This window comes from Brumimicrobium sp. (genome assembly GCA_023957385.1).
Classification (GTDB): domain Bacteria; phylum Bacteroidota; class Bacteroidia; order Flavobacteriales_D; family Crocinitomicaceae; genus Brumimicrobium.
Window position 1 is genome coordinate 115,344 of record JAMLGZ010000001.1, and the last position, 115,343, is coordinate 230,686.

The following is a 115,343-nucleotide window of genomic DNA, read 5'->3' on the forward strand; positions in this document are numbered from 1 at the left end:
AACAATCCTGAAATATAAATGATCTAAATCTATATCCATCTAAGAGCTAACTAATTTCCTCCAATTGTCGTGTAGAATCGCCAAACTTTCAGCCATTTCTTGCTCATTTAAGCGACCAAAACCTAATTTTAATGCTGTAGTTTCTGCATTTTGATACATGCAAATTCGTGGAATAAATAAATCATCCTTCTGACATGCTTTTCCAAGTTGATGAAGCGAAATCGCTTGATTAAATTCAACCCAATAGGACAAACCTCCAACTGGTTTTTTATACCTTATTTCTTTTCCAAAATTGAAGCGTAACAATTCATCGAAACGCTCCAAACGTTTTTTGTAAATTTTATTGGCTTTACGAGCATAACGATGTATATCACCTTCTTTAATTATTTCAGCTAAAGCTTGCTCCAATATTATATCACCCTGTGGATATAATATTCCTAAATATTTCACAACCTCATCTATAAGCACTTGAGAAGCAAGCAAAAATTTCACTTGAAAAGCTGGAGGAAAATACGGTGCAAAACTTCCTAAATAAATGACTCTATTTTGAGTAGTTGCCATAGGATAATCAACAGTTGATTCAAAATAAAGCTCAGCATCAGCATCGTCTTCAATAATTAAAAATTCATACGTGTCTGCTAGATTTAACAATTCACTTCTTCGTTTGGATGACATTTTAACTGTGGTTGGATACTGGCACAGTGGATTTAGGTAAATACATCGAATTTGATTCTTTGAAAAATGCTTTTGAATGTAATCCACATCTATACCTTCATCGTCCACTGGTATTGGTTTAATCTGCGCTCCTGCTTGTTGGAATATCATATTTGCTCCAAAATAACCAAAAGACCCTGTTAATATTACATCTCCTGTCTTAATGAGCACTTGTGAAAGAATATAAATCAATAATTCTTTCGATTTTCCTGTAACTAATTGATCTTTTCCAATATGAAATCCCTGTGTTAAGTTTAGATAATAGGATAATTGTTCTTTAAAAAAGGTATTTCCATGACGTGAATAATCACCTAGTTGTTGAAGAATAGATTTTCGTTGGAAAGCATTGGCTAGATTCAAGTCACAAACGCAACTTTTGGTTAAACAATAACTTATTCATTACAAATATAGGATTTTCAAAATGAAAACGCTTTCTTGGTCTTGAATTTAATTTCTTTTCAATCTGTTTGATTTGCTCCATTGTAATGACTGTAAAATCTGTTGATTTCTTAAAATATTGTCTTATTAATCCATTTAAGTTTTCATTAGAACCACGTTCCCACGAATGATATGGACGAGCAAAAAAGTAATCAATATTTAACTCTTCAGCAACAAACTCATGATAAGCAAACTCCTTTCCATTATCGGCTGTTATGGTTTTCAGATAAGGTTTCCAATCTTCCAATTCTCCTACCAAAGCATTTGCAACTACTTCTGCCTGTTTAGACTTTACTTTTCTCATTTTCAGCATTCCCGAAGCTCTATCGCAAATGGTAAGAATTGCTTGATTATGATTTTTACCAATGATTAGGTCTATTTCTAAATCTCCAAATCTACCTCTCTCCTCAACAATTTTAGGTCGCTTTTCTATCCCAACCCTGTTTTTAATAATACCTCTATTGTCTTTAGTATTTCCTCGTTTTCTGTATCTTCGACCTTGATTTCTAAGGTGGGCGTAAAGTTTGCCTTTTCGCTTCTTATCAGCCCATATATGTTGGTATATGCGCTCGACAGAAACGGTGTCTTCATTTTGTTTTTTTAGAGTTCCAACAATTTGTTCAGGGCTATAATCTTTCTTAAGTAATGTTTCTACATTCTGTCTAATCTCGGGAGTAAACCGAATTTTCTTTGGTTTCTCCTTTTGTCTTTTTTCATATTTTCGTTGAGCTAAATCATAACGATATTCACCAGAACGCCTGTCTTTATTTCGTTTCAACTCTTTACTAACAACGGATTTATCTTTGCCGATAGCTAGAGCAATATCTTTTTGTTTATATCCATTGCGTTTCATTACATCAATTGTGTATCTTTGTTCTAAGGTTAAATGACTCATATTTTGCAACTTTTGGTCGAGGACACAAAGTAAAGGAAATTTATCCGTTTCGAGCGAAGGGACATTTTTTTGTCCTTTCGTTTGAAAAAAATTAATTTATGCCCTCAAAAAGTTGCATTTATTAGTTGAATTCAAGTTGTTATAAAAACGATACAGTTCTTTTGTATTAAAAAGTCGAATATCAGTATGTCCATCATCAAATTGTAAACGGCAATCAGTTTTTTCAAAAGGAGAAGATAATGTATAGGATGAATCTAACCTAAAATCTATCGTTTTTGTGGGTTTTTTATCATTTTTGGATGATTTTAGATGATTTTTACTTAAAACTTGTGGATTTTTTGTGAAAATCCCCACATTTGGAATAATTTCTACCCAACCTTGAGCTTGCAATTCTTGAAAAGCCGCAACAACCGTTTTCCGATGGACTTTAAGTTCCTGACTAATTACACGTGTTCCTGGAAGTTTCGTATCAACAACTATTAACCCCCTTTGAACAGCTTGAATAAATTGATACGCTATTTGAAGAAAAATGGCTTCCGATTTTCGGCGATCTATTCGTATAAATTCGTTGAAAGGAACAAACATGTATTCTCTAAAATTTGATGCTAAGTTAATAATTGCTGAAGTATATTTAAATAAATTTTGTTTGTAGTCAGTCCTCGATACAATTTTTCGAAGAAAAATCACTCGGCCTGACAACATAGTCTCTGTAACACACCTATTTTAACAATGTGATAATAATAATTTAACATTTCTTAAATATTAGCTAGCTCATACAGCTGTATATTTGTACCTTTAAAACTAATAACTATTGAATTTAAACAGAATTCATAGCCTTTTTTTAAGCACTTGCTTGAGCATCGTATGGATGACTCTTATAGTTGGAATTAGTTATAGCCAATCTCAGTTACCTAGTTATCAAATTGATGACAAAGAAAATCCATTAATGTATTCACTACCTAGTAATGCTGATACTATAAATCCCTTTGAATTACTAGCTCCTATTCAAGCTATAGACAATGATACGAACCAACTGGATTGTTCACTTGAAGAATTAAAAGAGGAACAAATAAGAGAGGAAAACTATCAATTTAAAATAGATGATATTCTTAATGCAGGAATGACATACTTAGGTAAGCCATACAGATATCCGTTAAAAAATGGCCAAATCTTAGATTGTTCTGGATTATTGTATCAGATTCATGGAGAGTTTAACGTTCAACTTCCAAGAACATCTCGGGATATGGCACAATATGTTCAGATTATTCCAACTGAAGAAGCTAAAGAAGGAGATTTAATGTTTTTTAAAGGAAGAAAAGGTGATAGAATTGGACACGTCTCTATGATTGTTTGTGTTGAAAACGATACAATTACCATGCTTCACAGTAGTTCTAGCAGAGGAGTAATCGTTGAAAAATTTAATGAAAACACTTATTTTAAAAAACGATTCGTTTCCATCGGACGAATTCCTGCTGATTTGTATGTTCAAACACCTGTTTCTGTAGAAGAAAAAGAGGAAGACTACAGATAATCACATCTATTTCAAGATCATCCTCAACCCTATATTTTCTTTTATTGATTGGAGAAAAGTCCAAAAATATATGTTAATATTACCGGACTATCGTAAATATAATTACCGGACCACCTAAGTTGATTTAAAACAAACCATCTTTGCGGTAATTAAAATTTAGTTTCTATGAAAAAACATATATTATTCTCAATTACAATAGTCTTCTTAGCCTTTATTACCAATGCACAAGAACCTCAAGATACTACACAATTAGAAGAAATTACTATTCATGGAAATCGTATTACTACTCCTATAAAAGAAGCAACTAATGATATACAGATTCTAACTAGTGAGCAAATCAAGCAACTACCCGTACAAACAATTAATGAGCTTTTAGCATTTGTTGGAGGGGTAGATATTCGCCAGCGAGGACCTTTTGGAACACAGGCTGATATTAGTCTAGACGGAGGTACATTTGAAGAAACGCTCATTTTATTAAATGGAATTAAATTAATTAATTCACAAACAGCTCATAATATGTTAAACCTACCGATACCCCTGGAGGCTATCGATAGAATTGAAATAATTCGTGGTGCCGCTTCTCGTATATATGGTATTAATGCGATTACAGGTGTTGTTAACATAATTACAAAATCTTCTGAAAAATCCTTCGTAGAAACTAATATCTATGCTGGTTCTGGTTTCCAAAATCAAGATCCTGCTGAAGGAAAAGGAATGTATGTAGGTGGGGGTGTTGAAGTAACCGGAAACGTTGGAACTGAAAAACAACAACATTTATTTTCTGTTGGACAAACAATGACGAATGGACAACGCTATAATAGCGCCGGACAACAAACACAGCTTTTCTATCTCGGAAATGTAAATTTTAACAGCAAACACTCTCTACAACTATTAGGTGGATATAATCACAATAGCTTTGGTGCCAATGGTTATTATGCTGCTCCGGGAGATATCAATTCCATGGAAATTGTGGAAACAGCTTTAGTTAGTTTATCTTCCAAACACCAGTTTGGAAAATTTACTCTCTCCCCTCGAATCAGTAATCGCTACGATGAAGATGATTACCGTTATATAAAAGATAAACCAACTATCGGACGTTCTAAGCACTATACAAATGCATTAATGGTTGAAGCAAACGGAAGCTTAAAAATAAAGATTGGGGAATTTGGTTTAGGTTGGGAATCTCGTTTTGAAATGATTAACAGTACCAATATTGGAACACATGACCGTAACAATCATGGAATTTATGTAGAATATAAAGGTGTTTTTTGGAATAAGCTTTATGCGAATACTGGAGTGTATGTAAATTACAACTCAAGTTTCGGATGGCAAGTCTACCCTGGAGTTGATCTAGCTTATCGTTTTCTACCTCATTGGAAAATTATTGCAAATGCTGGTTCGGGTCAACGAATTCCTTCTTTTACTGATTTATACCTAAACCAACTCCCTGGAAATATTGGAAATCCTTTATTAATGCCAGAAAACGCATGGAATTTTGGAGGTCATATTCAATATGCTACACAAAAAATTACAGCTGAAATCGGTTATTTCTACAGAGACATTACAAGTTTTATAGATTGGGTAAGAGATTCTATCACTCAACCTTATTCTCCTATAAATTATGGTCACATGAATATTCATGGTGTGTTTGCAAGAATACAACAAAGTTTTGTTATTAAAAATGATCACAAATTGGGATATTTTATTCGCTATAACTACTTACAACCAAGTCAGCGTTCTTTGAATGGAAAAATATCAAAATATGTATTAGAATCACTTAAACATCAACTGATGGCAGGTGTTCATTATAGCTACAAATTTTTCTCTCTACAGGTAACAAATCGTTGGATAGAACGCGAATTGAATACACCATATAACGTATTAGATGCCCGAGTTGCCTTCCAAATTAAGAGCTTCCAAATTTACGCGGATGCAAGTAATTTATTAAACTCAAATTACATCGAAGCGGGGGCTGTACCAATGCCTACCAGATGGTTTAAACTAGGGTTGAAATATAGATGGAAATAGGTATAAGTTACCCTAATATTTATTAAATCTTTTCCCTCATTTTAACAAATTAGTTGAATCATTCAAGATTTTTTATAAAATTTTTCAATAGCTTAGCTGTAATTAAATATTAGGTTTTGCACACTATAATAGCTTATGAGAATACTACTTATACTTACATTCCTACTATTTTCTTCATGTCTATATTCACAAGAAGAACATCTTGCGTTACAAAATGAACGTATCTATCAACTAGGAGGTTATTATGGAAATGGGTATACTCCTTGGATAAAAGAAGCAAATCCAATGTATTATTTAGGAATACGCGCTCATCTTCCTTATAAGAAACATAGATTTAGAAGAAGTGAGGTTTATTTACAATTTAGTGGGATTTTCAGCTCTAATAAATCGAGCATAAATGAAAACCCAAGTTCTTACAATAATGTTCGTCAAACTATCAGGAAAGATCAATCTGTTTTTGCAGATATTGGTACAAAAATTCAATTTAAAGCAGTTAATTATTATCGATTTAGGTTTTATGTATCGCCATTTATAGGAGCAGGATGGGTTTTATATACAGGAGCATCTATTACAAAGCATATTTATAATGATCCACATTCATCCGAAAGTTTTTAAAAATCTTGATAATTCCTTCTATATCTTAGTAAAATCGTCATTATATCGGGTTTTATTGAGAAAATAAGTCATATTGATCAAATATTTTAGGAGGTTTATCTCTTTTAATTTTCTTAGCGCCTTCAGAAATTGAGTCACACACATAATTCAAGGAGAGATAAAAAGGTAAACAAATTCTGATTTTTTCGACAAAATTAGAGAATGACTGTACTTTCTTTTTTGTGGTTCTACGAATCAATTCAAGTATAAGATATGAAATTAGAGCAATGTAAATTTGTGATTTTACAGCATTTTCACTCGTTCCAATAAATGTCTTTAATTGTAGATTTTGTTTAATTGCTTTGAAAAAGAGTTCAATATCCCATCGTTTCTTATACAAATCAGCGATTGTCCTAGCTTTCCATTCTAATTGATTTGTTATAATTTCAATTACTTTGTTTTCATCTGGTTTGTAAACATGTACTAATCTCAAATAATGCTGGTCGATACCACAATCTTTCGATTTCTGACCAGAAAGTTTGATAATTTCATCTTTTAAGATATCTTGATCATCGACTTCGGGTAATTCTATTTCTTGAATGGTTTCATAAACAGTGTTGTTTTTTATTCTTGTAACAAAAACATTTTCTGCTTGTATTCGATTTAACATTAATTGAAAATCAAAATAGCCTCTGTCCTCAACGATTATGGTGTTTTTTGGAAAAATAAGTTGAGATAAACCATAGCGATCATGCATTTTGGCTTCAGTTATATTTATCATATCAGGAATCATTAAATAATCATCCCAACAAGTGTGGATTTTAATTCCTCCTTTAGCTGTCCGAAATTTTGCCCAATCAAACATCGATAAACAGAGGCTAATTGTGGTGCTATCAATGAGTTTAATTTTTTGGTCTTTAATTTCCTCAATGATTTTGCTTTGATGTTTAGTTGCTAAAATGCGTTCATAGTGTTTTAAGAGTCTAAAATATAGCGTTTCATAGATTTTCCAATTCCGCTTTTTATTACCGTCGCTCATTGTTGAACGTGCAGGACTTTGTAATAAGCCTAAGTCCTTAATATACGTCTCATTCACACCTAAACCAATAGAAATATCGCTTAATGTTAAACATTTATTCAGCTGTCCGAAAGTCATTGCCACAAACTGGTCGTAAGTTTTATATTTACTACAGCCTTTGTCACCTTGAAACTGTTTGGAGCAAGCCTCCAACATCCAACGAGGTACGAAATCTATTATTTGGCGAATTAAAGGTTTGTTATTATTTTTGCATCGTCTGAAAAGTCCCATAAAATTTGTTTTTTAGTCGAAACCAAAAATAAAGGATTTTTCAGACATTTTTTTAAATTTCAAACTTTCGGATAGTTGTGATAATGATCCTTCAAATAATTCAAGTGATTATTATGTTGAAAAAAAGAATTATAATTTTTACAGCCAAATTGGCGGAAGTGGGTTTACATTCAATTTTGGATTGAGTTTAGACCATGAATTTCGGCTTTCTGAAAATATGTTCTTAAATGTCGATATTCAACCTTTAAGGCCAACACTCATACCAGCGAGTCCAACAATACTAAATTGGAAAGGTAGATTGGAATTATATATCACTATCGGTGTATCTTGGAAGATTAAGGAAAGAGAGGATTAAACTCCCTAAATTTTTATTTTCTTTGGCGTTTAATAACAAAAATTTAAAGCACACAATTATGAAAAAACTATTTTTTATACTATCTATTCTCGGTCATTCTATTTCTTTTTCACAAGATAGTCAGACTGACTACTCTCTGGTTAATGAACAGTCGACCTGTATGGAATATCTTCTACCATTATTTACTATCCATGGTGTACCAAAAAATCAAAATGAAAATGATACACTTTCAATACTAATCAATCATGGATATTGCGTTGGTTATTCAACAAAATATAATCAACCTCGTTGGGTGGCATATCAAGTTTCAAATGCAAAACAAGATGTAGATTATAGTCGTTTTCCATTTTTTGTAGATGATACTCGATTAAATCCAGAAAATAGAATTGGTAGCGAAACATTTGGTGGTGGTTATGATTTGGGACATCTTGCACCAAACGCTGCTATCAATAGACAATATTCAAAGCTTTCTCTGATGGAAACCTTTTTAATGAGTAATATCTCTCCTCAAACAGCCGATCTAAATAGGGGTGTTTGGCAAAAATTAGAAGCAAAAATTTATACCGATTATATCAGTGAAAAAGAACATCTATGGGTAATCATTGGTCCTGTTTTTTCAGAAAACCCTGAATATATTACCCGAAAAAATAAAACAAAAGTTGCAATTCCAGAAGCCTTTTATTGTATTCTAATTAGACCTAGAGTATATCCTTATGATTCACCTGGAAATTCGGATTACTTAACCTTTTTGTTTCCCCAACAAATTGATAGAAAACAGCCTATTGATGTTCAGTTTCTAACAAATATCAATGAAATTGAATGCAAAACAAAACTCAATTTTTTTCCAAATCTAACAAAGACAATGGAAAAGAAAATAGAAGAAAAAATAGCTACCGAATTGTGGGAAATTAGTGAGTAAATGAACTGTGTTCGATTTTATTTGTTAAAATAATAGAATAGAAAAGTAAATTTAATTCCTAAAAAAACTATAATGAAAATATATATTCAATCCATTGCCATGGGTGTATTGCTCTTATTGGCATTCAATACTTCTTTACTTGGACAAAGTAAAAAAATTGCAAAAACTGAAGGGTTTATCACTAATTTCGAACAAGCTAAAAAAGAAGCTGCCGCTTTAAATCAACCTATTTTTGCTTTCTTTACTGGAAGTGATTGGTGTTATTGGTGTAAGAATCTTCAAGCTGAAGTGCTGTCAACTCCAGCATTTAAGGATTATGCAAAACAAAATTTCGTACTTTTTGAAGCAGATTTTCCTCAAAAAATAGCACAAAGTGAAGATTTAAAAAAACAAAATAAAGAGCTGGCCGAAAAATATAATGTTACTGGTTTTCCTACTGTATTCTTAATGGATGCATCTGGAAAAGTTAAAGTAAAATCTGGTTATCGTCCAGGTGGTCCTGAAAACTACATTAAAGAACTCAACGATGCATTAGCGGAAGGAAAAAGCTCCACATCACAAGATATGATTGTGGGATGTGGTTATACAGCTAATACTCGTATCGATTATGTAACTGCTGCTCCAGAATGTGTAAAAGCACTTTATAATATTGAAGAATATCTTGGAAAATGCGGTATAGAACAAACTTTATTAACCCTTATTCGCTCTCGTGTCTCTCAAATTAACGGTTGCGCTTACTGTTTAGATGGACACACAAAAGAAGCACATGACCAGAAAATAGATGATCAACGAATTTATTTACTCCCTGTCTGGAGAGAAGCTCCGTGTTATACAGATAGAGAAAGAGCAGCTTTAGCTTGGGCAGAAGCATTGACTTTATTACCTCAAAATGAGATAGGAGATGAATTATATAATAAAGTTAGACGCTACTTTAATGAAAAAGAATTAGTAGATTTAACCTATGCAATTATCTCTATTAATAGTTGGAATCGTTTAGCTATATCCATGAGATCACCTGTGGGTGAAGGTTGGTAATTTTAATATAATTTAACCTATTATGTATTTAGAATAAAATACAGATTATGTTGTCAGTCTTCGATACCCTTCGGCATGCTCAGGACATGCAATTTTCTCCTATCGTCGAAAACCACTCAGTCTGACAATTCATAGAGAGGGCAGGGCGGTCGGCTTTGCCGACCGATAGTAGCCCATCACAGTTGTCATCCCGAGAACCTTGGTTGCTCGGGATCTATTTGTAAATTATATTTTTTAACTTTACAAATAAAATACATTGATTGATTATCAATGTATTTGTTTTTTATTAATACATAATGAGTAATTTTAATATAATTTATGAAAAAGTTAATTTTTATCTTGGTATTCATTTGTTCAATATACGCTTGTGAATCGAATGAGCCTGAAATCAATTCGTCTGGCGAAATTGTTTCATTGATATATACTGATGCAAAAGAGCAACAACTTCATTTAGTTTTTGATAATTCAAAAGACATAGTTACTATCACATTTAATGGAGATGTGGCAGAACTACCAAGTCAAAAAGCAGCTTCTGGAATTTGGTATGAAAATGATCAATACGAACTAAGAGGAAAAGGAGAACATATTACACTTTACAAAGACAAAAAAATTGTTTTTGAAAATTAGTACTTTTAAAATCTTAACTTAGTAAGGTATTTTTCACAATTTATGAAACTAACCGGAGCTCAAATAGCAGTAAAAGCACTCGAAAACCTCGGGATTAAATATACCTTTGGTATCCCTGGTACGCATACTACTGAAATTTATGACGCGCTTACACACTCCAAACAAATTGAACCTATTTTAGTTGCGCATGAAGCTGGTGGTGCTTTTATGGCTGATGCAATTTCTAGAACTTCAGATTCTGTGGGTTGCTTAATGATTGTTCCAGCAGCTGGCTTGACACACGCTTTGAGTGGAATTGGAGAGGCTTATTTGGCTGGTATTCCTATGATTGTCATTTCAGGTGGCATTCGTAGAGATACAGGAAAACACTATCAGTTACACCAAATTGATATGCAACCTATTGCTAAAAATGTCACCAAAGCACAATACCTCATCGAAAAATCAGAAGATATTCCTGCTATTCTATACGAAGCATATAATGTTGCTTTGAGTGGGGAACCCGGGCCTGTATTCGTTGAGATCCCAGTGGAAATTATGATGTTTAGCTCAGATTTAAAAGAAATTCCTGCGTATGTACCAAACATCATTCGTCCAAGCTTAGATAAAACAAAAATTAGTCAAGCAGTTGAACTACTAAAAGCTGCTAAAAATCCTTATTTATTCTTAGGTTGGGGAGCTAAAGACGCACAAGAGTATTCTATTAAAATCGCTGAAAAACTTCAAGCACCCGTTTCTGTTACCATGCAGGGAAAGAGTGTTTTTCCTAATAATCATTCGCTGTTTGCAGGATGTTTCCTTGGGAAAAGTGCCCAGCCATCAGGAAGGGAAACCTTTAAAAAACACGATGCTTTATTGGCTGTAGGTTGTCGATTTTCAGAAATTTCCACAGGAAGTTACGGAATTGAAGCACCAAAAAATTTAATTCACATCGATATCAATAAAGAAGTTTTTGATAAGAATTACCCCACAACACTTGCTATCGAAGGAGATGCAACTGAAGTATTAAAAGCTATCTGGGAGGAATTAAAAGATGTAGAAATTTCAAACGACAACACCCAAATTGCTGGCAAAATTCAACAACTAAAAACAGATTATTTCAATGAGTGGTTAGGTAAGAAACAAAACGATAAAGTGTCTCCTGGTTATTTCTTTGATTATCTAAATAAACATGCAGGTGATGACAGTATTGTAGTTTTAGATGATGGTAATCATACCTTTTTAGCTTGTGAATTACTAACAACAGTAAAACCTGGTCATCTGATTTCTCCAACTGATTTCAATTGTATGGGATATTGCATTCCAGCTGCTATCGCTGCAAAATTAGCTAATCCCGAAAAACGTGTGATTGCTATTACGGGAGATGGTGCATCTCAAATGACAGGGTTGGAATTAATCACTGCAAAAACATATGATGTTGCTCCTATCGTATGTGTTTTTAACGACGGAGAACTCGGACAAATTGCTCAATTTCAGGAAATACCTTTAAAAATTAAAGCTAATTCGATTATCGGTCATTTGAATTTTGAAGGACTTGCTTTAGCAACAGGTTGTGAATATCTTCATTTAGGAAATGATAATCAGATAGATGGAATTATGCAAACTGCTTTTGAATTTGCAAATAAAGGCAAAGCTGTTTTAGTTGATGTAACAATTGATTACAGTAAAAAAACAGCTTTTACAAAAGGAGTTGTTAAAACTAATTTGTCGCGTTTCCCACTGGGAGAAAAAATACGTTTTATTGCCAGAGCTGTTAAAAGACATACCATAGGATAAAATTTAAGTATGAGAAAAGTTGAATACACACTACTTGGAATTACCATTCTTGCTCTGTTTTTAAAAATACAATTCGTGCCGGGTGGAGCATCCTTACTTGTGCTTTCAGCCTCTACGCTGACTATCTTTTATTATATGTATGCTCCCTTATTGTTTACAGATATATGGAACGAAAAATTTGATTTTTCTCAGATTTCTGCTCAACAAATAAAGACGGACAATAAGCGGTTTTCAACTATTCTAACTCTAAGCAGATGGGTACTTTCTATGATTATTTTGGGTGTTTTATTTAATTTACAATATTGGCCAGGAGGAAGACTGCTTTTAACAATAGGACTTATAGCTGCTGTAATTACGTATTACCTCATCCGTAATAGTAAATTTGAAAACAAAGAGAAATATGGTCAACGTGTAAATAACCGTTTATTGGCTTTTACCTTAATTGGAATGATAATTATTAGTAAGTTAAATGGCTTTATTTGATAGGTAAAACATCAAATAGAGCCAATGATTCAAGTTATTTATAAATAAAACCAATTCCCTATCTTTGTAATTGAAAATGATTTGTTATCTTGTATTGTTGAAATGAAGGTAGAAATGAAAGCGTTAGAGATAAACAGTAAGATTCAAAAAATATTGTCATCAAGTAAACTTGATAATACAAAGTTTAGGAAGAATGTTATAGAAAAAGACAATAAAGAAAACCTTGAAGCAGCATTTACTCACTTTCTACATAATTCTAAAAATGGTCATTCAAAAACATATAAAAAAGACGCTCTAAATTTCTCAAAAAGAGTTTTAGAATACGAATACCCTGAGGAAAAAATAACAATGAAAGTAGCCGAAGAAGCTCTACAATATGGGCTTTTTGAAACTTTTGATATTCCTTTCTTACCAAAAGAAAACCCTAATTTTACATTCATAGATTTGTTTGCAGGAATTGGTGGATTTCGACTTGCCTTGCAAAACTTGGGTGGTAAATGTGTATACACAAGCGAATGGGATAAATATTCGCAAAAAACATACCGAGCAAACTTTGGAGAAACCCCATTTGGAGATATTACTAAAGAAGAAACAAAGTCATATATTCCAGATGATTTTGATGTTCTTTGCGCAGGTTTTCCCTGTCAAGCTTTTTCAATTGCAGGAAAAAGAGGTGGTTTTGAAGATACCAGAGGAACATTATTTTTTGATGTTGCAGAAATTATTAAAAGGAAACAGCCAAAAGCTATTTTTCTTGAGAACGTAAAAGGACTTAGAAATCATAAAGGAGGGAAAACATTAGCAACAATACTTAATGTTTTAAGAAATGATTTGGGATATTTTGTGCCCGAACCACAAATTGTAAATGCAAAAAACTTTGGTGTTCCGCAAAATAGAGAACGTATTTTTATAACTGGTTTTCATCCAAGTACTGGAATTAATAAGTTTTCTTATCCTAAACCTACAAATAAAAAAATAACATTTGCAGATATTAAGGAGGAAAAAGTACCTGACACAAAATATTATCTTTCTACTACCTATATAAAAACACTTAAAGAACATAAGGCAAGGCATGAAAAAAAAGGTAATGGCTTTGGATATGAAGTTATTCAAGATACTGAAATTGCAAATGCGGTAGTTTGTGGAGGAATGGGAAGAGAGCGAAACTTAGTATTGGATTTTAGAATTATGGATTTTACTCCTACAACTAATATTCTTGGAAAGGTAAATCGTGAAGGGATTAGAAAAATGACTCCAAGAGAATGGGCAAGATTGCAAGGTTTTCCTGATAATTTTATAATCCCTGTTTCTGATGCACAAGCATATAAACAATTTGGAAATTCTGTCGCTGTTCCTGCAATACAGGCAATGGCAAAACAAATTTTAGAAACCTTAGATATAAAGATTGATGATAACAGGAAATAAAGGAGAATGGAGTGAAATTTATACACTTTTAAAAATAATTTCTGATAAAGAGTTACATGGAGGAGATGGATCTCTAAATAAAATCGAATCTTTAATATTTCCAATCATTAAAGTCCTTAGAGACGAATCAAACGGAACTTTTGAATTTGGATATCAAGACGATTTAGTTATCATTAAAAATAATGAAGATATATTTAAAATCTCCATCTTAGACTTTCATAAACAAGCTCATTTTCTATTATCAAAATTACAAGGAAAAACAGAAAGAACATTTTCAGTACCAGAAGTTGAAAAATTCATCAATTCATTTAATAGCAAAACTCTAAAAGCAAAATCTACATTAAAAAGCGACATTCGTGTAGTAATTCATGATCAAAGGACTGGTGTTAATCCAGAATTAGGATTTAGTATAAAATCAAAATTAGGAAGCCCATCAACCTTACTAAATGCTGGAAAAACAACCAACTTTATTTATGAGATTGAAAATACTTCTTTTACTTCTGTCGAAATAGAAGAAATAAACTCTATAAGTTCAGCAAGTAAAATTCAGGATAGAATTCAAAGAATAATAGACAAAGGTGGACTTATTAATTTTAAAAACCTTGAAAATAGTATTTTTGAAAATAATCTCACACTAATTGACAGTTCATTAACAAGAATAGCATCTGAATTATTAATTATATTTTTTACATCTAATACATCAAAAATAAATGAACTTGTCGCATCGGTTGCAACTAAAAACCCTATTGGATATAACATAGACAATAAACATCCATTTTATGAATACAAAGTAAAAAAATTACTTACAGATATAGCCTTAGGTATGACACCTGCTACAGTATGGAATGGAACATTAGATGCTACAGGTGGATATTTAATTGTCAAAGAAGATGGTGACATTTTATGCTATCACATCTACAACAGAAACCAGTTTGAGGACTATTTATTTAAAAATACAAAATTAGAAACAGCAAGCAGTCAAAGACATGGGTTTGGTACAATTTACAAGGAACAAAATAAGTTTTATTTTAAATTAAATCTTCAAATTAGATTTTTATAAAGAAGATATCAGACTATAACACACCTTCTATAAAAAGCAACATATTTATACTGTTAGTTAGTGGATATTAAATACTATCTTTAGTAATATATATTAGCCTTTCTAACAATGTCCACACGCAATTTTATCCACTCTTCGTTGGTGGCGACCACCCTCAAAAGCTGTGTTTAAAAAGATTTCTACAAATTTAATTCCCTCCTCTTTAGAAATAAATCTACCAGGTAAAGCAATAATATTTGCATCATTATGTTGACGAGCTAAGGCAACAATTTCTTCGTTCCAACACAAGGCACCGCGAATTCCTTGGTGCTTATTTACCGTCATATTGATACCATTTCCACTTCCACAAATCACGATTCCTAAAGTTCCTGGATTATTTAGAACGTGCTCTGCTACCGGATGACCATAGTCGGGATAATCAATACTGTCTTCTGAGTAAGTACCGTAATCCTTAAACTGATAGCCTAATTTCGAAAAATATTCCTTCACAGCTTCTTTTAATTGAAATCCAGCGTGATCAGCGCCAATAGGGATAATGATAGATTTGTCCATAACGAATTTTTTACAAAGGTAAGCATTAAATCCACTATCAACAAAGACTAAAACTTATCAACTTTCACATTTTTTCAACATTCTAAAACAAGGAAAATACACGATTTTAGAAATAAAGTTATAGACAGTTTTATTAATAATTTGTTTGCTGATTGTTGATTACTTTCAATAAAATTTACTTGATATTCTCATTTAATTGTCCATCCAAATCTGAAATGAAAAAAGCAAGAGGAATTTATTATTTCTTATTGTAATTTATGCACATCAAAAAATGATAAAAAGTCGATTTTCACACAAAAAAAATATCAACCACTAAACCATTTTTAAAATTGTTTATAAAGATGTAAATCACTCAAAATTAACGCCTTATTTTGGTATAATATGTCAGTAACTTTTGTTTTTTTGTGCATATCTATTAAAGCAAGTTTTTATGCATAATTTAATACACCATTTCAACAGAATAATAATAATAGTAAAATATATTTTAAATTAATTTATTTATATTCTTTTATAGATAGTGAGAAAAAAAGAACGTTTGGATGTTTGAAAAATAATTTTTATCTTCTTGTTAAAATAAACTATACTAATTGATTATCAGTTATTTATAGTTAATTAATTTTGAAAATAAAACTATGATTTGATGAATATTTTTATCCTACTATTTTCATATCGATCTCCTTTTTGAATAAATCGACTTTATTTACTTTTACTAGTACTTTATCACCAAAATTGTAAGTGTATTTAGTATGTCGTCCAGTAATTTGGAATTTATTTTGATCAAAATAATATGTATCATCTGGTAAATCGTTCATCCTAACCATTCCTTCACAATTATTTTCAACTATTTTAACGTAGATACCGTGATCTGTCAAACCTGAAATAGTTCCTTCAAAAACTTGTCCCACTTTATCCAATAGGTATTTTGCTTGGAAGAACTTATTAGATTCTCTTTCTGCTTCTATAGCTTTCTTTTCTTGGTTAGATATATGCTTACAAATTTCATTTAATCTATTTCCGTAGCTCTTATTAACATTGTTTAATTTATCCAATAAAATACGGTGAACCATCAAATCTGCATATCTACGAATAGGAGATGTAAAATGGGTATAAAAATCAAAAGCAAGTCCGTAGTGACCAATATTATTGGTTTGGTAAACTGCTTTTGCCATAGAGCGAATTGCCATATTTTGAATCAAATCGTATTCTGGTGTATCACGTATTTTATCTAATAATTGATTGATTTTTTTAGCTGCAGAATCTACATCTTTTAAAGCTAAGGAATAATTAAATTTATCTATAAAAATAGAAAAGGTATTCAGTTTTTCAATATCGGGTTTATCGTGACAACGGTAAATAAATTCTTTGTTATATCCTTTATCATTATTTAATTTACCTACGTATAAAGCTACACGTTTATTAGCAAGCAACATAAATTCCTCAATGAGTTTATTTGCTTCTTTCATAATGCGTCGTTTCACTTCTATAGGATTTCCGTTTTCATCTAATACAAATCGTAATTCTTCTGATTCTATCGCTAAAGCTCCATTTTGGATACGTTCTTTTCGATAAGCTTGTGCAATATGATGAAGTGTAAGTATTACTTCACTATATTCATCTTTCTTACCTTCAATAATTTCTTGTGCTTCTTCATAGGAAAAACGATGATTAGAGCATATTACTGTTTTTCCAAACCATTGATTATGAATTTTACCATCTTGTCCTATTTCAAAAATTGCAGAGAATGCAAATTTATCTTCATTCGGACGTAAAGAGCATGCTAAGTTTGAAATTTCTTCGGGTAACATAGGAATAACTCTATCTTCTAAATAAACAGAATTTCCTCGTTTTAATGCTTCTACATCAATGGGTGAATTCGGTTGTACATAAAAACTCACATCGGCTATATGAACACCTATTTCATAATTACCATTGTCTAGTTTCTTGAATGAAAGTGCATCATCAAAATCTTTTGCATCTACAGGGTCTATTGTTAAAGTAATCTCGTCACGATAATCTCTTCTTTTTTTAACTTCATCTTGATCTAATTCAACACTTATCTTTTCAGCGATTTCAGTGACCTCTTTCGGAAAACCAGAGTCGAATTGTTTTTTAGCTAAAATAGAAAGCATTTCTGTGTTATTATCACCAGCTTCACCTAATAATTCTACAATTTCTCCATAAGGATTGTCCATATCTTTTGGCCAAGAAGTAATTCTAGCAATCGCTTTTTGACCATGCTTTCCTTCTTTTAATTTTTTTAAGGGAATAAAGATATCTACATTGATTTTTCTATCATCAGAAATTAAAAATGCAAAGTTTTTATGAATATCTAAAGTACCTACAAACAGGGTTATTTTACGTTCTATGATTTTTGTAATAACACCTTCTATTTTCCCCTTTTTTTTCTTAATTACTTGTACTTCAACTAAATCTCCTTGCAAGGCATGATTTGTACATTCTTTACTTACATAAATATCACCTTCCAATTCAGGTACGATAATATATGCAGTTCCTCTAGGGGTTGCATCTACAGTTCCTTGATAAACTGTAGTAAAACCTTCGTTAAGAATAAATTCACCACGTTGAAATTCATTTAAGAACCCATCTTTTTTAAGATCATTTAGAATGGATAAAATAAGTTTACGTAAATTTTTATCTTTAATTTGGAGAATAGCACTAATGTGTGTAGAATTATATTGCTGATCCGGATGACTTTCAAAAATTTTACGAATAGCGACTTCTAATCCTTTTTTATTTATTTTATGTTTTGACATGAATATTATTTGTTCGTATTTTGATCTATCACCTCTGCGATGATGGCTTCAGGATTTCGTATTAATTCAATTTCATCTCCGTTGAGTTGTAAATCTTTGATTGCTGTATCTCGAGTAGGTCTCCACATAACCAGAAAAATAAATGGAATTATTCCTATGTAGATATACATCATATTTTGGGTTAAAAAATAAACAACAAATGAAAATAAAGCGGGTCCTTCTAACATGGCATATCTCATAATGAGTATTGTTCTATATGAATTCATTTTAGAGATAATATCTGTTTTTTTTCTACATTCTCCTATTTTATTTTGAATAAATGTAAAGTTTAAAATAATATTAATTAGAATTATAAGAGGAACGATATATTGGAAAATATCAAATGAATCAGTCTCAACATCTTCAGGTGATAAAGGTTCTGATATAGTAAAAAACATTAAAAATCCCAGTAAAAAAAAAGGAGATAATGTGAGCGCTATATGAATAATAGCTAGATAACTAAAGTATTTTTTTGAGGTTTGAGTTTTTAGATTTTCCATATATTATCATTTATTATTCAATAACTTCTTCATCATCGTCATCTAGATTTATAGAATCATCTGTTATTTCAGGAAAAATTTGTTTTGTTTCTCCTTCACTTAACGTTTCTACATTTTTAAGTTTACGTTGTATAGCTCTTGTTCTTTTACCAATTACATCATCCAATTGATTAAGCCCTGTTTGAATATTTTTTTGTGCTTTATCCATTAAGCCACCAAAGTTTTCAAATTCTGTCTTAACAGCACCTAAAACTTGCCAAACTTCACTACTTCTTTTTTGGATAGCAAGCGTTTTAAAACCGATTTGTAAACTGTTTAAGATAGCTGCTAAAGTTGTTGGACCTGTAACAATTATCTTGTAAGTACGCTGTAACTCTTCTAATAATGCAGCTTTTCGAACTACTTCAGCGTAAATTCCTTCAAAAGGTAAGAATAAAATAGCAAAATCTGTTGTTCCAGGAGGATCAATGTATTTTTCACTAATGTCTTTTGCCATTTTCTTAATGGTTTGCTCTAAGTTTTTCTGTGCAGTGGTTATCTTATCTGGTTCCCCTTCATCATAAGCATCTTGAAGTTGCTCATAAATATCTTTTGGAAATTTAGCATCTACAGGTAACCAAATATGTTTTCCATCACTTTCTTTACCAGGCAATTTAATAGCAAATTCCACTAAATCTGAGCTATTTGCTTTTGTTTTTACATTAGCTTCGTATTGATCTGGAGCTAAGATTTGTTCGAGTAACATTGAAAGTTGTACTTCTCCAATACCACCGCGCATTTTTACGTTGCTTAGTACACGTTTTAAACCACCTACGTCATTGGCTAAATTTTTCATTTCACCCAAACCTTCTTGTACAGACTGTAGTTGTTTACCTACTGTTTCAAAAGATTGACTCAAACGTTCATTCAATGTTTTTTGTAGTTTTTCATCTACTGTCTTTCGCATTTCAGTAAGCTGGTTGTTATTGTCTTCTCGTACATCCTTTAGTTGTTTTTCAACAGATTCTCGTAAATCACCAAATTTTTGACGAATAAGTTCATTTAAATCTTTGTTGTTTTGCGTATTTGTTTCACTAAAGGTTTGTAAATTTTTTCCAAGCTCATCCCTGTTTTCTTTGGCAGTTTTTGAACTTTCTTCTCGACTACGTTGAAATTCATCCCTCATTCTCTTTTCTGTTTGTTCGAGCAGAATTCCAAATTTTTTAGTTTCAGCAATTAAATCATTTAATTGTGGACTTTCTTCTTGCTTTTGTTTTTTAGTAATAACAAGAATGATGTTGAGAACAACTAATAGAATTAATATAATTAAAAGTGTTTGTATCATGTATTTCTGACTATAAGAATGATTATCAAAGTAAAAAATAAATATAGAGATAATCTTTGATTAATTGTAAAATGAATAAAAATTGATAAAGAAGTAAACAATGATACTACCACTTAAAAATTAAAATACTCTTAAAAACAGTTTCATTATTAAACTATAACATATATCTTTATACATTTGGATACCACAAGAATGCTTATGAAGCAAAGAATCTTTTTATTATTAGTATTTCTATTTTGTTTTTTGTCATTAAAAGCACAAGATAATATACAGTTTAAAAACTTTACCATTAATGATGGTCTATCACAGAGTACCGTTACCTGTGTTGTTCAGGATCAATTCGGTATTTTATGGTTAGGAACACAAGAAGGAATCAACCGATTTGATGGAAAAAACTTTGAAGTTATTTCTATAGATAAAGGTTATGATCTAGGAAATGACAATATTATTACAAGTTTTGTAGATAAAAATAATAATATCTGGTTTGGCTCATATAATGGAATTATAAAATATGATTCCAAACTTGTTAGTTTTAAAACCTATAGTCTTGATTTTAGCGAAAGACTTGAAATTCATACTATCAAGGAAGATAATGATGGAAATTTATGGATAGGATCGGCATTTGGTAAGATTTATAAATTTGATGTTAAAAGTGAAAAATTCATTTTACTAAATGATAAAATCTTTAACTCTACAATTAAAGATATTAAATTTTTGGATGATAAGGTTTTATTGATCAGTGAATTTGAAGGTATTTTAGTTACTGATTATAATTTTAAATATCAGCGCATTATAAACCCAAAACTTGAAGAAGGTTCCTATTTCTTATTAAATAAATTTATTAATATTCCGGATCGTGCGGTTGCTGTTGTGACTGATAAAGGAGCTTTTTATTTGAATATTGCGAATGAACGATTCACTCCTCTGGGTGGCCTATATGACGAAGTAAATAATCATAATATTAAAGATGCACTTTCTATCGATGAGAATAGAGTTATTATGGCCACTGAAAATGATGGTATCTTTCTCGTTAGTAAAAATCTAAATGATAGTATAAATATATCACATTATACTGCTGATATATTTCAAAAAGGAGCATTAATTTCAAATATGATCTATGGATTATTTAAGGATAATCAAGGAGTAATATGGATTTATTCAAATAGAGGAATTAGTAGTTATAATCCAAATTTTTTAGGTTTTAGAGGGGTTAGTGCTAGTAAAGATTTATCAAAGGGATTACCTTCTCAAAATGTATGGGGCTTTGCTGAATCAAGTGATGGTAATAATTTATATATAGCGGCTGATCACGGTATATCTAATTATGATAGAAAAAAACACGTCTTTTATCACTACTATAGAGAATTTACAGGTAATGATGATTATACCACTTTATGTATTCGTATTGTTAAAAAAAATCATTTTCTGGTTGGAAGCATTGATGGTTTTTTTGAATTAGTTGTAGATTCAAATAATCCTAATATATATGAATACCATAAAATTGAATACCCAGAATCTATACAACGTGGTTTTGATTTAGTATATACTATTATTCCTTTTAAAGACAAAGAGCACTATTTAATTGGTACGCGAGGAGGAGTTATTCTATTTAACTATATAACTAAAAAATTACAATTCTTGAGTTCTTCGGATAGTCCCAATTCTATCGGGGCTGGACCATGTCGAGTTATTTTTTCTCATAAGGACAATTATTATGTTGCTCCTTCATCTGGAGGTTTATATAAAGTTGATTTAATCAATGATTCATTAGTTGTTTTTAAAAATCACGACTTTTCAACATTAAATCAAATTAGTAATTCTTATTTTTCATCAGTAATGGAGATGAATAATTCCATTTTCTGGTTTTCTACAATGGGAGATGGGTTATTCAAATTTGACTTAAACTCCAAAAAAGTTGTCCATTATGATAAATCAAAAGGCTTACCAAATGGTGTAATCTATGGTGTAAAAGCCTCTGATAAGGGTTCTGACTTCATTTGGTTATCCACAAATAAAGGTGTTATAGGTTTTAATACAAAAACAGAAAAATTCTATTCGTTTACTGATAAAGATGGTTTATTAAGTAATGAATTGAATTCTGGAGCTAGTTTTGTTTCTAAAAACGGTCAGATTTATTTTGGAGGTATTCAAGGTTATAATTATTTCTATCCACAGGAATCTTTCTATTTTAATTATAAGATAAAAGTATTCTTCTCAGGCATTGAGGTAGATAATAAAAATATACTCCCAGAAGAACATGGACTTTTAACTGAAAACATTGCATTTACAAAAAGAATTAATCTATCCTATGATAAAAGAAGTATCAAACTTAAATTTTTTGTTGATGATTTAAGTAACTCAGATAGAGTTGAATATAAGTATATTTTACGCGGTTCTAATGATGTAGAAGAAGAATTAGGAAATAATAACGAAATCCGGTTTAATTCACTCGCTCCAGGAACTTATGAGTTGTTTATTTATGCACGTCTTCCTTATCAGGAATGGGGTAATGAACCAGCACATATAATAATTGATGTAGAACGCCCATATTGGCAGACTTGGTGGTTTTATACTATTATTCTAGTTGTTATTTTCTTATTTGTTTTATATAGAGTACGTAAGAATATTGATGAAGAAAGACGTCAACAAGTTCGTTTGGAAATGCTTATTTCGGATAGAACCAGAGAATTACGTAAAAAAAATGAGCAAATTGAAGAACAACGAGAAAAATTGATTCTTCAAACAGAGGAATTGGAAAGAGAGAAAGAGAAATCAGAGCGTTTATTAAATAATGTACTGCCACGTGAAACTGCTAGTCAGTTGAAGAAAGATGGTCATTCTACAGCAAGAGAATTTTCAAAAGTATCTATTTTATTTACAGATTTTGTTGGCTTCTCTAAGATTGCTGAATCTATGCCCGCTTCAGATTTAGTAGCTATATTAGATATGCATTTCAGAAAATTTGATGAAATCATAGAAAAAAATGATTTAGAAAAAATTAAAACTATTGGTGATGCCTACATGGCCGCTGGTGGTGTACCTATTCGTAATAAAACAAACCCAATAAATACCACGTTAGCTGCTGTTCAGATTAAATATTATATGTTGCAACATAAGGTAGATCAAATAAAAAAAGGAGAACCTTATTGGAAACTGCGTATAGGGATTAATACGGGACCTGTGTATGCTGGGGTTATTGGTGCCAAACGTTATGCGTATGATGTGTGGGGAAATACAGTAAATAAAGCTCAACGAATGGAAGGTTTTTGTGAGCCTGAAAAGATTGCAGTGACTGAAGATACTTTTAACTACATTGAACCTTATTTTGAGTGTAATCCAATTGGAAAGGTAGAAATGAAAAGTGGAAACAAAATCATGATGTATGAGGTTGTTTGTATTAAACCCGAACTTTCCATTGGTGGATTGGGTATAGAACCTAATGATGCATTTGATAAATTGGTTACACTCCATCACTTTAGTAAGATTAATTACTATAAAGCAGAACGTTTTATTTTGGCTAAACTTAAAAAAGAACTGAGTCCAAAACTTCATTATCATTCGTATATACACTCTAAAGATGTTACGCGACAAGTTGAACGAATTGCTATTGAAGAGGGAATTACCGATGAAGATTTATTCCTTTTAAAATCTGCCGCTTCGTATCACGATGCTGGATTTGTAGAACAATATGAACATAACGAACCAATTGGTGCGCGTATGGCTGCAGAAATATTGCCTCGCTTTGGTTATTCAGAAGCCCATATACAGCGAATTAAAGAGTTGATATTTGTTACTGAGGTGCCACATCACCCTCAAAATAAATTGGAAGAAATTATATGCGATGCAGATTTGGATTATTTAGGACGTGATGATTTCCATGAGATTGCTGATAGATTACGTCGAGAATTGAGAGAATATGGTAAAATAAATAGCGACCGTAAGTGGGACGAAATGCAAGTTATATTTCTCGAAAAACATCGTTATTTTACTGAAACCGCCTTACGTACGAGATTAGAAAAGAAAAAGCAGAATATTGAGGAAATTAAACAGAGATTAGAGAGGAATGATTACGTTGATTAAAAGAAAAGGGGATTCAATCGAATCCCCTTTTTCTATAATATTGTTGTATTATTTTATGATTAAGAGAATAACACACTTGATCCGTACGGAGTGTCAATTGGATTAACAATCAAGGTAGGTATCTCAGCATCATTTGTAATAATATATTGCTCATAATTAGAAGCAAATCCTAAAAGATTACTCTTATTCTGGTTCATTATAGCGATTAAATCAGCATCTTTCTCAACTGCAAACTTTACAATTTCTTTATCAAACCCAGAAGGATTAGCTAATTTTGCTGTCATCTCAATACCTCTTTCTTCAAAGAATTTTTGAGCAAATAATATGTTAGCATTTACCTTATTTTTCAAGAATTCATCAGTTTCATTTGGTGTAATAACATGAACTCGTGACTGGAAATATTTTGCCATAGAAGCAACAATGGCCAACTTTTGTTTTGTTTCCTTATGTAAATCTAAAGGAACAACAATATCATTATAACCATCTACATTAACTTCTTTTTTCTGAACAATGATGAAAGGAACATTAGAATTAGTTACCACTTTCAATGCGTTTGATCCTGCGATTAATTGCCATCCAGAAGCACCATGTGTTCCCATAAAAATCAATTCTGCATGGTTTTCTGCAGCAAATTCACCAATATCTTCAAAAATATTACCAATTCTTACTTTAGGTACAATTTCAATATTGTGACTTTTGAAAGAGGCAATTACTTCTTTTAATTTTGCTTCAGATTCTTTCAGATTCTTCTCTTTTGAAACCACGTGTAGTAAATATATTTTGGCTCCTACTACTTTAGCAGTTGCTATGGCATGATTTAAAGCACAATCTGCAACTTCTGAAAAATCATGGGGTACAATGAAACTTTTAGTTGACATACTTATAAAAGGTTTATATAGTTTTTGCAAAAATAACTATTTATTCTGTTTAATGAAACAAACAATTTTGATTCTAAAGTAATAAAAATTTGGTTGAATTTCATATTTAGTAGTTAAAAAATACTTTTATAGTAGATTTCTAATAAATTGTTTGTTCATTTTGAGGTCCCGAGCGGATTCGAACCGCTGTACATGGTTTTGCAGACCACTGCCTAGCCACTCGGCCACAGGACCTTTTAATGAGCGTGCAAATATAGAAATAATTATTGGTAATAACCTTAATTAGAATACTTTTATTTTAATCTTCAAGTATGATGGCTACATTTTCTACGTTTCCTCCTATAGGTGGCGTGTGTTTTATTACTTTTACTTTTACACCAATAACACCTTTAATTTCTTTGTGAATTCGTTGATGTATGCGATTACCAACATGCTCAATTAATTTTGATCGAATAGCCATTTCTTCTGTTACTATCTTATTGATTGTAACATAGTCAACTGTATCAGAAACTTCGTCTGTCTGAAAACAAGTGTTGAAATTTGTACTTACTGAAACATCTACCGTATATCTTCCCCCAATACGCTCTTCTTCAGGCATACATCCGTGATAAGCGTATAGTTGGATTCCGTTGACTTCTATAGTGTGTTGCATGTTATCCTTTGATTTTATCAATAATAGCTAGGTTACCCTCCATTCTTTTCAATACTTCTTCTTTACCTAAAAGCACACTGATTTCAAACATACTTGGTCCTGCAGAAGCACCCGTTAATACCAATCGGAAAGGAAATAATACTTTACCCACATTTAATTCTTTTTCTTCCAAAAATGTATGGAAAGAACTTTCTAAATGTGCTGCATCAAATGGTGTAGCACTTCGTAAAACCTCAATCCAATCTTTCATAATTTGGGTGGTATCTTCTTTCCATTTTTTCTGGATGGCCTCTTTATCGAAATGTGTAGGATTTTCAAAAAGATATCTTCCTTCATTGTAAATATCTTCTACAAAAGTTGCTCGCTCTTTCATTAATCCACAAGCTGTTTCTAAATAGGTTTCGCTAACACTTTTTAATTGCTCTCCTTCTTTTTTACGAAGCATACTTGCTAATGAACCATTACTTTCTGCACGTAAATATTGTTGTTGAAACCAATTGGTCTTTTGCGCATCAAATTTAGCCCCTGATTTACTTACACGTTCAAGTGAGAAAGCCTCTACCATGTCATCTAAAGTAAAAATTTCTTGTGTTGTTCCAGGATTCCATCCTAAAAAAGCCAACATGTTGATAAAAGCATTTGGCAAATAACCTCTTTCTCTGTATCCTGAATATTTTTCTCCTTCTGCTGTAAACCAATCTAGTGGAAACACAGGAAACCCTAAACGATCTCCATCTCTTTTGGATAATTTTCCATTTCCATCTGGTCGTAGTAATAATGGTAAGTGGGCAAACTTTGGAGCTTCCCAACCAAAAGCTTCATACAATAAAACATGTAATGGTGCAGATGGTAACCATTCTTCTCCACGGATTACATGAGAAATTTCCATAGTTTTATCGTCAACAATATTTGCTAAGTGATAGGTTGGCATTCCATCACTTTTATATAATACTTTATCATCCAGATTGTTAGTATTTACAACAACCCATCCTCTAATAATATCTTCAAAGCGAACATCTTCATTGCGCGGCATTTTAAAACGAATGACATACGGATCTCCATTCGCTAATCTTCTTTCTACTTCATCTTCTGGTAAAGTAGTAGAATTTTTCATAGAAGAACGTGTAATAGCGTTATATTGCCAGTTAGGCATGTTCATTTTCTTTGCTTGCTCACGCATAAAGTCTAATTCTTCAGCGGTATCAAATGCATAGTAAGCTTTGTCATTTTTAACCAACTCTTCAGCATAAGGCATATACATTTCCTTTCTTTCGGATTGCTTGTATGGCCCGTAATTTCCTCCAATTCCTTGACCTTCTGTTGGCATAATTCCACACCACTTCAACGACTCAATTAAATACTCCTCAGCCCCTTCTACAAAACGAGTTTGATCTGTGTCTTCTATTCGTAAAATAAAAGTTCCTTTATTTTTTTTAGCAAAAAGGTAATTGTATAATGCTGTACGAACTCCTCCTATATGTAAAGGTCCTGTTGGAGATGGAGCGAATCGTACACGAACTGGTTTGTCTGACATAGATTTTCAATATTTTTTGCAAAGATAATGAAAAGAATACCAATACAAATATGAAAAATAGATGAATCACTATTCTAACATCCAAAGCTTGTTTTTCCCTTTGAATCTATCTATAAACCTTGTTTATCACTTGTTTAAACTGTTAGCATTTAAATGTATGTCCTTTTATACATTTTTTGACGCCTATAATTCCAGTGACATATCCATGCTTCCCACATACAGGACAAGAACAATCGTTAGAGGTAGAAGATTTTGATTCTTTAAATAGTGGAGATGAGTCACTTTTTAACCAAACATCATGATCATTTTTGCAAGTATATAGATAGTATCTTACATCATCTTTGGTTTTACTTTGTATGGTTTTTGATAAAGATGAATGACAGATAGGACATAATTTTGATGGAGCAAAAGAGATTAAACTAAACAGAAGAAATAAAGTAAGTGTAGTTTTCATAAAAAATAGCTTTAATTATAAATTGAATGATTGGAATGTTACAAAAACCATGCAATGTTCAATTGCTTAATTTCAATCGTTAAATAATCCTATTTTTTGTACGTTTATTGCTATGTAAAAACTGAATATAAAATCTTTTCGTTTAACTTTACATGTTATTTCAATTTGTAAATGAGTGCTTTTGAAGAATTAATATATCAAGTTGACCAATTTATTAGAAAGTATTACAAGAATCAAATGATTAAAGGAGCCTTCCTTTTTTTGATTTTGTTTCTTTCTACTTTTTTATTGGTGAGTGGCTTAGAATTTTTAGGTCAGTTTAATTCTTTTATTCGAGCTTTTCTTTTCTTTTCTTTTGTTGGTTTAAATGGGTATGTGTTAACTAAATATTTTTTGATTCCCCTTTTCAAACTTTTTTCTTTTGGAGAAAGAATTAGTCGTATTCAGGCAGCTAAAATTATTGGTGAGTTTTTTCCCTCTATCAATGATAAGTTAGTTAATACGCTTCAGTTAGAAGAAAATATCCATGACAATTCTTTGAATTTGGAATTTGTTCAAGCTAGCATTCAACAAAATGCTAAGAAATTAAATACATTTTCGTTTATTTCGGCAATTGATTACGCTTCTAATAAGAAATTCTTAAGTTTTTTTCTACCAATTCTGTTTGTGGTTATATTAGCTGGAATCTTCTTTCCAAAGTTATTTAAAGATGGTACCACAAGAGTAATAAACTTTAATCAAGTATTTGAAATCGCGCCCGATTTTATATTTAACTTGGAAAATTCCAATTTACTGGTTGAAGAAGGTAAATCAATTTTAATTGAAGCCGAAATCATTCCACAAGAAGGGAAGGCGATTCCTAATTCTGTTTATATTATTACCAGTGAAGGAGAATTTGTCATGCGAAAGAATGGAAAAACTAGAATTTCTTTTCTGCTTGAGAATTTAAGTAAAGATGTTCAATTTCATTTTAAAGTTGCGAATAATAATTCAAGATCTTATTTAGTGAAAGTTGCCAAAAGAACCTCTATTGGAAATTTAAGTGTTGATATAGATTATCCAAAATATCTCGGAAGAAATAATGAAAAGATTGATAATCCTGGTGACCTGATTTTACCTGAAGGAACTAAATTAACATGGAATGGGACAGTTAAGAATTCGAATGATTTTAAAATTATTTCGGGTGACACAACACTATCTTTTAAAGATAAATCTGGTTTTAGATACTTTCAACGTATGATGAATTCTTCTGTTCTAACTTTTGTTTTAACAAATAATCAGGTTGATAGAAAAGATACGAATCATTTTTTTATAGATGTTATTAAAGATGAATATCCTCACATTTTACTTAATTCCAAAGAAGATTCTATTCAACGAAAGAAAATTTATTTTAGTGGAAATGTTAGTGATGATTATGGTTTGTCTAGACTTATTTTTTCGTATGAAATCAAACGTAAATCTGGGCAGATAGTAAAAAAAGATACTGATGTTCCTGGGATTGATGGAATACAATCAAATTTTTCTATGTATTTTGATATCAATCAATTACCTCTCGAATTAGAAGATGAATTAACGTATTTCTTTACAGTGTATGATAATGATGGAGTGAATGGATCCAAAGGAACACGTTCAACTATATATCAATATATATCTCCTAGCCAGAAGGAATTGCAAGAACGACGTGCGGAAGACAAAAATAAGAGTCAGGAACAACTTAAAGAATTAACACGAGAAGCAAAAGAACTCAATGAACAAATTGAACAAATGAAAAAGGAATTATTGAATTCCAAAAGCTATTCTTATCAGCAACAAAAGCAGATGGAGAATTTAAAGGAACAACAAGAGTCTTTGCAAGAACGTTTACAAAAACTTAAAGAGGATCTAAAGTCTTCCTTTGATGAAAAACAGAAATTAAGTCCAAGTGATCAAAAGCTTTTAGAAAAACAGGAGCAACTTGAAAAAATGCTTGAACAGTTGATGGATCCAGAACTACTTAAGTTATTGGAAGAGCTCGAAAAAATGCTTAAGGAAAATCAAGATAAGAATATACTTGATAAATTAAATGAAAGTGAAATGTCTTCTGAACAGATGGAAAAACAGTTAGATAGAACCATGGAGATGTTAAAAATAATGGATGTACAGGAGCGTGTGGAAGATTTACAGAAAAACTTATTGGAACTAGCTAAAGAACAAGATCAATTAAGAGAGGACTTAAAAAATAATAAGATTTCAAAAGAAGATGCGCAAAAAAAACAAGAAGAATTAAATAAAGATTTCAATAAGCTACAGAATGAACTAAAAGAGATGATGGATAAAAATGATGATTTGAAACGACCTTATTCTTTTGACGGTTTAGAAGAATTATCTAAAGATATATCTAAAGATATGCAGGATGCAAAAGAGCAAATTGATAAAGGAAATAATAAGAATGCGCAAAGTAAACAAAAAGATGCAGGTGATAAAATGGAACAGGCTGCTTCTCAATTACAAGCACAAATGCAACAAAGTCAGCAAGAACAAGATGAAGAAGATGTTGCTTCTTTACGTATGTTGTTAAAAAATTTACTTAAACTGAGTTTCGATCAAGAAGCAAATATGACAAGTTTTGAATCTACGTCTATTTATGATCCTTTCTTCGTTACATTAGGTCAAGAACAGCGTAATATAATGGATAATTTTAAACCTGTTCAAGATAGTCTTCGTGCTTTAGCAAATCGTATTCCTCAGATTTCTTCTTTTATTGAGCAGGAGTTGAAGGAGATTAACAAAGAATTTGGATATATACCAGATTTAATTGGAGAACGTGAAAAACGTGCTTTATCGATGAAACAGCAATTTGTTATGATGCACCTAAATAATTTAGCGCTCTTTTTAAATGAATCTTTAGAGCAAAAACAAAAACAAATGCAATCCAATATGCCTGGTTCTGGTAATTGCTCTACTCCTGGAGGATCTGGAAAATCGGGAGAATCTGAAGAAGGAGATATGGAGGGAATGAAAGAGATGATAAAAAAGCAATTGGAAAAAATGAAAAATGGTGAAGGAAATCCGGGTGGACAAAAACCTGGAGGACAAGATGGATTACTTCCAATTCAGTCAAAAGATGCTGCTAAGATGGCTGCTGAACAAAGTGCAATGCAAAAAAAACTACAAGAATTACGTGATAAATTAAATCAAGAAGGTAAAGGTGAGGGCAATCAGTTAAATGATTTAATTAAAGAATTAGAAAAACAACAAGAAAGCCTGATTAATCGTGACTGGAATGAAGAAATGATCGAACGTCAACAAGAGATTTTGACCCGCCTTTTAGAAAGTGAGAAAGCCCTTAAAGAAAGAGGTCTTGATGAAAAAAGAGAAAGTAATTCAGGAAAAGATGAAAATTTTGGTAACCAAATTGAGTTTTTGGAGTATAAGAGACAAAAAGAGAAGCAAATTGAGTTATTAAAAACACTTGACCCTTCTTTTAGTAAATATTATAAGGATAAGGCTAATGCCTATTTTTTAGAAATAAATTAGTGCTGATTAATACATTTTGAATGGAAACTCACTATAAAGAAATTGAAACGACCTCATTTAATTCAGATATTCATAATATCAGTATAGCTGAATCTTTTATAGACACTGTTTGTAATGACTTATTAATTGATGAAGATAATTATGGTAATATTCTGATTGCGGTGACTGAGGCTGTAAATAATGCAATGCAGCACGGTAACAGGATGGATCAGTCAAAATTAATTCAGATTAGTGCTTTTTCTAATTCAGATGAATTGCGTTTTGTTATTAAAGATCAGGGAATTGGTTTTGACTTTAATTCTTTACCTGACCCTACAGCACCTGAGAACATTGAAAAGGAAACTGGGCGTGGTGTTTTTTTAATGCGCTCTTTGGCGGATGAAGTTGTTTTTGAAGATAATGGATCTAAAGTAACACTTATTTTTTCGTTACAAAAATGATTGATTTTCAATTTATAAATGTCACACCACCTAACTTAGATCATATACATAATTGGGTTTCTGAAGCTGTCTTGAATGAACAAAAAATCTTAGGAGATTTAGCGCTCGTTATTGGCACAGATGAATGGCTTCTAGAAATAAATCAACAATATTTACAACATGATTATTTTACTGATGTTATCACTTTCGATTACTGTTTTGATGATGTTGTTTCTGGTGATTTACTAATTAGTTTAGATAGAGTTTTTGATAATGCACAAACCTTTAATGTTTCACGTGAAACAGAACTGAACCGTGTTATAATTCATGGTGTTCTTCATTTGTGTGGTTATAAAGATAAAACAGAAGAGGATATTAAAATTATTCGAGAAAAAGAGGATTACTATCTTTCTCTGTTGTAATTTTGTTCCACGTGAAACAAATTTTTTATGCTTAAAGAATACGATGTTATAGTTGTTGGTGCGGGACATGCTGGTTGTGAGGCGGCAAATGTCGCGGGTAAGATGGGTATGTCTGTGTTGTTGGTAACTATGAATATGAATACTATCGCTCAAATGTCATGTAACCCAGCAATGGGAGGTGTTGCCAAAGGACAGATTGTTCGTGAAATTGATGCGTTAGGCGGTGGTTCTGGTATTGTCTCAGATAAGTCAGCTATTCAATTTCGAATGCTGAACAGAAGTAAAGGTCCTGCAATGTGGTCACCACGTACACAAAACGACAGGATGCGTTTTTCTGAAGAATGGCGTTTGCTTTTGGAACAAAATCCAAATGTTGATTTTTGGCAGGATATGGTAATGGGAATCATTACTCAATCTGGTAAAATTAAAGGTGTTAAAACTAGATTAGGTTTTGATATTTATGGTAAGACAGTTGTTCTTACGAGTGGAACGTTTATGAATGGTGTAATTCATATTGGAGAACGTAATTATGGAGGGGGAAGAGCAGGAGAATCAGCCTCTATTGGTATAACTGAAGATTTAGTAAAACTTGGTTTTGAAAGTGGTCGTATGAAAACAGGAACGCCCGCTCGAGTTGATGGAAGATCTTTAGACTATACTAAAATGGAGGTTCAAGAAGGAGATGAGAATCCTTCTAAGTTTAGCTTCTCTGACAAAACTAGTCCTTTAAGTAATCAAATTGCTTGTCATATTACATATACTAATGAGGAAACACATGATATCCTTAGAACTGGATTTGATAAGAGTCCTATGTTTGCTGGTAGAATTAAATCTGTTGGACCTCGTTATTGCCCAAGTATTGAAGATAAAATCAATCGTTTTGCTGAAAGAGAGCGCCATCAAATTTTTGTTGAACCAGAAGGATGGAATACAGTTGAGATTTATGTGAATGGATTTAGTTCTAGTTTACCTGAAGATGTACAATTGAAAGCTATGCATGCGATTCCAGGTTTTGAAAATGCAAAAATGTTCCGCCCGGGTTATGCAATAGAATATGATTATTTTCCACCTACTCAATTAAAATTTACTTTAGAAACAAAGTTAGTGGAGGGACTTTTCTTTGCAGGACAAATTAATGGAACCACAGGATATGAAGAAGCTGCTTGTCAAGGTTTGATGGCAGGTATTAATGCTGTTAAAAAAATTAGGGGAGAAGAAGCTGTTGTTTTAAAACGTTCAGAGGCATATATTGGTGTGCTTATTGACGATTTGATAACAAAAGGGACAAAAGAGCCTTATCGTATGTTTACTTCTCGTGCCGAACATAGGATATTATTGCGCCAAGATAATGCAGATTTACGCCTTTCACAATTAGGATATGAATTGGGAATTCTATCTGAAGAGGAAATTTTAAGGGTAAATAATAAAAGAAATCAGGTAGAAGATTTAAAGGATCAATTAACTAAAATTAGTATAACTCCTGAAAAGGTTAATAATCTCTTAGCGGCTAAAGGTTCAGCTTTGGTCGAACAATCTTTAAAATTGGGAAAGCTTCTTTCTAGACCTCATATTGAAATGGAGGATTTACTTCGTGTGAGTGAAAAATTATCCCATTATACTTTAGATTTGTCACAGGAAGTTATCGATCAAGCAGCTATTCAATTTAAGTATGAAGGATATATTAAAAGAGAGGAAGAGGTTGCAGAAAAATTGGTTAGATTAGAAGATTTAAGAATTCCGGATGCTATCGATTATAAAACCATTGCTAGTTTAAGCTCAGAAGCAGTGAATAAACTCTCTGACATCCGTCCTTCTTCTATTGGACAAGCTTCTCGAATTAGTGGGATTTCTCCAAGTGATGTAAATGTACTTTTAATTTATTTAGGGAGATAATATATTTAATTTATGAACAACTTAGAACATTGTCCAATTTGTAATGGAGTAGAGTTTAAAAAATTTTTAACACCTAAAGATCATCTTGTTTCTAAAAAGATATTTAAGATTGTGGAATGTGAGTCTTGTGGATTTCACTTCACAAATCCTATCCCTTCTAAAGAGAATATTGGTGATTATTATAAATCTTCAGATTATATTTCTCATAGTTCTACTTCTAAAGGTATTATAGATTGGATCTATATTCAAGTGAGAAAATATACTTTACAGAATAAAATCAATTGGGTTAAAAAAGTAGCTTCAGGTACTCATTTATTAGATATTGGTTCTGGAACTGGTCATTTCTTAAGTGTGGCTAATGAACAAGGATTTCAAGGGGTAGGTATTGAACCAGATGAAGGAGCAAGGAATTTTGCACACCGCTTTAATCAAGTTAGAAGTAGTGCACAAGAAGATTTATATGATATAGAGAATGATTCGTTCGATATTATTACTATGTGGCATGTATTAGAACATGTTTATGATTTGAAGAAGGATGTAAAAGTTATACATTCTATTTTGAAACCAGATGGAAGAGTATTTATTGCTGTGCCAAATATGAATTCTCTTGATGCTCGTCATTATAAAAAATATTGGGCTGCTTATGATGTTCCAAGACATCTTTATCATTTCAGAAAAATAGATGTAGTACGTTTAATGTTAGATCATGGTTTCGAATTAAAAAAAGTGATTCCTATGAAATTTGATGCTTTTTATATTTCTATGATTTCAGAACGTTATAGAAGTCGTTTACCTTTCTTTGGTTTTTTTGTTGGACTTGTTTCTAATCTACGTGCTAAAAAATTTGGATACTCTAGTCAAGTGTATGTTTTTGCTAAAAGCAAGAATAAATTGAACCTTAATTAAATTTTTAGAATCAATTTTGCATTTAAATAGGGTAAAATTCAATGATTTTATCCCAAATGATGGGTTGTGTTCAAAATTCTGAAATAAGCGATTTAATAAAGGCTTATTTTAATTGTCAAAATTAAATATATTTTAAATATAATTAATTGATTACCAACATGTTATATTAAAATAATGTCAAAATCTTATTTTTACTTAATATTTCTCACACTTTTTAAGATCACCATTAAATAAATTTGAATTCTCACATCTTTTTCTTTTTTTTGTTCTTATACCTTTTCCAATAATAAAATGAATTTAGTAAACTCAAAACTTCCGCATGTTGGAACAACCATTTTTTCAGTTATTTCAAAAATGGCTTCTGATTATGGTGCTATAAATTTGTCTCAAGGATTTCCAAATTTTCCAGTTGACTCCAAATTAATTGAAACCTATCAAGAGGTTATTCAGGGAGATTCACACCAATATCGCCCTATGCCTGGTTTACCCTCACTCTTAAATGCTATTTCTCAAAAAATCCAATTACACTATAATCGCTCTGTAAAAGAAGATACTGATATATTGGTTACTGCTGGTGCAACTCAGGCTATTTTTACTACAATTCAAGCACTAATTCACCCAGGTGATGAGGTTATTATTTTGGATCCTTCTTACGATAGTTACGCTCCAGCTGTTGAATTAGCAGGTGGTAAACCTATACACATAAATATGAATCCTGATTTTTCTATAGATTGGAATAAAGTAGAAAATGCTGTTACGAGTAAAACTAAATTATTGGTTTTTAATAATCCCCATAATCCAGGTGGAAAAATTTACGAAGAAGCTGATATTCAATCAATTGAAATAATTATGGAAAAATTTCCTCAATTATTTTTGCTTTCAGATGAAGTGTATGAGTTTATATATTTTGAGAAGCCACATATTTCTATACACACCAGAACGAATATTAGAGAGAGAGCTATAATAGTTTCTTCTTTTGGAAAAACGTTTCACGTGACAGGATGGAAAATAGGTTATCTAGTTGCTCCTGAATATATTTTAAAAGAAATAAAGAAGGTGCATCAATTTCTTGTTTTCTGCGTAAATAGCACTGCTCAAGAAACGCTTGCTCGTTATATTCCTCAAACAGATTTGTACGATTTAGGTAAATTTTATAAGGAAAAGAGAGATTTCTTTAGAACACGCATGAAAGGTAGTAAATTTGAGTTATTAGATTGTCAAGGTACTTACTTTCAAACGGCTAGATATAATGAAATTAGTAATTTAGGTGATGTTGAATTTGCTAAAGAAATGACGCAAAAACATGGAGTAGCTGTGATACCAGTATCTGTTTTTAATCGAGATGGACACGATGATCATTTGATTCGTTTTTGTTTTGCTAAAAATGAAGAAACAATTATTCAAGCAACAGAAAAATTATGCAAGATTTAAGAGTAACATTGGTTCAATGTCATCAGATTTGGGAGAATAAAACAGCAAACTTATCCCATTTTAGTAAACTTTTGGAAGAGGCTCAACCAGTCACTGATATTCTTATTTTTCCAGAGATGTTTCAAACGGGCTTCAGTATGAATGCCTCATCTTTAGCAGAAAGTATGAATGGCGAAAGCATTCTTTGGTTAACAGAAATGGCTCAAAAATATAATACTGCTGTCGTTGCTTCTCTGATTATTACAGAAAATAATTGTTTTTATAACCGGATGGTGTTTGTGGAACCAGATGGAACGATTACAAGCTACAACAAACGCAAACTTTTTGGATTGGCCTCGGAAGAGAAAACTTATACACCCGGTGAAGAAGAGGTCATATTAGTGTATAAAGGATGGAACATACGCTTACAAGTATGTTATGATTTGCGTTTTCCTGAAATCCAACGAAATAAAGTCACTGATGGTAAATATGATTATGATTTAATGATTAACGTGGCTAACTGGCCAGAAAAACGTAGTTTACATTGGAAAACTCTGCTAAGAGCACGAGCTATCGAAAATCAATGCTATCATGTAGGTGTAAATCGTGTTGGGGATGGAAATGGATTAAAATATTCGGGTGATTCAGCAGTTATTAATCCATTAGGAGAAGCCTTGGTTGATATTTTTCAAAATGAAAAAGTAGAAACGGTATTACTTTCTAAGAATCTTTTAGCAGAAGTGAGAGAACGAATGCCTTTTTTAAAAGATAGATAAACTTTAAATAAAATATATGATTACAAAAAAACGTCTAATTATTTTAGGTATTCTGCTTATGGTTGCAGGATTTGTCGCAGCGAATTTAGAAATTGATACGAAATGGCATTACTTTGGAACAGGAATCGAATTTGGTGTGGGTATTGCTTTATTAGTAGGGGGCTTACGCAGGAAGGAGTGAATGCGATGCTATATTTTAAATTTTCAAAAGAAATATTTTATAAATTTACAAATTGAAATTATGGTAGAGCCACATTTGAAATGTGAATCTACCTCATACAGTAACCTCTAGTATAGTTATATTATGAAAAAGATATTTATTTTTTTGATGTTAGTGTTTACCCTGAATTCTTGCATGATAAAATACAATCGTATGCTTATGACGGCTGTAAAAAAAGAGAAAATAGGCACACAAATGATTGCTTCAAGAAATGAATTTGGGTTTAGCATTATACCGATACAAATTAATAATAAAACATATCATTTTATTTTCGATACGGGAGCACAAGTGACTCTAATTTCTTCTCAATTGGTTGAAGAATTGGGCTTAAAACGATTAAGTCAAATTAAAATTTCTGATTCACAAGAAGCTAAAGATAAATTAGATATTTATAAAATAAACGAGGCATATATTGGAAATGTACACTATTCCAATATAGCTGTTGTAGCACATGATTTTAAGGATAATATGTTGTCTTGTATAAATATTGATGGCGTTTTGGGAATGAATATTATTGGATTATCAAATTGGGAAATTGATTATGAAAGAAAACAAATTACTCTTTTTGATATAGACTCAATAACAAATTATAATTCAGCCAATTATATTCAATTTAAGACAAAAAGTAATAGACCACTTCTCAAACTATTTGCAAATGGAAAAGAGGAGAACTTCTTACTGGATACAGGTAAAAACTCAGAGGAAATAGAACTTTCACATAAAAAGGATACTTCCGATATTATACGAACTACAATTGGATATACTTCATTCGGATTATTTGGAAAATCTAAGATAGATACCCTGCAAACCTTTTTTGGGACGCTGGCAGATAGTGCTTCGTTTGCTATTGATAAAGTAGTCTTTGAAAGTTCAAGTAACCCCGGGCTCTTAGTTGGAAATGGGTTTTTGATAAAGAATTTTGCTAGTGTGTTTTTTGATTTTAAAACGGATAGACTCTATTTTAAAAATAAGGAAAACAAATCTATTAATCTCAATTATTTCCCTATACGAGTTGCTGTATTAAATAATACTGCATTTGTTTCTTCATTAGATTTTGGGTTTTCCGACTTTGCTATTGGAGACACAATTATTGGTATTAATGATATGAGTATCGAAAACGGAAATTCCGCTTGTGATATTATTAATGCATATTGGAAGGCAAAGGCAACGGAAAGTTCTATTTCAGTAGCCGTTCTAAAAAATCAAGCCGTGATACGAAAAAAATATGAAATTATAACTCACTAGATTATTCCTCAATTAAGGCTATTTCTAATAAACTAGGCCATCTTTTGCCAGTAATAAATAGCTGCTTGGTTAAAGGATTATAAGCAATACCATTAAGAACTTCTCCTGTTTTTCTGTAATCTAATGTAATAGTAGTAGCATCAATTCTTCCAGTGACAATACCTGTAGAAGGGTCAATAATTACTATATAATTTTCAGTATAAACATTTGCATATATCTTCCCATTGATATATTCTAATTCATTTAGTCCACGAATTGGACCAGCGTTAGAGTAAACTTCTATTGTTTTCTGAATTGTAAAATTTTCAGGGTCTCTAAAATAAATCCGCTCCGAACCATCTGACATAATTATTTGTGTTCCATTGTTACATAGCCCCCAACCCTCTCCTGTATATGTTAATTGAGTTAATTCAGTGAAAGTATTTTTATCATACACAAAGCAGGTGTGTTCTTGCCAAGTAATTTGATATATTTTGTTGTTTAAGAGTGTAATACCTTCTCCAAAATACTTGTGATCTAACATCTTTTTTTGAAGTATTTCACCATTTTTTAGATTCACTTTTGCCAGCATACTCTCACCAGCTGTTCCATCTGCTCTTCCTCCTGTTCCTTCGTAAAGTTCACCATCACTAAATTCTAAACCTTGTGTATATGAACTGGTGTTATGTGGAAATTCTTGCACTACCTCAGCAGTATATTCTTTTGGAAACACATCAGGGAATATTTTTATAATTCTATTTTCTGTTTTTATTCCCTTATTTTTGGTTACTACTTTTAACGATATTTGATTTGTACCAATATTCCAATTGCGGGTGTTCACTTCAAATATTTTTTGCGCATCGGTTACATTCCCCTCATAAATACTAGTGTCTTTTGTAAAGATGGATATTTTTTCTATGTCATCTTCGGCCAATATTTCCAGACTAATACGTATAGTTTGTCCTCTTTGTACATTAGCATTATTAAAAGGTAAATCAAAACGAGCTGGAACTAAACTTCCTTTTTCAATGGTTTTATCATCCGTACAAGAGGTGATAAATAGAAGAGAAAGTAAACATACTCTGAAAAGTAACTTAGGTAATTTCATATTAAACCAAATTTTGAAAATCTTCGGCATTAATAGCACCATGATCCTCATCTAATAGCACCGTATTATTTTTTAAAAGTATCGCTTGTGGGGATTGATGAACTACATTTGTTTTCTCAGTAATTGCATTTGATACATCTCTATGCTTTAGTAAATCAATATAATATAAATTTACCGCTTCTGTTTCTTTCCAACCTGAATTAAATCTATTTAAAGCAGCCCTAGACACTGGACAGCGAGTGGAATGTTTAAAAAAAATCCCGGGTTTTTCTTGAGTAGATTGAAAAGCCTTTTCTAAGTCTTCTATAGATTGAATCTCTATCCAATTTATATTAGATTCCGTATTTGTTGTAAATAATCCCATTATAATGCAGATTTAAATTGTTTTAAAAAGCGAATATCATTCTCAGAGTACAAACGCAAATCATTTACTCGATATTTCAATTGAGCAATTCTTTCGATTCCCATTCCAAATGCAAAACCGCTATATACTTTTGAGTCTATACCTGAGGCATCCAACACACTTGGATCAACCATGCCACATCCCAAAATCTCTAACCACCCTGTATGCTTACATACATTACAACCATCGCCATTACAAATAGTACAGCTCACATCTACCTCTGCGCTTGGCTCTGTAAATGGAAAATATGAAGGACGCATTCTAATTTGTGCGTTTTTTCCAAACATTTCTTGTGCAAAGTATAATAGCGTTTGTTTTAAATCAGCAAAGGAAACATCTTTATCAATATATAAACCTTCAACTTGGTGAAAAAAGCAATGGGCACGTGCAGATATAGCTTCATTTCTATACACTCTTCCAGGAGAAATAGTTCGAATAGGTGGTGCATTAGTTTCCATTACACGCACTTGTACGGATGAGGTGTGAGTTCTTAAAGCCATTTCTCCCTTTTCATTTTTTACAAAAAAAGTATCTTGCATGTCTCTTGCAGGATGCTCAGGTGGAAAATTTAATGCAGAGAAATTATGCCAATCATCTTCTACTTCTGGACCTTCAGAAACTCCAAACCCGATACGTTCAAAAATAGAAATTATTTCATTTCTCACTAAACTAATAGGATGTCGTGCACCAATATTGGCAGGTTCACCTGGACGAGTAAAATCGAGTTCTTCTGTGGTTGAATTGGTTTCACTTAATTTTTCCTTAAACTGCTCAAATAAATTAGTAGCTTTATTTTTTAATTCATTGATATCCTGACCAACTTTCTTTTTTTCACTGTCCACCACATCTTTTAACTCAGCAAAAAGGGGTTTTAGGATGTTTTTAGTTCCTAAAAATTTTATTCGGAAAGCTTCTAAATGTTCTGTATTTTGAATATTGAAATTTTCAATTTCAGTAAGTAAATCTTTAATCTTTTGATGAATATCTGCCATTGTGTATTAATAGAGAATACAAATTTAGTAGATATTTTTTGAAAACAATAAAATTGTTTAATAAGCCTTGAGAATATATAATACTATTCATTTATACTTATTAACATAGTTTTTCTTTATTCATTGTGAATAACTATTTTCTAAAAAAAAATAGAAGAAAAAATTTTAACCCTATTTTTGTTGAGTATTGTATTGAAACCAACATGAAAGCAAAAACCGTTTTATTTTTCTGCCTAGTATCCGTTTTATTATTATCGACAACGGCGTGTAACAAAAACAAAGACACAGTTATTAAAGTATTTGTACATAATTCTCAAAACAATATTGAGCCAGATGCTTTTGTTAAAGTGGTCGGGGATAAAGATAAAGGCACAGCAGAATTTTATAAAGAAGAAAAAACAAATAGTTCAGGTTTTGCCTTAATTAATGTCAGCGAGGTTTTTAAAGACATGAAAAAAGGTGACGATAATGTTGCTTATTTTTATATCTATGCTAGTGATGCATCCAAAGTATTTACTTCTAAACCTATTCGTGTTAGAGCTTTTATTACTAACTCTGAAACAATTACACTCAATAAATAGCAACCTTTTTTTAAATAATTCGTTAGAGGTATAAGAGAAGTTTATTATCTTTACTTTTAGAAACTAAAAAATTATGAAAAAATATATTATTACTGCAGGAATTTTTGTGTTCTTATTTGGTATGATTGCTACTATTAGCTCTTGCCGTAAAAAAGCAGATACTATTGCACAAATTACAGTGAGAGATACAGCAAAAGCCTTGGTATCTGGTGCGAGAGTAATTCTTTATGGTACTTCCACAACTGATCCAATTCAAGCTGTTGTAAGACGAGACACTGCTTATACAAATTCTTCAGGCGTGGCAACATTTAACTACAATGATGTATATCAATTGGGTCAAGCCGGTGTAGCAGTATTAAACATTCGTGCTGAGAAGGGAGCTTTATATGGTAATGGAATTATTAAAATTACAGAAGAGCAAGAAAATTATGCAAAGGTTTTTATTAAACCTTAATAAATAGAAAATTAAATTAAAAACCCCGCAAAAAGCGGGGTTTTTTCGTATATATCAAAATAAATTACAACGAACGAGATAGTTTAAATTTTTTTGTACTTTAGTCCCCGCAAAAATGGACAAAATTAAAGGAGAGGTGTCCGAGTGGTTGAAGGAGCTACCCTGGAAAGGTAGTATACGGGCAACTGTATCGAGGGTTCGAATCCCTCTCTCTCCGCAACGTTAGTGAAGGAAGAAGGGATGAGAACCTCAGGGTTCGTGCCGAAGCGAAGCGAAGACCAGCGAAGCTAATCCCTCTCTCTCCGCAACGTTAGTGAAGGAAGAAGGGATGAGAACCCAAGGGTTCGTGCCGAAGCGAAGCGAAGACCAGCGAAACTAATCCCTCTCTCTACATTAATTTTGTTGTTTTTTAATTATTATTTAGAAATATTTATAATTTTACAAAATCGAAAACAAAAAAATAACCTTTTGAACATGAAAAAAATAATTAGTTCTTTAGCAATTGCCGGAATGTTGACTTTCGGAATTAGTACAATAACTTTTGCACAAGAGGCAGAAGCAAATGACGCACAAACAGAGCAAGTAGAAGCAATTTCTGATACATCAGGTGATATAGCTGATGCTTCTGTTGATCAAGCTGTGGAAACAATGGAGTCTGCACCAGCAGATTCTGAAACAGGATTTGTTGCTATGTTAAAAAAGAAGTTTATTGAAGGGGATCCATTTTGGATGGGTACTGTATTGGTATGTTTAATTATCGGTGTTGCTCTTTGTATTGAGAGAATCGTATATCTAAACCTATCTTCTATTAATACAAATAAATTCCTTAGTGATATTGAAGATTTATTAGCAAAAGGAAAAGTAGATGATGCAAAAGAACTTTGTCGTAATACTAGAGGTCCTATTGCTTCTATTTTCTACCAAGGCTTATCACGTGTAAATGAAGGAGTTGATTCTGTTGAGAAAACAGTTGTTTCCTATGGTGGGGTACAAATGGGATTACTTGAAAAAGGTATTCCTTGGATTGCACTTTTCATCGCTCTTTCTCCGATGTTAGGGTTCATGGGAACGGTTGTCGGAATGATTTTTGCATTCGAAAAGATTGTAGAAGATGGTCAGGTATCTCCAATTACTGTTGCAGGTGGTATCCAGGTGGCATTGTTAACTACCGTATTCGGATTGATTGCGGCAATTATCCTACAGATTTTCTATAACTACATTATTGCTAAGGTTGATGGAATTGTTAACGAAATGGAAAACTCTTCTATTACTTTAGTAGATATGCTAATTAAACATAAAGTTGGTCAGGCTTAATTAATTTAAACTGATAACTTAATTAAATTGTTAGACTATGGATAACGAGAAAAAATTAAATCTCCTCGGGTTAATTATAAAAATTGTATTTGCTGTTCCAGCTTTAATACTAAGTTTTATAGTTATGACATCCGGTGTTACAGGAGATAGCGATGAAACAGCTAAACAAGGTTTAATGGATAGCGTTTCTTTTAGTGGGGCTATTAACATCAGTATTTTGGCCACTGTAATTGCTATCTTTTTGGTAATACTTTTCTTTGCGCTTACTTTGGTCTCAAGACCTAAAGAGGGTATTAAATCAATAGCAGGTATTATTATTTCTTTTGTTTTATTCTTTGTTCTTTATTTTATTGGAACAAATGATACAATAGAGTCCCTTAATGTAGTAGGTGATATTGTAGCTAGCAAAGCTACTATGAACTTTGTACACGCTGGTATCTGGACAGCTATCATTGGTATGATTGTTTGTTCTCTAATTGCCATGCTAATGGGGTTTATTATGAAATTTATTAAAAATTAATATTCATGGCAAAGCGCGAAGCTCCGGAAATTAATGCAGGATCTATGGCGGATATCGCCTTTCTCTTGCTTATATTCTTCCTTGTAACCACTACAATGGATAAAGATGTTGCTTATCTGCGTAAGATTCCAAAAAAGGTGGAAACTGAAACTCCTCAAACTCCAATTCAAGAAAAGAATATTTATAAGATTACCATAAACAGTAGAAACGATATTCGTGCACGCGACTCTATTATTAAACCCGAAGATATTGGAACGCTAAATAATAAAATTAAACACTTTTATTTAGTGAATAGAGATAAAAAAGAAGGACGTGAACAAGATTATCCTTACTACGCTTTCGGTACCATTGACCTCTATCAAACTAATTTGGATGCTCAAATTAACCGTTTGGATGCATTAGAATCTGTGAAAGATAGAGATGATAAAACTGAAAAAATGATTGCACAGGCAGAAGATGCTATTGCTAAATGGAAAGATAAATTGGAGATGATGAAAATGTATGTGCAATACAGTGGTAAAAGAGAGATGCCTGAAATCTCTTTCGAAGCTCATATACGTTTGGAATCTTTTAATGACACAGATTATTCAGCGTATGTAGCTGTACAGTCAGAGGTTCAAAAAGCTGTAACAGAATTACGTGATAAAGAAGCAAAAGAACTTTTTAATACTACGTACACTGCTATGCAACAAACTACACAGCAGTTGGCTACAGAGGATACTCCTGAACTAAGACAGATAAAGCAAAGAATGGAATTAATTGAAACATTATTCCCTTTGAAATTGATTGAGGTTAAACCAAAACGATAAAAGATTATGTCTAAATTTAGAAAAAAAGAGGGAAGTTCTGCTCCTGGTATTAATACCTCATCACTACCTGATATCGTATTTATGTTGTTATTCTTCTTCATGGTTGCAACGACAACTAAAGAAGTTGACCCGTTGGTAAAGATTGACCCAGCACAAGGTTCGGGATTATCTGATTTAACACCATTTAAACAACGTTCTGAAGTTGATTTTGTATATATGGGAGAACCACTCAGTGGAGATGATTCTAAGTTCTATAAAGGTGTAGCAGTTCAATACGATGGTATCTTACATCAGGATGGAATTGAATATATTGGTCAATGGAAATTAAATAAATTTAAAGAAAAACCAGCTGAAATGACCGCTCCTAAAGAGAATGTTATAACTTGCTTTAAAGCAGATGAAACTGTTCCAATGGAGTTAATTTTTAAAGCAAGAGGAATTCTTCAAGACCTTGATTTTAACTCGATTGCTTATGGGGCTCAAGAGATGGGTAATAAACATGAGTATCGTATTAGAACAAAATAGTACTTTGTTATGAAGAGAATAAAAAAAGGCAGCAATCGCTGCCTTTTTTATTGCTATATGTTTTAATTCTATACAGGCATCTGTATATTTATTTTTTCTATTACTTTCAGTATATCCTCTTCTTTAAATGGATTATATGAACGAGCGTCAATTACTACTTTTTCAGATAAATCATACTTTTCATACCATTCATTGTATTTTTCGTTGAGACGTTTCCAATAATGAACGGGCGTACTTTGTTCCATGCCTCTTCCTCTCAGTTGTATTCTTTCTACAGCCGTATCTACATCACAATGTATGTAAACCAATTTTTGCGGTTTCGATACGTGTTCTAACATATTATCTAATAATGTAGAATAGGTTTCATATTCTTCATCTGTCATAAATCCATCTTCATTTAACATAGAAGCAAATATCCTATCTCCGAATATAGAACGATCTAAAAATGCTAATTCTCCACACTCAGAAATCTCTTTAATCATACGAAAACGCTCGTTTAAGAAGTGAATTTGAAGCGTAAATGCCCATCGTTTTTTATCCGCATAGAAGCGCTCAAGAAGATTCATTGTATAATCTTTTTGCAATTCTTCGTATAGTGGAATATCCATGTATTTTGCTAATTGCTTACCTAATGTGGTTTTGCCACAACCAACTACACCATCTATAAGTATCATATCTTGAATTTTTTGGAAAATTACACTATTCAACTTGGAGGAAAAAAAATAATTGATTCTTTTTATCCACGTTGTATTAACATTTGTTTTATCTGAAATAAAATTTCTATTTTTAGAATCTAGTTATTACCATGATTCCCTTCATTGAAAAAATTGCAAATTATATCTATGAAAATGATCTTCCTTTAGAACATTTACAGATTATTTTACCGTCTCAACGAGCAAAAAAATACTTGCAACGTGCTCTTTATAGGAGATATAATAAACCTATTTTTTCTCCGCATATTTTAACGATGAATTCGTGGGTACACCAATTATCACCCCAGCCTATTATTGATTCTACTCGCGCTGTCTTTAAGCTATATCATATTCATTTAGAAATAGAAAAAAAAGAACCTCAGTCAATTGATGAATTTCTGAAATGGGCAAATATACTTTTGAGTGATTTTGATGAAATAGATCGTTATCTTATAAATAATATAGATTTATTTAAAAATCTACAAGATATTAAGGAAATTGAAAATTGGAGTTTTGACTCTACTAATGAACTTTCTGAAGGACAAAAACGCTTTATGCAATTTTGGGATTTGCTAAAAGACTATTATAAGCTGTTTAATGAGCAATTAGAGCGTGATAACGAGACTTACATGGGGAAAGCATATAAACACCTTTCCAATCATCTCGAAACTGTTTTTAAAGAGGATAAAGAGGCCTATTTTATCTTTGCAGGATTCAATGCCTTATCTCCAGCAGAATTGAGTATCATTAAACAACTTCACAAAATGGGGAGGGCAAAGGTTTTTGTCGATGGTGATTCGTATTACATAAACAACACTACACATGAAGCTGGGTATTTTTTGAGAAACCTAATAAAAAAAATTGATACACCCAATCTTCCTTTTATAGAGAATCAAATAGCAGAAGGTACAAAAAAGATTAAGTTGTACAATTGTGTTCAAGCAACAGGTCAAGCTAAAGTAAGCGCTTCTATTTTATATAATCAGATTCCTGCCAATGAGTTTTCTGACACTTTATTATTGTTGGCAGATGAGAAACTCATTGTTCCTGTCATTAAGAATATTCCCCAAAATGTAGGTGTTACCAATATTACACTTGGATTGCCTCTTAAAAATACAGCACTAAAATCTTGGACGGAACTTTTATTTAAAGTACAAGAACATTTTACGCAATTTAAAAACAAACAAATTTATCATAAAGACTTTATTCGATTTATTAAACATCCTTTTGTTATTGCATTTTGTAGTGATGAAGAAAAAGAACAATTAAGTAGAGTAGAGGCAACTCTTCTCGCAAAGAATTGGATTTTTATATTTGCTAAAAACCTTGAAATTAGTACGCGTTTACGTAAATTAATAGAATTGTTTTTTACTCCATGGACTTTACCTATAAAAACTCTTCCACTTGAGATTGACCAATTAAATCAATTCATTTTTAGTGGCTTGGATAAGGATAAGTTCAAACTTGAACGTGCTATCATTTATCATTTTAGTCAAGCTATCCAACAACTTACCAGTATATTGGATGAGTTTAGAATGACGTTACATTTGGGGACTTTTAAATTACTATTTAATCAACATTGGATCAATGAAAGCGTTGCATATTATGGTAATCCACTTGAAGGATTGCAAGTAATGGGATTGCTTGAAACACGTTTATTGGATTTTAAAAATGTACTTATAGTAGGCTTAAACGAAGGAAATTTACCTCCAACGAACCTGTTGCAAACTTTGATACCAATGGACTTGCGTAAATTTCATGGATTGCCTACACCAAAGGAAAAACAAGGTTTATTTGCCCACCATTTTTATCGTCTTCTACACCAAGCACAAAATATTTGGATAACCTATTCCTCGGCTGATAGAGACTTGGGCGGTATAGACGAACCTTCTCGCTATATTTTACAACTCGAATTGGAATTAGCTAAGAAAGCGCCTAATATCACTATTCAAAAATATGATTATATCGTTGGAGATAGTGAGAAAAATAACAGTCAAATTGTCGTAGAAAAAACTGCACCTGTACTTGCTCGGTTGGATGAATATTTTTTACATAAGACCTCTGCTTCTGCTTTAAAAACAGCTCTTACTTGTTCCCTAGATTTTTATTATAAGTATTTAATAGGCATGGGAGAAGAGAAAATTGTAGAGGAGGATATGGAGTCTAATACCTTTGGTAGTTTTGTACATAGCACCTTGGAAGAATTATACGGTAAATTTGCTCAGTTTAATAAAAAGGGTGAATCTTTATCTCCTCGTAAGTTAACTGAACTTGATTATGAAGATTTTATAAATCGACAAAAAGATATCTTAAGTAATAAATTCAATAAATTCTTTAATATATCTAATAATCAACATGTTGAAGGTAAAAATTATTTAAGTTTAGAGATGGCTTCTTATCTCATGGAGCAATTGCTAAAAAAAGAAAGAAAGGAGTTTAAAAATGAAGGTGGATTGATTATCAATAGTGTTGAAAGAGAATTAAAAAAGACACTACATTTATCCATTAACGGGGTAATTAAAGAAATTAATTTTATTGGTATTTTAGATAGAATTGATGAAGTGAAGGGGTTAAAGCGAATTATTGATTATAAAACCGGTAAATGTGAAAGAAATGATGTTATAATAAGCGGAAAATCTAAGCAATTTGAAACAGATGACGGTAAGGTTCAATACATGTTAGACCAATTGAAAACGCGTAAATATGTATTTCAGTTATTGGTATATAATATGCTTTTTTACCAAGAATTCGGATATTACCCTGACAGAGTGGGGATTGTTTCACTTGTTAATTTGAAAGAGAGTCCATTCTATCTAATAAATGATTTTACTGATACTTTTGAAGAACTTATGGAGCTGTTTGAAAAGGCATTAACTCTTCTTATCACAAATTTATACGATACAAATATTCCATTTGTACATGATGATAAAGCCTTGTATTGTGGGTATTGTTAAGTAATCTATTTAACTTTCTCCATTACCACTTCGGACAAGTATCACATCCATTTGAGCTAGTAAATAAAGAGAATCCTAAACTTATATTAGGAGATAAAAACCCTAATTTTTGAATAGCAAAGGATTCAGCGTTATTACCTGTTTTAATTTTGTTCTGACTTAAATAGCCACCATCTAAACCTAATTGTAAAAAAACATGTTGCCAAAAATCAAAACGTAAACCAATATTAGCAGCAATTCCTAATCCTCCAAACGAGGAAATGCTTTGCTTTGTTATTCCATTAAAAGTATAATCTATTTTGGTTTGAATTCCTCCAATTTTTAGTCCATAAACAGTCTGAAATGAGAAAGCTCCTGTTCTTGACTTTATCCATTCATCGGCACGCTGTACTCCAAGCGCAAAATAATTCATTCCTTGTCGTTGCTGTATATTAAAATCATTTCGACGAAGGATAATCGGTAGGTTTGTGTAAGTTCCAGTATATGTTTCATTACTCTCAGGGGCAAAAGTTCCATCTAATTGTATCGATTGGTTATCTACAAAGAATGTATTGTATCTATCATAACTCACTATTATTGCCCACTTATTAGCGATATAATATCCCAATTTAGCTCCAAATTGAGGGGAAGAGGTAGATATAAAACTTGCTATTCCTTTCCCTTCTATGTTATCTCTAATCTGAACATTTTTAAGCGTTATAGTATAGTTGGTATTGTGTAATTCTACGTCTGATCTTGAATAAACACTGCTGTTGTAGGAAAATTGCCCAAAAAGAGCTCCCTTTCCATTTGTGCTCCACTTTGATTTTAATTGAGCATTTGAAACCAATGTGGAAAATAACCAAAGTGATAAAACAATATAACGCATATATCTCATGGGAGTAAAAATAAAATTATTTTAGGATAGAAACCCAAATAATGTGAGATTATTATATTTCTCTTTGATTAACACCCTATCTATTTTAAAATCGCTATGAAATTATCTTTATTACTAGTATTTAACAAAAAAAACCGAGCTATTTGGCTCGGTTTTTTACTTTTAATAATCTTTCATTAATACAATGCTTCTTTTAAGCTTGTACGGTATTCTTTGATTTCCTCTCGGTTCACTTTATTATCAGAATGAAGCATTAGGCTCAATAGATTTAATAAATTCTCTTTATCATCAAATTCAATTGGATATTCACCTCCTTCTTCATCTTCTTCCCAAATTGCTTGCACATCATATGCTTTATTAGCTTCTAAATACTCATAAGATAAACGAGTAACTTTGGCTAATAGAGGATCTTCTTCTTTTAAAGCTTGTTCTCTCAATTCCTTTAATTCCTCAATTAATTTCTTTGCAAGAACGCCCTCTTTTTCTACTAAAGCTATGACTTTCTCAATTTGTTTATTTGCTTTTCCGGTTTTCATCTTTTTAATTTATTGAATGTTGGTTAGAATTTAAAATCTTCCATGAATTTTGTTGTAAATTCTCCCTTTCTAAATTTTTCGTTTTTCATTAATGCTTGGTGGAAGGGTATTGTTGTTTTTACTCCTTCAATAATGTATTCATCTAAAGCACGTTGCATGGTTAAAATAGCTTCCTCTCTTGTTTGAGCAACTACAATTAATTTCGAAATCATTGAGTCATAATAGGGAGGAATAGTGTAGCCTGCATATACATGCGTGTCAATACGCACACCGTGTCCACCTGGTGCATGATACTCTGAAATTTTTCCAGGACATGGTCTAAAATCATTATAGGGATCCTCTGCATTGATTCGACATTGAATAGCATGCATGATAGGTTCATAATTTTTACCACTTATTTTGTCTCCAGCTGCAATCTTAATTTGCTCTTTTATTAAGTCAAAATTGATTACTTCTTCTGTAATAGTATGTTCTACTTGTATACGAGTATTCATTTCCATAAAATAGAAATCTCTATTCTTATCCACTAAGAATTCTATCGTACCTACACCCTCATATTTCACAGCCTTTGTTGCCTTAATAGCAGCTTCTCCCATCTTTTTACGCAATTCTTTTGTCATAAATGGTGAAGGAGTTTCTTCCACTAATTTTTGGTGACGGCGTTGAATAGAACAATCTCTTTCAGAAAGGTGACAGGCATTACCGTATTGGTCTCCAGCAATTTGAATTTCGATATGGTGAGGTTCTTCAATATACTTCTCCATATAAATCCCATCATTACCAAAGGCAGCTTTCGCCTCTTGTTTTGCAGAATCCCAATGGTGTTCCATTTCATCAGCATTCCATACGATACGCATACCTTTACCTCCACCGCCGGCTGTTGCTTTTATGATAACAGGATATTTAATTTTTTCGGCTGTAGTGTATGCATCATTTAAATCTTTTACCAATCCTTTTGACCCGGGAATACATGGAACGCCTGCTTTAATCATGGTAGCTTTTGCATTGGATTTATCTCCCATAGCATCAATTTGCTCTGGAGTAGCTCCAATAAATTTTACACCATTTTCTTGACAAACTTTAGAGAATTTTGCATTCTCTGAAAGAAAACCATACCCCGGATGAATGGCATCTGCATTTGTTATCTCTGCAGCAGCCATAATATTTGGAATATTTAAATAAGAATCTGCGCTTTTGGCAGGTCCTATACAAATTGCTTCATCGGCAAAACGAACATGTAAGCTATCTTTATCAGCTGTGCTATATACAGCAACTGTTTTGATACCCATTTCTTTGCATGTTCTAATAATGCGCAAAGCTATTTCACCTCTATTGGCTACTAATATCTTTTTAAACATACCTTTTGGATGTTAAATTCAACACTCAGTTAATTTGTATTAAGCTGGATCTACCAGGAATAAAGGCTGATCGTATTCTACTGGAGATGCGTCATCTACTAGAACTTTTACAATTTTTCCTTTAATTTCAGATTCAATTTCATTGAATAATTTCATTGCCTCTATAATACATACAGTATCTCCTTCTTTAATAGTATCTCCTACTTCTACAAATACTGGTTTGTCAGGGGCAGATGAACGATAAAAAGTTCCAATCATTGGAGATTTAATTGTAATATAATTTCCTGTATCTTCTTTTTCTCCTCCATTACCTGAGGTAGCGATAGGTGCTGTTGCTTGTGGTGTTGCAATTGGAGTTGCAATTGGGGCGGCTGCTTGAACGATAGGAGCTTGCACTTGTGGTTGAACAAAAACCATCTTTTCAGTAGCTTCTTGTGAAGCATGTGTTTTAATCGTGATTTTGAAATCCTTTTTCTCGATTTCTACCTCAGCAATTCCAGATTTTGAAACGAATTTTATTAATTCTTGTATCTCCTTTTGCGTCATATTATTATTGTTTTGATTTGCCATTATAAAATTATTTATTTAGTATCGTATGCCCATTTTACATATATAGCTCCCCATGTGAAACCTCCACCGAAAGAAGAAAGAATTAAATTATCTCCTTTTTTTAGTTGTTTTTCATAATCCCATAAACATAAAGGAAGTGTTCCCGCTGTTGTATTTCCGTATTTTTCAATGTTTATCATTACTTTATCTTCGGATAAGCCCATTCTTCTCATGGTTGCATCTATAATTCTTAAATTTGCTTGATGCGGAACTAACCAATCTACATCATCTGGAGTTAAATTATTTTTTTCCATAATTTCTGCAGAAACATCTGCCATATTAGTTACAGCAAATTTAAATACAGCTTTCCCTTCTTGATGTACGTAGTGCATTTTATTCTTAACAGTCTCTTCAGATGCTGGGCTTACAGATCCACCCCCCGGTTGAAGAAGGTAATTTCTACCTGAGCCATCACTTCTTAGAATGCTATCAACCACACCTAATCCTTCGTAATTAGGCTCTAGTAACACAGCTCCTCCACCATCTCCAAAAATAATACAAGTTGTTCTATCCTCGTAATTTATGATAGATGACATTTTATCTGCCCCAACAACAATTACTTTCTTATATTTTCCAGTTTCAATAAATTGCGCTCCGGTTGCTAATGCATAAATAAATCCAGAACAAGCAGCATTGATATCAAAACTCCAAGCGTTTATCATTCCCACTTTGTCAGAAATAACATTTGCAGTTGATGGGAAAGGATAGTCAGGAGTTACAGTACCGCATATTACTAAGTCTATCTCTTTGGGGTCAATTCCTTTCTTTTTAAGCAATTTATTAATGGCTTCAACACCAATATCTGAGGTCCCTCTTCCGTCTTCAAGAATTCTTCTTTCCTTTATTCCGGTACGTGTGGTAATCCATTCGTCTGTGGTATCTACTATTTTTTCTAAGTCTTTATTACTTAGAACTTTTTCAGGTAAATACCCCTCAACACCTGTTATTGCTGCTGTTATTTTTTCCATTATTTAAACGCTTCTTTAATCTTTTTAGTTAATTCTGATTTGGAAATGTCATAGGCTAAACATAGTAATTTTTTTACTGCTTTATCATTGGAAATTCCATGACCTATAATGACATCAGAATTCACACCCAAGATAGGAGTTCCTCCGTAATTCTCATAATTAAACCTGTCGAAGTATGGATTTTCCCAATGTAGTTTTTGAGAAATTGCATACATTCCTTCAGCTTGCTTTAATACTACATTTCCTGTGAATCCGTCACATACAACTACGTCTGATTTATTTAAAAATAAATCACGCCCCTCAATATTACCTACGAAATTAAAATCTTTCGAATTTTTCATGAGCTTATAGGTGGATTGAGTTAAAAGATTACCTTTTTCCTCTTCCTCACCTATATTTAATAGACTTACCCTTGGGTTTTCTACATTCATTACATATTTAGAGTATAGTGAACCAAGAATTGCAAATTGATAAAGCACATCTGGTTTACAGTCAGCATTGGCTCCTACATCTAAAATTATGGAAGTGGTTCCGTCAACATTGGGTAAAACAGAAGTAATACAAGGGCGAATAACCCCCGGAATAGAATGTACTTTATACAAAGCTCCGACTAAACAAGCACCAGTGTTTCCAGTACTTGAAAAAGAGTCGATCTTTTTGTTAGCCAATAATTCAAATCCAATTGCTATAGAGCTATTTGGTTTTTGAGGAATAGCTCGTGTGGGATGGTCATTAAAGGAAATAACATCAGGTGCATGAACAATACTTATACGAGGAGAATCAATGTTTTTACTTTTTAAAATAGGAACGATTTCTTCTTCTCGACCAATAAGCACTAGTTCTACATCATCCGGAAGCGCATCAAGGGCTAAAATAGCACCTAGAACGTTAGCTTCGGGTGCAAAATCACCACCACTAATGTCAATACCAAGTTTCATAAGTGTAAATACACTTTAGTTAAAGAAGCTAGTTAAACAGCTACTTCTTTTTCTGCGATAACTTGACCTTTGTAATATAATTTACCTTCGTGCCAGTGTGCACGGTGATATAAATGTGATTGTCCTGTTGTTGGACATGTTGCAACGTTAGCAGCTACTGCTTTTACGTGAGTTCTTCTCTTGTCTCTTCTAGTTGAAGAAGATCTTCTTTTTGGTTGTGCCATTTTATTTTTATTTTAAATTCTTAATTCAAGTTTTTTAATGCATCCCAACGAGGATCTGTATTGCCTTTATTGGGATAGTCTTTTTCTTCTGAATTTACATATTTTTTTAATAGAGAAAGCATTTCTTCATTACATTCACCTTCTTCATGAATTGTGCGACTAGGTATAGCTACAGTCATTAATTCATAAATCATTCCTGCTATGTTAATACTATGATCTGAGCTTGGAATATTAATTAGATTTTCATCATCACTCATTTCATTATCAAACTTGTAAACTAATTTGTGTTCAATTTCAATGGGAAATTCCATTAAATCTGTACATCTATCACAAGTTTTTCGCACAATTCCCTTAATAGAGAATTCACCGATTAACATAGTTTCCTTTTTTTCTAAGGTAAAGGCAACATCTACATCTGCTCCTTCTATGATTGAATATGTCAATTCTTCAAAGAACGTATCCGTTATCTTAAATTCATAGTTGTGTTTTCCCAACTTTAAACCCTCAAACGGTATCTCAAAATCTTTATTCGAACTCATTTGCTCAAATGATTTGCGGGGGCAAATGTATAAATTTTATAGATATGCACCCAATTTTATAAAAATAGTCTACAAAAGTAGGTAATTTTTTTGACTAAACAAGTTTCTTTGTCGCTAATTCTAACTTAATTAAGTATTCATTCATCAAGAAAATAACTAAATGAAACAAATTTGATTGTCATTTGTTATAAAAGGTCCAGATATGATGCTGGAAATGACGATATTTGAAATTCATTATATAAGACACAAGAATGGAAGCAACAATTAATAAAGATACTTTCCCTGTTACAGGAATGTCATGTGCTGGATGTGCTGGAAGTGTAGAAAATATTTTACGTAAAACGGATGGCGTGCAAACAGCGAATGTGAATTTTGCTGCCAACAGTGTTTTGGTTGAATATGATACTTCCATCATAACTAAAGAACAACTCAAAGAAAGCTTGCAAAGTGCTGGATATGACATCATCATAGAAAAAGATAATGCTTATGAAAAGCAACAAGAACTTGAGGATCAACATTATCAGGAAACAAAAAAGAGAACACTTTGGGCTGCTATTCTTACACTGCCCGTTTTTGTAATAGGTATGTTCTTTATGCACTGGCACACTGGACATTATATCGAATTCATTTTTGCTACTCCTGTCTTGTTCGTGTTTGGACGTGAATTTTTCGTAAATACATGGAAACAAGCAAAACACAGAAAAGTAAATATGGATACGCTCGTAGCATTGAGTACGGGTATCGCGTATGTTTTTAGTGTATTTACGCTGTTCTTTCCAGCTTATTTTCTTCGACATGGGATAGAGCCTCACGTCTATTTTGAGGCGGCAACTGTTATTATCACGTTTATACTTTTAGGGAGATTATTGGAAGCAAAAGCTAAAACAAATACTTCTACAGCCCTCAAAAAGTTGATGGGATTACAACCTAAAACTTTACGTGCAATCATCAATGGAGAAGAAGCTGAAATTCCTATTGAAGCTGTGGAAATCGGTAATACTATCATCGTGCACCCTGGGGAAAGAATCCCGGTAGATGGGGTTGTAGTCAGTGGGAACTCAACGGTTAACGAAAGTATGATTACGGGTGAACCTATCGCCGTTGAGAAAAAAGCTGGGGATAAAGTTTTTGCAGGTACGGTTAATCAAACAGGAAACTTCCAATTTACTGCTGAAAAAGTAGGGAAAGATACCTTTCTTGCTCATATTATACAACGTGTACAAGAGGCTCAAGGGAGTAAAGCTCCTGTTCAACGTTTAGTAGATAAAATAGCAAGTGTCTTTGTACCTGTGGTTATGGGTATTGCTTTGTTAACTTTTATTGTCTGGATTAGTGTAGGAGGTGAACTCGGATTTAGTCATGGTTTTACAACAGCTATCGCTGTATTGATTATTGCTTGTCCATGTGCACTAGGCTTGGCTACTCCTACTGCTATTATGGTAGGAATTGGGAAAGGAGCTGAAAATAACATCCTGATTAAAGATGCGGAAAGTTTGGAACTGGGACATAAGGTGAATGCAATTATTTTGGATAAAACAGGTACTATTACGAAAGGAAAGCCTACCGTTACAGATGTAAAGTGGTTTGCAAATGAACAAGATAAATCCATCTTACTAGCCATGGAATTGGCTTCGGAACATCCATTGGCTTTTGCTATTGTTGCAAAATTGAAAGAAGAAGGAGTTCAAGTTGCACCAATTACTGATTTTGATAGTATTACAGGGCAAGGAATTACTGCAAAGGCAAATGAAAATGTGTACTTTGTGGGTAGTAGAGAATTATTAGCATCTAAATCAATCTTGATAGATGATGAACTGGATCATACAATCAAAGAATGGCAACAAGAATCCAAGACAGTTATCTTCTTTATGGATGAGAAAAAACTCATTGCTATTTACGGAATTACCGATGAGATAAAAGAAAATTCTATTGCTGCAATTGCCGAATTAAAACGGAAAGGGATAGATGTTTTTATGGTGACTGGAGACAATCAGAATACAGCCGAATCAGTTGCAAAAAAAGTGGGAATCGATTATTTTAAGGGAAATGCATTGCCACAGGATAAATCGGAGTTTATTAAAGAATTGCAAAGCAAAGGTAAAATTGTAGCAATGGTTGGGGATGGAATTAACGACTCAGAAGCATTGGCACAAGCAGATGTGAGTATTGCAATGGCACATGGCTCAGATGTAGCGATGGAGGTAGCAAAAATTACACTTACTACTTCTGACTTGGCTGCTATTCCTAAAGCATTTAATTTATCTTCTCTAACTGTAAATGGAATTCGCCAGAATCTTTTTTGGGCATTGTTCTATAATGTAATTAGTATTCCTATTGCTGCTGGTGTGTTATATAGCGTGAATGGATTTCTACTTGACCCTATGATTGCTGGTGGAGCAATGGCATTTAGCTCGGTTTCTGTTGTATTGAATAGTCTTAGATTAAAAAATAAAAAGATTTAGATAAATTTGTAGGTATAAAAAGTAAAGAAATGAAAGAATTGAAATTCAAAACTTCCCTAAGCTGTGGAGGTTGTAAAAATAAAATAACCCCAGGAATGGACGCTATCGAAGGCATCGATAATTGGGATGTTGATTTAGAAAGCGCTGATAAAATCTTAACGGTAACATCAGAAAATGATGTCGAAAAAGAGGTAATCAACGCAGTTGAAAAAGTGGGATTTGTGATTGAGAAAGTATAGGGTTAAGACTTATTCTGTGGTAACTGCAAGCGTCGAAAGTAGCCTTAATTAATACTCCCAAAAACTCTATTCATATCTTCTCTTGTAATTCTATCGGATCCAAGATAGATAAACCTTTCGTGGTTAAAATTATCAACTTCTACCATATCGTCTAATTCACCTCTAAATTCTTGGCTATTAGGGATATTATTAAATACAGCTTTAATGTTAAAAAAAGGAGTTCTTGTCTCTTCACTTTCCTTTTTAATTTCAATCACTATTAATTCATTTCTAATGACAACAGAAATAAAAAATGAGCAATCCATAGAATCAAAATAATTCTTAACTTTTTCTAATGCATCTTTTAAAGTAGAAAGTACATTTTTCTGATCTAATAAAACAGGAAATTTATAAATAAGATAGAAATCTGAAATATAGAAAGGGCTACTATTCGTCTCAGAAGTATAATCGGTTGTGAATTAAAATAATACTTCGGTAATAGTATGTATTTGGTCTACTGTAATTGGTGTCATTGGCATATTGATTTTGTTTTTATTCACCCAAACCTACCCATAAATTCTTCTTCATCTAATTCAAATTATATATAATATATTAATATTATTATTTGATTTATTTATTTTATAAATAATTAGAAGAATTAAATGGAACACCACCAAGTATATCATTAAATAATGTAAGTACCAATTATGTAAAAGTAGAAACCATCAGAACAATGAATATGTTTAATCAAGAAGGCATAATCCCTACAAGTATTCATGTTCCAACTAATAGAGATTTTCTAATTCATATAATTAACGATGATCAAATATCATTAGATTTAGAAAATGATGATAGATTGACAATTTTACTCGATGGAGAACTATACTTAAATCAGAAAATGGATATCATTATTAGTGGGGATCCAAAAGCATCAGAAAATAAAAAATTAGATATTTATATGACTGGTGAAGATGAAGAATTTTTATTAATCGGTGATATTGACCTCCCAGTCTTTTATAATGATGAAACTCAAACTCAAAATTCTGCCTATTTGTGGGAGGATTTTAGATTTGAAATTGATTTTGGCGAAAATATTCAATTAATAGATGAAGATAAATTACAATTTCGATTTAAGGAAAATGGATATATAGTTTTGTATTCTGTAAATAAAGGTGATGTTTTAATGATGAATAATTTATTTATTTCAGTCAATGGGACTATTTATGATTTTTCAGGACAATATAAAGTAGATAAAGTAGATTTAGTCACAACTAATCCAAATATTAATTATTGTGTAATAACACTTGATATATCTTCAAACAAACAATTCGTAGAAACGATTAAAGAAGATACGGGAACTAATGGATATCCTTATAAAATACACGAAAAATCAAATTCAGGATTACATTTATTGAGAAATTCACCATATTTTTCACTTAATAAAGGAAATAAAATAAATATCATAAAACAATCTAATTTAGATGATATTAAGGATAGATATATAATAAAAAAAGAGAGATTATTATAATCTCTCTTTTCTTAAATATCTTAATAATTAATATCAATTAATAGTTATTTTTTTTACATAAATTTTATCAATCCCACTAAAGGTAACATTTACATAACCTGGTTGTGTATCAGAATCATAATCATACTTAAATCTCATAGATAAATCATTACCACCATTAATATTTTGATCTGTGTTTTTAACATTATAAACATCTCCATTCAAATTTAATAAAAATCTATTATTAAAGATAATTGACATTTCTTCTAATGTAGGATAATCCCAACCACCTGTAAGTGATTTATTTTCATCAACAATTAATGCCTTTCTTTGACCATTTTCCATATAAATGGCTACAATCGTTCCAGGATCACCATTTGGATCATAAACTTCTCCAATTTGATATCCAATACTATTACCCATATTATTCAAATCATATCTCAAAAATGCAATTGAATCCAGTAATGAACTATTCATTATAGTAAGAGTATTATTTATTGACATAAGAGAATCGATCAATTCATCACGTTTTGTAAATTCATCTAAATCATTTACAGATACTAATGTATCAACTACATTATCAAAATCACTAATTTTCATATAAGGATCTAAAATAGTCATATCAAAAGTAATATTATTTAAATCACTCATTGTCGCAAAATCATTGAAATCAATTCCATTTACACTATTAGCAACTTCTGCTGTTTTTGCTCTTTCAGCATATAAGGCATAAGGAACACTCTCTAAATTATCTGTTTTAGATAGAATACTTACACCACCCATAAATACTTCAACTGTAATTGAACAACCATTTCCCCATTCAATATTTTCAAAATCAGTATTATTGATAGAACCGATTGTAATACTTAACAATCCATTTGCATCGGTTGTCGTATTATGAGTTTCTGAAAACCCATTTGCATTGTCATTGATAGAAATATCAACGTCCAAATTGGTATTCGATAATACAGTATCAGCACTATAAATAACCGCTTGGAAATTCATTCCTTGTGGCGGTGCTTGTGCAAATACACCTTGGTTAGAAATTACTCCAATCATCATTGTGATTGCTACTAAACCTTTTACGATAAACATTCTTAAATTTTTCATAACTTTTATTTTTTAATCACTTTAAATTCTTTGACTTGTTGCTTATTCTTATCTAATACCTTTATAAAATAGGTGGAACTTTGATATTTCGACATATTTATCTGCATAGTCGAAGAAAACTCTCCACTACTTAATTCTCTACCATTTATATCAAAAATTTGAAATGTAAATTGGTCAGAACTTTCTTCAATTAATAAAGTCAAAAAATCTGTAGTTGGGTTTGGATAAACAATTAATGAAATATCAAATTGTTCGTTTGTAATTCCTGAAGTTCCTTCATCATCAATAGTCAGAATTGTATATCTATTCACGGCACTTTGTCCGTCAAAGGATATTCCACCACTATATTGCATGCTATAATCTCCATTTACTACCGTCCCCCCAAAAGCATTTACCGAGGTCTGTCCTACGGAGTAGTTTTGTGCATTTACACCGGCAAAGAGCAACAAAGTTGCACCTATACTTAAAATGATTTTTTTCATAGTTATTGTTTTAGTTAAATTTATGTATAGGAGGTATTTAATGATTTGACATTTCAAAAGAGAGTTCGAAAAAATCCTTGAACTCTTTAAGGGGTTCTAAACCAGCTATAACCTTAGTACTACTGCTTAAAATTATATTCGTAGCTTTTAAGAAAGCCATCAAATATTTAATAAATTCCTTGTCAGAAATAAAATTAACCACTTTTGATGACGCTTCTTTAATCTGTTTTAAGAATTCTTTTACTTTCTCAAAATAAATATTCCAAATAGCTAATTTTGATTTTAATTGTACATCTGTCAATCCGACTTCATCAAACTTATCCCATTTTTCCGCTACTTCATTCTCAAACACTGCATTTAAATTTAGGTCTCTAATAATTGGCTTAATTTTCACCTTTACATCTTCGACCCATTCTTTTACATTAATATTGTTTCGACCTCCATCATCTAAACCATGATAAAACTTCTCTTCTATTTCATCAATGTCAACTAATTCAAAGATTGTGGTAGAAGAGTCCTTTAAAAATTCAGCAATATTTTTAATGTCATCTGCTTTGGGAGATCCGTAATAATAATAGTAATACATAAGAGGTTTTTTACTTTCTTGTTATGTTTACAAATTTACCTACAACTCCCCTTTATCCTTATTCAAATAATGTTTATTTTATTCAAAAACTATATCAATATATTTAATATGTAAATATTTTATCTTTAAAAACAATCCGAATACAAAATTTGTAAACTAAATTTTTGGTTCAAATTAGATGGTAAATTTTTTATACGTATGATTTCTGTACAAGAATTTCGGATTTTACAATCTTTCCTTGACTAAAATGCTAATTTCTACATAAAAAGAAAATGTACTGCACAATTCCTCAAAAGAATAAAATGCTTTTGCTTTAATAATTTCATTTTTTACATTCACATTTTAAATATTTTATTAATTTTAGATACTAAAATATTTAAAATATAAGTAACATGGTAAGTGAAATAGGAAATAGAATTAAAATGTTTCGAGAACAAAAAGGATTATCACAAGAAAATTTAGCATCTGAATTAGGAATTACTCAGCCGAGTTATGCACGGTTAGAAAAAGACGATAGCCGTATTAATGTTCCTCGTTTGATACAGATTGCGAAGTTATTAGATGTTACCGTGGCAGAAGTGTTGAACGAAAAAGCGAATATGATAATTAACCAACACGATAATGAAAGTGCGTATGGATATATTGAAGTTATCAATTCGGACAAAGAGCATATCCAAAGCTTGCAAAGTGAGGTGGCATTTTTAAAAAAGACGGTGGAGAAGTTGTTAGGATGAGAATTTAACCACACTACACCGCATATTCTCTGTGCCCTCTGTGCCTCTGTGGTGAAAAAACCAATAAAAAACAGGTCAATTAGTAATAATTCAATATTTCGCCGTATATTTATTTATCCATAAAATGAATTGAGTATGGATATCCAAGCTAGAAAAATAGAATTTATACGCGATTTCCTAAAGATGCAAAACGAGGATTTATTGACCATAATGGAAAAATTACTTCGAACTACCACAATGGAAACTAAGGACGATATTCACCCCATGACTGTTAATGAATTGAATAAACGAATTGATAAATCTATGGAAGATTCTAAAAATGAGAATTTAACAGAATCTACTGATTTGCTTCGTGAGATTAAAAAATGGAAGTAAAGGTTGTTTGGACTGATTTTGCTGAGAGTGAGTTAAACCATATTTTTGAGTACTATCATCAAAAAATTAACTTAAACTAGCTCGAAAACTAATTACACAAATTGTATTAGACACTGACATTTTAAAAACGTTTCCAGATATAGGAACAGAAGAAGAAGCTTTAAAAACAAGACCTCAATTATTTCAATATATACTTAGTTCTAATTACAAAATCATCTATTGGCATAACAGCAAAATGGATAGAGTTGAGATTGTTGATGTTCTTGACACCCGACAAAGCCCAAGTAAAATAACAAGAAATGCATAAATATATAGGAAATGGTAATATAGAATACCCTTTCTGAGTGTCTTTTACTTTTCTAATTGACTGATGTGATGATATCTCGTAATTTGTATAATAGTATATTCAGAGTTTGCAGATCGAGAGGGCATTCTTGAAAAAGACGATTGAGAAGTTGTTGGGGTAGAATTTTACTTCAAAGGCACCTAAATTCTTAGTGCCCTTTGCGTAAACTTAGCGACCTTTGCGGTTAATTCTTCACAAATTATTTGAGTAATTCATCCAACTCTCCTTTTACAAAGTCAGCTAATTTCTGAATATGTTCTTTTGAAAAATCAAAAGTAATATTTGCTGCTTGATAAACTTTAGGAATAGATTCCGTGTATCCTAATTTTAGTGCTGCCTTATAGTCTGTGATAGCTTGCTGAAAATTAATTTTGCTATTCATCCAAACAGAAATAGCACCTAATTGAGCAAAACCATATTCAATATAATAAAATGGCACTTCAAATAAATGTAATTGGCGGTGCCAAGAGTAATCTAAGACTTGTTCATAGCCTGTCCAATCGGTAGTATGAGTGCTGTAATCATCTAAGATAGAACGCCATTTAATTCGCCTTTCTTCCTTTGTATGTGTTGGATTCTCATAAATCCAATGTTGAAATTCATCAATGGTTGCTATCCAAGGAAGCGTCATCAATATATCCTCTAAGTGTTCAATCTTTGCACGGGTAATATCTTCAGAGTTGGTATAAAATTCATCCCAATAATTCATGGTTAGCAATTCCATGCTCATAGAAGCCAACTCGGCAATTTCAGATGGAGTTTCTTTAAACGCACCTAATTCTAAGTCACGTGTTAAAAACGAATGTACAGCATGTCCCCCTTCATGTACCATGGTAATTAAATCTCGTTGTGAACCAGTAGCATTCATAAAAATAAACGGAACACCAATTTCGCTCAATGGGTAATTATATCCTCCCGGTGCTTTTCCTTCTTTAGATTCTAAATCTAAATGTCCCATTTCTGCCATGGTTTTTAGACAATCACCGAAGTACGGGTCAATACGATTGAAGATTCGAGTTGCTTTCTGAATCAATTCTTGTCCGTCGGCGAATGGCTTTAATGGCTTTCTTCCTAAAGGATCTACTTGTCCATCCCAAGGTTTTAGCTTTTCCTTCCCTAATAAAGAAGCCTTTTTTAGGTTAATTTCTCGTGCAATAGGAACAATAGTTTCTTTGATGGAGCGATGAAAATTAAAGCAATCTTCTTTCGTATAATCAAAACGGCCAAGAGCTTCAAATTTATAATCTCTAAAATTTTTATAGCCTGCATTAGTAGCAACTTGGTGACGAAGTTTAACTAATTCTGAAAATAATTCATCCAAGGTATCCACATCTTCTGCTCGGCGGGCAATAATCTTATCATAAACTGTCTTTCTTAGATCTTCATCATTCTCTTTCAATAGATTATTCGCCCTTTGGATGGTTAAACGCTCTCCCTCGTGTTCAATCGTTTGTGCACCACATACAGCACCGTGTTCTTGACTTTTTTCAGCTAATTCAGCATTTAAAGGAATATTCTCCTCTCTAAATTGTTTGATGGCTGTAGTGATACTTCTAAAGTAAATCTTATAAGCATCACTTGTAAACTCTGAAAGATAAGGTGAAGCTTCAATTTTTTGATTCAAACGAAAAGCATAAGGTTCTAAATGTGGCTGAATTTCACGTACAAAGAAAGAATAATCTTGTGTAAGTTTTTCATCACGGGTATCTATTGTCATCTTGATATAACGCCATGCAAAATCTTCAGAAATAACCGCTTCAATTTCACTCAAGTCTTTGAGCCATTTATCGAATTCTTCTTTAGAAGAAATGGTGCGATTTTCTAATTCAATAAAGAATTTTTCAAGTTTTTGCCATGTGTCAATTTGAAAGTCAGAAGGCAAATAATGTCTCGTTGGAGAAGATATTTTCATTTCCAAAAATTAAATGTGTTCAATAAAAATAGGATTTTTACTTTCCTCTTGATGTAGATTTATTAATCTTTTTAGCTGGTGCTGCAGATTTCGCTGAAGGCTTCGCTGTTGTCTTAGCTGAAGGCTTCGCTGCAGATTTTGCTGAAGGCTTCGCTGCTTTCGCAGGAGCTTTCTTCGCTGCAGGTTTTGTTGCTTTTTCAGCTTTCTCTTTTGCTGGAGCTTTTTTGTCAGACTCTTCTGTCTTAGCAGCTTTTTCTTTTTTCTCTGCCTTCTTTTCTTCTAGTGTAATTAATCCAGACTTTTGAAGAATATTATACCATTGTACTAATTTCTTAATATCTGAAGGATATACTCTTTCTTTATCATAATTAGGTAAAACTGTTTCCAAATATTGCCCTAATTTATTGGCGCTTTCTTTATGGGATAGAATAGCTTTACAAGCTTCTTTCTCGGCTATTTTAGTATATACATCTAATAAGGGCATATCTTCTTCATACGTATAGATACTGATATCCTCTAATGCAGAAATTCGATCTGTTGAATAAGCAGGGATACGTTTCCCATCATCTAATGATTCTACAATAATGTTATTCTTTGAACGGGCAATCACTTTAAAAAGCCCTGTTTTTCCTGAAATTGAGATAATTCCTGTTAAATCCATATACTATTTATAATATTTTCGGTTCAAAAGTAAGAAATAAAACTATTTAATTGAGTTAGTCTTTAAAAAAAGGTAAAACTTTAACTCCCTGAGTTGTTGTTACTTTAAATAAGTAAGCTCCTATACTTAAAGACTCTATAGAAACTTGGTTGGTGTTTTCTAATGGTATATTCATGACCCTTTTCCCTTCAACTGTAAATATCTCCCCCTCAATTAAGGAGTAATCCGATTTAATATTTAGTATATCCTGTGCAGGATTGGGGTATAATTTAATAACATCAGAAGATTCTTGTTCGAGTCCTAAAGCCCAGTCGATGGCATTTGAAAAACTCTTACAACTTCCTTCTTCTTGAATGGCAACACTGTAAAATCCGGGCGTGGTTGGTTTATAAGATTGTTGAATAGCACCAGGTATAGGCGTGTCGTTTAAATACCATTGGTAGTTGGGACCTACACTCGAAACTAGAGAGTCTCCCAAAATACTAATAGTAGGTGTTGTTAGTGGACTACCTTGTTTCACAATGAAAGTATCCGAATATATTTTACAACCCTGTAAATCTCTACCAATTAGATAAAGAGTATCCGCTTGAGACACATATATTTTAGAATTGGAACTTCCATTTGACCAAGTATAAGAAAGCAATGGAATATTTGATTTTAATTCAATGGGAACCTGACACACGATAGAATCCCCTAAAATTTCTAAATGATTATTCTTACTGTTTAAGAGAGTTAAAGCATTGATTTTTCCATAGCCGGACTTATTATTTGGAATTGTCCCGGTAAAAATATCGCCAAAACCTGTTGCATGAATGTCGTTTATGAAATCTTCATAGGTGCTGTTCGGGCATCGCTCTAAATACAATGCTGCAATACCAGCCACTACAGGAGAAGCCATAGAAGTTCCTCCATTTCGAGCATGATAACCTCCCTGATCCAAAGTAGTTGCATAAGTTGCTTGATCATTTATCATATATAGGGGCGCCGAACCCAAAGTCATATCACCAGTAGCACTTATATCCGGTTTAATTACATTGTGTCTAGTTGGGCCTTTACTAGTTGAGCGAGCCATTCTACCAGATAATGTGGATTCAGCTGCATAATAGGGGTTTCCATTGTAATCTATATAGGAAGATCTCCCTCTAACATTAGCTACAGAGACCATTTTAGGAGAACAATTCCACGAAGAAACGATAGATTGTGCACTATCTGGATACACATAATTTACAATGGATGGATATATTGCAGGAGATGGTGTAACACGCACAATCTTATTCAAATCCATCCATTCTCCAGTCCATAAATCATATTGTCCAATTCCGGTTGTAGAAAATCTAAACAAATAATCGGTAGAATCTACTTTTGAAAAGAAAGCTTCCATGTGATAGTTACTACCCACATATTCTGTATAGATTTCCAAAGTAGCTATACGATCTCCGTGCATATTACGAATAGTGTCATAAATGGGAACACCTACGTTAATTTGAGCAGCTCGAAAAACTGTTTCACCAACATTTGAATATCCTTTTGCTGGATTATTCGCTCCAAATGAATATTTGTATTGTGCTGATGTAATATCCGACCATAGATCAAAATAAATGGAATTCGGCTCTATCTGATTGGTAGGATTATTTTCAAACCAGATGAATGTTGTGTCTGTGCCATCTAATATATTTTGTGCATGATAAGGCTCATATTTTCCACCGTTTCCTGCAGCCCCAATAATAATTCTTCCTGATTTATTTTCTACTAATTGTTCCATAAGTTGAGAGCCTGGATCTTTTCCATCGTGACTTCCCAAATAACTTCCTACACTTAAATTTATGACAGCTGGAAGATGTAAACTATCTGCAATTCTAAAGATAAAATCGCAAGCATCTGCAACAGTTAATGTCCAGTTTGGAAGGGTAAAATCCGTTTGAACAAAAACAATCTTAGCATCCGGAGCCATACCTTTGTTTCGACCATTCGCGAATCCATTTCCTGCAGCGATTCCTGTTACGGTTGTACCATGTCCTAAATCACCATTACTTCCGATAAATACTTGATTTTGAATATCATCCTCATACCATATTTGTCCGTAGTTATACGGTTGAGGCATCACAGAAGGTGTTTTATTGGATTGATCCCAATATCTCAATACACGCGTATTACCATAAGTGTCTATAAAATCAGGATGTCTATAATCTAATCCACTATCTACAAATCCAATTAACACACCTTTTCCTGTAAATTTATCGTGTAAGGGTAAGTCTCCTTGATGAACAGGATCAACTTGTTGCATCAGTCTAGCTGTATCATCTAAAAGAACAGGTGGAGCATATTCAAAATAAAAATTTGAAATTGACTTTTGTTGAAGTTGTTCTTGTATCCATGCAGGTGTGCACGTGATATAAATCCATTCTTTCGATATATTTTTAATAACAATATGCTGTGTTTTTAAATAAGCTAAATTATCTGGAGTATTATCTACTGCAAATGGTGCTAAAACCTCAGGGTTTTCTCGAAGAACTTTAGTGAATCCAAATTTCTGTGCTTGCAGATGATAGGTAAGGAAAATCAAAAAAAAACTTAAAATAAATTTTTGGAACACCATTTGTTTATACTTTTGACCGTTATTAATAACAAATATTCAATTGAATAGATTCAACTTAGTGTAAAATTACAAAAAAAAGTTATATTTAGAATCAATTTGCGTTAAACAAGAAATCATGAGAAAATTATTTTTAAGAATTATTTTACCTGTTTTTATGGGAACTTTCTTTACTACTTCTTATGCACAAGTAGATAAAGGAGTTTTAAATTGGTATAACTCATCTAAAACGGGAATGTCCACAGATGCTGCCTATAAACTATTAAAGAAACAAACACCTGAGACTGTTGTGGTGGCCATTATAGATTCTGGTGTGGATATAAATCACGAAGATTTACAAGGTAAAATCTGGACAAACACGAAAGAAATTCCAGGAAATGGAATAGATGATGATGGTAATGGATATATCGATGATATTCATGGGTGGAACTTTTTGGGCAATGCAAATGGTGAAAACCAAGATCATGCACGATTAGAAAAAACTAGAATTTATGCTGACTTAAAACCTCGTTTTGAAAATGTAGAGGCTGCTGATGTTTCTGCTGAAGACCAAGAAGATTATGCACTGTATGTAAAGGTGAGAGATGATGTGGAGGGTGAAATGAAAGAATATAAAGATGCTATTGATCAGACAAAACAGTTTAGAGATCAAATGCTTCCTATGCTTCCAAGTATGATTGCCAATATGATGGGAGTGAAAGAAATGACCGAAAAATCATTGAATAAATGGAAAACCACAAATGGTCAGGAGGCTCAAATGAAAAGATTAGGATTGATGATTGTTCGTGGAGAGTTAAATGAAGCGCTTTTTGATGAACAATTGAAACAAATTGAGTCTATGCTAAACTATCACCTTAATGTAGATTATGATGATCGTGCTATAATTGGTGATGATCCAATGGATATCAATGATAGAAACTATGGAAATAATGATGTAAAAGGAGTAGGTTCTGATCATGGAACTCACGTTTCTGGAATTGTATCTGCTATTCGTGGAAATAAATTAGGTGGTGATGGTGTAGCTAATAATGTTCTCATAATGTCTTTACGTTCTGTACCAGATGGAGATGAGTTTGATAAAGATATTGCGTTGGCAATTCGTTATGCTGTAGATAATGGCGCAAAAGTAATTAATGGTTCTTTTGGAAAGTCATACTCTCCTTTACAGAAAGATGTATATGAAGCTATAATGTATGCTCAAGATCACGATGTATTATTTGTACATGCTGCAGGTAATGACAATAAGGATTTAGCTGTTGAAGATAATTTTCCAGCAGTTCAATACTCCTTCCAAAAAGAACCATTTACGCATGTGCTAACAATTGGTGCTTCTACACGTTTCACAAAAGGTAATTTAGCTGCAGACTTTTCTAATTATGGTGCTAATCAAGTAGATATATTTGCTCCTGGTTATGAAATCTATAACACATGGCCAGAAAATAACTATAAGAAGATTCAAGGAACATCAATGGCCGCCCCAATGGTTGCAGGTGTTGCGGCAATGTTGAAAGGATACTTCCCATCTCTATCCATGTTAGAGATAAAGGATATTATTCTTGAATCTGGAAATGATTTTGGTGATACGGAACAAGTGAAGCCAGGTACAGAAGAAAAAGTAAAATTTAGTACTTTATCTAAAACTGGAAAAACAGTGAATGTATTAGCAGCTGTAAAATTAGCACAACAAAAAATCAAAGCGAAAGCAGCTCAATAAACGAATGAAAGAGCGCTGATGAGGCGCTCTTTTTGTAATGTATCATGAAGAAATTTAATTGGATATTTATCAGTATTGTATTTAGTTCCTTCTCTTGGGGACAAAGCGTATTTCCTTTTTCTGACAACTTACAATATTTTAAAAGTTTTCACGAGGGAATGTCTATCCAATTGGATTATTTACCTCCTATTGATTATAAGTATTCAGAAAATATCATTGCTTATATAGATAATAAGAGTGATTTATTTGTTTTTGATGGAAAAAGTAAGCAAAAGCTTAGCGGCTTTGTAAATGATTATGCCATAGGAAGAAATATTGTTGCTTGGAATGCAGGACCTATATTAGCTGTATGGGATCAAGGGACTAAAAAATCACTCACCAATTTTGCTAGAAAATACGTGGTTACCGATAGTTTAGTCGTGTTTGATGATGAACGTGATAATGCTATTCGAGTTTATTATAATGGAGGAATATATGATTTATACTACTCTATTGGAAGGCCAGTTTTTCCTCAATATATTGGTAGTAATACGGTGTCTTTTGTTGGGAATGGAGATATAAACTATGTTTTTATCGCAGGAAAAATTATTGAAGTTGGATCTATGAATGCCAACACTAAATTTTCGGCTGGTGGAAATTTATTAGTATTTAACGATTCTTTTAATCAAACATTTTCGGTTGCTTTTAAGTCGGAGGTAATGGATGTTGAAAAGATGCCTGCTATTGATTATAAAGCAGGGTATGATATGTTTGTTTATACCGATATTAATTATAATCTGAAGGGGTATATTGATGGAGAAATAGTAGAATTGAGTTCCAACGCCTCATTTTATGAAGTATTTCGAAATATGGTGGTTTGGGGAGAGAATGGTTCTTTTTTTACCTATAAAAATGGACGTCGCTATGAAATAGCTAATTATATTCCGGAAGAATTTAAATTGCGTGATGGAATTGTAGCTTTTCGTAATCTCAATAGAGGCATTTCTGTTTTCCATAATGAGACAGTTGAATTAGTGAGTAATCTGATTGATGCACCTTTTGAAGTGAATGGAAATACTGTCCAAGTTAGAGTTACTAGAGGAAATTATCAGTATTTTAAGAATGGATATCGTTACGAGGATTGAATCACCCAATCATTACTCCTTTACATTCAAGGATAGGTACCACAACCATATTCTCTTCTTTCACAGACTCTGCTAGAAAAATATATTTCTTGTCATACATCTCTGATGCAATCCAAAAACTCACCCAAAATTCATTATTGAGTTGAAGTACATCTTCCATAACTGGTTCGATAATTACAGCACTCTTAGCAGGTATGTCTCCCAACGATTTACGTAGAATATCCGTTTTTATTTCTTCGTTAGTTTCTTCTATTTTGAGGTATCCTTTAGAAGTTACTAATACTTGTTCTAACTCCTCCTCCCGATTATTGATTAAATAGACATCAAACACATCTATGTCATCTTCTTGTTCTTTCACAATAGCTACATAAACTCCTTCAACAACAGGTCTTTTCAGCTTCTCATTCATTCGTCTGTTTGCTCTAAAATTCGCATTAATATAGTATAATATTCTGGGATATCTCCAGGATGATTCGATTTATAATCTATTTTAGGATTATAAGTAACTGGAATTTGATCTTCTTGACGTTTATGCCCAGTGCGCACCATTACTACATTCAAAGAAGGAATGGCTACAATATATTGCCCTAAAATTCCACGGGCATAAATTGCAGGATGTTGTGGATCGTGATAAATCCAAAATTGGAGCCCATAAAATGGGGAAGCCTCACTAATGGGTGTGATAAGTTCAGTTAATGTTGTACTATCAATAATTGTTTTTCCATTCCATTTTCCGTAATTGAGAATAAGTTGTCCAAATTTTGCAAAATCTCTCGTGGTTGCATAGGCACAACAAAACGCTTTTTCCATCCCGTTCTCTTGGTCTAAACTCCACAAGAGATCATTTTCTGTTCCTATTTTTGACCATACTTTTTCTTCTAAATACTCAGTGGGGTATTTCCCTGTGGCTTCTTTTAATATCAAACCTAAAAGCTCAGTATTGCCACTTTTATAGTTGAAATCATGTGTCTTTTCTTTTGCGAATCCCTTACTTTTCATAACCTTAATGAGGTCAGATGAGTAATATGCCTCAGCATTATCAGATAGTGGATTTTTCCCACTTTCTTCCCATACCAGATCACTTGACATAGCTAACACATCTCGGATTGTAACACCCTCATCATTAGGCATTCGGAAAGGTAGATAATCTTTAATTAAAGCATCAAAACTTGAAATTTTCCCTTCGTCTATAGCTATACCAATTAAAAGTCCAATCAAACTTTTACCAGCAGAAAAACTGTTGCTTTTGGTATGTATAGTGTGCTTCTCAAAATAAGTCTCTGATATAATTTCTTGGTTTTTGATAACTAAGAAAGAAGTTGTTTGTAAGCCTTCCATGAAAGAAATGGCTTGTGCATCTAATGGGATGAGCTTAGGATTTATTTTCCATGCTTCGGGATGTAAATCATGTTTAGCAGTGCGTGTTGGAAAAATAATAGAATCATAAATATCAGGACCTTTTTTCCCTTTTAAGTATGTTTCTTGGATTCCTTTATACAGATAGGTTCGCCCCGTGAGCAAAACAAATAAATTAAGAAGTATCAGAATAGCGACAAGAAGAACTAAAAAATATTTCAGTATGCTTCTAAATCTTGATTTTTTCATAGGAGAATTTGGCATTAAAAATAGTAGTAAAATGTTTTTTAAATTTCTCTTTCACCTCATCCATATCTACGGAATGACCCAATTCTTTCTGAAGTGAAGTTACGCTTTTATCTTCAATTCCGCAAGGAACAATGTGATTAAAATAGTTTAAGTCTGTATTAACGTTAAAACCTATCCCATGCATCGTCACCCAACGAGACGATTTTACACCCATTGCACAAATTTTTCGCTCATTTTTATGCCCTTCGTCCCACATCCAAACACCTGTTAATCCTTCAATCCTACCAGCTTGTAAACCATATTCTGCTAAAACTTGAATAACTGTTTCTTCCAAAAAACGCATGTATTTATGGATGTCTGAGAAAAAATAAGTGTCCAAGTCTAAAATAGGATATACAACTAATTGTCCAGGTCCATGGTAAGTAATATCCCCTCCACGGTTAATTTTATAAAATGTAGCTTTTACTTTATGAAGCAGTTCGTCTGTTAATAATAAATGGCGTGGGTCTCCGCTCTTACCGAGTGTATAAACATGTGGATGCTCACAAATAAGAAGATAATTTTTGGTTGCTTCGCTTGATTGGTGATTTCGAATGGCAATTTTTAGGTCAACTGTTTTTTTAAAAAGTTCTTCTTGATAATCCCACGCCTCTTTATAATCAATAAGACCTAAATCTTTAACTATAACTGCTGCTGCCATGCTATCTTTTTTCTAATTCTGATTTTAAGAAAACAATAGACTTTATATCAATAGTATCCTTTTTATTTAAGTCTGCTAAATAGATTGAAGCCCAATCTACAAGGTGAACTAAATAAAACATTTCTAATATATTATCTTTTCCTACACCATTTATAAATAGAATGTTAGATGTTTTAGGTTCAATTATTTCTTTAGATAATTGAAAGCGTAAAATATTCCTTTTTGAGGTGAATTGTGACTCAAAGAACACAGCAGCAAACCGATCATTTCCTCCTTCCCAACCTACTAATTCATTATGGTTCATCTCGGGGATTATATGATGATACACCAATTGTTTACTGTTTTCATTAAATTGTTGACGGGCACGAATTATAATTCCTTCCAATTCGGCATTCCCATATAACACGCCTTGTTTTTGATAAAGATGTTGAGCTAAAACCTTTGCTTGCTTCTTAATTTGCATTAATTCATCGCTTAAGAAGTTTCTAGCTTTACCAACAGATTGCATGGAAGTTTTAGAAACAAACCCCGCTTTTGTAAAAATATCTATCAATTGAATAAGAGAAAATGCCAGCATACTACGTGGTGGATTTCCTCCAGGTATTTTTACAAAATCATAATTATTTTTCTTGCAGAATTGCATTAATTCTCCTCCCGAGCAAATTCCAATGATTGTTGATTTTCGCTTTTTAGCTTCAGCAACTGCGGCAAGAGTTTCTTCTGTGCTTCCAGAATAAGAGGAAGCAATAAACAATGTTTTCTCACTCACAAAAGCAGGTATGTCGTAATTTTGCACTAAAACGACAGGTATCTTGATTTCATTTAGAAACAACTTTTCAGTTATTTTCCCACCTATTCCGGATCCTCCCATTCCACAAACCACAACCTGATCGAATGATTTATTTGAAATACTTGAATATATAGTATTCTCTGCAATCTCAAGTGCATCTGCAATTTGTTTAGGAAATTGGGCTACTAGTTTTTCCATACGAGATAAACATTCTTTTAAATGAGGTGGTAAAGTAACGGAAAAAATAGGAAATCTTTAAGGGAAGTAAATATTATTTTATTTTACTTCTTATTTTCAACGAGGATAATGTGTTAGACCCCGACATTCATTTGTTAATTAATTTCCATATTTTAACCTATACAAATCAAATACATGTGTATAAATGCACAACGGGTTAAATTAATATTAAAATTTTACAGAACAATTTGTACTTTTACGCATTATTTGTATCATGACTGAGAACGGCTTGAAAATATTATTAATTGAAGACGAAGAGAGTTTAAGCAATGTCATAGCATTGAACCTAAAACTAGAAGGGTTTGAAGTAATTACTGTGTTAAACGGAAGGGAGGCTCTTTCCTATACTGAACGACTAGGGACGTTTGACTTAGTGATTTTAGATGTGATGCTCCCAGAAATTAGTGGTTGGGATATTTGCTCTACTTTTAAGCGTGTAGCTAGCACACCTATTTTATTTATTTCTGCTAAAGGAAGTTCTTTAGATAAAATTAAAGGGTTAAAACTTGGGGCTGATGATTATTTGGCAAAGCCTTTCGATTTGGAAGAATTATTATTGCGGGTGCAAATACTTATTTCTCGTAATAGAAAAGAATCTTCAGTTGAAAACAAATTACAAATTGGAAGTTTTGATGTGGATCTGAATACGTATGAGGTAAAGCAAGAAGGAAAATTAATAGCTTCTTTAACTAAAAGAGACGTACAACTTTTACAACTCTTTAAGAAAAATGAAGGAAAAGTGTTATCGCGTGATTTTATTTTGGATGAATTATGGGGGAGAGAGTTAGAAATTACTACGCGAACCATAGATAATTATATCCTAAGTTTTAGAAAACTATTTGAAAAGGATGTTAAAAATCCACACTATTTCCACAGCATTCGGGGAGTTGGATATAAATTCTTAAATAATTAAGATAGGTTATAATAATGGATAAACAAAAGCAATTAAGATATGACAAAGCCTATTTACGTATGGCAGAAACATGGGCAAAATTATCTCATTGTCAACGAAAACAGGTGGGATCTCTTATCGTAAAGGATGGGATGATTATTTCTGATGGCTATAATGGAACTCCATCTGGTTTTGACAACTGCTGTGAAGATGATGAGAATAAAACATTTTGGTACGTCTTACATGCCGAGGCAAATGCTATTCTTAAAGTAGCGCGTTCTACGCATAATGCAAAAGATGCTACGCTTTATTTAACAATGTCACCCTGTAAAGAATGTAGCAAGTTAATTTTACAGGCTGGAATAGTGCGGGTTGTTTACATTCGTGATTATAAAGATATTTCGGGTGTAGAATTTTTAAGAATGTCAGGAATTACTGTTGACCAAATTGAAAATATTGATGAATAATTCACGTAAGACACTTGTTCCTCTTGTGGCAGCTTTATTCTTAATTTTTGGAATGATGCTGGGTTTATTCCTCAATAAAGGTAAAAGTCCACTCATAGGAGGTGAAAATGATAAATATGGAAAGAAACTAGCAGATATATTTGATATTATTGATAAGAATTACGTGGATTCGATTAATAAAGATGATTTATTTGAGAAAACGGTTTCAGAACTTTTACATAATTTAGATCCACACTCCAACTATATAGCTGCACGTGATTTGAAAGAGATGACGGAAAGCATACAAGGTCAGTTTGGTGGCGTTGGAATTCGCTTTACTGTGTTTGATGATACTTTGAATGTAGTAAATGTGATAGAAAATTCTCCATCTGAACGTGAAGGAATCCAGAAATTTGACCAAATTATAGAGGTTAATGGTGAAAATATTGCAGGAGTTAAAATTTCCAACGACCGAGTGCGTGAATTATTAAAGGGAACGGTAGGAAGTAAGGTAACAGTTCAGATTAAACGCAAAAATCAAACGTTCGAAAAAACAATTATACGAGGAAATGTTCCTATTACTTCTTTGAACGCAGCATATATGATGACGGAAGATATTGCTTATATGCAATTGACACAGTTTAGTTTGACTTCTGCGAATGAATTCTATTTAGCCGCATCAAATCTGAAAAGTCAAGGGATGAAAAGTCTGATTTTAGATTTGCGTTATAATGGAGGAGGAGTAATGAGTAGCGCTGTTTCTATTCTGGAAGCCTTTTTACCAAAAGGAGCTAAGATTGTATCTACCAAAGGTAAAAATACTCCAGAAGAAATCATCTATGCACAAAGTCAACCTTTCTTAAAAGATATAAATTTAGTGGTACTTATTAATACAAATTCTGCTTCTGCTAGTGAAATTGTTGCTGGTGCCATTCAAGATAATGACCGTGGTACTATTATTGGACGTCGTTCTTTTGGAAAAGGGTTAGTTCAACAAGATATTCAATTAAAAGATGGTAGTGATCTTAGACTCACTATTTCACGATATTATACACCAACAGGAAGAAGCATACAAAAACCATATAGTAATGGAACGTATGAAGAATATTTAATGGATGAGGTTAATCGATATGAAAGTGGTGAATTGTATAAATTAGATAGTTCTCTTTTTGTTGATTCTCTAAAATATACGACCCCGAAGGGTAAGGTTGTATATGGAGGTGGTGGAATTATGCCAGACATTTTTGTACCTCTTGATACATTAGATTATTCGAGTTATTACCGTCGTCTTAAATATGCGAATGCTTTTAATGAATTTTCGTATGCTTATGTACGAAAAAATAATTTGAATCAATATACTAATCTAGTTGATTTTGATAAGCGTTTTGTGGTTTCTCAAAAGATATTAGATGATTTTGTGGCATTTGCTAGCAAGAAATTTAGTATTTCCCTCTTTAGAAATGATTATCAACATTCTTTGCAACGAATTAAAACAGATTTAAAGGCAGAAATTGCTCGTCAGAGATGGTTGGAGAATGGTGCTTTTTATATTTTTAATCAAAGGGATAAGGATATTGAAAAAGCGGTGGAAGTATTAAAAAAAGAGAAGTAAACTTTACTTTTTACGTATTTTAGCAAAAATAAACGAGATGAGTTACGAAAATATATTAGTAGAACAAAAGGAAAGAATCCAGGTAATTACGATTAATAGACCTAATCAGTTAAATGCATTAAACAAGGCAACAATTCAAGAATTACACGATGCTTTAGACTCGGCTGATAAAGATGCTGGAACACGTGTAATTATTTTAACGGGAAGTGGGGAGAAATCCTTTGTTGCTGGCGCAGATATTAAAGAATTTGCAGATTTTGATATTGCACAAGGAAAAGATTTAGCTGTACAAGGACAAAAAAAATTATTTGATTTTGTACAAAATTTAAGTACACCTGTTATAGCTGCGGTCAATGGATTTGCACTTGGTGGAGGATTAGAATTAGCTATGGCTTCGCATATTCGTGTAGCATCCGATAATGCTAAATTAGGTTTACCAGAAGTATCCCTAGGTGTAATTCCTGGTTATGGAGGAACTCAACGTTTGGCTCAATTAGTTGGAAGAGGAAAGGCGATGGAAATGATTATGACTGCCGGAATGATTTCAGCTGAAGAAGCCAAAGAATGGGGCTTAGTAAATCATGTGGTTCCACAAGCAGAACTACTTGCTTTAGCAGAGAAAATAGCAGGAAAAATATGTAAGAACTCGGGAACAGCCATTTCATGTGCCATTCGTGCGGTTAATGCTAACTATACAGATGGCGTGAATGGATTTGAGAAAGAAATTGAAGAATTCGGAAATTGTTTCGGTACCGAAGAGTTTGTAGAAGGTACAACTGCTTTCGTTGAAAAAAGACCAGCTAATTTTCGCTAAGAATAAACATGAAAAAACGAATTGCCATTTTTGCTTCCGGTAGTGGTAGCAATGCCCTTAAAATGATAGACCATTTTAAGGAGAATGCGTATAGTGAAATTGCACTTTTAGTGACTAATAACCCGAATGCTGGCATTTTAGAAAAATCAAAAGACTTGGTGCCACAAGAAATCATCACAAATGATCAAGCGAATGATGGTGAGTTCCTTACAGATTTAATGCACTTAAACGGGATAGATTATATCGTTTTAGCAGGATATTTACGTAAAATCCCCGTGGATTTGATTCATTTTTATCCTGAGCAAATTATAAATATACATCCTGCTCTTTTACCCAATTATGGAGGTAAAGGAATGTACGGAATGAATGTACATAAAGCTGTATATGAAAATCAGGAAAAAGAATCAGGCATCACCATTCATCTTGTGAATGAGTTATACGATAAGGGTAAAACCTTATACCAACATAAAGTAGAAATAGCTCCAGAAGATACTCCTGAAATGATTCAACAAAAGGTGTTAAAAGTAGAGCATTTGTATTTTTCGAAAGTGGTGGATGAGTATATTCAATCCCAACATAAGAAATAATAAACATTTCTCTGTTTATTGCTATTTATTTTTACGGTCACAATCTCACAAAAAAGACTTATTTTTGAAGTTTTAGAATACTTATTTAATTAAATAACTACGATTATTCATGAAAGTAAACATTATCAATCGATCTAAGCATGATTTGCCGCAATATGAAACGAGTGCATCTGCAGGTGTAGATTTACGTGCTAATATAGATACAACTATTACACTTAAACCTTTAGAAAGAACCTTAGTCAAAACAGGTCTTTTTCTTGAAATTCCTGTAGGATATGAGGCTCAAGTACGACCTAGGAGTGGTTTGGCTCTTAAAAAAGGAGTTACTGTTTTAAATACTCCAGGAACTATTGATGCGGACTACAGAGGTGAAATCTGTGTGATTTTGATTAACCTTTCTAATGACGATTTTATAATTGAAGATGGTGATAGAATTGCTCAAATGATATTCGCTAAGTTTGAACAAGCACAATGGCTAGAAGTAGAGGTTCTTTCAGAAACTGAAAGAGGTGAAGGTGGATTTGGTAGTACAGGTAAAAAATAAAATTTGAAATGAAGATTATAGTTCCGATGGCGGGCCGTGGTTCCCGTTTACGTCCACATACATTAACAGTTCCCAAACCGCTTGTTCCGGTAGGGGGAAAACCTATTGTTCACCGTTTGGTAGAGGATATTGCAGAAATTTGTAGTGAACCGATTGATGAGATAGCATTTGTAGTTGGTGATTTTGGGGAAAAGATTGAAAAAGAATTAATTCAAGTTGCCGAAAAACTGGGAGCCAAAGGAAGTATCTTTTATCAAGATCAACCACTTGGAACTGCTCATGCGGTGTTGTGTGCAAAAGAAAAGTTGGAAGGACCTGTTGTTGTTGCATTTGCAGATACCTTGTTCAAGGCAGATTTTAAAATTAACCCAGAAGATGATGGAATTCTGTGGGTAAAACAAATTGATGACCCAAGTGCTTTTGGGGTTGTAATCACAAACGAAAATGGTGTAATTGTAGATTTTGTGGAAAAACCACAAGAACCAGTTTCCGATCTTGCTATGATTGGAATCTATTACTTCAAAGAAGGGAAAGAGTTACGCAACGAATTGGAATATTTAATTGATAATAATATTATAAAAGGAGGAGAATATCAATTGCCTGATGCTTTAAGGAGATTGACTGAGAAAGGTAAAATATTTCGTCCTGGCAAAGTGCTTGAGTGGTTAGATTGTGGAAATAAAAATGTTACTGTGATTGCTAACCAACGTATTTTAGAATTTGATCTTGATAAAGGGAAAGAACTGATAGATGATTCAGCAAAAATTAATAATAGTATCATTATTCCTCCTTGTTTTATTGGTAAAAATGTGATGATAAACAATAGTATTATCGGTCCACACGTTTCGTTAGGAGATGAAACTTCTATTGATAATAGTATCATTACCAATTCTATTATTCAGGCGGATACCATAATTATAAATATTAATTTGAAGGATTCTATGGTTGGAAATCATGTGCATACAAGTGGTAAACAACAGATTTTAAGTATTGGAGATTATACCTCAATTGACGTTTGATGAAGAAAATTTTTGCAGTTATATTAATCTTGAGTGTTTTTGCTTCTTGCGCAATTTCTCAAAAATCAAAAGAGAAGAAACTAAAAGAAGAAGCAAAATCTGATGTTGCTGTACTTTCCTCTAAAAACTATCCCTATATTGATAGATTTCATCAAGCCTTACGAGAAAAACTCAAGGGAAATACTTCAGAAGCAAAAAAATTATTTGAAGCCTGTTTACGTGAAAATAAAAATGACGATGCTGTTTATTTTGCACTAGGAAAGATAGCTCGTAAAGAGAATAATCTTACACAAGCTGTTGCATATTTTCAACAAGCCTACAACATAGACCCTTCCAATATTACTTATCTTGAATTATTAGCGCAAGCTCAGTTCATCAAATCTGATTTTGTTGAAGCTGAGCGCCTGTATAAGGATTTATGTGAACGTGAACCTCGTAATCCTGATTATATCTATTTCTATTGCAATGTTTTGATTTATAATAAATCATACAAAAAAGCAATTGATCAAATTAATAAACTTGAAGATATTGCAGGCATTATCCCTGAATTGTCTTTTATGAAGGCTGATTTGTATATCGAATTAAAAAACCCAAAGAAGTCTGAGGAAATCTTATTACAACTGCAAAATGAAAACCCAAACGATACGGAAATAATTCAAAAGATTATTTCATTTTATGAACAACAAGGGCAAAAAGATAAAGCAATTGCACTTTTTGAGAAAGAAGTAGCCAAAGATTCTACCAATGGCGCCGCACTATTCGTATTAGCCGGAAATTACCTGCAATTGAATTATATTGATAAATTTATCCAAATATCTCCCCGTATTTTAAAAAGCGATGATGTAAGTGTCGAACATAAATTCTATGTGTTAGATGAATTGAGAGATATCAAGGGAGATAATGACCCAGTTGTTAAAAATGCGGTAAATATCTTATATGATAAGCACTCAGATGATGCTTTGGTAAATATAGCTTATGGTGTAAATTTGATTTATGAAAATCGTTCTGATGAAGCACTAACTTACTTTAGAAAAGCGATTACGTTAGATAAATCAAATTTTGATATATGGTATCGAACATTGGCTTTTGAATCAGAATTTAAAGAATATGAAGCTTTATATGAAGATGGAAATAAAGCGTTAGAATTATTTCCGAGCATCCCATCATTATATTATTTTGCTTCGGAAGGCGCTCTCCATAATAAACATCTCGATGAAGCTGAAGATTTGGTTACAGCAGGATTAATTTATTGTATAAAAAACAACTCGGATAAAGCTGTTTTAATGGCTCGGAAGGGTGAAATTGATTTTTATAGGAAAAACTATAAGCAAGGGATTGTCAATTTTGAACAAGCCTTGAGTATCCATCCAAATCCAATTGCTAAATTAATTTATGCAAAAACACTTGCCAAAACAGGAATTGCATTAGAAGTAATTCCAGAAATGCTAAATAGTATTGCAGATACTGATAAAACACAAGATTTTTTCTACACAGAAGGTTTATATAATATAGCAATAAAGGATTATAAAAATGGTATTAAATCCTTAGAAAGAATTGTGGAAAAAACATTTAATAATGCTGATTTATATGATTTATTAGGAGATATGTATTTCCTGTCTGGTGATGTTAAAAAGGCAGTTACCTTATGGGAGACAGCGCTTAGTAAGCATTGCCGAAATCTAAATCTAAGTAAAAAGATTAATGATGAAAAATTATATGATTCGATATATGTTAAATAAACATTTCTCCCTTCTTCTTTTTGCTTTGTTATTGGTATCATGTGGAAGTAATAAGCTTGTACAAGAAGAAACAAAAGATCATTTACCTAAAATTCAGGATAGCGTTATTTTAACTAAGTTACAGAATCTAGCGAGTAAACGTCCGCTCTATTTTTCTACAAAATTAAGTACACGGTATAAAGACAAGGATCAAGATATTTCTTTTAAGACATCTGTTAAAATGAAAACTGATTCAGCACTTCAAGCTACCGTAACGTTTGCTAATATTCCTATTTATAACACTGTGATTACGCCAGATACGCTAACTCTGGTGGATAAGCGAAAGAATTGTTATATGAAAGAAACGATGGATTTTTTTAAGAGACAATTTAATGTGAATTTTAAACATAGTAATATTGAAGAGATTATTTTAGGAATGCCTATCGATTGGGATAATTCAAAGGATTATTATTTAGTAAATGACCCGTATAATTATGTGGTTTCTACTTCAGATTTATCTATCAAAGAAGCTTTGAAAAAAGAAGATCTTGTAATACGCTACTATTTAGATAAGGAAATATCTCGTTTGGAAAGAACAGTTATTGAAAGTCCAAGAGATACAAGCACTATTGAAATTAAATATGGTAACCGTATGCAAATGCAAGGGTTTGACATACCTGAACAGGGAGAAATTACAATTCGAACTCCGAGAGGAGAAACCTTCATTGAATTTAAGTATGGTAAGAGTTCCATCAATGAACCAGTAACTTTATTTTTAGTAATCCCAGAAAAGTATGAGCGCTGCCAATAAAATAATTTTCTTTTTCATGCTCTCTTTCATTGCTTTCAATACAGCAATGTCACAATCTGGTTCTCAGCGACTTAAGAAAGAGCAAGATGCTTTAAAAAAACAAATTGAGAATACAAAAGTCTTACTTGAAAAGTCAAAAAAGAGCACAGACTTATCTTTAGAAGAAGTAAAGTTAATTGAACGTCAGGTAGAATTTCGTGAGAAATTAATACGCAATATTGACAATCAAATTCGGGGTTCTGAATTAAAGATTACTGAAAAGGAAGCACGTATTCAAGAGCTAAATGCAGAGATTACTAAATTAAAGAAACAATATGCTGAGTTACTTTTGTATGCTTATAAAAAACGTGATAAATTCGGCGACTTAATGTATATTTTTAGTGCTGGCTCTATTGAAGAAGCTGTAAAACGTAAGATATACTTAGAGAAATTTCAAGAAATTCAAAAGAAACAATTGCGTTTAATTGCTCAGAATCAAGAATTACTACGTAAGGAGATTACGGAATTGGAAGCAGAGAAGAAGGAATTACTAAACTTATCGGCTGATAAGAAGAAGGAACGCGCCGAAATAGTGGAATCTAAGAAAGAAAAGGAACTCATCTATCAGAAGTTTAAAGAGCAAAAAGATAAGTTATTACAAGAATTACAAGAAAAAGAACGTAAAAATGCCCGGTTAGAACAGGAAATTGCTGCTGCTATTCAAAAAGAGATTGCTGCTGAAAGGGCACGTATTGAGAAAGAAAGAAAGGAAGCCGAAGCACGTAGAAAAGCAGAAGAGGCTCGCAGAAAAGCAGAAGAGGCAAAAAATTCAAAAGACAAAACAGATCCTGCTGGCTCAGAGAAACCTGTGGTTACTCCGACTTTCCCTCTTATTGCAGAGAATGAATTAGCTGGAAAAGATTTTGCCTCCAATAAGGGAAAACTCCCTTGGCCGGTTAAGAGCGGAACTATCACTTCTAACTATGGAAAAAATCCGCATCCTACTTTAGAGAATGTTACAACTCAAAATAATGGTATCGACATCAGTACTTCCAAAAATGCAAATGTGTTGGCAGTATTTAAAGGAGAAGTTACTAGTGTAATCACTATTCCTGGTGCAGGAAAAGTAGTAATTATTAAACATGGTAATTATCGTACGGTATATTCTAATCTACAAGAAGTATATGTTACGAAAGGAAGTAAAGTTGACACTAGAACTCCGATAGGCTCTCTACTTCCTACAGGTGCTATCTCCGTTTCTCACTTTGAGATACATCAAGTAACTGAAAACTCTGTGATACAGCTAAATCCAAGTCTCTGGTTAGGGAGATAGATGGAGATATTTTCTTTTGAATAATCTGAATTGATAAAAAAAAGACTATCTCAATGAGATAGTCTTTATAAAGATTCCTTTGTAGTAGGGAATATCTTATTGCTTTGTAGAAGCACTTGCTTTAATGAACTCACGGTTCATAGTTGCAATACTACTCAAGGTAATTCCTTTTGGACATTCTGCTTCACATGCTCCGGTATTGGTACAGTTACCAAATCCTTCCACATCCATTTGATGAACCATATCTAAAGCTCTCTTCTCAGCTTCTACTTTACCTTGTGGCAGTGCAGCAAATTGAGAAATCTTAGCCGATACGAATAACATAGCAGAACTGTTTTTACAAGCAGCAACACAAGCTCCACAACCAATACATGTTGCATTATCAAAAGCTAAATCCGCATCGTGCTTATTTACTGGAATAGCATTCGCGTCTTGTGTATTACCAGAGGTATTTACAGAAATGAATCCACCTGCTTGTTGAATTCTGTCAAAAGCACTTCTATCTACGATTAAATCTTTAATAATAGGGAAAGCTTTTGCTCTAAATGGTTCAATATAAATTGTTTCTCCATCGTGGAAATGTCTCATGTGTAACTGACAAGTTGTAATTCCCTTATCTGGTCCATGAGGCTCTCCGTTGATATATAAAGAGCACATTCCACAAATACCTTCACGGCAATCATGATCGAATGCAACAGGCTCTTCGTCCTTATTTACTAATTCTTCATTTAAAACGTCTAACATTTCAAGGAAAGACATATCAGGTGAAATACCTTTAACTGGGTAATCAACCATCTTTCCTTTATCGTCAGCATTTTTTTGTCTCCAAATTTTTAATGTTAAATCCATATCTTTAAATTTTATGGTGACGTTTGAATATTATCCAAACACTTCTTTTACTATTTATAACTTCTTGTTTTTACTTCGATTTCTTCGTAAGCCAATGGCTCTTTGTGTAAGATAGCTTCACTAGGTACTCCAGTGTATTCCCAAGCCGCAACGTGGAAGAAATTAGCATCATCTCTTTGTGCTTCTCCTTCTTCAGATTGTGATTCTTCTCTGAAGTGACCACCGCATGACTCAGTTCTTACTAAAGCATCTTTTGCCATTAACTCACCTAATTCAAGGAAATCTGCTACACGACCTGCTTTGGCCAGTTCTTCATTGTATTCAAATCTTCCTCCTGGTACTTTTACATCTTTCCAGAATTCTTCTCGAAGAGCTTTAATTTCTTCGATAGCTTCTGTTAGACCCTTTTCATTTCTAGCCATACCTACTTTGTTCCACATGATGTGACCAAGTCGTTTATGGAAAGAGTCTACTGATTTAGTTCCTTTGTTATTGATGAATTTCTCAAGTCTTTCCACCACGTCTTTCTCTGCTTGTTCGAACTCAGGAGTATCAGTAGAAATCTTACCTGTACGAATTTCATCAGCTAAGTAATCACCAATAGTATAAGGTAAAACAAAGTAACCATCTGCTAATCCTTGCATTAAAGCAGAAGCACCTAAACGGTTTGCTCCGTGATCAGAGAAGTTTGCTTCTCCAATAGCATATAAACCAGGAATAGTTGTCATTAAGTTATAATCAACCCAAATACCACCCATCGTATAGTGAACCGCTGGATAAATCATCATCGGTGTTTCATACGGGTTTTGATCTACGATTTTCTCGTACATCTGGAATAGGTTACCATATTTATTGGCAATAACTTGTTTTCCTAATTTGGTAACAATTGCTTTATCATTCTCATCCAATCCTTGGATATGCGCTTGTTCCTTTCCGTATCTTTCAATAGCAGAAGCAAAATCTAAGAATACAGCCTGACCAGTTGCATTGACTCCATATCCAGCATCACATCTTTCTTTTGCTGCACGAGAAGCAACGTCACGAGGAACTAAGTTTCCAAATGAAGGATATCTTCTTTCCAAGTAATAGTCTCTATCTTCATGAGGAATATCAACTGGTTTCTTGGTTTTATTACGGATAGCTTCCACGTCTTCCATTTTCTTAGGAACCCAGATTCTTCCGTCGTTTCTTAATGATTCAGACATCAATGTTAATTTAGATTGATGATCTCCAGAAACAGGAATACATGTAGGGTGAATCTGAGTATAACAAGGGTTTGCAAAGTAAGCTCCTTTTTTGTGTATTTTCCAAGCAGCAGAACCATTACTTCCCATTGCATTTGTTGAAAGGAAGAAAACGTTTCCGTATCCACCAGATCCTACAACAACTGCATGAGCTCCGTGTCTTTCGATTTTACCTGTTACTAAATCACGCGCTATAATACCTCTTGCTTTACCATTCACGATTACCACATCTAGCATTTCATGACGGTTATACATTTCGATCTTTCCTTTTCCGATCTGACGGTTCATAGCTGCATAAGCACCAAGTAACAATTGCTGTCCTGTTTGACCTTTTGCATAGAAAGTTCTAGAAACAAGTACTCCTCCAAAAGAACGGTTATCAAGTAAACCTCCGTATTCACGAGCAAAAGGAACCCCTTGTGCTACACATTGGTCTATAATATTTGCAGATACCTCCGCCAATCTCCAAGAGTTAGATTCTCTGGAACGGTAATCTCCTCCTTTTACAGTGTCATAAAACAATCTGTAAATTGAGTCACCATCACCTTGGTAATTTTTAGCTGCGTTAATACCTCCTTGAGCAGCAATAGAGTGCGCTCTACGAGGAGAATCTTGAAAACAAAATGCTTTTACTTTATATCCTAATTCGGCTAAAGTAGCTGCAGCAGCACCTCCTGCTAGCCCTGTACCAATCACGATAACGTCAATACCTCTTTTGTTTGCAGGGTTTACTAATCGAATATTGTTTTTATGATTTGTCCATTTATCTTTTAATGGACCTGCTGGTATGTTTGAATTTAATTCTGCCATCTCTCTACTATTTTAACCTTTAAAGTGAAGTATAAGTCCTAATACGATGAATCCTAGTGGAACCAAGATTGCATAAGCTTTTCCAAATTTTTTCAATGCATCAATGTATTTGTTATTCTGTCCAAGAGACTGGAAAGCAGAACCAAATCCATGCATTAAGTGTAACGATAAGGAAACAAACCCAAGAGCGTAAATTACTACACGGATTGGATCTTGGAATTTACCAATTAAATGTGGGTAATATCTGTTTGGATCTGCTGGATCCATTGCAATATATTTTGAATTGATTTCAGGAAAAAAGAAATCATATAAATGTAATCCTAAGAAAACTAAAATTACTAATCCTGTTGGTCCCATGTGACGAGAAAACCAGCTAGAATTAGCAGCTCCATTATATTTTGCATATTTAATTGGACGTGCAGCGTGATTTTTTCGCTCCAAGATTATTCCTGTTACAAAGTGAAAAACGACTGCAAATACCAAAATTGGCTGAGCAATATACTGGACTAATGGATTGTGCCCCATAAAATGAGATAATTCATTGAATAATTCCGGGCTCCATGCCGCTGTAATATTGATTGCCAAATGTTGTAATAAAAATATCATCAGGAAGATTGCGGATAAGGACATCGCAACTTTTCTTCCAATAGATGACTTAAAAAAACTAGGTTTACTCATAACTTTTATATTTCTATTAAATCGATTTTTTTTGATTTTAACAAATGTAATAGTTTATTGCTCTCATTGTCCTCAATTAGGCTATTTAGAATTATTTTAGATAACTCGTTTAGATATACAAAAATAAATCAATAATCTCTTCTGCGTATGGTTTGCATTGGAGTGATAAGACTATGAGTTATAGCGATATTCTGCTGAATATAAGTTCGTTTGATGATTTAAAAAGGCTCTTGCCTCATGTTTGTTTTTTAAACCGTAAACATTATATTTGAGTAATAAAAAAATGGACTTTTCGTACAAATGCGACAAAGGGTATGTGAAATTGTACGGTAAATCTGTATTTATAAGTAAGCGGTAATTATAAATGAAATATTCGAGATAATGAGACATATACTTTTAAACAGAGCATTTGAATATAAAAAACGTAAAGACATAAATCCACCTAAGGGCTACGTTTACAATTCTATTTTAGGCGCTTGGTTTAACGTCAAAGATAAACTACCTTTGATTTTTGCGAAAGATTTCAAAGCCCAAGGGACAAAAAAATTTGACGTAGAAACAGGTGAAGACAACAAAGGACAATAAACAAAAAATATTATGAAACACATTTTATTACAAAAGGCTCTGAAATATAAACAGAGAAAGAGAATTGAAGATCCAAAAGGTTTTTCATTTAACAGTTTGCTTGGTGCGTGGGTCAGCAATATAGACAAATCGTTTCTAATTTTTGCAAAAGACTTCAAAGCATTGGGTACAAAAAAAGAGGATGTAGAAACTGGTGAAGACCAAAAAGGACAATAATGAAGTTCCCAGAGGTATTGCTAATATCAAATCGTTTCGACTTTTCTACAGACTTTATTGCTGTAGAGTTGGCTAATCAAGGAATTGACTTCATCAGAATAAATCGTGATGAATTAAAAGATTACACTATTGAATTTGATCCAATAAAACCCGAAATAAAAGCATCCTATAACGATTATTCTTTTACAATTTCTACCGAACATTTAAAATCGATTTATTATCGAGCTCCAACATTTCTTAGAGACATTTTTCAAGAAGGATTATCGGAAGAAGAACAATTAATTAGGACACAGTGGGCGGCTTTCGTTCGCTCTTTGTGTGTTTTTGAAAACGTCAAATGGTTTAACAATCCAACAGATATATACAAAGCAGAAATAAAACCATATCAATTATTCATCGCAAACGAATTGGGAATTAAGATTCCAAAGACAACGATTTCAAATGTTACATTAAATTCTGACTTTGATTTTCAAGCAATAAAGTCAATAGACACAGCTATCGTTAGTAATGGTGAAAATGAAGGTTTTGTTTATACTGAAATTTACAAAAAAAATGAATTAGAAGAGGTGAGATATACTTCCCCGTTTTTTATACAACAAGGCTTAGTCCCTAAAATTGACATCAGAGTAACCGTAGTGGAGAATGAAGTTGTAGCTATAAAAATTATAAGCGACAAAGACATTGACGAAGATTGGAGAAGATATAAAGACGAATTAACTTATCTCATTTTTGACTTACCAAAAGATGTACGCGAATTTTGCATTAATTACACAAAAAAATTAAACTTGAATTTTGGTGCGATTGATTTAGTTCTTCACAATAATGAATACTACTTCATAGAAATCAATCCGACTGGGGAATGGTCGTGGTTGCAGAAGAATACAGGATATAATTTTGATAAACTAATTGTAAATTCCTTAACAAATGTCTAAGCGAGAAAATCCAATAATATATTTCATAAAACAGCATATTTTCCCTGGGTTCTATGCAGCTCGTGCAAATAATAAAATTGCTAAAGACTATGAAGCTCAAATAGAATTTGGCGTGGATTTATCTGACATTAAAACAGAGGAAAAACCACTGTATTCAAAATACATAAAACAAGTCAAAGAAGATTTAAAAACACAACACGACAGAAAAAAGATAATTGAGGATAAAGCTAAATCACTTCTCTTTATTATTACAGTTTCAATTACTGCAATTACTTTTTCATTAAATTATCTAAATTCTCTTGAAATAAACATTTATCAAATTATTGCTTTAATTATTTTGGGGTTAAGTATTTTATTTTTTGTCGAAGGAACAATTAGAGCAATACAAACACTGAATATTAGAAAATTTCACATAATTCAAACCAAAATAGAAGTAATTGAAAATAATTTCAAATTACATACAAACAAATCAGAAGAAGATTTTTTAACAGAATTGATACAAAGCAAACAGCAAAACGATTTAATCAATATTCAACTATCGAATTACACATATGCGTCATTCACGTTGATTAGAAATGGTATTATATTGTTTGTTTCATTTTTCATTATGACAATATGCGTTAGTTACTTTACTAAACAAAATAAAATTAAAGACACGTATTCAATCAATAAGGAAATTCAAATAAAAATCAACGACTCAATTGACGTAAAAATTCCTTACACTTTTGAACTAAAATATGATATAAAAAATTTAGAAATTGATAAAGAGAAATAACTACCGCTAACATGAACTGTGTAAAAAACCAAACATTTTACACAAAACTCTTTCCATAATTATCATCGTACGGAATTCCATTTTTTACACACCCAAAAACCTGTTTTAAAAGTTTATTACAAACAGCAATTATTGCTACTTTTCCATTCTTTCCTTTTGAAATTAATCGTTGATAAAGTTCTTTGCAAGATCGATTATTCTGCATTGCATTCATCGCACACATATACAGAATATCTAGTGTATCAGCTGAAACATCAATTCCGCAATACTTTTTTCTTGATTCTTCCTTCATTTTATTATTTTTGTTTAAGAGAAAAAAGAGAGAACAATCTTATCGGAAGTCTGCGATCCTAATACGAACTCTAAAAGGTTCAATAAAACTGTTCGACTTTTGGATAAGAAGGAGGTAGGGATAATCATGTTAGTCAAGCTCGAAGCTTACGCCGTCCGTCTACCTTATTCTACCTCCTTGTTCTTTCAAATATCTCTGATTTATATATTACTAATTTAATACTTTTACAAACATAGGACGCCGTCTGCACGCAAGGCGGTTTAATCGCTTCGTTTAAGCATTTATGTTAAGAAAAAAGTATTATCTTCGTATTAACATTTAACGCAAAAATCCGCCCAGCGGCAGGCGTCGGAAACGTTGTGCGTCAGTGTAAAAAGACAGCCGATCCACAAATGGCACATTTGGTTTTTGCCGACACACGAGCCAACGCTCAAAAAACCAAAAGAGCCATTTTTTGCCACCGCACGACAGAAAGTTGATAATTTTTGGTTGATGATTTAAAAATTGTCCGTAAATTTGTCCGTGTACGCAAAATCGTCCGTAAATATGGCAACAATAAATTTCTATCTCGACAAACCAGACAAAAAAGGACAAGCTCCCATTCACCTTAGAATTAATTGCTCTGGGACACAAATAAAACTAGCTACTGGACGGAAAATTGCTCCTGAACTTTTTGACAAACAAAAACAACGTGCTAAGGGACAGACTTATGACGTAATTGAAATCAACCATTATCTAAATTATCTTAATGAACGGGCAGACGAACTTTTGCATCATTCAAACAAACGAACATACACCCAAGAAGAAATAAAAGACATTCTTAATCAGCACATTGACAGTTACAAAGACAGTCATTCCGTAAACATTGTAAAAGAACAAATTTCACTTTACGGTAAACCATTCACATTTGTTGACCTTTTCGCTGGGGCAGGTGGTTTTAGTGAAGGTTTTTTACAAGCAGAGTACAACAACAAGTATTTTGATTTTATTGCAGCAAGCGACATCAATGAAAATTGTGAACTAACACATATTGTAAGATACAACCATCAATTAGGTTTAAATGCCGAATTTCTAAGACAAGACATTACTGAGCCTGATTTTTTAGACAATTTCCTTAAAAAAATTGGTAACAAAACAATAGACGTAGTTTGTGGTGGTCCTCCTTGCCAGAGTTTCAGTTTGGCAGGAAAAAGAAAAAAGTTCGACAAAAAAGACGACCTATTTTTTCATTATCTGGAAGTCATAAAAGTTTTACAGCCTAAATACTTCATAATGGAGAATGTAAAAGGTATTCTGACCAAAGAAGATGGCAAAATCAAAGATTTGATAATTCAAGAAATCAACTCAATTGTTGACACGAAAGAAATACCTGTTTTGGTTTCGTTTATCAGAAAAATGAAATCGAACAACAACAGTTTTATTCTTGAATGCATTATCAAACGTGTTGAAATTGAAACACTAAGAGAAGCGGAAATTGAAAGTGGAAGAGAGCAGTTCATTCAGTTTGTAGATAATCGTTTCAAACAACTAACTCCCAAAATTGCAGACTACAAGACCAGTAAAACCGACCACAGAATAAATACGATTCGACACGGTTTTAATATTCTGGCACGGACAAAAGAATGGGAAAAATTAAAACGTGACATCATTAAAGAAAAAGACCATTGTAATATTGACAGTGATGCTTTTGTTGGACAATTTACATCGTTTCTAACTCACATCAGTTCAGAAAATGTTATTGAACAAATTGAAAATTCTTTCAATGAATTAAAAGTTCCAAGCACATACAAAAAAGACTGTTCAGACATAACCACAGCACTCAAAATTTACACATCATCATTTGATGAAACAGTTGACATTTTATTAAATCTTACAGACAGCAAAGAAAAATCGGCTTTGAAAGGAATTTTGGACAGCATTAGACTATACAAAATTGAAAAGCCATTCGTTGCTAATTCATCAAATTACGGTGTGCCTCAAAATAGAGAAAGAGTTTTGTTTATAGGTTGCCGTAAAGACCAAAAATTCATTTCTGAAATTCCTGCAACAGTCAAGGAAAATGAAAAGGTTACTGTATTTGAAGCTTTGTATGACCTTGACTTCATTGGCAATAATGAAGAAGCTCATCATTATGAGTTAGTTGATATTTCAAAGCAGTTCAACGGAACGGCTGAAAAAATGAAAAGCCTTTTAAGAAAACGAACAGTTGATGGAAAAGAAAATCCGAAGATTGGAAAATCATTTTCAGAGTGGTCGAGAGAAGGAAGATTAATTGAAAGGTATCAACCTAAGACCAAACCCTTTTACGTTAGAAATTTTGAAGGTCTTCAAAAAGGGGAAAAATATTTTGACATACTTAATAATCACAAAACGAGTAATCAAAACGAAGATGTTATCAAACGACTCGAAATCATTTTAAAAAATGGTGATTACAAAAAGGCACAATGCGAATTAGAAGAATGTGGATTAACTTCAAATAAAAGGAACTACAACGTATTAAATCCAGACTCACAAAGCCCAACTGTAATGACCATAGCCGATGACTATATTCATTACAAAACCCCCAGAGCTTTAACAGTTAGAGAAATGGCAAGACTACAATCATTTGATGATTCTTTTGTGTTTCAAGGGAAACGTTCAACCGGTGGCAACAATAGAAAAACTGAAGTTCCTCAATATACTTTAGTTGGAAATGCTGTTCCGCCATTAATGGCAAGAGCCATTGCAATGGAAATTTTAAAAAATATCAAATGAGAGTACTTACATCGGAAGAACAGAGTAAAATAAAATTGTTGACCAAAAATCAAGTTTCGTTAACACTTATAGAACCAACAGAAACAGGTTTGAAAAAATCTATAATGGATGCAACTGGTTCTGTAAGAAGTTTTTTAAAGGAAAACCAAATTCACGACTATGATTTGCAGGGACAAGGTCCTGAAAATAAGGTTCAAATAAATGCTATCATTTACGAAGATTTCAAAGTAACCAATTCAACAGCCTCACTTTACAGACCACAAACAAAAAAAGGAGACCCAAGAATTTGGTTTTCTGGACTTACTAAAGTTGCAAATCCGAATGACATTGTTGCAATAATTTATTTTGCTGACTCATTTCACATTTTCAATCTCACGCAACTAAATGTTGAAGCATTATTAAATTCAAACATATCAAATCCTCTAAAAGAACTGATTTTAGAGATTAGTGGGAAAGCAACTGAAATAGCTTTTGAACTTTTGGCAATGCTTCGCAAAGTTGCAAGTTCAGGTCCTATTAAGTCAATGGTTGCAGCCGACACATCCGTTGGACGAACACTTGAAACTGCGTTGGGAATTGACATTAATTCTTCAAAACAGCCAGACTACAAAGGAATCGAACTTAAATCTTTCAGAAGTAGTAGAACAAATAGAAAGAATTTATTTGCTCAGGTTCCAGACTGGACTTTGAGCAAATTCAAAAGCTCAGCAGAAATTTTGGATGCATTTGGCTACAAACGTGGTGACGACTTCAAATTGTATTGCACAGTTTCAGCCATAACAAGAAACTCTCAAGGTCTTGCTTTAAAATTGGATTCTGATATTAAGCAGTTAATTGAGAACTCCGATAAAACAGAAATTGGCGACTTTGTTGTTTGGCCATTAAATACACTTCATAACAGACTACTTGAAAAACACAAAGAAACTTTCTGGGTTGAAGCTACAAGTACATACATTGACGGAATTGAGCATTTTCAATATTCAATGGTAGAACACACGAAAAAGCCAATTACATCTCAGTTTGACATACTTATTGACCAAGGAATAATAACTTTAGACCATTTAATAAAACGGAATACAAACGGAAAAGTAGTAGAGAAAGGTCCCATTTTCAAAATCAAACCAAGCGGACTTGACTTACTATTTCCTCCAAGTGAAAAATATAATTTGATATAAAATGCCAACGCTTAACAGCCACACACATTGCCAAGTCGCACCAGCCGACCCGCAAGCCAAAACTTGGCAAAGAGTGTGTCTGCCCTACCGCACGACCAAAACGACCGAAAAACAGACGGACGAAAAAGAACACCGAACGCACAACATCACCTATATGCAAGCAGGCCAAACCGTCTCCGATTGAAATTTTGTGCTATATTTGAAGTGTGGTTCTTCGCATCAACGGTAGTGCTAAAATACCGCCTTCGCCAAGCCGTGGAACCGTTATGGACGACACCAAGAAACAAGAAAATTACAATGGGAATATTTGACAAACTTTTTGGAAGCAACAAAGTAAAGACAACAACAGCTAATCCAGACAATAACAGACTGTTTGATTTGTTAGAAATTTACAGACAACAAAATGGACAAGGCGACACCTACAAAAATGTTGTTTTAGAGTTAATGAACGGAAATTCATTTCTACTTTTACCTTCCGAAAATGACGGCTCTAATTCGGACACTTGGACAACAGCTCAAAAAGGCACTACACTAAAACTTACTTGTGTGTTTAACTTGGACGGACTGAAAGTTTTAGGTGCGTTCACAGACGAAAACGCATTGTTAAGTTGGGCAAAGAAACCGACACAATACACTGCATTATCTTCAAAAGACGTTTTAAAACTTTGCGAGGAAAATTTAATTGAAAGAATTGTAATAAATAGCGACTTGCCTACTATGTTCGTGTTAGAACGTAATCGTGAAAATATCAAGACGGACACAATAAAAGAAGAAACGACTGTTCAAGTAGGAACACCTAACCGACCATTAGACCAGAGAGTGATTTCAAAACTTATAGACCAATTTAAACGTATTGACACAATTCAAGAAGTTTATCAATACGGACAGACAAGAAATAATGAATTTAGCCTCGTATTAGGGTTTAAACTTTCAACAAATTCGGACAACGCAAAGACAGCGACAATTAATGCAGTTCAAACAGCATTGCAAAATGAAACTATTGACCAACTTCTTGACTTGTTTTTTATTGAAGACGAGAGTTGGTATCGGACAATAACTAATGTTGAAAACTCATTTGTTTATAGAAAATAAAATGACAAAAAAGCGAACCGCCAACATCGTATTGGCAATATGCGGGCCCCCTACCTCAAATAAATCCGAGACACTCTCTTACTTATCCCCGTCATAACTTCATAAGGAATAGTACCTAATTTCTGAGCAAAAGTTTGCATAGATATGTGCTTACCAAGAAGTTCCACTTCATCGCCAATTATACAATCTACATGCGTAACATCAACCATGGTCATATCCATACACACATTTCCAACAACTGGACAAGCTTGACCGTGGATATATACCACACCCACGCCATTACTCAAAATCCTTCTAAATCCATCGGCATAACCTACCCGAATAGTAGCAACACGCATAGTTTGCGTAGCTTGATACGTTCTACTGTATCCTACCGTTTCTCCTGCTTTAACTTCTCGAATTTGAGAAATTGTAGTCATCCATCGAACAGACGGAAGTAATTCATCTTTCTCAGCTGTAGAGGTATAACCATACAAACCAATTCCCAGACGTACCATATCAAAAGCGGCACTATTTCCGAACTTGCTAATACCTTCGCTGTTGAGTATATGAAAGAGAATTTGATGTGTATATGCTTGTTCGAAAATTGCCTTTATTTTTTTGAATATGTCGATCTGATGAAGGGTGTACGTTTCATCAGAATTATCTGCATCTGCTAAATGGGAATAAACACCCTTCACAGAAATTTCAGGTTTGGATTTTAAGATTTCAACCACTTGAGACGCTTCTTCAGGATTAAATCCTAAGCGATTCATTCCGGTTTCGAATGTCACATGCACAGGAAAATCTGTAATCTTTTCTTTTTCTAGGTAATTACAAAGTTGTTCCAATTGAGTAAAAGAATAAATGGTAGGTTCCAATTGATGTTGCACAATATCATCGAAGGCATCACCTTCAGTATTAAGTACCAATATGGGAAGGGTTATTCCATTTTCTCGCAATAATCTCCCTTCATCCGCATAAGCAACACCCAAATAATCAATTCCAGCTTGTTGTAGGAAGTGTGGGATATTGATATCACCCGCACCATACGATGATGCTTTTACCATCGCTAATGTTTTGGTGTTTTTCGGAAGTTTGGATTGGAAGGTACGCAAGTTATTTTGAATAGCCTTTAAGTCAAATTCTACCCAAGTTTCGTGCTTTCTGTTCTTAAAAAGTAAGACAATATCTTTTAAATTCGATCTATAAGAGCCTTTAAATAAAATACTTGCATTCTTTATCTCAAGTAATTCTTTTGGAATTTTATTTTCTTCAATAATGAATGTCTTTTTAGGATGATAACCCTGTACAATCTCTAAAATAGCATGCTTTCGTGCTTCACTCACAAAGGAAAAATCAAGTACAACTACTTTGTCAGTTCTTTCATTGGAAGAAAACTGATAAGAAAGTGCTTGTTCCAAGGCATCCATATCAATATTATATGAATCGTTGATGATGAGGTTATTATCTATACCTTCAAACACCTCCATGCGGTTAGACAAAGATGGAAGCTGAGTAACTTTCTTTAAAAGAATATTGCGATCCACTCCTAAATATTGGGCAACATGTAAGGCTAATCTTCGATTTTCGGGATACGAGAATTGAGAAAGATTTACGTCATCCCATTGTCCATTTTCGACTAAGTCAAAGGCAATTTTATTGCGTCTGAGTTCACTTTTATGCTTTGCCAAGGCAAAAGTCACGTTGGTGTGTTTGAATAATTTTAAATGCTCGCTTGCATGTTGTTCTTGTGACTCAAAATTGTCTGCATAGTATTTTCCAATTCCTGTATAAATCCCTATAGTCGGAGATACCATGTCTTCAATAAATTCCATCTCATTGGGATGGGAAATATCGGCTTCAATGATGGCAAAATCGTGCTTTTCATCCATTTCCAACAAGGAAATTGCTACACCAAGTTGTGAATTAAAGCTTCGTGGACTTCGAATCACTGTATAATCATCAGAAAGCAAAAAGTATAACCATTCTTTAATCGTTGTTTTACCCAAGCTTCCTGTTATTGCTAAAACAGGATACGAGAATTGATTGCGGTGATGCTTGGCTAATTGTTGGATGGCTCTGAGTGTATCTTTTACTTCTATAATGGTCGCATCTGCTGGTAGAGAAACTGCTTTACTGACCACAAAGCTACGTATCCCTTTATCATACGCTTTTTGTACGAAAGTATGTCCGTCTTTCCTTCCTTCTAAGGCAAAAAATACGGCTTCTTCTGTCTGATGAATGAGCCTTGTATCATAATAAACCGTGGCAATTCTCCCATCATGCATCTGTTTGGCTGCTCCATCTAAAATATGGACAAGTTCTGTATGAGAAAAGTTAAGATTCACTGTTTATGTTTATTATAGCAAAGCCGACATAGCGGTTCATATTCACTCGTAGCTCCTACCAATACCTGTTCTGTATGTTTTGTTTTTCGATGTGAATATTGCGCCAAATTACCACAAGAAACACATATTGCATGAACCTTTGTGACATATTCAGCATTGGCCATTAACAAAGGAATAGGACCAAAAGGTTTCCCTGTAAAATCCATATCCAAACCGGCACAAATCACTCGTACCCCCCATCCTGCTAGTTGATTAGCAACATCGACTATTTCATTTCCAAAAAACTGGGTTTCATCAATTCCCACAATACGTTCGCCTTTCCAGTGCGATAAAATATCTTCTGCTTTTGCTACCTGAATGGATTCTAGACTGTGTCCACTATGACTCACGACTTTTTCTTTACTATATCTATTATCAACGATAGGTTTAACTAAAAGTAAAGGAAGTCCTGCGTATTCCACACGGCGCAATCTCCGTATAAGTTCTTCTGTTTTCCCGGAAAACATGGATCCACATACTACTTCAATCCATCCGCGTTGCGTACTATGTTCAGGAAATTGTTCTAAAAACATGGCAATTGATTCTTTTCTTCAAAGATAAAATCTTCGGAGATAAAATGGTTGTTTAAGGAAAAGAATTTCAAAATCTATTCAACAACCTCAACAATCAAATCAGAATCTGTTTTGGTAACTTTTGTTAAGCCATGTGCCGCCAAACCTTTGATGCTCTTATCCCATTGTTTATTACTCAACCCTGAACGTTCTTTCAGCATGTTTAGAGACATCGTTTTTTCTTTAGAGAGAATATCAAATATTGCTTTTTCTCCATCTGTTAATTCGGGGCCTTTTTTCTCTCCGAATTTTTCAGGTTTCATTTGAGGGAAGAACAATACTTCTTGGATAGCTTGATTATCAGTTAGGAACATAGCTAATCTATCCATACCGATTCCCATACCCGATGTTGGTGGCATTCCGTATTCCAAAGCTCGTAGGAAATCATAGTCAATCATTCCAGTAGCTTCATCATCACCTTTTTCGGCCAAACGTACTTGTTCTTCAAAACGCTCACGTTGGTCTATTGGATCATTTAACTCGGAATAAGCATTTGCAATTTCTTTTCCACACACCATTAACTCAAAACGCTCAGTTAATTCAGGATCATCTCTATGTGATTTACAAAGAGGTGACATCTCTTTGGGATAATCAGTAATAAATGTTGGTTGGATATAGTTTCCTTCACATTTTTCACCAAAAATTTCATCGATTAATTTCCCTTTACCCATGGTATCATTTACTTCAATACCAATTTTTCTACAGAAGTCTCTCAATTCATTTTCAGATTTTCCCTTAATATCAAAACCTGTAAATTCCTTGATAGAATCACGCATAGTAATACGTTTATAAGGAGCTTTAAAGTCAATTTCTTGCCCGTTAAAAGTAGCTTTAGAAGTTCCGTTTACAGCAATTGCACAGTGTTCCAACAATCTCTCGGCAAAATCCATCATCCAATTGTAATCTTTATAGGCTACATAAATTTCCATTCCTGTAAACTCAGGATTATGTGTTCTATCCATTCCTTCGTTTCGGAAGTTTTTAGCAAATTCGTAAACACCTTCAAATCCACCAACAATTAAACGCTTTAAATACAGCTCATTAGCAATTCTCATATAAAGTGGAATATCCAAAGCATTATGATGCGTTTCAAAAGGTCTTGCCGCTGCTCCACCCGGTATAGGTTGTAAGATAGGAGTCTCAACTTCTAAATATCCTGCATCGTTAAAGAATTGACGCATAGCATTGAAAAGCTTAATCCTTTTCATGAATACTTCTTTAACTTGTGGGTTTACTACTAAATCTACATAACGTTGTCTGTAGCGTTGTTCTGGATCAGTAAACGCATCGTGAACCACACCTTCTGTATCTGTTTTAGGTAGAGGAAGTGGTTTTAACGCTTTAGAAAGTAGTGTAAACTCCTTCACCTTTACAGAAATTTCTCCAACTTGTGTTTTAAATAATGTTCCTTTAATTCCTAGGAAATCTCCTAGGTCCAAGAATTTTTTAAATACTTCGTTGTATAAAGAGCTATCATCTTCAGGGCATAGTTCATCACGATTAAAATACACCTGAATACGTCCTGTGCTATCTTGAATCTCACCGAATGCAGCTTTTCCTTGGATTTTACGACGCATTAATCGTCCTGCAATCACAACTTCCTGGTCTTCTTTGTAATTTTGCTTAATCTCCTGAGCTTTATTTTGGACAGGATAAAGTGCTGCAGGATAAGGTTCTATCCCATATTCACGAATCTTTTGTAAAGTCTCTCTTCGTTGAATTTCCAGTTCGGATAAATCTGTATAGCTCATTATTTAGAAATTAAGATTAAAAATTCTGCGACAAAGATAGTGTTTTTAGTATATAGTTAATAGTGTGTGGAGGATAATTGACGGAGAGTAAAACGAATTATTGTAAGTAAAGAAGGAGAGAGAATAATTTTATAATTACAAAAGACAAATCAATCATTTAAATGATTATTTCCTGATGTAGGGTTAATTGCTTTTAATAGTAACATTAAAGAAATGAAAAGAGAGCTTAATAGGTTTAGGAATGCATTACTGATATAATGTTTATCTTTGCATTTCATCTTTTGAACCCATTATGAAGTTTCTGAGAAGTCTATTTCAATTCCAAGGAAGAAACAGAACAGAACCGGATAAAGTAATTACGGCTGGCTCTTTTTCTTTTGTAGCTGGTATTGTTAATATTGTAGGAATACTAGCAATAGGAAAGCTAACAACCAACGTAACTGGTCATTTTGGTTTCTTTATTCATGAATTCAGCCAAAATAATATTTGGCAAGGAGTCCACTTTTTGCTTTATATTATCTTCTTCTTTCTAGGTTCCTTTTTTGGAAGCATTCTCTTGCATCACTTCTGGAAAGAAAAAAGATTAAACGTTTTTGTAATTCCCATTTTGATTGAGGTTGTTTTACTCTTAGGTGTCATTATATTTTCCAGTTATTTTAATTTTTTGGATTATCCAAATGCCATTGCACACGTTTTACTATTTACGATGGGAATGCAAAATGCTTATGTTACACGTATTTCACGTACTGTTATCAGAACTACACATGTTACTGGCTTATTCACAGATTTCGGAATAGAGTTAAGTTCTTTGTTTTATACCAAAGATCCACAAGCTCAAAAAAAATTAAGATACACCATTAAGCTTAAAATTTTAGTGATTTCATTTTTCTTGCTCGGCGGGATTGTAGGAGGAATTGCTTATACATTATTTAAATTGGAGATAAAAACTTTATACCTAGGAATTGCTATTCTTATCTTCTACTTATTTTATGACATTATCAAATTTCAATTTAAATATCGAAATATTGGAAAAGCTATAGGTATGAGAAAGTAAAAAAAGAAGACATTTCAGAACGAAATGTCTTCTAAATAATTATGAAAATAAAATGCTAGAAATTATTCTCTTTCAATCTTCTTAATTGATAATCAATTGTTTTACAACTTGAGTATCACCAGAAATCACTTTTATTAAATAAACTCCTGCTTGAATATTATCAACATCCATCATTACTAGGTTTTTTCCTTCAGAAGCGTGTATTCTGTCAGTAGAAATTACCTGTCCTGCTAAATTAACTAATTGAATATCTACATTTTGAGCATGGTTTAAAGTAAATGAAATATTAGCTGCTTTATTTGTAGGATTTGGGTAAACCATACAGTTTAATTCATTTGCATTTTCAGTATCAATACCTAGTGGATCATCTTGAGGGTCTCCAGCGTATATATTGATATCGTCCATATAGAAGTTATTTCCACCGTCTGATTCAAATTCAAATTTTACTCTGAAATTGTCGATCCAGAATTGACTTGTGATGTTTATCATGTGAACAGTTACCCAATCGCTTGGAGAAGATGGAGTCCATGCACTCGTAGCAATATCATTTCCTAAAGAATTCCCTTTCAGAGTTTTGCGTACCTCCCAAGCATTTCCACAATCTTTGGAAATATATACACGTAACCATTCAGAGTTTGCAGCTTGTCGTTTTCTATATGCATAACGAAAAGACAGTGTAACTTCTGTTGTATTTGTAATTGAGGATAAATCAATAGGCTGTGACACTAGTGCGTCGATATTAGCTTTTGGTTGACCAAAATTAGTTAACTTAATAGATTTCGAACCTGTATAAGCAGTTGTATTTGTGGTTTCAAATTTATTATTACTTCCTGGATTTTCTATCATCCAGAAATTATCAGAGAAGGATTGATTCTCGAATCCTTCAATGAACGGTAAGGCTAGTCCTTCATCTAACACAACAATATAAGCATTTTTTGTTATGCTTTTATTTGTAGAACCGTCGGATACAGATAATTTAACTTGATAGGTTCCAGGAGTGTTATATGTAATTGTAGGATTTTGGATAGAAGATGTAGCTGGTGTTCCTCCTGCAAACTCCCAGTTCCACGAAGTAGCTCCAAAATAAGATAAATCTTGAAAAGTAACAGGTTGACCTGGGCATACTTCTTGATAATCAGATTTGAATTCAGCTGTACATAATATATCAGGGGCATTTACTCCTGTGGCTGCTAAATTTGTAGTTTTCCATATATTATTTCTACCCCCTACTGAGCTGTTTAGTGCTGCATGCATTCTAGCTTTCTGGCCTAATGTAAACATTTTAGAACAGTATGCATATTCCATGAAGTTTTCAACATTATCTACAACATCATAACCATAAGGAGAACTTGGTGGTTCTACGCAAGAATTCATATTTAAATTACATGTCGTTGCACCTTTACATAAAGGAGTATCAGTAATACCATCATCTGTAGAACAGTTTCCTGCCAAACCAGGCTCGTTAGAATCTCCCCATGCATGAGGTAAATCTAACCAATGACCTGCCTCATGTGAAAGTGTATGTATGCCTGTTGAAGAAGAAGTACCTATTCCACCTACATAATTGTGGATAACATGGATACCATTACTCATGGAGGAACCTAAGTAGTTATTAGGATATTGTGTATAACCTGCGGCACCTCCAATATCCTTGGCCACAAATATATTTAGATACTTATCTCCAGGCCAATCCCCTTGTGCCGCTTTTACAATTGCGACCCTGTTTGCATTTCCATCATTAGTTTGTGTTGAGTATGTTCGCGTTACACCATTTGTACAATTACCATTAGGATCTAATTTAGCTAATTTGAATTCTATTTGTATATCCGCTACATAAGGTAAAAATACAGGAACGACATCCATCCAGTTGCTATTTGATTTCTGATAATCTTTATTCATGTGTTCGACAGCATCTACCACTTGTTCGTAGGAGATATTTTCAGGGCCATTCTCATGAATAATATGGAATACTACTGGGATAGTATAAACAATAGTTTTTTCATGAATACTGCTTTGTAATTCAGGATGTTCTTGAATGAAAGTCTTAATTTCTTGCTGGTAATTAGCTCTCTCTTGAATATATTGTGCTTTTTCTTGTTCAGATAGGCTGTTAAAAAATTCTTGACGTTTTAAATCTGTATCACATGCCCTTATTTCTTGAGCAAATGGGGTGTTACTTACTATTGAACTAAATAATATGACAATAGCGAACAATGTTTTTTTCATATAAAAGATTTTAGCATTTGGGGCAATAAAATTACGTATTCTTCCATAGAATTCCAATTTTTCACAGGAATTTAATTTTCTTTTAACACGTATCAACAATTTCTAACTTTTATTTCTAGACGAAGTTTCTGCTTTATTGGTTTGCAATGTGTCTATATTTTAACCTGTTGTGTATTGCTCTTATCGGGTTAAAAAGGACATTAGGTTCCGTTCGCTACGCTTCGAAATTACACTTAAGCCTATAATAAAGGAGAGTGGGGCGGCTTTGCCGCCCCACTCTCCTTCTAACTATGTTGACGGTTGTCATTCCGGAGCGCAGCGAACGGAATCTTGTCTCGTCCTAAAAAAAGTTTACACTTTTTCTCTTTAATCCTGTTATAAATTTACATTTTATTTTAATCCTAAAATTCATTTACATTTTATTTATTTTTGCATTATCGATGGAAACGGAAATAAGCTCTGCTGAGGAGCAACTTATCAGGGATAAATCGACGACCGACGAAGTATTAAACTTTGTTATGGGGCTAACTTTTGTTAGCCCTTTTCTAAATACTTTAGAGGTCTTAATGCCTAAAAAAAACCTATACACACTCTTCACTTTTTTGTTCTTGATTTACTTTTCTATAATATGTTTTCCATTTCCTTTCGCCCTTTTCCACCTCTCCTAAATGAACCTTATTAGGAGTTTGATTCCCAATACTCATGTGAGGTCTATGTTCATTATACAGAACAACCACCTTGTCAAATAACTCCTTAGCCTGCTTAAAAGTTCTTACTTTATAATACTCTAAATATTCTTCTTTTAGTATTCCATTAACCCTTTCTGCAACGGCATTTTCTAACGGATCTCCAGATTCAGTCATACTTATTTGAACATCATAACTATTTAAGAGATTTACATATTTATAGCTGCAATACTGACTCCCTCTGTCAGAATGATGAATAAGATTTTGCGACAATATATCCTGCTTTAATGCCATTTTAAGAGCCTTTAAACTCTCAATGGCTTCAAGAGATTGAGCTAGGTTATAACCAATTATTTTATGACTAAAAGCATCTGTAATTAAAGAAATATACAAAACACCAAATCCTGTTTTCCAATAAGTTATATCACTTACCCATAACTGGTTAGGAGCAGTTGGAATAAATGCTCTTATTAAGTTGGGGTATTTTCTCATCCAGTGATTAGACTGGGTTGTTCTGATGACTCTTTTTCTCCTTCTAATCAATAAAGTATGTAGGGAAAGCAAGTCAAACAAAGCATCTCTCCCCATTTTTATTTGGTGCTCTAGCAGAAAACTTTCCAACATAATGTACAGCTTCCTAGTTCCTATTCTTGGATGATTATTTCTAATAGAAATGACTTCTTTTAATACTAAAGCTTGTTCAATTTCTTGAAATTCTGCTCTATAAAAACTCTGATAATATGCCTGACGAGTAACACCAAACAACCAGCATAATTTGCTTAATCCTATTTTAGGTTGACGCATTTTTATCGTAAAGATTGTTTGGTATTGGACTTTTTTTTAATACTTATTTTTAGCTCCTTTTCTGCAATTTCAATCATTGTTTCATACGCAGTGGCTCTTAGTTCAGAGCTGACTAGTGCCTTTTCTAGCTGTTTAATTTTTTCCTTTAATTGAGTTACTTCTACCGATTCTTTGGCTTTGTTGCTCATAGCTAGTGTTTTAGTCGAAACAAATTTAACTCTTTTCTCTGGAACTTGGTAACCTAGTTGACGCATCCAATTTAAAAGATAACCTTTTTCATGTTCTTGACCGGTATATTTATACCAGATTTCTCTTTTAGTACAATCTGATTGAAGATATTCTTCAATGATTTGCCTCCGTTCTTCTAAATTAAATTCTCCCGAAGATTTTAGTCCTAAATTGACTTTACTTTTTTGCATTGTTTACACTTTTTATGGTTAATAAATGTGTAAACCTATTTCAGGACAAGACATCTCACCTTCTTTCCTTAACGTGGATTGTTAGTCTTCAGCGACCGGAATCTCACCTTCTTTCCATAACGGTGATTGTTAGCCCTAAGCGCACGATAATCTCACCCTCTTCCCTTAACAAGGATTGTTAGTCTTCAGCGAACGATAATCTCACCCTCTTCCCTTAACATGGATTGTTAGTCTTCAGCGAACGGAATTTATTCACTTGCTATAACCGTTGTTTGGTATTCTGACATTACAATCTGTATTTATTCTAATTACGAAACAAGTTATTTTAGGTAATTAACATAGGTTATTTAACAAAATGATTATATGATTCATTATAAATCTATCAAATTTTTAATTTTGCTCCTAATATGGTAAATAACGACCAAATAAAGGAATTACAAAAAAGAATAGATCAATTATTCTTATATCTCTCTATTGATGATAAAAAGAGAGAACTTCATGAAAATGAATTAAAAACACAAGATCCTACTTTTTGGGATGATCCTAAGAAGGCAGAAGTTATTCTAAAAAAGAATAGACAATTAAAATTTTGGATAGAATCTTCCCAAAACTTGAAATCGAAAACGGAGGATTTAGAAGTATTAATTGAGTTCTATAACGATGGATCTGGGGCAGAAGAAGAAATTGATGAAGCTTATGCAGATATTTTACAAGAACTAGAAGAGTTAGAGTTAAAAAACATGCTTTCTAGTGAAGAAGATAATTTAAGTGCTGTTCTTCAAATTACTGCTGGAGCGGGAGGTACAGAAAGCTGTGATTGGGCAAGTATGCTCATGCGTATGTATATCATGTGGGGTGAAAAGAATGGATATAAGATAAAAGAAATTAATTACCATGAAGGAGATATCGCTGGTATTAAAACGGTTACGCTTGAGTTTGAAGGTGGATTTGCTTTTGGTTATTTAAAAGGAGAAAATGGGGTACATCGCTTGGTACGTGTTTCCCCTTTTGATGCGAATGCTAAACGACATACTTCTTTTGTTTCTGTATATGTATATCCTTTGGTTGATGATTCTATTGAGATAGCAATAAATCCATCAGACATTACGTTTGAAACTTTTAGATCTGGAGGTGCTGGAGGACAAAACGTAAATAAAGTTGAAACAGCCGTGAGATTGAGACATGCTCCTTCGGGGATTATAATTGAAAACTCTGAAACAAGGTCGCAATTGAATAATAAAGAAAAAGCATTACAACTCTTAAAGTCTCAGTTATATGAATTAGAATTGAAAAAACGAACTGAAAAGAGAGATGCTATTGAAGCAGAGAAAAAGAATATTGAGTGGGGATCACAAATTCGAAGCTATGTATTAGATGATAGACGGGTGAAAGACCATAGAACAGGATATACAGTTAATGAGCCTGAAAAAGTATTGAACGGTGAATTAGATGGCTTTTTAAAAGCTTATTTAATGCAGTATAGTTCATAATTTATCATAAAAAATTTGGCAATTAGTATAGGAAGCAATACTTTAATAAAATAAAAATAAAATTATGTCTGAGAATCTTCAACAAACAAACAAGTCTAGTGCAGGAGTATGGATATTAATTACCATTTTAGCACTTCTTATTGCTGGCGTCTTAGGGTGGATGTATTCTAAAGAAGCAAGAGCGTATGAAAATTGTCAGACGACTAATGCTCAGTTTGAATTGGAAATGCAAGCGATGAATGAAGCTCTTTCCGGATATATTGATGGTGCAACCATGGATTTAAAAAAGGACTTTGCACAAATGTTATCCACCTATGATAAATTGATGGAAAAAGATGCATCTATGACAGATAGCCTTCAGATACAGAAAGATAGTATCCAAAGATTATTGAGTTCATTACAAGATACTAGAAATAGAAGTTATTATGAAATTAATCAATTGAAAAAACGGAATGAACGTTTACGTGAAATTATGAATCATTACTTGGTGACTATTGACTCTTTGAATACGTTAAATGTGAATTTAACCTCTCAATTAGATAAAACTTCTACCCAGTTGAAAGAAACAACTACTGAGCGTGACAAACTACGTGAAATTAATGAACAGAGCGCAGAATTACTAACTAAAGGAGCGCAATTGAGTGCATTTAATTTTGTAACGGAGGCGCAAAAATATAAATCTGCTGGTGCAGGCACAAAAGGTGTGAATAAGGCAAATAAAGTAGAGGTGATTACTTGTACTTTCACTATTGGAGAAAACAAGATAGCACGAACAGGTAATAAGATGATTTATTTGCAAATCACTGATCCAAACGGGCAGGTGCTTTATAAACGCCCAAATGATGTAGTACAAGTTGCAGGAAGTGAAATCCTTTATTCTGGAAAACGAGAAATTAATTATCAAGGACAATTGATAGATATGACCATTGTATATAATCTAGAAGGAAAAGAAATTCCAAGTGGTAATTATACCGTGAAGATTTTTGCAGATGGTGCTCTGATTGGCAAAGATACTTTTACCTTAAAGTAAATAAGGGAGGCTATCTCAAAACTTCGGGAAGTTTTTTTTAAATAGTCATTTTTAGAAGCAAATGTAGAAAGGATGGGCAAGTTCTAGTGTTCTCTCACCAAATTGAATATAAGAATCCCCCCGTTTATTTGGAGTATAGGTGTCCTCCCCCCAACCCCCTCCTAAGGGGGAGTAGGGTACCGATAGCTTTCGGAGTGTTTAATTCTTTTTGAGAAGTCACTTTAAATGATGCTATCTATCCTTAATTTTCTCCTTTCAAATAATTATTCAGGAAATGTGTCTCTTACAAGTTTTGAATTGCTTATTTTTACAAAAAATAAAACAAAATGCAGGAGTTAAAAGTATCAAAGTTAGCAGATCAATTGATTGGTTCTGAAATTATTAAACTTTCGGGAGAAGTTAATAAGTTAATTGGACAAGGAGAGAAAATTTTTAATCTTACGATTGGTGATTTTAACCCTAACTATTTCCCTATTCCTGATGAGTTAAAAGCAGAAATTTTAAAAGCATATCAAAGTAATATAACAAATTATCCAGCTGCAAATGGTGTTATAGAATTGAGGAATGCGGTTTCTGCCTTTCAAAAGAGAAGAGCTGGAGTTACATATACTTCAGATGAAATATTAATCTCGGGTGGTGCTAGACCTATTATTTATAGTGTTTATGCCACACTTGTTGACCCAAATGATACGGTTGTTTTTGCAGTTCCATCTTGGAATAATAATCACTATACATATTTAAATCAAGCAAAATCGGTAGTTATTGAAGGGAAACCAGAAAATAATTTTATGCCTTCAGCTGTTGATATTAAGCCTTATGTTAAAGAGGCTACTCTAATTGCACTTTGTTCTCCACAAAATCCAACAGGAACTGTATTTACAAAAGAAGGATTGGAAGAAATTTGTGATTTAATCTTGGCAGAAAATCATAGAAGAGATGAGCAAACAAAACCGCTCTATTTATTATTTGATGAAATTTATTGGGAACTCATGATGGATGGTGTTGAACACTATAACCCAGTAAAATTGCGTCCTGAGATGAAGAATTATACCATTTTTGTTGATGGTATCTCTAAATCATTATCTGCAACTGGTATTCGAGTTGGTTGGGGAATGGGTCCAGAAAAGGTGATTTCTAAGATGAAATCATTATTAACGCATGTAGGTGCTTGGGCGCCTAAAGCAGAACAAATTGCAACTGCCAATTTTCTATTGAATGAAAACGCGTATGACCAATTTATTAGCGAGCAAAGAAGTAAGATTAATCTTAGATTAAATGGACTATACAAAGGGTTAAAATCATTACATACAAAAGGATTGAATATTGATGTGATAGCTCCACAAGGTGCAATTTACCTAACAATCAAGTTAGACCTTATTGGGAAAATGACCCCACAAGGAGAACGCTTATCAAATATGAAAGAAGTGTTTGAATATATTCTCAACCAAGCGAAGATAGCTCTTGTTCCATTCTATGCCTTTGGTACAAACCATGATTTACCTTGGTTTAGATTGTCTGTCGGAACTTTAGCTTTAGAGGATATTGATAAGATTATTGCCAACTTAGAAGAAGCTCTAGAGAAGTTATCCTAGTATTTACTGGATTATTTTATTGATTTGTACTGAATTAGAATACTTTTTATCTATTTTTGAATAAAACAAGAAGTATTGAAACCAGCATTATTCAGTTCTTTAGATATTATGATTGGAGCAGGATGGTTCTTAATTATCCTGACTGTCTTCCTGTTTATTTGGATGAATAATAAAGAAAAGGAGCACTATCGATTCTTTCTCCCTGCTTTACTTTTCAAGTTATTTTTTGCCTTTTTCTTTGCTTTCGTTTATGTAAAAATCATGTATGATGGAGGAGACACTCTTGAGTATTGGCAAGGAGCTTACAATCTCAATCAGTTATTTTGGGAAAATCCAATGCATTATTTCAATGAAATTCTACAAACCCCTTCTTTTTCAACATTAACAAAGTACTTTAATCAAGAAACAGGTTATCCACCAGCTTGGATCTATAAAGAGCCTGAAAGTTTCTTTATCTCTAAGATTATTTCTGTTTTTACTTTTTTTACCTTCAATAGCTACATTGCTCTTTCTCTTATTTGTGGTACAATAATTTTCCTGAGTTCATGGAGAATGTTTGAATTCTTGCGTGAATTTGCTCCTACAAAATCATGGATTATTGTGTTTGCATCCTTATTTATTCCTACTGTAGCTTTTTGGTGTTCAGGTATTTCTAAAGATACATTTGTTCTTGCTGCAGCCCAATATTGTATAGTTATCTTATTGAGCTTTCTTCTTAAGAAGAAAAGTTTCTCTTTTAAAAATGTTGTATTACTCTTATTATCTTCATTTATACTCTATCGCACTAGAAACTTTATGCTAGTTGCGATTTATGGCCCTTTCTTCTTGGTGTTTATTTTACGAATTATTAAAAAGATTGCACGAGACGTATTCTTTAGGACTATTCTAAAGTTTTTTACTGTTTTCATTTTTATGATTATAGCCTTTGTTTATCTTAATTATAATGAGAAAGAACTAAATAATAATCAGTTTATCCAAGAGGCAAATATTAAACAACAGGATTTTGCACAAAATTCTACCTATGGAGGAAAGCGTTATGATCTAGAAATTACAGATTACTCTTTAGTAGGCATGATTAAAGCGATACCTATTTCTATAATTACTGCTTTTTATAGACCTTTTTTGTGGGAAGCAACTAGCCCTTTCTTACTTCTTAGTGGCATAGAAGGCTTGTTATTGATGTATTTTACATTTAATTTTTTCTTTCGGTCTGGTAATATGATAAGACATTTCTCTTTTGTAGGAAATCAAGAACTTTTAGTTTTTGCACTTGTTTTCACATTAATTCTTGGATTCTTTGCGGGATATACTGCTGGCCTTTATAATGTACTTGTAAGATTTAAAGCGCCACTTATGACATTGTTGTTTATCTTCTTTTCGGCTAAATCAATAAATAAGCAAGCTTTTTAATAAAAGCAAGTATTTCCCTTTCCAAGTGAAAAGATAAAAGAGATTCCAAACATAGAATACCAATCTTTAGTTGCGGGATTTCCTCTTTTACCAGTCATTTTATAACCAGGATTCGAGCGATCGGAAAGTTCTGCAGCGATGTTTCCATTATACTTTGCCAATTCTTTTTTATCTATAAAATCCCCACTCCCAACATCATCCAAATAATCAGTAAATGTTTTTCGTAAACCATATTCTAGCGCAATTGCAGCTTTATGTCCTAAGTTAAATTTAAAACCTATTCCAAAAGGAATGGCAAATTGTATGAGAGGATATGATTTTTTATTTGAGAGTTTACTGTTTTGACCTTCTGTACCTATAGTTTGTAGATGAACCATCTCTCCTTTATAGGTCGTACGGGGATCCATCCTAAAAATAGCTGCTTCAATAAATAAATAAGGAGAAAAGAAATATTTAGTATTCCCCAGACGATAATTCAAATAATTAAATTCTATCCCTCCAGCTAATTCAAAAATATCGGAATGGAAAGAAAGGTTTCGAGCCCTCAATGAAGCATCTTTTGCGTCAGCATCACTTCCTGCTACACGACCATAACTAAACGTTCCTCTTGCTTCTAGTCTTGAGTTAATATGGTATTTGTATATAAGTGTTGCTGATGGCCCTGTACGTTTATTAAAATGACCAAATGGATTCAAATCTCCAATATAGTAGCTTCCTCCAAGCATCAAACCAATATATGATTCTGATTTGAAATTCTGAAGTTGAGCTTTAAGAGGAATGCTTCCAGTAAAACTCAAAACCATACATAATGCGATATAATGAAGCCTTTTCATTTGTGGAAATTAACGACAAAGATAGAAATTTATTGCTTATTCATTGCGCTGATCTATTCCCCACATCATCTTATTGCGTATAGTAGTAAAGAAATCATTCTCACTAAGCTTAATCAGATTTACATCGAAATCTGCTTTTGTTATGATAATTTCAGTTCCCGTCTTTACAGTCTTTGAACGAGAATCTAAAGTCATGAGAAAGTTTCGTTCTCTCCCCATGGTTTTTAACTTAATAGGAAGTTTATCCGGAACAATTAAAGGGCGCACATTGAGATTATGTGCAGCAATGGGAGTAAGAAAAAGCACACCACTTCCTGGGCTAATAATAGGACCACCACAGCTTAAGCTATATGCTGTAGAACCTGTAGGTGTACCTACCAGCAAACCATCTGCCCAATAAGAATTTAAATAATCATTATCTAAATAAGCTTCTATGATAATCATGGAAGAATTGTCTTTCTTATGTACGGCTAATTCATTCAGAGCAAAATTTTGATCCTCAAAGATGTTTTCTTCCGTTTCTACTTTGATCAGAGTTCTTTTCTGATGAGTGTATTTCTTTTTTAGAATTTTTTCTATAGTCAGTTCAAAATCTGAAGTGTTTGTATCTGCCAAAAATCCTAATCTTCCTGTGTTAATACCTAAAACAGGAACTCCACTGGCGCGAACATAAGCTACGCATTGAAGAAAAGTTCCATCTCCACCAATGCTTATTGCTAAGTCAATGCCTGAATAGAAATCAGTATGTGATGTGAAAATCTGATATTTCTTTTTTAGTGAAAGAGTTATTTTCAGTTGCTCATAAAATTCTTTCTCCACAATGATATTCCAATGAAGCTCTTCCATCCTTTTCAAAAAGAGTTCGAAGAAGGGAATATCATTTTTTGCTATTTTGCGTGCATATATGGCAACATTCATATCTAAATTTTAAGATAGTTCATCAATTCATCGTACCTGTCTTTCAAATCATCATCATAGCTATTACGTTGAAAACTTGCTTTTATAGTGTAGTCGTATCTAATAAGTGCTTTTATAATACTACCTAATTCAATACGGTTAATTTTAAGTGTAAGTTCTACTTTATTAGAAGATGGACTTGATGTAATAAAAGAACTTAATACTTTAGCATTCTCACTTTCAATGATTTGAGATATATGAGCTAAAGAATAATCTAACATATTAATTTCCAATATAATGATTCCACCTTGTTCTTTAATTGCTCCTGTATCTGCTAATTTATGTAATAAATGGACAACACTTATGCAACCTAAGTAATTCTCTTTATCATCTAGTACGGGAACAACAGATAAATTATCCATAGAGGCAATATTCAATACTTCATAGATATGTGAGGTTCCTTTTACATAGGGTCTTGGTAAATGATCAAACAATTCAGTTAATTGTTTAGATAAATCAGACTGATTTAGTAAATCATTTTCTGACAATACCCCTACAAAATTTTGTTTTTTTAATACTGGCAAATGATTAACCTTCAAATCGGCCATTATTTGTAATGCTTTCTCTCCTTTATCTGTATGTTTTAAAGGAACAATTTCTTCTGATATTAATTCAATTCCATTCATTCTATCTGCCAATGTAGTAAATCTGCTTCAATGTATATACCTTTGTAAACGTAAAAATTTATTGTATGGGTACAAAGTTAAGTGTAAATATTAATAAAATAGCAACGATACGCAATGCAAGAGGAGGAAATGTGCCTAATGTCTGTCAAGTTGCAATTGATTGTGAAAAGTTTGGAGCTGAAGGAATTACAGTGCATCCACGCCCTGATGAACGTCATATCACCACGCAAGATGTATATGATTTAAAGAAGGTTGTAACAACAGAATTTAATATTGAAGGTTATCCGGATGAGCGTTTTATGAAGATTATATCAGATATTCGCCCAGCACAAGCTACATTGGTGCCGGATCCTCCAGGAGTCTTAACTTCCAATGCAGGTTGGGATACTGTAAAAAATAAAGAGAAACTCACCGAAATTTGTAAACAAATAAAGGCTATGGGAGTACGTGTTTCTATCTTTGTAGATACCAATTTAGAGAATATCCGTGGTGCTAAGGAAGTGGGTACTGACCGCATTGAATTATATACTGAACCTTACGCGGATAACTATAAACAAAATAAGGAGGAGGCTGTTAAAGATTATATAAAAGCCGCAGAATTAGCACATGAATTAGGCTTGGGAATTAATGCGGGACATGATTTGAGCCAGGAAAATGTTCAATTTTTCAAGAATTCTTTACCGTATCTGGATGAGGTAAGTATTGGGCATGCACTAATTTCAGAAGCTTTGTATTTAGGATTGGAAACAACCATTCAGAATTATTTAAAATTGTTAGCATAATGGAGTTAAACTTTCAAAAGAACGGGAGCGGAAAACCTTTCATTATTTTGCATGGGTTATTTGGGTCTTTGGATAACTGGAAAACACATGCCAAAACCTTAGGTGAATATTTTGAAATGTATTTGATTGACCAACGAAATCATGGAAAATCTCCTTGGAGTGATGAGTTTAGCTACGATTTAATGGCCGATGATTTACAAGAATTTGTATTAAAACATAATTTAAAAGATTTTATTCTATTAGGGCATTCCATGGGAGGAAAAACAGCTATGCGTTACACCCAGAAATATCCAGAATTGATAGATAAACTCATCATTGTAGATATGGGGATTAAACAGAATGTAGCCTCTCACAATGAAATCATACAAGGATTAAAATCCATTGATCTAAGTCAGATTCATTCTCGTCAAGAAGCAGATGAAGCCTTAGGAAAATATATCAATTCTACTGTGTTAAGACAGTTTTTACTTAAAAATCTACATTGGAAGGAAAGAAATCAGTTGGCTTGGTATATCAATTTACCTGTTTTAGCTGATAAATACGAGGCAATACTAGAAGCAACACCCAAAGAAGAGGTGCTAATTAATACCTTATTCATCAATGGAGGATTATCAGATTATATATTACCTGAAGATAAACCAAGCATCTTGGAGGTATTCCCTTTAGCCGAATTTTATACCATTGAAAATGCTGGGCATTGGATACACGCTGATCAACCCGAAGCTTTTATACAAAAGGTATTAGAGTATTCATTGGGAATGTAAATATGAATGATTATCTTGTTAATTTTCTGTATATAGTATATCAGCCTCATACCTATTTCCTATAGTTTCAGCATAAAAAACTCCTTTATCCATTATCAGTTTTATAATTTCGGCCGCATCCTCTGGAGGAATCCCAAAATGGTTGATACTTGCACATAAAAAGAGGTAATTTTCACGCATTGTGAAGTAATACGCATCTGTGTTATTATTTTCTGAAAGGATAAAATTATATAATTCAGGTTGATTATTTTTTGTGATTTCTGCAATAATAGCATTTATGTAAACAGTACCCGCTTCAGGTTGGTATTTAATTTCGAAGCGTAATTTACGATCTTTCAATACCCAAGTATTATATCCCATCCGACAAGTATCTACCTGAAATCTAGCATAGCGAATTGCTTTTTCAACAAAAGAAACTACTTGCTTGTTTTTTTCTGTATTTTGAGATTCAGAATGTATCTCAAAGTCAGGTAGCTTCACTTCCGTACCACAACGAACACAATAT

108 protein-coding genes, 2 tRNA genes and 2 pseudogenes (2 of these 112 cut by a window edge) are annotated in these 115,343 nt (G+C 32.9%); 62 read left to right on the forward strand and 50 right to left on the reverse strand.

The features are described 5' to 3' along the window. Positions 1-18, forward strand: the 3' portion of a protein-coding gene (locus M9897_00460) for a glycosyltransferase (protein ID MCO5267353.1). The gene continues 723 nt to the left of window position 1, outside the view; the window shows 18 of its 741 coding nt (coding positions 724-741); its start codon lies beyond the left edge, outside the window; it ends in the stop codon at positions 16-18. Positions 19-39: 21 nt separating this feature from the next. Here the strand turns inward: M9897_00460 and M9897_00465 are convergent, their stop codons facing one another. The 3 genes from M9897_00465 to M9897_00475 form a co-directional block, all read right to left on the reverse strand. Next, positions 40-1,074 carry a PLP-dependent aminotransferase family protein gene (locus M9897_00465; GenBank protein MCO5267354.1) on the reverse strand — a complete coding sequence of 345 codons (1,035 nt, stop codon included), beginning with the start codon at positions 1,072-1,074 and terminating at the stop codon, positions 40-42. A gap of 1 nt (position 1,075) precedes the next feature. Next, complete coding sequence (locus M9897_00470; GenBank protein ID MCO5267355.1) at positions 1,076-2,047, reverse strand: IS30 family transposase; 972 nt, start codon at positions 2,045-2,047, stop codon at positions 1,076-1,078. Between the two features lie 96 nt (positions 2,048-2,143). Further along, the gene (locus tag M9897_00475; protein MCO5267356.1) at positions 2,144-2,632 is read right to left on the reverse strand and encodes a GntR family transcriptional regulator; all 489 of its coding nucleotides are present in this window, start codon (positions 2,630-2,632) and stop codon (positions 2,144-2,146) included. A gap of 283 nt (positions 2,633-2,915) precedes the next feature. On the opposite strand from M9897_00475, the gene M9897_00480 reads away from it, so the two are divergent. The 5 genes and pseudogenes from M9897_00480 (at position 2,916) to M9897_00500 (ending at position 6,221) form a co-directional block, all read left to right on the forward strand. After that, entirely contained in the window at positions 2,916-3,578 is a 663-nt protein-coding gene (locus M9897_00480; protein MCO5267357.1) for a C40 family peptidase, read from the forward strand. A 165-nt stretch (positions 3,579-3,743) separates the two neighbouring features. Continuing rightward, positions 3,744-4,133, forward strand: a pseudogene (locus M9897_00485) (TonB-dependent receptor plug domain-containing protein). Continuing rightward, positions 4,110-4,208, forward strand: a pseudogene (locus M9897_00490) (TonB-dependent receptor plug domain-containing protein). The pseudogenes M9897_00485 and M9897_00490 overlap by 24 nt, the downstream one beginning before the upstream one ends. A gap of 165 nt (positions 4,209-4,373) precedes the next feature. Beyond that, positions 4,374-5,606: a TonB-dependent receptor gene (locus tag M9897_00495; GenBank protein MCO5267358.1), complete on the forward strand. Its 1,233-nt coding sequence runs from the start codon at positions 4,374-4,376 to the stop codon at positions 5,604-5,606. A 135-nt stretch (positions 5,607-5,741) separates the two neighbouring features. Continuing rightward, a complete protein-coding gene (locus tag M9897_00500; protein MCO5267359.1) occupies positions 5,742-6,221 on the forward strand; it encodes a hypothetical protein in 480 nt (159 codons plus the stop codon). A 52-nt stretch (positions 6,222-6,273) separates the two neighbouring features. Here M9897_00500 and M9897_00505 read toward each other — a convergent pair whose 3' ends face one another. After that, a complete protein-coding gene (locus M9897_00505) occupies positions 6,274-7,509 on the reverse strand; it encodes an IS4 family transposase (protein ID MCO5267360.1) in 1,236 nt (411 codons plus the stop codon). Positions 7,510-7,922: 413 nt separating this feature from the next. Between M9897_00505 and M9897_00510 the strand changes: the two genes are divergently transcribed. The 7 genes from M9897_00510 (at position 7,923) to M9897_00540 (ending at position 15,186) form a co-directional block, all read left to right on the forward strand. Then, positions 7,923-8,783 (forward strand): DNA/RNA non-specific endonuclease, encoded by an 861-nt coding sequence (locus M9897_00510; protein ID MCO5267361.1) that lies wholly within the window; start codon positions 7,923-7,925, stop codon positions 8,781-8,783. 72 nt (positions 8,784-8,855) lie between these two features. Then, positions 8,856-9,818 (forward strand): carboxymuconolactone decarboxylase family protein, encoded by a 963-nt coding sequence (locus M9897_00515; GenBank protein MCO5267362.1) that lies wholly within the window; start codon positions 8,856-8,858, stop codon positions 9,816-9,818. A gap of 318 nt (positions 9,819-10,136) precedes the next feature. Then, positions 10,137-10,445 (forward strand): MliC family protein, encoded by a 309-nt coding sequence (locus M9897_00520; GenBank protein ID MCO5267363.1) that lies wholly within the window; start codon positions 10,137-10,139, stop codon positions 10,443-10,445. A gap of 42 nt (positions 10,446-10,487) precedes the next feature. Next, on the forward strand, positions 10,488-12,218 hold the full coding sequence (locus tag M9897_00525; GenBank protein MCO5267364.1) for a thiamine pyrophosphate-binding protein: 1,731 nt from the start codon (positions 10,488-10,490) through the stop codon (positions 12,216-12,218). 9 nt (positions 12,219-12,227) lie between these two features. Beyond that, complete coding sequence (locus M9897_00530; GenBank protein MCO5267365.1) at positions 12,228-12,701, forward strand: hypothetical protein; 474 nt, start codon at positions 12,228-12,230, stop codon at positions 12,699-12,701. A 114-nt stretch (positions 12,702-12,815) separates the two neighbouring features. Continuing rightward, positions 12,816-14,126, forward strand: a complete 1,311-nt coding sequence (locus tag M9897_00535) for a DNA cytosine methyltransferase (protein ID MCO5267366.1) — start codon at positions 12,816-12,818, stop codon at positions 14,124-14,126. Further along, complete coding sequence (locus M9897_00540) at positions 14,110-15,186, forward strand: HpaII family restriction endonuclease (protein ID MCO5267367.1); 1,077 nt, start codon at positions 14,110-14,112, stop codon at positions 15,184-15,186. Before M9897_00535 ends, M9897_00540 begins: the two co-directional genes overlap by 17 nt. Before the next feature lie 102 nt (positions 15,187-15,288). Here M9897_00540 and rpiB read toward each other — a convergent pair whose 3' ends face one another. The 4 genes from rpiB to M9897_00560 all read right to left on the reverse strand — a co-directional run bounded on the left by rpiB (position 15,289) and on the right by M9897_00560 (position 20,375). Further along, a complete protein-coding gene (gene rpiB, locus M9897_00545; protein ID MCO5267368.1) occupies positions 15,289-15,738 on the reverse strand; it encodes a ribose 5-phosphate isomerase B in 450 nt (149 codons plus the stop codon). A gap of 650 nt (positions 15,739-16,388) precedes the next feature. Then, positions 16,389-18,512, reverse strand: coding sequence for a ribonuclease R (gene rnr, locus M9897_00550; GenBank protein ID MCO5267369.1), 2,124 nt, complete (start codon positions 18,510-18,512; stop codon positions 16,389-16,391). A gap of 5 nt (positions 18,513-18,517) precedes the next feature. After that, the gene (locus tag M9897_00555; GenBank protein MCO5267370.1) at positions 18,518-19,051 is read right to left on the reverse strand and encodes a hypothetical protein; all 534 of its coding nucleotides are present in this window, start codon (positions 19,049-19,051) and stop codon (positions 18,518-18,520) included. Between the two features lie 13 nt (positions 19,052-19,064). Further along, positions 19,065-20,375: a DNA recombination protein RmuC gene (locus tag M9897_00560; GenBank protein MCO5267371.1), complete on the reverse strand. Its 1,311-nt coding sequence runs from the start codon at positions 20,373-20,375 to the stop codon at positions 19,065-19,067. A 198-nt stretch (positions 20,376-20,573) separates the two neighbouring features. Between M9897_00560 and M9897_00565 the strand changes: the two genes are divergently transcribed. Continuing rightward, complete coding sequence (locus M9897_00565) at positions 20,574-24,455, forward strand: hypothetical protein (protein ID MCO5267372.1); 3,882 nt, start codon at positions 20,574-20,576, stop codon at positions 24,453-24,455. Between the two features lie 59 nt (positions 24,456-24,514). Here M9897_00565 and M9897_00570 read toward each other — a convergent pair whose 3' ends face one another. The 5 genes from M9897_00570 to M9897_00590 form a co-directional block, all read right to left on the reverse strand. Continuing rightward, positions 24,515-25,333 (reverse strand): universal stress protein, encoded by an 819-nt coding sequence (locus M9897_00570; protein ID MCO5267373.1) that lies wholly within the window; start codon positions 25,331-25,333, stop codon positions 24,515-24,517. A gap of 163 nt (positions 25,334-25,496) precedes the next feature. Then, positions 25,497-25,567, reverse strand: a tRNA-Cys gene (locus M9897_00575). A gap of 64 nt (positions 25,568-25,631) precedes the next feature. After that, positions 25,632-25,985, reverse strand: a complete 354-nt coding sequence (folB, locus tag M9897_00580) for a dihydroneopterin aldolase (GenBank protein ID MCO5267374.1) — start codon at positions 25,983-25,985, stop codon at positions 25,632-25,634. A 1-nt stretch (position 25,986) separates the two neighbouring features. Continuing rightward, complete coding sequence (gene gltX / locus M9897_00585; protein ID MCO5267375.1) at positions 25,987-27,519, reverse strand: glutamate--tRNA ligase; 1,533 nt, start codon at positions 27,517-27,519, stop codon at positions 25,987-25,989. A gap of 142 nt (positions 27,520-27,661) precedes the next feature. Further along, positions 27,662-27,973, reverse strand: coding sequence for a hypothetical protein (locus M9897_00590; protein ID MCO5267376.1), 312 nt, complete (start codon positions 27,971-27,973; stop codon positions 27,662-27,664). Positions 27,974-28,144: 171 nt separating this feature from the next. Here M9897_00590 and M9897_00595 point away from each other — a divergent pair, with 171 nt between their 5' ends. The 9 genes from M9897_00595 to M9897_00635 all read left to right on the forward strand — a co-directional run bounded on the left by M9897_00595 (position 28,145) and on the right by M9897_00635 (position 38,780). After that, a complete protein-coding gene (locus M9897_00595) occupies positions 28,145-31,489 on the forward strand; it encodes a hypothetical protein (GenBank protein MCO5267377.1) in 3,345 nt (1,114 codons plus the stop codon). 20 nt (positions 31,490-31,509) lie between these two features. Further along, positions 31,510-31,929: an ATP-binding protein gene (locus M9897_00600; GenBank protein MCO5267378.1), complete on the forward strand. Its 420-nt coding sequence runs from the start codon at positions 31,510-31,512 to the stop codon at positions 31,927-31,929. Positions 31,930-32,000: 71 nt separating this feature from the next. Beyond that, entirely contained in the window at positions 32,001-32,330 is a 330-nt protein-coding gene (ybeY, locus tag M9897_00605; protein ID MCO5267379.1) for an rRNA maturation RNase YbeY, read from the forward strand. Between the two features lie 27 nt (positions 32,331-32,357). Further along, positions 32,358-34,223: a tRNA uridine-5-carboxymethylaminomethyl(34) synthesis enzyme MnmG gene (gene mnmG / locus M9897_00610; protein MCO5267380.1), complete on the forward strand. Its 1,866-nt coding sequence runs from the start codon at positions 32,358-32,360 to the stop codon at positions 34,221-34,223. A 12-nt stretch (positions 34,224-34,235) separates the two neighbouring features. Continuing rightward, positions 34,236-35,129 (forward strand): class I SAM-dependent methyltransferase, encoded by an 894-nt coding sequence (locus M9897_00615; protein ID MCO5267381.1) that lies wholly within the window; start codon positions 34,236-34,238, stop codon positions 35,127-35,129. A 291-nt stretch (positions 35,130-35,420) separates the two neighbouring features. Beyond that, entirely contained in the window at positions 35,421-36,560 is a 1,140-nt protein-coding gene (locus M9897_00620; GenBank protein ID MCO5267382.1) for a methionine aminotransferase, read from the forward strand. Continuing rightward, positions 36,548-37,315 (forward strand): nitrilase family protein, encoded by a 768-nt coding sequence (locus tag M9897_00625; protein MCO5267383.1) that lies wholly within the window; start codon positions 36,548-36,550, stop codon positions 37,313-37,315. The genes M9897_00620 and M9897_00625 overlap by 13 nt, the downstream gene beginning before the upstream one ends. A 16-nt stretch (positions 37,316-37,331) precedes the next feature. Continuing rightward, on the forward strand, positions 37,332-37,496 hold the full coding sequence (locus M9897_00630) for a hypothetical protein (protein MCO5267384.1): 165 nt from the start codon (positions 37,332-37,334) through the stop codon (positions 37,494-37,496). Between the two features lie 123 nt (positions 37,497-37,619). Next, on the forward strand, positions 37,620-38,780 hold the full coding sequence (locus M9897_00635; protein ID MCO5267385.1) for a retroviral-like aspartic protease family protein: 1,161 nt from the start codon (positions 37,620-37,622) through the stop codon (positions 38,778-38,780). A 1-nt stretch (position 38,781) separates the two neighbouring features. On the opposite strand, the gene M9897_00640 is transcribed toward M9897_00635, so the two are convergent. From M9897_00640 to pheS, 3 genes are read right to left on the reverse strand one after another with little or no spacing between them, the layout of a single operon-like run. Beyond that, positions 38,782-39,867, reverse strand: a complete 1,086-nt coding sequence (locus M9897_00640; GenBank protein MCO5267386.1) for a glutaminyl-peptide cyclotransferase — start codon at positions 39,865-39,867, stop codon at positions 38,782-38,784. Between the two features lies 1 nt (position 39,868). Beyond that, positions 39,869-40,231, reverse strand: coding sequence for a bacillithiol system redox-active protein YtxJ (ytxJ, locus tag M9897_00645; GenBank protein MCO5267387.1), 363 nt, complete (start codon positions 40,229-40,231; stop codon positions 39,869-39,871). After that, positions 40,231-41,253, reverse strand: a complete 1,023-nt coding sequence (gene pheS, locus M9897_00650; GenBank protein MCO5267388.1) for a phenylalanine--tRNA ligase subunit alpha — start codon at positions 41,251-41,253, stop codon at positions 40,231-40,233. Before pheS ends, ytxJ begins: the two co-directional genes overlap by 1 nt. Positions 41,254-41,465: 212 nt before the next feature. Between pheS and M9897_00655 the strand changes: the two genes are divergently transcribed. The 7 genes from M9897_00655 (at position 41,466) to M9897_00685 (ending at position 45,465) form a co-directional block, all read left to right on the forward strand. Beyond that, positions 41,466-41,843 carry a hypothetical protein gene (locus M9897_00655; GenBank protein MCO5267389.1) on the forward strand — a complete coding sequence of 126 codons (378 nt, stop codon included), beginning with the start codon at positions 41,466-41,468 and terminating at the stop codon, positions 41,841-41,843. A 73-nt stretch (positions 41,844-41,916) separates the two neighbouring features. Further along, positions 41,917-42,297 carry a hypothetical protein gene (locus tag M9897_00660; protein ID MCO5267390.1) on the forward strand — a complete coding sequence of 127 codons (381 nt, stop codon included), beginning with the start codon at positions 41,917-41,919 and terminating at the stop codon, positions 42,295-42,297. Between the two features lie 130 nt (positions 42,298-42,427). After that, positions 42,428-42,514, forward strand: a tRNA-Ser gene (locus tag M9897_00665). A 257-nt stretch (positions 42,515-42,771) separates the two neighbouring features. Next, positions 42,772-43,611, forward strand: a complete 840-nt coding sequence (locus M9897_00670; GenBank protein MCO5267391.1) for a MotA/TolQ/ExbB proton channel family protein — start codon at positions 42,772-42,774, stop codon at positions 43,609-43,611. Positions 43,612-43,648: 37 nt separating this feature from the next. Continuing rightward, positions 43,649-44,131, forward strand: coding sequence for a hypothetical protein (locus tag M9897_00675; protein MCO5267392.1), 483 nt, complete (start codon positions 43,649-43,651; stop codon positions 44,129-44,131). A gap of 5 nt (positions 44,132-44,136) precedes the next feature. Beyond that, positions 44,137-44,940 (forward strand): biopolymer transporter ExbD, encoded by an 804-nt coding sequence (locus tag M9897_00680; GenBank protein ID MCO5267393.1) that lies wholly within the window; start codon positions 44,137-44,139, stop codon positions 44,938-44,940. Between the two features lie 6 nt (positions 44,941-44,946). Continuing rightward, complete coding sequence (locus M9897_00685; GenBank protein ID MCO5267394.1) at positions 44,947-45,465, forward strand: biopolymer transporter ExbD; 519 nt, start codon at positions 44,947-44,949, stop codon at positions 45,463-45,465. A 68-nt stretch (positions 45,466-45,533) separates the two neighbouring features. Here the strand turns inward: M9897_00685 and M9897_00690 are convergent, their stop codons facing one another. Continuing rightward, complete coding sequence (locus M9897_00690) at positions 45,534-46,139, reverse strand: deoxynucleoside kinase (GenBank protein MCO5267395.1); 606 nt, start codon at positions 46,137-46,139, stop codon at positions 45,534-45,536. A gap of 131 nt (positions 46,140-46,270) precedes the next feature. Between M9897_00690 and M9897_00695 the strand changes: the two genes are divergently transcribed. Next, complete coding sequence (locus M9897_00695; protein MCO5267396.1) at positions 46,271-49,111, forward strand: PD-(D/E)XK nuclease family protein; 2,841 nt, start codon at positions 46,271-46,273, stop codon at positions 49,109-49,111. Positions 49,112-49,133: 22 nt separating this feature from the next. Here the strand turns inward: M9897_00695 and M9897_00700 are convergent, their stop codons facing one another. From M9897_00700 to M9897_00735, 8 genes are all read right to left on the reverse strand, one after another. After that, positions 49,134-49,979, reverse strand: a complete 846-nt coding sequence (locus tag M9897_00700) for a hypothetical protein (GenBank protein MCO5267397.1) — start codon at positions 49,977-49,979, stop codon at positions 49,134-49,136. Between the two features lie 185 nt (positions 49,980-50,164). After that, positions 50,165-50,524 (reverse strand): hypothetical protein, encoded by a 360-nt coding sequence (locus tag M9897_00705; GenBank protein ID MCO5267398.1) that lies wholly within the window; start codon positions 50,522-50,524, stop codon positions 50,165-50,167. Positions 50,525-50,547: 23 nt separating this feature from the next. Beyond that, positions 50,548-51,882: an acetyl-CoA carboxylase biotin carboxylase subunit gene (accC, locus tag M9897_00710; GenBank protein ID MCO5267399.1), complete on the reverse strand. Its 1,335-nt coding sequence runs from the start codon at positions 51,880-51,882 to the stop codon at positions 50,548-50,550. A gap of 39 nt (positions 51,883-51,921) precedes the next feature. Beyond that, on the reverse strand, positions 51,922-52,428 hold the full coding sequence (gene accB / locus M9897_00715) for an acetyl-CoA carboxylase biotin carboxyl carrier protein (GenBank protein MCO5267400.1): 507 nt from the start codon (positions 52,426-52,428) through the stop codon (positions 51,922-51,924). 35 nt (positions 52,429-52,463) lie between these two features. Continuing rightward, positions 52,464-53,459: a ketoacyl-ACP synthase III gene (locus M9897_00720; protein MCO5267401.1), complete on the reverse strand. Its 996-nt coding sequence runs from the start codon at positions 53,457-53,459 to the stop codon at positions 52,464-52,466. Further along, positions 53,459-54,397 (reverse strand): phosphate acyltransferase PlsX, encoded by a 939-nt coding sequence (plsX, locus tag M9897_00725; GenBank protein MCO5267402.1) that lies wholly within the window; start codon positions 54,395-54,397, stop codon positions 53,459-53,461. Before plsX ends, M9897_00720 begins: the two co-directional genes overlap by 1 nt. Positions 54,398-54,429: 32 nt before the next feature. Further along, on the reverse strand, positions 54,430-54,621 hold the full coding sequence (gene rpmF / locus M9897_00730) for a 50S ribosomal protein L32 (protein ID MCO5267403.1): 192 nt from the start codon (positions 54,619-54,621) through the stop codon (positions 54,430-54,432). Positions 54,622-54,641: 20 nt separating this feature from the next. Further along, positions 54,642-55,160 carry a DUF177 domain-containing protein gene (locus M9897_00735; GenBank protein MCO5267404.1) on the reverse strand — a complete coding sequence of 173 codons (519 nt, stop codon included), beginning with the start codon at positions 55,158-55,160 and terminating at the stop codon, positions 54,642-54,644. A 251-nt stretch (positions 55,161-55,411) separates the two neighbouring features. Between M9897_00735 and M9897_00740 the strand changes: the two genes are divergently transcribed. Both M9897_00740 and M9897_00745 read left to right on the forward strand, forming a co-directional pair. Further along, positions 55,412-57,622 (forward strand): heavy metal translocating P-type ATPase, encoded by a 2,211-nt coding sequence (locus tag M9897_00740; protein ID MCO5267405.1) that lies wholly within the window; start codon positions 55,412-55,414, stop codon positions 57,620-57,622. A gap of 29 nt (positions 57,623-57,651) precedes the next feature. Then, a complete protein-coding gene (locus tag M9897_00745; protein ID MCO5267406.1) occupies positions 57,652-57,861 on the forward strand; it encodes a cation transporter in 210 nt (69 codons plus the stop codon). Between the two features lie 44 nt (positions 57,862-57,905). On the opposite strand, the gene M9897_00750 is transcribed toward M9897_00745, so the two are convergent. After that, entirely contained in the window at positions 57,906-58,166 is a 261-nt protein-coding gene (locus M9897_00750; protein ID MCO5267407.1) for a hypothetical protein, read from the reverse strand. Positions 58,167-58,579: 413 nt separating this feature from the next. Between M9897_00750 and M9897_00755 the strand changes: the two genes are divergently transcribed. Beyond that, positions 58,580-59,368, forward strand: a complete 789-nt coding sequence (locus M9897_00755) for a hypothetical protein (GenBank protein ID MCO5267408.1) — start codon at positions 58,580-58,582, stop codon at positions 59,366-59,368. A 33-nt stretch (positions 59,369-59,401) separates the two neighbouring features. On the opposite strand, the gene M9897_00760 is transcribed toward M9897_00755, so the two are convergent. The 3 genes from M9897_00760 to M9897_00770 are packed head-to-tail and all read right to left on the reverse strand — an operon-like array spanning position 59,402 to position 61,525. Further along, positions 59,402-60,457, reverse strand: a complete 1,056-nt coding sequence (locus M9897_00760; protein ID MCO5267409.1) for a hypothetical protein — start codon at positions 60,455-60,457, stop codon at positions 59,402-59,404. A 5-nt stretch (positions 60,458-60,462) separates the two neighbouring features. Then, positions 60,463-60,939 (reverse strand): T9SS type A sorting domain-containing protein, encoded by a 477-nt coding sequence (locus tag M9897_00765; GenBank protein MCO5267410.1) that lies wholly within the window; start codon positions 60,937-60,939, stop codon positions 60,463-60,465. Positions 60,940-60,976: 37 nt separating this feature from the next. After that, entirely contained in the window at positions 60,977-61,525 is a 549-nt protein-coding gene (locus M9897_00770) for a hypothetical protein (GenBank protein ID MCO5267411.1), read from the reverse strand. Positions 61,526-61,917: 392 nt separating this feature from the next. Here M9897_00770 and M9897_00775 point away from each other — a divergent pair, with 392 nt between their 5' ends. Together M9897_00775 and M9897_00780 are read left to right on the forward strand one after the other, a co-directional pair. Next, positions 61,918-62,259 (forward strand): helix-turn-helix domain-containing protein, encoded by a 342-nt coding sequence (locus M9897_00775; GenBank protein ID MCO5267412.1) that lies wholly within the window; start codon positions 61,918-61,920, stop codon positions 62,257-62,259. Positions 62,260-62,394: 135 nt separating this feature from the next. Beyond that, positions 62,395-62,634: a hypothetical protein gene (locus M9897_00780; GenBank protein ID MCO5267413.1), complete on the forward strand. Its 240-nt coding sequence runs from the start codon at positions 62,395-62,397 to the stop codon at positions 62,632-62,634. A 545-nt stretch (positions 62,635-63,179) separates the two neighbouring features. Here M9897_00780 and M9897_00785 read toward each other — a convergent pair. The 3 genes from M9897_00785 to M9897_00795 are packed head-to-tail and all read right to left on the reverse strand — an operon-like array spanning position 63,180 to position 68,149. Then, positions 63,180-64,892 carry a M3 family oligoendopeptidase gene (locus M9897_00785; GenBank protein MCO5267414.1) on the reverse strand — a complete coding sequence of 571 codons (1,713 nt, stop codon included), beginning with the start codon at positions 64,890-64,892 and terminating at the stop codon, positions 63,180-63,182. A gap of 37 nt (positions 64,893-64,929) precedes the next feature. After that, on the reverse strand, positions 64,930-65,553 hold the full coding sequence (locus M9897_00790) for a DUF5606 domain-containing protein (protein MCO5267415.1): 624 nt from the start codon (positions 65,551-65,553) through the stop codon (positions 64,930-64,932). A gap of 55 nt (positions 65,554-65,608) precedes the next feature. Then, on the reverse strand, positions 65,609-68,149 hold the full coding sequence (locus tag M9897_00795; protein MCO5267416.1) for a S8 family peptidase: 2,541 nt from the start codon (positions 68,147-68,149) through the stop codon (positions 65,609-65,611). A gap of 115 nt (positions 68,150-68,264) precedes the next feature. On the opposite strand from M9897_00795, the gene M9897_00800 reads away from it, so the two are divergent. Both M9897_00800 and M9897_00805 read left to right on the forward strand, forming a co-directional pair. Then, positions 68,265-69,860, forward strand: coding sequence for a S8 family peptidase (locus M9897_00800; protein MCO5267417.1), 1,596 nt, complete (start codon positions 68,265-68,267; stop codon positions 69,858-69,860). Positions 69,861-69,904: 44 nt separating this feature from the next. Further along, entirely contained in the window at positions 69,905-70,984 is a 1,080-nt protein-coding gene (locus tag M9897_00805; protein ID MCO5267418.1) for a hypothetical protein, read from the forward strand. Between the two features lies 1 nt (position 70,985). Here the strand turns inward: M9897_00805 and M9897_00810 are convergent, their stop codons facing one another. From M9897_00810 to M9897_00825, 4 genes are read right to left on the reverse strand one after another with little or no spacing between them, the layout of a single operon-like run. Further along, complete coding sequence (locus M9897_00810; GenBank protein ID MCO5267419.1) at positions 70,986-71,393, reverse strand: hypothetical protein; 408 nt, start codon at positions 71,391-71,393, stop codon at positions 70,986-70,988. After that, on the reverse strand, positions 71,390-72,589 hold the full coding sequence (locus M9897_00815; protein MCO5267420.1) for a beta-lactamase family protein: 1,200 nt from the start codon (positions 72,587-72,589) through the stop codon (positions 71,390-71,392). The genes M9897_00810 and M9897_00815 overlap by 4 nt, the downstream gene beginning before the upstream one ends. After that, the gene (gene lipB / locus M9897_00820; protein MCO5267421.1) at positions 72,570-73,289 is read right to left on the reverse strand and encodes a lipoyl(octanoyl) transferase LipB; all 720 of its coding nucleotides are present in this window, start codon (positions 73,287-73,289) and stop codon (positions 72,570-72,572) included. Before lipB ends, M9897_00815 begins: the two co-directional genes overlap by 20 nt. Before the next feature lies 1 nt (position 73,290). Further along, positions 73,291-74,277 carry a bifunctional phosphoglucose/phosphomannose isomerase gene (locus M9897_00825; GenBank protein MCO5267422.1) on the reverse strand — a complete coding sequence of 329 codons (987 nt, stop codon included), beginning with the start codon at positions 74,275-74,277 and terminating at the stop codon, positions 73,291-73,293. A 253-nt stretch (positions 74,278-74,530) separates the two neighbouring features. Between M9897_00825 and M9897_00830 the strand changes: the two genes are divergently transcribed. From M9897_00830 to M9897_00875, 10 genes are all read left to right on the forward strand, one after another. Further along, entirely contained in the window at positions 74,531-75,229 is a 699-nt protein-coding gene (locus M9897_00830) for a response regulator transcription factor (GenBank protein ID MCO5267423.1), read from the forward strand. Between the two features lie 14 nt (positions 75,230-75,243). Next, positions 75,244-75,675 carry a dCMP deaminase family protein gene (locus tag M9897_00835; GenBank protein MCO5267424.1) on the forward strand — a complete coding sequence of 144 codons (432 nt, stop codon included), beginning with the start codon at positions 75,244-75,246 and terminating at the stop codon, positions 75,673-75,675. Next, complete coding sequence (locus M9897_00840) at positions 75,668-77,266, forward strand: S41 family peptidase (protein ID MCO5267425.1); 1,599 nt, start codon at positions 75,668-75,670, stop codon at positions 77,264-77,266. Before M9897_00835 ends, M9897_00840 begins: the two co-directional genes overlap by 8 nt. Before the next feature lie 37 nt (positions 77,267-77,303). Continuing rightward, positions 77,304-78,080, forward strand: a complete 777-nt coding sequence (locus tag M9897_00845; GenBank protein MCO5267426.1) for an enoyl-CoA hydratase-related protein — start codon at positions 77,304-77,306, stop codon at positions 78,078-78,080. Between the two features lie 8 nt (positions 78,081-78,088). Further along, complete coding sequence (locus M9897_00850) at positions 78,089-78,667, forward strand: phosphoribosylglycinamide formyltransferase (protein ID MCO5267427.1); 579 nt, start codon at positions 78,089-78,091, stop codon at positions 78,665-78,667. A gap of 109 nt (positions 78,668-78,776) precedes the next feature. Beyond that, positions 78,777-79,211 (forward strand): dUTP diphosphatase, encoded by a 435-nt coding sequence (gene dut, locus M9897_00855; protein ID MCO5267428.1) that lies wholly within the window; start codon positions 78,777-78,779, stop codon positions 79,209-79,211. 8 nt (positions 79,212-79,219) lie between these two features. Continuing rightward, positions 79,220-80,230: a sugar phosphate nucleotidyltransferase gene (locus tag M9897_00860; protein MCO5267429.1), complete on the forward strand. Its 1,011-nt coding sequence runs from the start codon at positions 79,220-79,222 to the stop codon at positions 80,228-80,230. Then, positions 80,230-81,969, forward strand: a complete 1,740-nt coding sequence (locus M9897_00865; protein ID MCO5267430.1) for a tetratricopeptide repeat protein — start codon at positions 80,230-80,232, stop codon at positions 81,967-81,969. Before M9897_00860 ends, M9897_00865 begins: the two co-directional genes overlap by 1 nt. After that, a complete protein-coding gene (locus M9897_00870) occupies positions 81,935-82,759 on the forward strand; it encodes a DUF4292 domain-containing protein (GenBank protein MCO5267431.1) in 825 nt (274 codons plus the stop codon). The genes M9897_00865 and M9897_00870 overlap by 35 nt, the downstream gene beginning before the upstream one ends. Positions 82,760-82,775: 16 nt before the next feature. Further along, on the forward strand, positions 82,776-84,071 hold the full coding sequence (locus M9897_00875) for a peptidoglycan DD-metalloendopeptidase family protein (protein MCO5267432.1): 1,296 nt from the start codon (positions 82,776-82,778) through the stop codon (positions 84,069-84,071). Positions 84,072-84,167: 96 nt separating this feature from the next. On the opposite strand, the gene M9897_00880 is transcribed toward M9897_00875, so the two are convergent. The 3 genes from M9897_00880 to M9897_00890 are packed head-to-tail and all read right to left on the reverse strand — an operon-like array spanning position 84,168 to position 87,652. Continuing rightward, the gene (locus M9897_00880) at positions 84,168-84,920 is read right to left on the reverse strand and encodes a succinate dehydrogenase/fumarate reductase iron-sulfur subunit (GenBank protein MCO5267433.1); all 753 of its coding nucleotides are present in this window, start codon (positions 84,918-84,920) and stop codon (positions 84,168-84,170) included. A gap of 50 nt (positions 84,921-84,970) precedes the next feature. Next, positions 84,971-86,974: a fumarate reductase/succinate dehydrogenase flavoprotein subunit gene (locus M9897_00885; GenBank protein ID MCO5267434.1), complete on the reverse strand. Its 2,004-nt coding sequence runs from the start codon at positions 86,972-86,974 to the stop codon at positions 84,971-84,973. A 12-nt stretch (positions 86,975-86,986) separates the two neighbouring features. After that, positions 86,987-87,652, reverse strand: a complete 666-nt coding sequence (locus M9897_00890; GenBank protein MCO5267435.1) for a succinate dehydrogenase cytochrome b subunit — start codon at positions 87,650-87,652, stop codon at positions 86,987-86,989. Positions 87,653-88,033: 381 nt separating this feature from the next. Between M9897_00890 and M9897_00895 the strand changes: the two genes are divergently transcribed. Genes M9897_00895 through M9897_00910 form a run of 4 tightly spaced genes read left to right on the forward strand, consistent with a single transcriptional unit; the run spans position 88,034 to position 90,160 of the window. Continuing rightward, positions 88,034-88,237 carry a hypothetical protein gene (locus tag M9897_00895; protein ID MCO5267436.1) on the forward strand — a complete coding sequence of 68 codons (204 nt, stop codon included), beginning with the start codon at positions 88,034-88,036 and terminating at the stop codon, positions 88,235-88,237. A gap of 12 nt (positions 88,238-88,249) precedes the next feature. Next, complete coding sequence (locus M9897_00900; GenBank protein ID MCO5267437.1) at positions 88,250-88,453, forward strand: hypothetical protein; 204 nt, start codon at positions 88,250-88,252, stop codon at positions 88,451-88,453. Next, positions 88,453-89,385 (forward strand): hypothetical protein, encoded by a 933-nt coding sequence (locus M9897_00905; GenBank protein ID MCO5267438.1) that lies wholly within the window; start codon positions 88,453-88,455, stop codon positions 89,383-89,385. Before M9897_00900 ends, M9897_00905 begins: the two co-directional genes overlap by 1 nt. Continuing rightward, positions 89,378-90,160, forward strand: a complete 783-nt coding sequence (locus tag M9897_00910; GenBank protein MCO5267439.1) for a hypothetical protein — start codon at positions 89,378-89,380, stop codon at positions 90,158-90,160. Before M9897_00905 ends, M9897_00910 begins: the two co-directional genes overlap by 8 nt. A gap of 37 nt (positions 90,161-90,197) precedes the next feature. Here M9897_00910 and M9897_00915 read toward each other — a convergent pair whose 3' ends face one another. Continuing rightward, positions 90,198-90,452, reverse strand: coding sequence for a hypothetical protein (locus M9897_00915; GenBank protein MCO5267440.1), 255 nt, complete (start codon positions 90,450-90,452; stop codon positions 90,198-90,200). A 546-nt stretch (positions 90,453-90,998) separates the two neighbouring features. Between M9897_00915 and M9897_00920 the strand changes: the two genes are divergently transcribed. The 3 genes from M9897_00920 (at position 90,999) to M9897_00930 (ending at position 95,473) form a co-directional block, all read left to right on the forward strand. Continuing rightward, positions 90,999-93,206 (forward strand): DNA cytosine methyltransferase, encoded by a 2,208-nt coding sequence (locus tag M9897_00920; GenBank protein MCO5267441.1) that lies wholly within the window; start codon positions 90,999-91,001, stop codon positions 93,204-93,206. Beyond that, positions 93,203-94,381, forward strand: coding sequence for an MvaI/BcnI family restriction endonuclease (locus tag M9897_00925; protein MCO5267442.1), 1,179 nt, complete (start codon positions 93,203-93,205; stop codon positions 94,379-94,381). Before M9897_00920 ends, M9897_00925 begins: the two co-directional genes overlap by 4 nt. A 297-nt stretch (positions 94,382-94,678) precedes the next feature. After that, positions 94,679-95,473 carry an SseB family protein gene (locus tag M9897_00930; GenBank protein ID MCO5267443.1) on the forward strand — a complete coding sequence of 265 codons (795 nt, stop codon included), beginning with the start codon at positions 94,679-94,681 and terminating at the stop codon, positions 95,471-95,473. Positions 95,474-95,523: 50 nt separating this feature from the next. Here the strand turns inward: M9897_00930 and alr are convergent, their stop codons facing one another. From alr to lysS, 3 genes are all read right to left on the reverse strand, one after another. After that, positions 95,524-97,803, reverse strand: a complete 2,280-nt coding sequence (gene alr / locus M9897_00935; GenBank protein ID MCO5267444.1) for an alanine racemase — start codon at positions 97,801-97,803, stop codon at positions 95,524-95,526. Further along, entirely contained in the window at positions 97,800-98,375 is a 576-nt protein-coding gene (locus tag M9897_00940) for a thymidine kinase (protein MCO5267445.1), read from the reverse strand. The genes alr and M9897_00940 overlap by 4 nt, the downstream gene beginning before the upstream one ends. Positions 98,376-98,449: 74 nt before the next feature. Continuing rightward, positions 98,450-100,165: a lysine--tRNA ligase gene (gene lysS / locus M9897_00945; GenBank protein ID MCO5267446.1), complete on the reverse strand. Its 1,716-nt coding sequence runs from the start codon at positions 100,163-100,165 to the stop codon at positions 98,450-98,452. 292 nt (positions 100,166-100,457) lie between these two features. On the opposite strand from lysS, the gene M9897_00950 reads away from it, so the two are divergent. After that, positions 100,458-101,219, forward strand: a complete 762-nt coding sequence (locus M9897_00950; protein ID MCO5267447.1) for a DUF1275 domain-containing protein — start codon at positions 100,458-100,460, stop codon at positions 101,217-101,219. A gap of 81 nt (positions 101,220-101,300) precedes the next feature. On the opposite strand, the gene M9897_00955 is transcribed toward M9897_00950, so the two are convergent. The 3 genes from M9897_00955 to M9897_00965 form a co-directional block, all read right to left on the reverse strand. Continuing rightward, positions 101,301-103,445: a M43 family zinc metalloprotease gene (locus tag M9897_00955; GenBank protein ID MCO5267448.1), complete on the reverse strand. Its 2,145-nt coding sequence runs from the start codon at positions 103,443-103,445 to the stop codon at positions 101,301-101,303. Positions 103,446-104,026: 581 nt separating this feature from the next. Further along, positions 104,027-104,935, reverse strand: coding sequence for an IS3 family transposase (locus M9897_00960; GenBank protein MCO5267449.1), 909 nt, complete (start codon positions 104,933-104,935; stop codon positions 104,027-104,029). A 2-nt stretch (positions 104,936-104,937) separates the two neighbouring features. Beyond that, positions 104,938-105,354 carry a hypothetical protein gene (locus M9897_00965; GenBank protein MCO5267450.1) on the reverse strand — a complete coding sequence of 139 codons (417 nt, stop codon included), beginning with the start codon at positions 105,352-105,354 and terminating at the stop codon, positions 104,938-104,940. Between the two features lie 407 nt (positions 105,355-105,761). Between M9897_00965 and prfB the strand changes: the two genes are divergently transcribed. The 4 genes from prfB (at position 105,762) to M9897_00985 (ending at position 110,876) form a co-directional block, all read left to right on the forward strand. Then, a complete protein-coding gene (gene prfB / locus M9897_00970; protein MCO5267451.1) occupies positions 105,762-106,844 on the forward strand; it encodes a peptide chain release factor 2 in 1,083 nt (360 codons plus the stop codon). A 64-nt stretch (positions 106,845-106,908) separates the two neighbouring features. After that, on the forward strand, positions 106,909-107,874 hold the full coding sequence (locus M9897_00975) for a hypothetical protein (protein MCO5267452.1): 966 nt from the start codon (positions 106,909-106,911) through the stop codon (positions 107,872-107,874). 326 nt (positions 107,875-108,200) lie between these two features. Next, positions 108,201-109,466: an aminotransferase class I/II-fold pyridoxal phosphate-dependent enzyme gene (locus M9897_00980; GenBank protein MCO5267453.1), complete on the forward strand. Its 1,266-nt coding sequence runs from the start codon at positions 108,201-108,203 to the stop codon at positions 109,464-109,466. A gap of 75 nt (positions 109,467-109,541) precedes the next feature. Further along, complete coding sequence (locus tag M9897_00985) at positions 109,542-110,876, forward strand: hypothetical protein (GenBank protein ID MCO5267454.1); 1,335 nt, start codon at positions 109,542-109,544, stop codon at positions 110,874-110,876. Here the strand turns inward: M9897_00985 and M9897_00990 are convergent. Genes M9897_00990 through M9897_01000 form a run of 3 tightly spaced genes read right to left on the reverse strand, consistent with a single transcriptional unit; the run spans position 110,873 to position 113,304 of the window. Then, positions 110,873-111,709 carry a DUF6089 family protein gene (locus M9897_00990; protein ID MCO5267455.1) on the reverse strand — a complete coding sequence of 279 codons (837 nt, stop codon included), beginning with the start codon at positions 111,707-111,709 and terminating at the stop codon, positions 110,873-110,875. The two genes, M9897_00985 and M9897_00990, sit on opposite strands and share 4 nt — an antisense overlap. A gap of 36 nt (positions 111,710-111,745) precedes the next feature. After that, positions 111,746-112,627, reverse strand: coding sequence for an NAD kinase (locus tag M9897_00995; protein MCO5267456.1), 882 nt, complete (start codon positions 112,625-112,627; stop codon positions 111,746-111,748). A gap of 2 nt (positions 112,628-112,629) precedes the next feature. Next, the gene (locus tag M9897_01000) at positions 112,630-113,304 is read right to left on the reverse strand and encodes a CBS domain-containing protein (GenBank protein ID MCO5267457.1); all 675 of its coding nucleotides are present in this window, start codon (positions 113,302-113,304) and stop codon (positions 112,630-112,632) included. Positions 113,305-113,357: 53 nt separating this feature from the next. Here M9897_01000 and M9897_01005 point away from each other — a divergent pair, with 53 nt between their 5' ends. Continuing rightward, positions 113,358-114,074: a pyridoxine 5'-phosphate synthase gene (locus M9897_01005; protein ID MCO5267458.1), complete on the forward strand. Its 717-nt coding sequence runs from the start codon at positions 113,358-113,360 to the stop codon at positions 114,072-114,074. Then, positions 114,074-114,838, forward strand: a complete 765-nt coding sequence (locus tag M9897_01010; GenBank protein MCO5267459.1) for an alpha/beta fold hydrolase — start codon at positions 114,074-114,076, stop codon at positions 114,836-114,838. The genes M9897_01005 and M9897_01010 overlap by 1 nt, the downstream gene beginning before the upstream one ends. An 18-nt stretch (positions 114,839-114,856) precedes the next feature. Here M9897_01010 and M9897_01015 read toward each other — a convergent pair whose 3' ends face one another. After that, positions 114,857-115,343, reverse strand: partial view of a trypsin-like peptidase domain-containing protein gene (locus M9897_01015; GenBank protein ID MCO5267460.1) — the final stretch only. The gene runs 635 nt beyond the window's last position; only the last 487 of its 1,122 coding nucleotides appear in the window; its start codon lies off the right edge, out of view; the stop codon is at positions 114,857-114,859.

What these genes read in the sequence shown, in the direction of transcription:
- M9897_00925 (MCO5267442.1), top strand. Translation starts at nt 93,203, where the DNA reads ATGAGAGTACTTACATCGGAAGAACAGAGTAAAATAAAATTGTTGACC.
- M9897_00525 (MCO5267364.1), top strand. Translation starts at nt 10,488, where the DNA reads ATGAAACTAACCGGAGCTCAAATAGCAGTAAAAGCACTCGAAAACCTC.
- M9897_00825 (MCO5267422.1), bottom strand. Translation starts at nt 74,277, where the DNA reads ATGGAAAAACTAGTAGCCCAATTTCCTAAACAAATTGCAGATGCACTT.
- M9897_00760 (MCO5267409.1), bottom strand. Translation starts at nt 60,457, where the DNA reads ATGAAAAATTTAAGAATGTTTATCGTAAAAGGTTTAGTAGCAATCACA.
- M9897_00890 (MCO5267435.1), bottom strand. Translation starts at nt 87,652, where the DNA reads ATGAGTAAACCTAGTTTTTTTAAGTCATCTATTGGAAGAAAAGTTGCG.
- M9897_00930 (MCO5267443.1), top strand. Translation starts at nt 94,679, where the DNA reads ATGGGAATATTTGACAAACTTTTTGGAAGCAACAAAGTAAAGACAACA.
- lysS (MCO5267446.1), bottom strand. Translation starts at nt 100,165, where the DNA reads ATGAGCTATACAGATTTATCCGAACTGGAAATTCAACGAAGAGAGACT.
- M9897_00960 (MCO5267449.1), bottom strand. Translation starts at nt 104,935, where the DNA reads ATGCGTCAACCTAAAATAGGATTAAGCAAATTATGCTGGTTGTTTGGT.
- M9897_00510 (MCO5267361.1), top strand. Translation starts at nt 7,923, where the DNA reads ATGAAAAAACTATTTTTTATACTATCTATTCTCGGTCATTCTATTTCT.
- M9897_00900 (MCO5267437.1), top strand. Translation starts at nt 88,250, where the DNA reads ATGAAACACATTTTATTACAAAAGGCTCTGAAATATAAACAGAGAAAG.
- folB (MCO5267374.1), bottom strand. Translation starts at nt 25,985, where the DNA reads ATGCAACACACTATAGAAGTCAACGGAATCCAACTATACGCTTATCAC.
- M9897_00670 (MCO5267391.1), top strand. Translation starts at nt 42,772, where the DNA reads ATGAAAAAAATAATTAGTTCTTTAGCAATTGCCGGAATGTTGACTTTC.
- M9897_00595 (MCO5267377.1), top strand. Translation starts at nt 28,145, where the DNA reads ATGAGTGCTTTTGAAGAATTAATATATCAAGTTGACCAATTTATTAGA.
- M9897_00480 (MCO5267357.1), top strand. Translation starts at nt 2,916, where the DNA reads ATGACTCTTATAGTTGGAATTAGTTATAGCCAATCTCAGTTACCTAGT.
- M9897_00905 (MCO5267438.1), top strand. Translation starts at nt 88,453, where the DNA reads ATGAAGTTCCCAGAGGTATTGCTAATATCAAATCGTTTCGACTTTTCT.
- M9897_00590 (MCO5267376.1), bottom strand. Translation starts at nt 27,973, where the DNA reads ATGAAAACTACACTTACTTTATTTCTTCTGTTTAGTTTAATCTCTTTT.
- M9897_00775 (MCO5267412.1), top strand. Translation starts at nt 61,918, where the DNA reads ATGGTAAGTGAAATAGGAAATAGAATTAAAATGTTTCGAGAACAAAAA.
- M9897_00880 (MCO5267433.1), bottom strand. Translation starts at nt 84,920, where the DNA reads ATGGATTTAACATTAAAAATTTGGAGACAAAAAAATGCTGACGATAAA.
- M9897_01005 (MCO5267458.1), top strand. Translation starts at nt 113,358, where the DNA reads ATGGGTACAAAGTTAAGTGTAAATATTAATAAAATAGCAACGATACGC.
- M9897_00745 (MCO5267406.1), top strand. Translation starts at nt 57,652, where the DNA reads ATGAAAGAATTGAAATTCAAAACTTCCCTAAGCTGTGGAGGTTGTAAA.
- M9897_00555 (MCO5267370.1), bottom strand. Translation starts at nt 19,051, where the DNA reads ATGGAAAATCTAAAAACTCAAACCTCAAAAAAATACTTTAGTTATCTA.
- M9897_00835 (MCO5267424.1), top strand. Translation starts at nt 75,244, where the DNA reads ATGGATAAACAAAAGCAATTAAGATATGACAAAGCCTATTTACGTATG.
- M9897_00850 (MCO5267427.1), top strand. Translation starts at nt 78,089, where the DNA reads ATGAAAAAACGAATTGCCATTTTTGCTTCCGGTAGTGGTAGCAATGCC.
- prfB (MCO5267451.1), top strand. Translation starts at nt 105,762, where the DNA reads ATGGTAAATAACGACCAAATAAAGGAATTACAAAAAAGAATAGATCAA.
- M9897_00955 (MCO5267448.1), bottom strand. Translation starts at nt 103,445, where the DNA reads ATGAAAAAAACATTGTTCGCTATTGTCATATTATTTAGTTCAATAGTA.
- dut (MCO5267428.1), top strand. Translation starts at nt 78,777, where the DNA reads ATGAAAGTAAACATTATCAATCGATCTAAGCATGATTTGCCGCAATAT.
- M9897_00735 (MCO5267404.1), bottom strand. Translation starts at nt 55,160, where the DNA reads ATGAGTTCGAATAAAGATTTTGAGATACCGTTTGAGGGTTTAAAGTTG.
- gltX (MCO5267375.1), bottom strand. Translation starts at nt 27,519, where the DNA reads ATGTCAGACAAACCAGTTCGTGTACGATTCGCTCCATCTCCAACAGGA.
- M9897_00915 (MCO5267440.1), bottom strand. Translation starts at nt 90,452, where the DNA reads ATGAAGGAAGAATCAAGAAAAAAGTATTGCGGAATTGATGTTTCAGCT.
- M9897_00660 (MCO5267390.1), top strand. Translation starts at nt 41,917, where the DNA reads ATGAAAAAATATATTATTACTGCAGGAATTTTTGTGTTCTTATTTGGT.
- M9897_00780 (MCO5267413.1), top strand. Translation starts at nt 62,395, where the DNA reads ATGGATATCCAAGCTAGAAAAATAGAATTTATACGCGATTTCCTAAAG.
- M9897_00720 (MCO5267401.1), bottom strand. Translation starts at nt 53,459, where the DNA reads ATGGAAAAAATAACAGCAGCAATAACAGGTGTTGAGGGGTATTTACCT.
- M9897_00790 (MCO5267415.1), bottom strand. Translation starts at nt 65,553, where the DNA reads ATGGATTTAACAGGAATTATCTCAATTTCAGGAAAAACAGGGCTTTTT.
- M9897_00695 (MCO5267396.1), top strand. Translation starts at nt 46,271, where the DNA reads ATGATTCCCTTCATTGAAAAAATTGCAAATTATATCTATGAAAATGAT.
- M9897_00630 (MCO5267384.1), top strand. Translation starts at nt 37,332, where the DNA reads ATGATTACAAAAAAACGTCTAATTATTTTAGGTATTCTGCTTATGGTT.
- M9897_00910 (MCO5267439.1), top strand. Translation starts at nt 89,378, where the DNA reads ATGTCTAAGCGAGAAAATCCAATAATATATTTCATAAAACAGCATATT.
- mnmG (MCO5267380.1), top strand. Translation starts at nt 32,358, where the DNA reads ATGCTTAAAGAATACGATGTTATAGTTGTTGGTGCGGGACATGCTGGT.
- accC (MCO5267399.1), bottom strand. Translation starts at nt 51,882, where the DNA reads ATGTTTAAAAAGATATTAGTAGCCAATAGAGGTGAAATAGCTTTGCGC.
- M9897_00470 (MCO5267355.1), bottom strand. Translation starts at nt 2,047, where the DNA reads ATGAGTCATTTAACCTTAGAACAAAGATACACAATTGATGTAATGAAA.
- M9897_00700 (MCO5267397.1), bottom strand. Translation starts at nt 49,979, where the DNA reads ATGCGTTATATTGTTTTATCACTTTGGTTATTTTCCACATTGGTTTCA.
- M9897_00810 (MCO5267419.1), bottom strand. Translation starts at nt 71,393, where the DNA reads ATGAATGAGAAGCTGAAAAGACCTGTTGTTGAAGGAGTTTATGTAGCT.
- M9897_00755 (MCO5267408.1), top strand. Translation starts at nt 58,580, where the DNA reads ATGTTTAATCAAGAAGGCATAATCCCTACAAGTATTCATGTTCCAACT.
- M9897_00620 (MCO5267382.1), top strand. Translation starts at nt 35,421, where the DNA reads ATGAATTTAGTAAACTCAAAACTTCCGCATGTTGGAACAACCATTTTT.
- M9897_00530 (MCO5267365.1), top strand. Translation starts at nt 12,228, where the DNA reads ATGAGAAAAGTTGAATACACACTACTTGGAATTACCATTCTTGCTCTG.
- M9897_00995 (MCO5267456.1), bottom strand. Translation starts at nt 112,627, where the DNA reads ATGAATGTTGCCATATATGCACGCAAAATAGCAAAAAATGATATTCCC.
- M9897_00680 (MCO5267393.1), top strand. Translation starts at nt 44,137, where the DNA reads ATGGCAAAGCGCGAAGCTCCGGAAATTAATGCAGGATCTATGGCGGAT.
- M9897_00600 (MCO5267378.1), top strand. Translation starts at nt 31,510, where the DNA reads ATGGAAACTCACTATAAAGAAATTGAAACGACCTCATTTAATTCAGAT.
- M9897_00685 (MCO5267394.1), top strand. Translation starts at nt 44,947, where the DNA reads ATGTCTAAATTTAGAAAAAAAGAGGGAAGTTCTGCTCCTGGTATTAAT.
- M9897_00870 (MCO5267431.1), top strand. Translation starts at nt 81,935, where the DNA reads ATGAAAAATTATATGATTCGATATATGTTAAATAAACATTTCTCCCTT.
- M9897_00875 (MCO5267432.1), top strand. Translation starts at nt 82,776, where the DNA reads ATGCTCTCTTTCATTGCTTTCAATACAGCAATGTCACAATCTGGTTCT.
- M9897_00705 (MCO5267398.1), bottom strand. Translation starts at nt 50,524, where the DNA reads ATGAAAACCGGAAAAGCAAATAAACAAATTGAGAAAGTCATAGCTTTA.
- M9897_00965 (MCO5267450.1), bottom strand. Translation starts at nt 105,354, where the DNA reads ATGCAAAAAAGTAAAGTCAATTTAGGACTAAAATCTTCGGGAGAATTT.
- rpmF (MCO5267403.1), bottom strand. Translation starts at nt 54,621, where the DNA reads ATGGCACAACCAAAAAGAAGATCTTCTTCAACTAGAAGAGACAAGAGA.
- M9897_00560 (MCO5267371.1), bottom strand. Translation starts at nt 20,375, where the DNA reads ATGATACAAACACTTTTAATTATATTAATTCTATTAGTTGTTCTCAAC.
- M9897_00565 (MCO5267372.1), top strand. Translation starts at nt 20,574, where the DNA reads ATGAAGCAAAGAATCTTTTTATTATTAGTATTTCTATTTTGTTTTTTG.
- M9897_00840 (MCO5267425.1), top strand. Translation starts at nt 75,668, where the DNA reads ATGAATAATTCACGTAAGACACTTGTTCCTCTTGTGGCAGCTTTATTC.
- M9897_00830 (MCO5267423.1), top strand. Translation starts at nt 74,531, where the DNA reads ATGACTGAGAACGGCTTGAAAATATTATTAATTGAAGACGAAGAGAGT.
- M9897_00570 (MCO5267373.1), bottom strand. Translation starts at nt 25,333, where the DNA reads ATGTCAACTAAAAGTTTCATTGTACCCCATGATTTTTCAGAAGTTGCA.
- M9897_00625 (MCO5267383.1), top strand. Translation starts at nt 36,548, where the DNA reads ATGCAAGATTTAAGAGTAACATTGGTTCAATGTCATCAGATTTGGGAG.
- M9897_00980 (MCO5267453.1), top strand. Translation starts at nt 108,201, where the DNA reads ATGCAGGAGTTAAAAGTATCAAAGTTAGCAGATCAATTGATTGGTTCT.
- plsX (MCO5267402.1), bottom strand. Translation starts at nt 54,397, where the DNA reads ATGAAACTTGGTATTGACATTAGTGGTGGTGATTTTGCACCCGAAGCT.
- M9897_00865 (MCO5267430.1), top strand. Translation starts at nt 80,230, where the DNA reads ATGAAGAAAATTTTTGCAGTTATATTAATCTTGAGTGTTTTTGCTTCT.
- M9897_00740 (MCO5267405.1), top strand. Translation starts at nt 55,412, where the DNA reads ATGGAAGCAACAATTAATAAAGATACTTTCCCTGTTACAGGAATGTCA.
- M9897_00845 (MCO5267426.1), top strand. Translation starts at nt 77,304, where the DNA reads ATGAGTTACGAAAATATATTAGTAGAACAAAAGGAAAGAATCCAGGTA.
- M9897_00750 (MCO5267407.1), bottom strand. Translation starts at nt 58,166, where the DNA reads ATGGATTGCTCATTTTTTATTTCTGTTGTCATTAGAAATGAATTAATA.
- M9897_00885 (MCO5267434.1), bottom strand. Translation starts at nt 86,974, where the DNA reads ATGGCAGAATTAAATTCAAACATACCAGCAGGTCCATTAAAAGATAAA.
- M9897_00785 (MCO5267414.1), bottom strand. Translation starts at nt 64,892, where the DNA reads ATGAAAATATCTTCTCCAACGAGACATTATTTGCCTTCTGACTTTCAA.
- M9897_00805 (MCO5267418.1), top strand. Translation starts at nt 69,905, where the DNA reads ATGAAGAAATTTAATTGGATATTTATCAGTATTGTATTTAGTTCCTTC.
- rnr (MCO5267369.1), bottom strand. Translation starts at nt 18,512, where the DNA reads ATGTCAAAACATAAAATAAATAAAAAAGGATTAGAAGTCGCTATTCGT.
- M9897_00765 (MCO5267410.1), bottom strand. Translation starts at nt 60,939, where the DNA reads ATGAAAAAAATCATTTTAAGTATAGGTGCAACTTTGTTGCTCTTTGCC.
- M9897_00895 (MCO5267436.1), top strand. Translation starts at nt 88,034, where the DNA reads ATGAGACATATACTTTTAAACAGAGCATTTGAATATAAAAAACGTAAA.
- M9897_00920 (MCO5267441.1), top strand. Translation starts at nt 90,999, where the DNA reads ATGGCAACAATAAATTTCTATCTCGACAAACCAGACAAAAAAGGACAA.
- ytxJ (MCO5267387.1), bottom strand. Translation starts at nt 40,231, where the DNA reads ATGGGATTATTTACAACAAATACGGAATCTAATATAAATTGGATAGAG.
- M9897_00615 (MCO5267381.1), top strand. Translation starts at nt 34,236, where the DNA reads ATGAACAACTTAGAACATTGTCCAATTTGTAATGGAGTAGAGTTTAAA.
- M9897_00815 (MCO5267420.1), bottom strand. Translation starts at nt 72,589, where the DNA reads ATGAAAAAATCAAGATTTAGAAGCATACTGAAATATTTTTTAGTTCTT.
- M9897_00675 (MCO5267392.1), top strand. Translation starts at nt 43,649, where the DNA reads ATGGATAACGAGAAAAAATTAAATCTCCTCGGGTTAATTATAAAAATT.
- M9897_00475 (MCO5267356.1), bottom strand. Translation starts at nt 2,632, where the DNA reads ATGTTTGTTCCTTTCAACGAATTTATACGAATAGATCGCCGAAAATCG.
- M9897_00635 (MCO5267385.1), top strand. Translation starts at nt 37,620, where the DNA reads ATGAAAAAGATATTTATTTTTTTGATGTTAGTGTTTACCCTGAATTCT.
- M9897_00990 (MCO5267455.1), bottom strand. Translation starts at nt 111,709, where the DNA reads ATGAAAAGGCTTCATTATATCGCATTATGTATGGTTTTGAGTTTTACT.
- M9897_00640 (MCO5267386.1), bottom strand. Translation starts at nt 39,867, where the DNA reads ATGAAATTACCTAAGTTACTTTTCAGAGTATGTTTACTTTCTCTTCTA.
- M9897_00540 (MCO5267367.1), top strand. Translation starts at nt 14,110, where the DNA reads ATGATAACAGGAAATAAAGGAGAATGGAGTGAAATTTATACACTTTTA.
- M9897_00495 (MCO5267358.1), top strand. Translation starts at nt 4,374, where the DNA reads ATGACGAATGGACAACGCTATAATAGCGCCGGACAACAAACACAGCTT.
- M9897_00515 (MCO5267362.1), top strand. Translation starts at nt 8,856, where the DNA reads ATGAAAATATATATTCAATCCATTGCCATGGGTGTATTGCTCTTATTG.
- rpiB (MCO5267368.1), bottom strand. Translation starts at nt 15,738, where the DNA reads ATGGACAAATCTATCATTATCCCTATTGGCGCTGATCACGCTGGATTT.
- M9897_00505 (MCO5267360.1), bottom strand. Translation starts at nt 7,509, where the DNA reads ATGGGACTTTTCAGACGATGCAAAAATAATAACAAACCTTTAATTCGC.
- M9897_00940 (MCO5267445.1), bottom strand. Translation starts at nt 98,375, where the DNA reads ATGTTTTTAGAACAATTTCCTGAACATAGTACGCAACGCGGATGGATT.
- M9897_00800 (MCO5267417.1), top strand. Translation starts at nt 68,265, where the DNA reads ATGAGAAAATTATTTTTAAGAATTATTTTACCTGTTTTTATGGGAACT.
- M9897_00975 (MCO5267452.1), top strand. Translation starts at nt 106,909, where the DNA reads ATGTCTGAGAATCTTCAACAAACAAACAAGTCTAGTGCAGGAGTATGG.
- M9897_01010 (MCO5267459.1), top strand. Translation starts at nt 114,074, where the DNA reads ATGGAGTTAAACTTTCAAAAGAACGGGAGCGGAAAACCTTTCATTATT.
- M9897_00795 (MCO5267416.1), bottom strand. Translation starts at nt 68,149, where the DNA reads ATGGTGTTCCAAAAATTTATTTTAAGTTTTTTTTTGATTTTCCTTACC.
- M9897_00860 (MCO5267429.1), top strand. Translation starts at nt 79,220, where the DNA reads ATGAAGATTATAGTTCCGATGGCGGGCCGTGGTTCCCGTTTACGTCCA.
- M9897_00655 (MCO5267389.1), top strand. Translation starts at nt 41,466, where the DNA reads ATGAAAGCAAAAACCGTTTTATTTTTCTGCCTAGTATCCGTTTTATTA.
- accB (MCO5267400.1), bottom strand. Translation starts at nt 52,428, where the DNA reads ATGACGCAAAAGGAGATACAAGAATTAATAAAATTCGTTTCAAAATCT.
- M9897_00535 (MCO5267366.1), top strand. Translation starts at nt 12,816, where the DNA reads ATGAAAGCGTTAGAGATAAACAGTAAGATTCAAAAAATATTGTCATCA.
- M9897_00690 (MCO5267395.1), bottom strand. Translation starts at nt 46,139, where the DNA reads ATGATACTTATAGATGGTGTAGTTGGTTGTGGCAAAACCACATTAGGT.
- lipB (MCO5267421.1), bottom strand. Translation starts at nt 73,289, where the DNA reads ATGGCAGCAGCAGTTATAGTTAAAGATTTAGGTCTTATTGATTATAAA.
- M9897_00950 (MCO5267447.1), top strand. Translation starts at nt 100,458, where the DNA reads ATGAAGTTTCTGAGAAGTCTATTTCAATTCCAAGGAAGAAACAGAACA.
- M9897_00520 (MCO5267363.1), top strand. Translation starts at nt 10,137, where the DNA reads ATGAAAAAGTTAATTTTTATCTTGGTATTCATTTGTTCAATATACGCT.
- M9897_00500 (MCO5267359.1), top strand. Translation starts at nt 5,742, where the DNA reads ATGAGAATACTACTTATACTTACATTCCTACTATTTTCTTCATGTCTA.
- M9897_00770 (MCO5267411.1), bottom strand. Translation starts at nt 61,525, where the DNA reads ATGTATTACTATTATTATTACGGATCTCCCAAAGCAGATGACATTAAA.